Below are 105,475 nucleotides of genomic sequence, written 5' to 3' on the forward strand. Positions count from 1 at the left end.
TGGCGCGATGGATCGGGAGATGTTCGAGCTCTATGTCAGGGGCATTTTGGCCCCGACCCTGCGCACGGGCGATGTCGTCATCCTCGACAACCTACCAGCCCACAGAAGTGCTGTGGCCCGCGACATCCTCAGCGACATCGGCGCATGGTTCCTGTTCCTGCCCAAGTACAGCCCCGATCTCAACCCCATCGAAATGGCATTTTCAAAGCTCAAGGCCCTCATCCGAAAGGCCGCTGCACGGACATATGACGAATTATGGAAGGCGGTCGGTCATGTTTGTAACCTGTTCACCCCTGACGAATGCTACAACTTCTTCAAGGCCGCTGGATATGAAACTGATTGAACCAGACGCGCTCTAAAATCGCGCACATTGGGCACGGACTTACCTTGGAAAAGCAGGATTGCTTGAGTCTCCCAAAAGAGGAACACATGTTATCACCCAGAGGGGGAGAGATTTTCTCGCCACTTCACCGGAGCGAATATCCACCTCTGATCTCAAACAGTTCGAGAATTTTCGTGAATGGCAGACAGCAAGCAGCCCGACCATTACTTCGCCCCTAGATACTGAAAAGTTTTCAGATTCAGAAGCTTCTTCTTCACTAACCCCAGAAGATACAATCGAAACAGCGAAAGAGAAAATTGACCTCGCCTTGTCCGAGGAGTTGCTTGCCGCCCTTTATCAAATGTCACCAATAGGATTTGAACAGTTGATCTTGGATTTACTTCAAGCCATGGGCTTTGGACGTGGAAAAGCGGAGTATCGTAGACTTACACCCGCAACAGGAGACGGTGGCATTGATGGTGTGATTAACGAGGATGCGCTTGGGTTGGACGCGGTCTATATTCAAGCCAAGCGATATGCACATGACAACAAAGTTTCTCGCCCCGACATTCAACGGTTTGTCGGATCACTTACAGGCGAAAGCGCAACAAAAGGTGTTTTTGTCACGACTTCTGATTTTTCCCGTGAGGCAGTAGCCTACATCGATAGAATTCAGCAACGGGTCGTTCTTATTAATGGCAAGACACTTGCTAGGCTTCTTATTGATTACGACGTGGGGGTTCGCGTCCGCTCGGTTGTGAAAATCAAAAGCTTAGACGAAGACTATTTTTCTGAGCGTTAATCCGTTTGCGCGGAATCAAGGGCGGTCAGGCCCGCCGCGCAAGCGTCATGCTGAAAGCATTCCTGCGGCATGACGCGCCCCCCCCGAGCGGCGGCGCTTTGGCAGCCAGATGCGCATAGCCTCATCTCTCGATGTACATTGCTGCCATAAAGCGCCGCAGCCCGGCCTACGCCGCGCCACCGCGCGCGACACCGCTTGCGCGGCTCGATGCGCTACACCTGTATGCGCGCAACTGTCAGCGGACACCGAATCGGGTCCGCAGATCGCTCTCACTATCGCGCCGCAATCCACACGCCTAGATTGCAATGCGCCCCGCGCTACAATCCAAACCCCTCAAAATGCTGTAAAATTCGCCGTTCGCCCGCGGATTAGCGGTGTTCTGCGCCCGATTTCACCTGTCTGTCGTGGTATTGCGTCACCCTGTGTGCAACAGTCTCGCCTTGTTCACGTGCTGGGTCTGAGTGCTGTCTGAAGCCGTTTTTTTGGCTGTTCGTGTCAGGATTAGCGATGAATATCACTTCCAAAGGCACCGGGTTCCGGCCCGTGAAATGCGCCACCTGCGGCCATGCCAACAAGTTCAGGCGGTCGAATTGCAGTTCTTGCGGACGCAAGCTTCCGCCATGGAACAATTTTGATTTCTGGGCGTTGCTCGTCGCGATTGGTGTCATCGTATATATCGCGCTGGGCTGACGCGCCGCCCGTGGATCAGCGCGTCGGCACCGGCACCTCGCCCCGGTAGTCATAGAACCCGCGCTCTGATTTGCGGCCCAGCCAGCCCGCTTCGACATATTTCACCAGCAGCGGACAGGGCCGATACTTGGTATCCGCCAACCCGTCATGCAGCACGTTCATGATGGCCAGACAGGTGTCCAGCCCGATGAAATCCGCCAGTTCCAGCGGCCCCATCGGGTGGTTCGCACCCAGCTTCAAAGACTCGTCGATCGACTTCACCGAACCCACGCCTTCATACAGCGTGTAGACCGCCTCGTTGATCATCGGCACCAGAATGCGGTTGACGATGAAGGCGGGAAAATCCTCGGCGCTGGCGGCGGTCTTGCCCAGTTTCTCGACCACGCTGTGCAGGGCTTTGTAGGTCGGCTCATCCGTGGCGATGCCGCGGATCAACTCGACCAGTTGCATCACCGGCACAGGGTTCATGAAATGCAGCCCCATGAACTTTTCCGGCCGGTCGGTGCGGCTGGCCAACCGTGTGATCGAGATGGACGAGGTGTTCGACGTCAGGATCGTATGCGGCTGGATATGCGGCAGCAGGTCTTCGAAAATCGCGGTCTTGACGGTTTCACGCTCGGTCGCGGCCTCGACAATCAGGTCCGACGGCCCCAGCTCTGCCAGCTTGGTGGTGGTGCGGATGCGCGCCATCGCGCTTGCCTTATCCTCTGCCGTGACTTTGCCACGGCTGACTTGCCGCTCGATATTGCGGTCGATCAGCGCCAGTGCGTTGGCCAGCGCGTCTTGCGACATATCGCTAAGCCGCACGTCATGCCCCGTCAGCGCAAAGACATGGGCGATCCCGCTGCCCATTTGCCCCGCGCCCACAATGCCGACTGTCTTGATCTCCATCTGCCGCTCCTGTCTGGTTCCGGCGCCAACATAGGGCCGGGGCGGGGGATGCTGCAAGCGCGAATGGATCAGCGGGCGGGCAGCAGTTGTTGCACGATCCCGACCACCATCAGATACAGGCTGGTCACGATCAGCCCCCACGACACCACTTGCGGCTGGGCAAAGCCTGTCCATGCCGCCCAACCCGCCAGTGCCGTCCAGACCAGCGCCACCGGCAGCGACACCGCCCGCCAGCGTTGCGTGCGCACAGGGTGGATGAATTTCAACGGGGTGAACATGGCGATGGCCAGAAACACCACCGCGCAGAGGATGACCGCCGCAGAGGGCTGCACCGCAAAGAATACCAGCGCCGCCATGTTCCAGCAGCCGGGGAAGCCCTGAAAGCTGTTATCCGTCGTTTTCATACGCGTGTCAGAGAAATACAGCACCGAGGTGAAGGTGATCGCGATGATCGCGACCCAACCTGTCCAGCCCGGCAACAGGTCCGATTGGAACAGCGCAAAAGCAGGAATAAACACATAGGTCAGGTAGTCGATGATCAGGTCCAGAAGCACCCCGTCAATGATCTGGGCGTTTTTCTTGACGTGGTAGCGCCGGGCCAAGGGACCGTCGATGCCGTCGACGATGAAGGCCACCACAAGCCACAGGAACATCATCGCCCAATCGCCCTTGGCCGCGTCCAGCAGCGCAAGCATGGCAAAGACCGCGCCGGTCGCGGTGAACAGATGGACGGAATAGGCCTTTAGGGTCAGCAGCACGGGCGGGCCTTTATACGGTTAGCCGCGCGCACGCGGATGTGCGCTTTCGTAAACATCCATCAGGCGGGTGCTGTCAACCGCCGTATATACCTGCGTTGACCGTAAAGAGGCATGGCCGAGCAATTCCTGAATGGCGCGCAGGTCGCCACCCTTGGCCAGCAGATGCGTTGCGAAGGAATGCCGCAACGCGTGGGGCGTGGCGCTGGCGGGCAAGCCCAGTTGCAGGCGCGTCGCTTCCATCACACGGGCGACATGGCGACGGTCCAGCGCGCCGCCGCGTATGGCGCGAAACAGCGGCAGATCGGGGGTTTGCGCATGCGGGCAAGCGCTCAGGTAATCCGCGACCGCACGGCGCGCGACGGGCAGCACCGGCACCAGCCGTTCGCGCCCGCCCTTGCCGGTCATGCGCAGCACGTCGGGCAATGGCGCATCGCGGCCCGTCAGCGAAAGCGCCTCTGACACGCGCAAACCGCACCCGTATAGTAACGTCACAACCGCAACATCGCGCAGACCTGCCCAATCGGCGCGTGTTTGCAGCGCGACCGTGTCAAGCACATCGCGGGCATCGGTGGCCGACAATGGACGCGGCAGGCCGCGGGTATGTTTGGGCGCACGCGTGGCAAGAATGGCGGAGATATCTATGCTCGCTTCATCGGCGATGAACCGCGCAAACCCACGCACCGCCGACAGCTTGCGCGCCAAGGCGCGCGCCGACAGGTCGCGGCCGCGCGCATAGGCCATCCAGGCCCGCATGTCGGCTTGACGGATCTCACCCAGCGCACGCGGCGTATCCAGCCCGCCCATATGCAATGTCATGAAGCCAAGAAAGTCGCGCAGGTCGCTGGCATATGCCGACACGGTGTTGGCGGACGCGCCCGACAACCCTTGTTTGCGCTGCAAATAGCGCGACAGCGCAGCGGCCATCGCAGGCGCGATCAACGCAACCTGCGGTTCCGTCATGCCAGCCAGCGGCGCATTGACCGTTCGAAGATACCCGCAAAGAAGGACAACAGGTCAGTCCCCTGTCCCGGCTTGAATGTATGCGGATTGTCCGACGCCATCACCAGCATGCCGCCCATCCGCTGCGACCCAAGGTCCAGCCGCAGACAGGCTTCGGACCGCAGATCCGCCGCGCGTGGGCCATAGAGCCGCGTCGTGGCGGGCACGGTCTGGCGCAAGATTACCTGCCGCGTGGTGGGCGCATGGCCAAGGTTGACATAGTCGTCATTGAACCCCGGCTCGACCACCACCAGCACATCAGAGATACGCTCCAACGCCGGGTCGGGCCCCGCTTCGGGGCTTTCCAGCACCAGCTTGATGGCATCGACGCGCAGGATCTCTGCGACGTCGCTGCCCAGATTGCGCAGGAAATCCTCGAATTGCGTGGGATCCAGCATACGCAAGATCGCGCGGTGCACCTGGTTTGTGCCCGACAGGTTTTCATACGCCGCCGCGATTACCGCGCGGTGGGTTTCTTCCAGCCGGTCCAGCCGGGCTTCCAGCCGTTCCATCGCCAGACCGCGCAGGTCGACGATATTAGTGCCCATCTCACGCTCGCTGGCGGCGACAAGGGCGCGCATCACGTCCTTGTCGTCCAGAATGAGGGCCGGGTCCGACAAGATTTGCGCGCGAAGCTGGTCCAGCTCTGCGCCAAGGGCCGCTGATGACATGGTATGCCTGTCCGTTGACTGCTGCTTTTTGTTCTGTTTGCCGGACTATAGCAAAGATTACAGGATTTTTTGACCTGTTTTTTCCCAATCCTTCATGAATTGTGCCAGTCCTGCATCGGTCAGCGGGTGGCTGGCCAGTTTGCGGATCACCTCTGGCGGTGCGGTCATCACATCCGCGCCAATACGTGCCACGTCCAGAACATGGTTGACGGACCGGATAGAGGCCGCAAGGATCTGCGTCTCGAACCCATAATTGTCATAAACGGTGCGAATATCCTCGATCAACTCGCAGCCATCCAGTGCCAGATCGTCCAGTCGCCCGATGAAGGGCGAAATGAAGGTCGCACCCGCTTTTGCCGCCAGAAGTGCCTGATTTGCGCTGAAACACAGGGTCACATTGACCATTTTGCCTTCGCCAGACAGCACTTTGCAGGCTTTCAGCCCGTCCCATGTCAACGGAAGCTTGACGGTGATGTTGGGTGCGATCTCGGCCAGCTTGCGGCCTTCGGCGATCATCGCATCTGCTTCTAGCGCGACAACCTCGGCAGAGACGGGACCGTCCACAATCTCGCAAATCTCGCGTGTTACCTCGGTAATGTCGCGCCCTGATTTCAAGATGAGCGAGGGGTTCGTCGTGACCCCGTCCACCATGCCCAGATCGTTCAAATCGCGGATAGCGCTAACATCGGCGGTATCGACAAAGAATTTCATATTCATTCCCCTTCGGCTTGCGACCATTTTTCAGGGACGTCATAGCTGATAGCACAAACCTACGGAACCCCGAAACGCGACCATGCAACCATCCGATGGCCCCGAATTCTTTGACGAAGGCACACCCTGCGGGGTGCTGACCACCGAACCTTTGGGCCGTGTGCTGGATTACCGCGCGCCCGAGGGCGGCTGCTGGATGGGCGCGTTCGTGCAGGTGCCGCTTGGGCCGCGCCGCGTGATCGGGGTGATTTGGGGACCGGCCGACGGGCGCTTCGACCGCACAAAGCTGCGGCAGGTGATCCGCGTGCTGGATGCGGCCCCAATGCGGGCTGAACTGCGCGAGTTCCTGACACGCCTGGCCGACTACACGCTGACGCAACTGCCCATGGTGCTGCGTTTGGCGACGCGCGTGCCGGGGTTGGCGGACGGGCCGGTCACGCGCAAGCTGCTGTTTCGCGGCGATGGGTTGCCGGACCGGATGACCGACGCCCGCACCCGCGTCATGGCCGCGCTGGAAGAATTCGGCGGTGCGGGGCTTGCGCCAAGCGAGCTGGCCCATGCAGCGGGCGTCGGAACAAGCGTGGTGCGCGGGCTTGTGACAGCGGGCGCGCTGGCAGAGCGGGCCGCCCCGCGCGACCAGCCGTTCCCAAGGCTGGACCCTGCGCGCCCCGGCCCGGTATTATCGGACGATCAGGCGCGCGCGGCAGATGCCTTGCGCAAGGGCCAGAGTGGCTATGGCACATGGTTGCTGAAGGGAGTGACCGGGTCGGGCAAAACCGAAGTGTATCTAGAGGCGGTCGCCGATTGCCTGCGCGCGGGGCGGCAAGCCTTGGTACTGTTGCCCGAAATCGCACTGTCGGCGGAATTTCTGACGCGTGTGGAACACCGCTTTGGCGCCAAACCCGCCGAATGGCATTCGGGCGTGACCCAGTCAGAGCGCCGCCGCTTGTGGCGCATGGTTGGTCAAGGCGGCGCGCAGATGGTGGTGGGCGCGCGATCTGCCCTGTTCCTGCCGTTTCAGAACCTTGGGCTGATCGTGGTCGATGAAGAACACGACACATCCTACAAGCAGGAAGAAGGCGTGTTCTACAATGCTCGCGACATGGCGGTGCTGCGCGGCGCACTGAACGGGGCGCAAGTGGTGCTGGCCAGCGCGACACCCAGCTTGGAATCGTGGGCCAATGCGGAAGCGGGCAAATACACAAGGCTGGACCTGACAACGCGGTTTGGCCCCAATGCCCTGCCCGAAATGGCCGCGATTGACCTGCGCACCGAGGCGCTGCCCGCCAACCGCTGGATATCACCCAGCCTGCAAGCCGCCGTCACAGCGCGTTTGGGGCTCGGCGAACAGGCGCTTTTGTTTCTGAACCGGCGCGGCTACGCGCCCTTGACCGTATGCCGTGCCTGCGGCCACCAGATTGCCTGCACTGATTGCGATGCCCGCATGGTCGAGCATCGGTTCCTGGAACGCCTTGTCTGCCACCAGTGCGGCGCGACCGCGCCCATCCCCACCAAGTGCCCCGAATGCGGGGCAGAGGACCGAATGGCCCCCGTCGGCCCCGGTGTGGAGCGGCTGGAGGAAGAAACCCGCGCGCTGTGGCCCGACGCGCGCGTCGCGGTACTGTCGTCGGACCTGTTCGGGTCAGCCCGCGCGCTGAAGGCGCAGATAGAGGAAATCGCGGCGGGTGGCGCGGACATCATCATCGGCACGCAGATCGTGGCCAAGGGGCACAACTTTCCGCATCTGACGCTGGTGGGCGTGATTGACGCCGATCTGGGGCTGTCGGGGTCGGACCTGCGCGCGGCGGAACGTGTGTTTCAACTGACGCGTCAGGTTGCCGGTCGTGCGGGGCGGGCCGACAAGCCGGGCCGCGCACTGATCCAGACCAGCCAGCCGGACCACCCGGTCATTCGCGCGATCCTGTCGGGCGACGAGGAAGCCTTTTGGCAGGCAGAGGCCAAGGCGCGGCGCGCCCTGTCCATGCCGCCCTATGGGCGCTTGGCGGGCATTATCCTGTCAGGGCCGGAACTGGAGCCGGTTTTCGCCTTGGGCAACGCCTTGGCGCGCAATGATGCGGCGTTGAGGCGGATCAATGCGCAGGTCTTCGGCCCTGCCCCCGCGCCCATTGCGCGCATTCGCGGTCAGCACCGCGTGCGCCTGCTGGTCAAGGCCGCCAAGGGCGCGCCCCTGCAAGCAGCGCTTCGCGACTGGACCCGCCCGCACAAGCTGGGGACGAATATGCGGCTGGTGATAGATATCGACCCGCAGAGCTTTTATTGACGGCGGATTGGCCAAGAGGCCCCGGCTCTAGGCCGGGGCGGACGCTGTGTGTCGCAGCTCGCACGCCCCGGCCTTGAGCCGGGGCCTCCGGGTCAGCGCTGCTTTGTTGTTTTGCGCAGCGACCCATTCTTGCGACGGCACTGCGCCGCTACGCCAGCCAGTCGCGGAATTCGGCCATCACGGTGGCGTAGATATCGCGCTTGAAAGGCACGATTGCAGCCAGCATGTCATCCGCCTGCATCCAGCGCCACGCGCTGAACTCGGGATGCTCGGTCGCAAGGTCGATCTGGTCGTCATGGCCAAGATAGCGCATCAGGAACCAGCGTTGCTTCTGCCCACGGTATTTGCCCCCCCATATGCGCGGCACGAGTGTGTGCGGCACATCGTAGGTCAACCACTCGCGGGTTTCGGCCAGTGGCCCGACCAGCGCGGGCGGAACAGAAATTTCTTCTTCCAACTCGCGCAGCGCAGCCAGTCCGGGGTTCTCGCCCGGATCAATCCCGCCTTGTGGCATTTGCCACGCGGGGCTGTCGCTGTCGATACGTTGCGCCCCGAAGACCAACCCCTTGGCGTTGATCAACATGACCCCGACGCAAGGACGGTATGGCAGCGCCGCAATCTGCTCTGGCGTCACAGAATCAGTTCCCGTTCAACGCCGTCAGGCCGCGCAGAATATCGAGGGCATAGGCCAGTTGGTAATCTTCTTCCCGCAGACGGGCCACTTCTTCGGCACGCTCGCGTTCGTCTTCCATCTGGCGCAATTCTTCCTCTGACATGTTGTCGGGGTTATCCAGCCGCCCCCGCAGATTGGCCTCGGACCGGATACGGCCGGAGGTGTCGTCGGCCTCTTCAATCGGCGCGCGGCGCGGCTGTTCGACCACGATATCGGGAGAGACGCCAAGTGCCTGGATCGACCGCCCCGACGGTGTGTAATAGCGCGATGTGGTCAGCCGGATCGCGCCGTCGCCGCGCAGGGGCATGACGGTCTGCACCGATCCTTTGCCAAAGCTGCGTGTGCCCACCACGATCGCGCGGCGGTGGTCCTGCAACGCGCCAGCAACAATTTCCGACGCCGATGCAGAGCCGCCATTGATCAGCACGACAAGCGGTTTGCCATTGATCAGATCGCCCGACTGCGCATTGAAGCGGTCGCCCTCGCCTTCGGCACGGCCACGGGTCGAGACGATCTCGCCTTGCTCTAGAAACGCGTCCGACACGCTGACGGCCTGCGTCAACAACCCACCGGGATTGTTGCGCAAGTCCAGAACCACACCGCCCAGCTCTTCCATTCCGCCCAACTCTTCCACAGCCTCTTCCAGCCCGTCGCGCAGGTTTGGATAGGTTTGCTCATTGAAGGTCGACAGGCGCAGAATGACGGTGTCGCCTTCGGTCCGCACGCGGACAGCCTGCAACTGGATCGTGTCGCGGATGATCGACAGGTCGAACGGCTCTTCTTCGCCTTCACGAACGATTGTGACGATAATTTCCGACCCAACCGGGCCGCGCATCAGTTCTACCGCTTCGGCAAGCGTCAGGCCAAGCAACGGCTCGCCATCGACATGGGTGATCAGATCGCCCGGCTCCACGCCCGCCATATCGGCGGGGGTGTCATCCATCGGGGTGACAACCTTGATAAATCCCTCTTCCTGCGTCACTTCGATGCCAAGACCGCCAAACGACCCGCGGGTCTGGGTGCGCATATCGTCGAAATCCTGCGGCGGCAGGTAGCTGGAATGCGGATCAAGCGATGTCAGCATCCCGTTGATCGCAGCGGCGATCAGGTCCGATGTGTCCACGTCTTCCACATACTGCCCGCGGATACGCTCGAACACGTTGCCGAACAGATCAAGTTGCTCATAAACGTCGCTGCTTTGCGAGCGTTCCTGCGCCATCAGCGGCCCTGTCACCTGTGTCGCAATCAAGACACCGCCCAGAATGCCGCCAAGGCCTGCCAGAACAAATTTCTTCATCATGTCGCTTTCCGATCTTTGCGCGCCCGTATTTCGGGCGGCCGTGTGTTTCCGCTCAGGGTCGAGCGCCAGTCAATGCGAACCATGCCGCCGGGTCAATGGGCTTACCCGTCTCTCTCATCTCAAAATAGAGTGTTTGCCCACGACCGCCACCACCCGCCGCATCACCGCTTTGTGTGGGCATGGTGCCCAGAGGCGCGCCTTGCGGCAGGATTTCGGCGGTTTCGACCAACAGATCGGCCAGACCTACCATCACCAGCAGGATGTCCTCGTCCGGTTCCAGTATGACCACCTGACCGCGTCCGGCCAGCGGCCCGGCATAGCGCACGGTGCCAGCCCAAGGCGCACTGACCAGCGCACCGGGCAAGGTGGCAATATCCAGACCCGGCCGGGCGACACCTGTTGCATCGGGCGCATTGAATGCCCGCAGCACGGTGCCGCGCACCGGCAAGGGCAAACGGCCCTTTGCGTCGCGAAAGCCGCGAATGCGGGCAGTGGCATCCGACACCGTCGCCGCGCGCGCGGCCAAATCCTGTGCGAAAGCATCCAGCGACGCCGCGCTGGCGGCCAGCGCCGCCATGGCGTCCGCATCATCGGACAACCGTTTTGGCAACGGCCCGCGTTCGGCAATCGCTTGCGACAGGGCCAGCCGCGCCTCTTGTGCCGCCGACAGTCCTTGTTCCAAGGCCAGCAGCCCGTATTGACGCGCGCGGCGGAGGGCGGAGATATCGGCCAGTTTCTCGCGAAGATCCATCACTTCGGATCCCAGCGCAGGGGCGACATCGCGCAGCGACAGGCCCGCGCGGGCCGCAGCCAGCGCGCCCTCGGGATGCACCAGCACGCTCGCATCATCCAGACTGGCGGTACCCAGCAGAACCGCCAGCAAGCGGCTAAGATCCGCGCTGCGTTCGGACAAAGCGCGCGTTTGTGCCGCTTCGGTCAGTTGCGCCTCGCGCAGTCCTTCGCGCAGGGCGGCCATGCCGTCTTCATAGGCTTGCACGGTTTCGGTCAGAGCGTCGATGCGGTCGCGTTGCCGCGTTGCGGCTTGCAATGCCTCTGTCGCCGCTTCCATAGCGCGCGCGGCCTCCATCGCGCGGGCGGCTGGGTCGGCCTGAGCGGCGGCGCTGCCCAACGCGAAGACAAGAGCGGCGGCGCGCCATAGTCTCATGACAGAATCAGGCTCTCGCCGGTCATTTCCGGCGGCTGCGCCAGTCCCATCAGCGCCAGAAGCGTAGGCGCGACATCGGCCAGCCGCCCGTCGCGCAGCCGTGCGCTGTCTGGCCCGCCCACCAGCACCACCGGCACAGGGTTCAGCGTATGCGCGGTATGCGGTCCGCCGGTGTCGAGGTCGATCATGGTTTCGCAATTGCCGTGATCGGCGCAAACCAGCATCGCACCGCCCGCCTGCTGCAAAGCGACAAGCGTTGCACCAAGCCCCTCGTCCACCGCTTCGCAGGCACGCATGGCCGCAGCCAGATCGCCGGTATGGCCGACCATGTCGGGATTGGCGAAATTCACCACGATAAGGTCATACCCCGCGCCGATGGCGGCGACGAGCTTTGATGTCACCTCTCCCGCCGACATTTCGGGTTGCAAATCGTAAGTCGCCACCTTGGGGCTTGCGGGCATGGCGCGGTCTTCGCCATCTGCCGCCGTTTCTGTGCCGCCATTCAGGAAAAAGGTGACATGCGGGTATTTCTCTGTCTCTGCCAACCGGAACTGGCGCAACCCATGCGCAGCGACCCATTCGCCCAAGCCATTCTTGACCTGTTGCTTGGGATAGGCCGTGGTCATGAAGGCGTTATGCGCGGTCGAATAGTCGACCATCCCCAGCATGGCGGCCCATTGCGGGGGCTGGCCACGGTTGAAGCCGGTGAAACTGGGCGCGCCAAGAGCGGCAAGAATTTCGCGCGCACGATCTGCGCGGAAGTTCAGACAGAACACCCCGTCACCCGACCGCGCGCCCGCATAATCGCTGACCACAGCAGGCGCGATAAATTCATCCGTTTCGCCCCGCGCATAGGCTTGTTCCACGGCTTGCGCGGGGTTGGCGACCTTGTCGCCCTCTGCCAGCGTGATCGCGCGCCACGCGCGTTCCACCCGCTCCCAGCGGTTGTCGCGGTCCATGGCCCAGTAGCGGCCAATGACAGTGGCGATGCGCGCGCCATCCGGCAGGCTGGCCTGCAAGTCGGCCAGAAAGGCACCAGCGCTTTTCGGGGCCACGTCGCGCCCGTCGGTGATGGCGTGGACGGCAACCTTGACGCCCGCAGCCGCCAGCGCCGTGACTGCCGCCTTCGTATGGGTGATATGGCCGTGAACACCGCCGTCAGACACCACGCCGAAGACATGCGCGGTACCGTTGGTATCGCGCATCTTCTGGGCAAATTCCAACAATGCCGGATTGGAGGCGAAACTGCCCTCTTCAATGGCAAGGTCGATCTGGCCCAGATCCATCGCCACCACGCGACCCGCACCGATATTGGTGTGCCCCACCTCTGAGTTGCCCATCTGCCCGCGCGGCAGGCCCACATCGGGGCCATGTGTCAGAAGCGTGGCAGTGGGACACTCCGCCATGATCCGGTCGAAATGGGGCGTGCTGGCCTGTGCGACCGCGTTGCCCTTGGGCGACGGGTTCAGCCCCCAGCCATCAAGGATGCACAATACGACGGGTCTGGTCATGGCGCGGCCTTTCATGGGCGGGATCGCCAGCGGCGGGCATACGCCTCCGGCGGGAGTATTTGGGGCAAGATGAAGGGCGTTAGCCCTTCAACCGCCGATCGCGTGCCGCCAGCAGTTTCAGGCGTAGCGCGTTCAACTGAATAAAGCCTGCGGCATCTTTCTGGTCGTAAGCGCCGGCGTCATCCTCGAAGGTGACATGCGCTTCGGAATAGAGCGAATGCTCCGACCAGCGCCCGACGCAACGCACGGAACCCTTGTAGAGTTTCAGACGCACGGTACCGGTGACATGTTTCTGGCTTTCGTCGATCAGGGCTTGCAGCATCTCACGCTCGGGCGAGAACCAGAAGCCGTTATAGATGAGTTCTGCATAGCGCGGCATGATGCTGTCTTTCAGATGGCCCGCGCCGGAATCGAGCGTGATCTGTTCGATCCCGCGATGCGCTTCGAGCAGCAGCGTGCCGCCCGGCGTCTCGTAAATTCCACGCGATTTCATGCCGACGAAGCGGTTTTCAACGAAATCCAGCCGCCCGATGCCGTGCTTGCCGCCAAGCTCGTTCAGTTTGGTAAGGATCGTGGCGGGGGACATCGCCTCGCCATTGATGGCGGTGGCATCACCCCGCTCGAAGCTGATCTCGACATATTCCGGCGTATCGGGCGCAGCTTCGGGTGCGACGGTGCGCTGATAGACATAATCGGGCGCATCTTCGGCGGGGTCTTCCAGTACCTTGCCCTCGGAAGAGGTGTGCAGCAGGTTCGCATCGACCGAAAACGGCGCTTCGCCGCGCTTGTCCTTGGCGATCGGGATCTGGTGCGCTTCGGCAAATTCCAAAAGCTTGGTGCGCGAGGTCAGATCCCATTCGCGCCAAGGGGCGATAACCTTGATGTCGGGGTTCAGCGCATAGGCGGACAATTCAAACCGGACCTGATCGTTGCCCTTGCCGGTCGCGCCATGCGCCACGGCATCCGCGCCGGTGGCCGCCGCAATCTCGACCAGCCGCTTGGAAATCAGCGGGCGGGCAATCGAGGTGCCCAGAAGATACAGCCCCTCATAAAGCGCGTTGGCGCGGAACATCGGGAAGACGAAATCGCGCACGAATTCCTCGCGCAGATCCTCGATGAAGATGTTTTCCGGCGCGATGCCCAGCAATTCGGCTTTCTTGCGGGCGGGGTCCAGTTCCTCGCCCTGCCCCAGATCGGCGGTGAAGGTCACGACCTCGCAGCCATATTCGGTCTGCAACCATTTCAGGATGATGGACGTGTCCAACCCGCCGGAATAGGCAAGCACGACTTTCTTGGGGGCGTTTGCGGGCATGATGGCTCCGGTATGGGAAGAACATAGGTTGGCAAGCGGTCTATTGGCTTTGCGCCCCTGCTGCAAGAGGCCGCACGGGGTTTGCACCGCTGGCGGATATGCTATGCCAAGGCCTGACTGGACGGAGGCGATAATGGCGTTAGAGCTTTTGCGCGGGGTGATCCACCCGTGGCACCACGATCATTTCGGGCATATGAACGTGCGCCATTATGCGCCGTTTTTCGACGATGCCTGCTATCACATGTGGACCAAGCTGGGGCTGGCTTATCGCGATATGCTGGCGGAACACGGCGTGCATACCGTGACCGCGCAGGCGACCACGCGCTTCGTGGCGGAATTGCAGGCGGGCGATCTGATTGTCGTGACGGGCGTTGTCACCAAGATCGGCACCAAAAGCTGTGTCTTTTTGTTCGAGATGCGCCATGCCGATACCGGCGCATTGCACGCCACATATGAGGTGGTTGAGGTGTTCTTTGATCCCGCGACGCGCGGGTCCACCGCCATGCCGGGAAGCGTGCGCACCAAGCTGGAGGCCGTACTGGCATGAGCGATTTCGCCGCCCGCGCCCGCGCCGCTGCCGCCCCGATGCGCGCATTGTTTCCGCCCACCCCGCTGCTGCGCAACGATTACCTGTCGCAGAAATTCGGCGCCGATATATGGCTGAAGCGCGAAGACCTGAGCCCTGTGCGCAGCTACAAGATTCGCGGCGCGTTCAACGCCATGCGCAAGCAGTTGGACCGCGCGCCAGAGGGGCGCGATTTCGTCTGTGCAAGTGCCGGCAACCACGCGCAGGGCGTGGCCTTTGCCTGCCGACACTTCGGTGTGCAAGGCACGATCTTTATGCCGGTCACAACCCCGCAACAGAAAATCATGAAAACCCGTGCCTTTGGCGGGGCGCAGGTCACGATCGAACTGACGGGCGATACATTCGATCAGGCGTTGGCGGCGGCACAAAGCTTTTGTGCCGAACGAAACGCGCACTTCTTGTCACCCTTCGACGACGAGGACGTGATCGAAGGTCAGGCCAGTGTCGCGGTGGAAATGCTGGACCAGATCGGCCACGCGCCGGACATGGTGGTCCTGCCGGTCGGCGGCGGGGGCCTGAGCGCAGGGATGACCGCCTATCTGGCGCAAGAGGCGCCGGGGTGCAGCTTGCGCTATGTGGAACCGGCCGGTGGGGCCTCGCTTCTGGCGGCACTGCTTGCGAACGGCCCGGTCACGCTGCCCCGCATCGACAGCTTTGTCGATGGCGCATCCGTCGCGCGGCTGGGCGCACGGACGTTTGCGCGGCTTGCAAATGTGGAACCCGATCATGTTCTGATCGCGCCGGAAAACCGCATCTGCATCACCATGTTGGACCTGCTGAATGTGGAAGGGCTGGTGCTGGAACCCGCAGGCGCGCTGTCGATCGACGTGCTAGAGGTGCTGCGCCCGCAAATCGCCGGCAAGACGGTGGTGTGTGTCGCATCGGGCGGGAATTTCGACTTCGAACGCCTGCCAGAGGTAAAAGAACGGGCCATGCGTTTTGCCGGCACCAAGAAATACCTGCTGCTGCGCCTGCCGCAGCGCCCCGGGGCGCTGCGCGATTTTCTGAGCATTCTGGGCCCTGAAGATGACATCGCGCGCTTCGAATACCTCAAGAAAACAGCGCGCAATTTCGGGACGGTTCTGTTGGGGATCGAAACCACGAACCCCGACAATTTTACCGGGCTTTTCGCGCGGCTCGACACGGCCGGATTTGCGTTTTCCGATATAACAGAAGACGAGATCATGGCCAATTTCGTGATCTGAGGCCCAGCGCCCGCGTTCACCTTTGGCCCAAGCGCGTGCGCCATTGCGCGCGCAACTCTGCGCAGCAGGCCGGAAACATCTCGGTGATGGCAAGGCGCTCGGCCTCTGACGGGCGCCCCGCCAGCGCGCCGGTTTCGCCTTGGGCGCAAAGCCGCGCCACCTCATCCAGACCAAGGTTCAATGCCGCCCCTTTTAGAAAATGGAATTCTGCGGCAATAGCCTTCGGGCTGCTCGCCTGCGCAAGCCGCGCCAACCCCTCATCAACCTCGGATGTGAACAACTCCAGGACTTCGCCCAAGGCTTCGTCCCCGACTTCTTCGTGCAATTCGGATACTCTTGACCAATCTATCACGTCTGACCCCCAAAATACTGGCACCGGCCACACTGCGCCAAAGCCCCTAAAGATTCGTAAGGATGCCGCCGATTGACCCAACGTCGTGCATTTTCATCGGGTGTTAATTTGGTGGTGCCATGCTGGTGCGGCCCAGAACCTTTGCGGGCCCGAAACTATGGATGTGTGGCGTGGATACCAGTGTGACACCGCAAGAAGCTTCTGCAATCGCCGCAATCCGCGGCAAACATGCGCTGGTGGTCGATGACAGTGCGGCACAACGGCTTGTATTGGCGAAGAATCTGGAACGCTGGGGCTATCATGTTGTGCAGGCTGCCTCGGGGGACGCTGCCTTGCAACTTTGCGAAACGACCCGATTCGACCTGATTGTGTCGGACTGGATGATGCCGGGCATGAACGGGCTGGATTTCTGCCGCGCGTTTCGCGCGCGCGCGCAGGACCGTTATTCCTATTTTATCCTGTTGACCTCTAAAAACGACAAGAGCGCCGTGGCCGAAGGGTTGAATGTGGGCGCGGATGATTTTCTGTCCAAACCCGTATCCACGCCGGAATTGCGTGCGCGGATCTTCGCGGGCGAGCGTTTGCTGGCCATGGAACGGCAGGTCAAGGCCCGCAATGACGAATTGCACGCCGCTTTGCGCAAACTGCAAGCATTGTATGACGCGGTGGACCGCGACCTGATGGAAGCGCGCAAGCTGCAACAATCGCTGATTCGCGACCGGTTCCATGATTTCGGCGGCAGCCAACTTTCGCTGATGCTGCATTCCTCCGGCCATGTCGGCGGCGATATGGTCGGCACTTTCCCCATCAACGCGCAGCGCGTGGGGATTTATTCGCTCGACGTGTCGGGCCACGGTGTCGCCGCGGCACTGCTGGGCGCGCGAATCGGCGGGATGTTCGGCGGTGCCCAATCGCAGAATATTGCATTGTCGCGCAACCACATGACCGGCCAGATGGACGCTGTCGCACCGCATGACGTGGCGGCGCGGATGAATACACTTATGCTGCAAGAAATCGACACCGAAGCCTATCTGACAATCGCCTATGCCGATCTTGACCTGAGCACGGGACGGCTGTCGATGGTGCAGGCGGGCCATCCGCACCCGGTTATCCAGCGCCGCGACGGCGGGGTGGAATATCTGGGCGAAGGCGGTTTGCCCATCGGGCTTCTGGAAGAGGCGGAATATTCCAGCTTTGAAGCCGAATTGCGGCCCGGCGACCGGCTGTTCCTGTATTCGGATGGAATAACGGAATGCGCCAATGCTGCAGGTGATGAATTCGGCGAATCCGGCCTGAGTGACTTGTTCACAGAGCTGCGAAAACTGCGCGGCCTGTCTTTTCTGGACGCGCTTAAATGGGGGCTGGCCCAATGGTCCGGGCGCGACGAATTCGGGGATGACATCTCTGGCGCGCTTCTGGAATTCAGCGCCTACCGGCCAAGCGCACCGCCGAAGCAACGCTACTACCGGGGGCAGCCGATGAACGACTAAACCAGAGCCTTGCGAAAGAAGATGCGGTCGAACCCGTCCTGCTGTCGACGCCCGTTTTCCATGTAGCCCAGTGCGCCATACATAGCGATATTTTCGGTCATGGCCGCGTTTGTATAAAGTGTCACGGCGATTAGGCCCTTTTAGCGCGCAAGCTCTTCGACATGCGCGATCAGCCTTTTGCCAAGGCCTCGTCCGGCATGGTCCGGCCAGACCGCAACTGTGTCGAGGTGCATCTCCGCGCCCTCCGCACGGCAGATCGCATAGCCCAGAACGTTTCCGGCAGGGTCCAGCGCGACCGACACCTCGTTCAAACCGATATGCGCCGCGATATCGGCGTGCATGGGGGCCGGATCTTGCCCCATGCGCGGCACATAGCGGGCGAAAGCAGCGCGACCACACGCACGGATCGCATCGGCCTCGGCCATGGTCGCGCGCCGGATCACCGGGCCATCGCCGCCAGAAACGCGCGATCACCGTCATTGCCCAGCCGTTCCAGCGCCACGGGCAAGGGCAGCCATTCGGCACGGTGGCCCGGCTCTGTTGGCGGCCCGATACGGCGCAGCCCCTGCGCCAGATAGATCGTGCACAGCTTTTCGGCCCAAAGGTCGTAATCAGGCATGTAGCAAAACCGCCGGAACGCTCCCAGACGGCGCAGCGGTCGCACACGCCAGCCGGTTTCTTCCAAGACCTCGCGACGCAGGGTTTGGGGAGGGCTTTCACCCGGATCAATCCCGCCGCCGGGCAATTGCCAGTCATCCTCTGGCCATGCCTGATGGGTCAAAAGCACACGCGTGCCGCTGAGTATAATCGCATAGGCACCGTGACGGCGGGTATAATGCTGCCCCGGCACGCGCGCGTCACCGAATCTGCGGATCATCCTTGGCCCTTCCGAGTTGATTCCTATATGTGGGGGCGAGCCTAAGCGCGCCACGCGCGCAGCACCAGCAAGGATATCTACCATGAGCATCGGCGAACAAATCGCCTGGGACGACACGGTTTTGCCGTTCCAACTGGACAATAGCGACATTCGCGGCCGCGTCGCGCGACTGGATGGCGCGCTGGAAAAAGTGTTGGAAAAACATGCGTATCCACCGCTTGTCGAGGCGCTTGTCGCAGAAGCCACGCTGCTGACCGCGATCATCGGCCAGACCATCAAGCTACGTTGGAAACTATCGCTGCAAGTGCGCGGCGACGGGCCGGTCCGGCTGATCGCGACCGACTACTACGCACCCGACGAAGAAGGCGCGCCCGCGCGCATCCGTGCCTATGCCAGCTTCGACCCCGACCGTCTGGAACAGGGCGCGCAGGCGTTTAGCCAGATCGGCAAGGGCTATTTCGCCATTCTGATCGACCAGGGGCCGGACATGACGCCATATCAGGGGATCACACCCCTTGCGGGCCAAAGCCTGAGCGCCTGCGCCGAGACCTATTTCGCGCAATCAGAGCAATTGCCGACCCGGTTCGCGCTGTCCTTCGGGCGCGCTACCCTTCCCGGACAATCCCAAGCCTGGCGCGCGGGTGGCGTGATGTTGCAGCACATGCCTGGCAACTCTGACGCGCCTACACGCGACGCCGCCGAGCAGGCCGAAAACTGGAACCGCGCCAATATGCTGCTGGACACGGTCGAGGAATTGGAACTGATCGGCCCGCATGTCGGCCCGCCCGAACTGCTGGCCCGCCTGTTCCACGAGGAAGCGCCCCGCGTCTATGACCCGCAGGCGGTGCATTTCGGTTGTTCGTGTTCTGAGGATAAGGTGCGCAGCACGCTGTCCATATATTCGGCCAAGGATATTGCCACCATGACAACACCAGAGGGCACCGTCACGGCCGACTGCCAGTTTTGCGGTGCGCATTACGTCATGGACCCTGCCACGCTGGGCTTCGAGGGAAAGGATGGATGACCGCTTGCGCGCGGCCTTGGATCTGCCCGCCGAGGCATCGAGCGATTTCGATCTGAACCCGGCGCTGGCGCCCGACAACCCCGCGCGCAAGCTGCGCCCCGCCGCCGTGCTTATCGCGGTGGACGACGCGGGCGGTGTTGTCCTGACCAAACGCGCGTCGCACCTGCGTCACCACCCCGGTCAGATCGCCTTTCCCGGCGGGCGGCAGGATGCTGGCGACCCGGACTTGGCCGCCACCGCAATGCGGGAGGCGCGGGAGGAAATCGGGCTGGACCCGGCGCAAGTGCGTATTCTGGGCACACTGCCCACGCATGAAACCGTCACCGGCTTTCTGGTCACACCCTTCGTTGCCCGACTGGACGGGTCGTTCACCCCCCGCCCCGAACCGGGCGAGGTGGCTGAAGTGTTCCGCGTGCCGCTGGCCCATGTCACCGACCCCGCGCGCTTCGTGATCGAACGGCGTATCTGGCGCGGGCAATGGCGGCACTTTTATGCAATTCCATGGGGACCGTATTATACATGGGGGGCCAGCGCGCGGATTTTGCGCGGGCTGGCGGACCGGATGGCGCAATGCAAGTAAGTGGCGACTGGCTGGAGAACGACCGCACGCAATCGGTGCTGGGCCTGCTGACCGACGCGGGGCATCTGGCCTATGCGGTGGGCGGCTGTGTGCGGAATGCGGCGCTGGGCGAGGCCGTGACGGATGTGGACATCGCCACCTCTGCACTGCCCGAAACGGTGATCGACTTGGCCGAGGGCGCGGGCCTGCGCGCTGTGCCCACAGGCTTGGCGCATGGCACGGTCACACTCGTCGCGGGCGGCGAGGGGTTCGAAGTAACCACGTTTCGCCGCGACGTGGCGACCGACGGGCGGCATGCCGAAGTCGCCTTTTCCGACCGGATCGAGGACGACGCAGCGCGCCGGGATTTCACCATGAACGCGCTATATGCTGATGCGTCGGGGCAAGTGCTCGACCCGCTGGGCGGTGCGGCCGACTTGCACGCGCGGCGGTTGCGCTTTGTGGGCGATGCCGCCCAACGCATTGCCGAGGATTACCTGCGCATCCTGCGGTTCTTCCGGTTTCACGCGCAATATGGCGACCCTATGGGCGGGCTGGACCCCGACGGGCTGGGCGCCTGCGCCGAGGGCGCTGACGGGCTGACCCGACTATCTGCCGAGCGCGTGACCGCCGAATTGCGCAAGCTGCTGAGCGCCCATGACCCCGCGCCCTCGGTCGCGGCCATGGCGGCAACGGGCGTGCTGTCGCGCGTGCTCCCGGGGGCAGACGCGCGCGCACTCGGACCGCTTGTGCATCTGGAAGGGGCATGCGCCCCGCGCTGGCTGCGCCGGCTTGTGGTCTTGGGCGGCGCCACACATGCTTTGCGGCTGACAAAGGCGGAATCACGCGACCTGACCCGCCTGCGCGACGCATTGAGCGACATGGCCGGACCTGCCCTGTTGGGCTACCGGCTTGGCGATAGCTTGGGCGCAGATGCGGTGCTTGCCCGCGCGGCAAGCTTCGAGCAGCCCTTGCCAGAGCTTTGGCAAACCGAAATCACACGCGGCGCAGATGCCCGTTTTCCGGTGCGCGCCGCCGACTTGCCAGAGATGGAAGGCGCTGCACTCGGGCAACGGCTGAAAACGCTGGAAGCGCGCTGGATCGCGTCAGATTTCAAGCTGTCACGCGCCGACTTGCTGGGCTGACTGGCGCGCACGCCCTGAACGCCCTATGTCCTGCTGCAAAGGACAGGCCAAATGTTGCAGAAAACCGACCCCTCCAATCGTCCGACCCTTGCCTTTCGGCTGGCCGGGCTGATCGACGGCTTTGCCCATGCGGATGGGCCGCCGCCGCAAACGCTGTTGCGGTTCATGCTATGGTCGGTGAAAGGGTCTTGGCCCGTGCTGCTGCTGGCCACCGTGATTTCCGCCATTGTCGGGTCGACAGAGGTGATCTCCGCGTTGCTGCTGGGCCAGATCATTGACGCCGCGGTCGAGACTGGCGCGCAGAATTTTATTGCAACGCATGGCTGGCTGATTGCCGGGTTCGTGCTGTTCTTCATGGCGGTGCGGCCCCTCGCCTTTGGCATATCCTCTGCGGCCAACAGCATTGTGGTGCAGCCCAATATCTTTGTTCTGGTGCAATCGCGGCTGAACCGCTGGACGCTGGGCCAGCCTGTCACCTTCTTCGACAACGATTTCGCAGGCCGGATTGCGCAAAAGCAGGTTCAAACCGCGCGCGCGCTGACCGATGTGGCGAATGAGACCATCAACACGATGGCCTTTGCACTGTCGTCGATCATCGGGTCGGTTGTGCTGCTGTTCACCATAGACGCACGGATGGCGCTGGCGCTGGCCGTGTGGCTGGTCGGCTATCTGTGGCTGATCCGCCATTTCCTACCGCAGGTGCGAGAGCGCGCAGGCCAGCGCGCGGGCGCACGCGCACGCGTCAGCGGGCAGGTGGTGGACACAATCAGCAACATCAAAACGGTCAAACTGTTCGCCCATGCCGATTTCGAGGATCGCGCCGCGCTAAATGCCATGGGTGTGTTCCGCGACCGCTCGGTCGAGTTCGGCGAGGTGCAGGCGTGGTTTCGCTTTGCGTTGATGACGGTTGCTGGCATTCTGCCGGTGCTCCTGATCGGCGGTACGCTTTGGCTGTGGTCGCTGGGCATGGCCAGCACCGGCGATATTGCCGCCGCGGGCGCGGTGGCCATTCGCATTGCCCAAATGACAGGCTGGGTCAGTTTCGTGCTGATGGCGATCTATTCGAACATTGGCGAGATCGAGGACGGCATGCGCACCCTGACGCCGCGCCCCAACCTGACCGACGCTGAGGGCGCGCTCGAGATCGGGCGCGCCAACGGGGCGGTCGCGTTCGAGGGCGTGGGATTTGCTTACGGTCGCGACGCGGGCGGTGTAGACCGGCTGTCGCTATCCATTGCCCAAGGCGAGAAGATCGGGATCGTGGGCGCATCGGGTGCCGGAAAGTCAACACTCGTGGCGCTGTTGATGCGTCTGTATGACGTGGAAGCGGGGCGCATCACGCTGGACGGGCGCGATATTCGCGACATCACGCAAGAAAGCCTGCGCCGCAACATCGCGATGGTCACGCAGGAAACGGCTATGTTCAACCGCTCTGCGCTGGACAATATCCGCTATGGTCGCCCCGATGCCACCCGCGCCGAGATTGAAGCCGCCGCGAAAGCTGCCGAAGCACATGAGTTCATCAAGGATTTGCAGGACCATGAAGGGCGTCGCGGCTATGATGCGCAACTGGGCGAGCGCGGCGTGCGCCTGTCGGGCGGGCAACGCCAACGCATCGCACTGGCGCGGGCTTTCCTGAAAGATGCGCCGGTACTGGTGCTGGACGAGGCAACCTCGGCGCTCGATTCAGAGGTCGAGGCCGCGGTGCAGGACGCGCTGCAACCGCTGATGCGGGGCAAGACCGTGCTGGCGATTGCCCACCGCCTGAGCACAATCGCGCAGCTTGACCGGATTGTGGTGCTTGACGCGGGCCGCATCCTTGAGCAAGGAACCCATGAACAGCTTTTGGCCAAGGGCGGCACTTACGCGCGCTTCTGGGCACGGCAATCTGGTGGGTTTCTGGGCACGGATGAGACATCTGAACACGCATAGGGCCGCGACATGGGCCTGACCATCACACGCCTTGGCCATCATGGCGACGGGGTCGCTGATGGCCCCGTCTTTGTGCCGCGCACCCTGCCGGGCGAAGTGGTCGAGGGTGAGGTGACGGGCGACCGCATGGCCGCCCCGCGTATCCTGACGCCATCGCCCGAGCGCATCGCCGCCCCCTGCCCGCAGTACAAGGCTTGCGGCGGCTGCGCATTGCAACATGCGCGCGAAGCGTTCGTGACCGATTGGAAAGAGGGCGTGATCCGGCAGGCACTGGCCGCGCAGGGGTTGGAAGCGCCCTTCCACCCGCCGCATATATCCCCCAAGGGAGCGCGGCGCAGGGCCACATTTTCGGGGCGGCGTCTGAAAAAGGGCGCGCTGGTGGGGTTCCACGCGCGCGCGTCTGACACGGTGGCATCTGTGCCCGATTGCCTGATCCTGCGACCGGACCTGACCGCTGCATTGCCAGTGTTGGAAGAGCTGGTGATAATCGCGGGCTCTCGGAAGGGCGAAATGGCCCTGTCGCTGACGACGTCCGAGCCGGGATTGGACCTGTCCGTCACGGGTGGAAAACCGCTGGACGGGCCGTTGCAAGCCACGCTAGGCCAATGGGCGGGCGCGAACGGGCTCGCGCGGCTGGCATGGGAGGGCGAGGTTATCGCCCAATCCGCCCCGCCCGCGCAGAGCTTCGGGCGGGCGCGGGTCACACCACCGCCGGGCGCATTCTTGCAAGCGACCGCCGAGGGGCAATCCGCCCTGCAATCTGCGGTGGCCAAGGCCGTGGGCGACGCCCCGCGCGTGGCCGACCTGTTCGCGGGCTGCGGCACATTCGCCCTGCCCCTGGCAGAACGTGCCGAGGTTCACGCGGTGGAAAGCCTGCGCGACATGCTGGCGGCCCTGGACCACGGCTGGCGGCATGCAAGCGGGCTCAAGCGCCTAACACATGAGACACGCGACCTGTTCCGCAACCCGCTCTTGCCCGAAGACCTGGCGCGGTTCGACGCGGTCGTCATTGACCCGCCCCGCGCGGGCGCAGAGGCCCAAGCCCATGCGCTTGCCGAGAGCACGGTTGCGCGCATCGCGGCAGTCTCTTGCAACCCCGTGACCTTTGCCCGGGATGCAAAGATACTCTTGCAAGGCGGATACCGGCTGGAATGGGTGCAAATGATAGACCAATTCCGGTTTAGCCCGCATGTGGAGCTTGCAGCCGCCTTCGCCAGATAACATATCTGCGCAAACTGCCAGACCAAAAGGGATACCCATGCTCAGCCGCGCCAATGTCGCCACCTTTCTGGACCAGTCTTGGGTGCGCAATGGCGTGATCGGGGTTATCCTGTTCAATGCCGTTCTGCTGGGGATGGAAACTTCGCAGCCCCTGATGGCCGCCATCGGCCCGTTCATCCTGACGCTGGACAAGATTTGTCTGGGCATTTTCGTGCTGGAACTGGCGCTGAAACTGTACGCCTATCGCGGCCAGTTCTGGCGGTCCGGCTGGAATATCTTTGATTTCATCATCATCGGCATTGCGCTGATGCCAGCAACCCAGGGCTTCAGCGTGTTGCGCGCGTTGCGTATCTTGCGTCTGCTGCGTGTGGTGTCCGTCAGCCCCAACCTGCGCCGCGTGGTCGAAGGTTTCATCACCGCGCTGCCCGGCATGGGATCGGTTTTCCTGCTGATGGGGATGATTTTCTACATCGGCGCGGTTATGGCCACCAAGCTTTTCCAGAGCAGTTTTCCGCAGTGGTTCGGTGATCTGGGCAATTCGGCCTATTCGCTGTTCCAGATCATGACGCTGGAATCGTGGTCCATGGGGATCGTGCGGCCCGTGATGGAAGTGTATCCTTATGCTTGGCTGTTCTTCGTGCCGTTCATCATGGTCACGACATTCGCCGTGGTGAACCTGCTGGTCGGTCTGATCGTGAATTCGATGCAGGACGCCCACGCAGCCGAATCCAACAAAGCCACCGACGAATACCGCGACGAGGTGCTGACCCGCCTGCGCGAGATTGAAAAGAAACTGGAAGAACGCGACGGATGACGCGGACGTGAGCGGCGTGCCAGCTTGGCAGGTCATACGCTTTCGGGCATAGTGGCGAAAAAATCCAGAGGCTTTGATGCAGCTTTTTCGCCTGTTGTTGCCCGTGGCGCTGCTTGCGGTTCTGAGTGCCTGCGCACCCAGCAAGTTCCGAACTTATGACGGGCCAGAGGTGACGCGCGTGGTCGTCTACAAGGCAGAGCGCCGGATGGACCTGCTGCATTTCGGCACGGTGCTGAAAAGCTACCGCGTGCAACTGGGCGGCGATCCGTTCGACCACAAGGAACGCGAAGGCGACAATCGCACCCCCGAAGGCGATTACATCATTGACCGGCGCAATCCCAACAGCGCGTTCCATCTCTCGATCGGTATTGATTACCCAAACGAGGATGACCGCGCGCATGCCGAGGCCAATGGCTGGCAACCGGGGGGCGATATTTTCATCCACGGGCGCGGGCCACGATTTCAGCGCGCGCGGGGCGACTGGACAAACGGATGCATTGCCGTGACCGACCGGCAAATGGAAGACATCTACGCCATGGTCCGCAACGGCACGCCGATCAGGATTTTCGCGTCGAAACCGCAAGACACCGGCGGCACGGCGCCGCTTGCGACCGGCGTCGCCGTGCTTGTGCCGGGGCCCGATAGCCCCCGGCCTAGGCCGTCCCCCGTCCGTGTGGTGCGCTAAAGTCCGGGTTTGGGTTGATCGGCACAATGCGGTGCGGGTTAATCGTCTCGTGGCTGTAATGGTAGTGGCGCACGATATGATCAAACTGCACGGTCTGCGCCACGCCGGGGTGCTGGTATAGCGCGCGCGTATAGGCCCAAAGGTTGGGGTAATCCACGATCCGCGCACGGTTGCATTTGAAATGCGTGTGATACACCAGATCGAAGCGCACCAGCGTGGTGAACAGACGCCAGTCGGCCTCTGTCAGACGGTCGCCCGCAAGGTAGGTCTGGCGCGACAGCCGCTCTTCCAGCCAATCAAGCGTGTCGAACAGCGGGTAGACCGCGTCCTCATAGGCCGCTTGCGTGCTGGCAAAGCCGGATTTGTAGACCCCGTTGTTCAGCGTATCGTAGATGCGCGCGTTGACCGTGTCTATCTCGAGGCGCAGATCGGCGGGGTAATAGTCGTCGGTATTGCCGGTCAGGTCGTTGAACGCCGTGTTCAACATGCGGATGATTTCCGAGGATTCGTTCGACACGATCTTGCCTTGGGCCTTGTCCCACAAGACCGGCACCGTCGCGCGCCCGGACACCTTTGGGTCAGCGCGGATATAAATGTCGCGGATGTGGCTGCTTCCGAATAGCCGGTCGCCGGTTGCGCCGGGAAAGTCGGTTGCAAAGCTCCAGCCGTCGTCCAGCATGTCCGGGTGGACAGCGGACACGTCGATCAGGTCATCCAGCCCCTTCAGCGCGCGAAAGATCAGCGCCCGGTGCGCCCACGGGCAGGCATAGGACACATACAGATGATAGCGCCCTGCTTCGGCCTTGAAGCCACCCTCTCCCGTTGGCCCGGCACTGCCATCCGCCGTGATCCAGTTGCGAAACCGCGAGGTGTCGCGCTGGAACGCACCCCCTGTTTTCTTGGTATCATACCATTGGTCTGACCATTTTCCATCAATCAGAACGCCCATGTTGTGCTCCTTTTCCTGTTGAGCAACAGCTAAGGAGGATCCCTGTGCAAACCAACCTGCATTACCGCGCAAGACCTGTGCGCAGCGCGGCGGACAGCTTCACGCGAGCGTGACAAGACTTTTCATCTGCGGCGTTATGTCCATTCCTATAACCAACAGAGGAGCGACATTATGACCGACTTCACACGCCGCAGCCTGATCGCCGCCGGGGCCGCCTTGCCCTTGGCAAGCCTTGGCTCCATCAACCCAGCCCGTGCCGAAGCGCCGATGATGGGTGCCAGTTTTGCCCGCCACCGCCGGTTCATGATTGGCGGGTTCGAGGTGACGACCATTCTGGGCGGCACCACCCCACGCGAAAATCCGCAAGGGATATTCGGGATGAACGCGACGCCCGAGGAATTCGCCGAAGTCAGCCGCGCGAATTTCCTGTCGACCGACGTGTCGCAGTTCTTCTTTACGCCCACAGTGGTCAATACCGGGGCGGAACTGGTGTTGTTCGACACCGGCCTGAATGCAGCGGCAACCACCGAGGCACTGGCCAGCGCGGGCTACACGCCAGAGCAAATCGACATCGTGGTGCTGACACACATGCATGGCGACCATATTGGCGGCATGATGAACGACGGCGCACCCACCTTTGCCAATGCGCGGTATGTCACCGGGCAAGCGGAATTCGACCATTGGGCCACGGCGGGCAGTGACGGATTTGACGCCAATGTGCGCCCGATGGCCGATAAGATGACGTTTCTGGGTGACGGGCAAGACATGGTGACGGGGATAACCGGCATGGCCGCTTTCGGCCATACGCCGGGCCACATGGTGTACCGACTGGAGAGTGAGGGCGCGGGTCTGGTGATCTTTGCAGACCTTGCCAACCACCCTGTCTGGTCGTTGGCGCGCCCCGATTGGGAAGTGCGCTTCGATGCCGACAAGGCGCAGGCCGCCGAAAGCCGCCGCCGCGTGCTGGGCATGATTGCCGCCGACCGTGTTCCGGCGGTGGGCTATCACATGCCCTTCCCCGCGCTGGGATATGTTGATAGCGGCACCGATGGCGCAGAGTTCCATTGGGTGCCCGAAGCGGGCCAGTTGATGGGCTGAGGCCACTGCTGCCGCAAGGAAACCAGCCCCGGCCCTGAGCCGGGGCCTCTTGGTCAAAGGGTCTTTCGGCCAGAGGCCCCGGCTCAGGGCCGGGGCGCGCCACGCCTTGTGGCATGGCCTATTGCAAATCACCAAAGGCGCGCTGCAACCGCGCCACGGCATCTTCGATCACCGCACGCGGCGCACCAAGATTGAACCGCAGGTAGTTTGCGCCGCCGGTGCCGAATGTCGGGCCATGATTGGCGACGATCTGCGCGTTGTCTTGAACCCTTGAGGTGAATTCGGCCATGTCCATGCCGGTGCCGGAGAAATCGACCCAAGCCAGATAGGTGGATTGCAACGGCATCGACCGAAGGCCGGGAATGGCATTCACGCCCGCGTCGAACAGCCTGCGGTTTTCCTCCAGATAGGCCACCAGCGCATCGACCCACGCGGCCCCGTCCGGGGAATAGGCCGCGGTCACGGCATGAAAGCCGAAGCTGTTGCCGGATATCCCCAAAGCGCCAAGGGTGGCCTTGAACTGCGTGCGCAGGCGGTCGTCAGGGATGATCACCTGCCCGCAATGCGTGCCCGCGATGTTGAACGTCTTCGACGGCGCGGTCAGCATGACAACACGGTCCATATGCTCGGGCGCGGCAAGCGGCATGACCGTGTGTTTGTGCCCCGGCATGACGAGATCGTGGTGAATTTCGTCCGAGATCAGCAGCAGATCATGCCGCGCGCAGAACTCGGCCACTGCGCGCAACTCGTCCGCCGTCCAGACGCGGCCGCCGGGATTGTGCGGCGAACACAGCATGACCATGCGCGTGCTGTCATCGACCAGCTTGTCGGCTGCGTCCAGATCCATCTGGTAGGCACCCGCATCCTCGACCAGCGGGCATTCCAACACACGGCGTCCGGCCGCGTGGATAACCCGCGCAAAGGCGTGGTAGACTGGTGTGAACAGCATCACCCCGTCGCCCGGCGCGGTCCATGTCTGCAAGCACAGGCCCACCGCGTTGACCAAGCCATGCGTGGTCGAGATATGCGCGGGGTCCACCTGCCAGCCGTGGCGATGTTCCATCCACCAGCAGATCGCGGCGCGGTAAGCGGCATCATCTCCGAAATACCCGTAAACCCCGTGGTCGAGCACTTTTTGCAGCGCATCCTGAACCACTTGCGGGGGCCTGAAATCCATGTCAGCGACCCACATCGCCAAGCCGTCGTCGGGGGATACGCCGTAAAGCGGCTCCATCATGTCCCACTTGGAACAATGCGTGCCGCGCCGGTCGATGACCTCGTCGAAATTCATGTGCTGCCTCCGTTTTCGGCACTCTCAGGCGGAGGCGGGAAAGGGTCAAGCGCGAAAAGCTCTGACACCGGGCAGTCCAAAGCCCGCGCCAGTTTCAGCGCCAGAACGGTCGAGGGGATGAAGACCCGGTTTTCCACCGTGTTGATCGTCTTGCGGCTGACGCCCGCAGCATTGGCCAGATCGGCCTGTGTCACACCTCGCAGCGCACGCATGTCTTTCAGACGGTTATAGAGCTGATCTTCACTCATCCGCGCCACGTTCCTGCCACCACATGGCTGCGTGATAGCTGGCTTCGTGCAGCGCAAGCGCTACAAACAGCCCCAGCCCCAACTCTAGTGCCGCAATTTGACCAAGATGCACAAGCGCCAACGCACAGACGCCAAGAACCAGCACGCGCTGCGCGATATGGGCGGCATGGCGCTGGGAGTGTCGGTAGCGCTCGTCGCCTGACAGACGAAAAGCTGTGCCCAGACCACCGGTCAGGGCCAGCACAAGCGTGATCGCAATATAGAGATAGGCCATGTTCAGGGCGGCCCCCTGCGTGCCATCGAAATACCAGAACGCCGTGGCCACCAGAAAGACCAGCGGAAAGGATGCGGCCCAGGCGTGATTGCGTGCCGTATATTCTTGTAAAGTGCCCTTCGCCAAAAGCTTGCCCCAAAGGCCACCTGCGAACGCCGAGACAATCAAAACGACACGCATATCGGCCTGTTTCATAAGCGCGGTAATGGCCGCACCAGTTGCGATAATGGCGCAGGCCGCGATCAGGTAGCGGCGCATCATACCCCGCCCCCGTCGCGTTCCTGCCACCACATCACGCCCGTAACCGCAACGCCAACGCCCAACAGGACCAATCCCACACCCAGCCAAAGCGGAATGATGATTAGGCCCGACAGGTCTAGAATGATCATGACAGCGCCTAGAACGGTCAAGGCGTGCAGCCCCGCCTCTCGGGCGCGAATCTGGTTTTGGCGGTAGCGCCCGTCGCCCTCTGACAGGGCCCGGCTTTTCAGCCCGGGCACAAGAACCCCGGCGCCAACAGTGGTGGCGCAGGTTATTAGCGCCCCCGACCATAGCGCGGGCCAGATCGTCGCGCAGAGCAGAAGAACGCTACCACCAAGTGCCGTCAACAGAAGTAAGAAACCGTGGTTTGGTTCCGCTGGTAGCTGTCCTTTGCGCTGTTGCCATTGCAGCAGCGCATCGGTCTGAAACAGGATCGCCAGCCCAAGGAGGCAGTGGAACAGGAAGCGATCCGGCAGCGCATTGGCAAAGTGGCCTGCCCAGATTTCGGCGGTTACACAAAGGACATAGCACAACAGCGCCAGCGCGATGCTGCGGGTTTCGGGTGAAAGGCGTCTACTGCGCGTGAGCATGTTCAAAGGCCCCTGATCAATCCGCGTGGCCGCGCAAAACCGATGACAGGAAATGCACCGACGGAGCAATGCCCAGAACCGGCCCCATCCAGTAAAAGGCGACCTCTGCCGAGATGCCGCCCGCCAAGACAAAGATGAGCAGCACAAGAAAAACCGCAAGGGTTGCCCAATAGCCAAAGACAAGGCTCGCGTTATGCGCGGACATGTTCATTTCGTCCCATGCCACTTCTGCTGCCGCAGGATAGGCCAGATGCACGATGAAAGAGAGCGCGGACAAACCGATCATGGTGCCACCGATAATCGTGGCCCGGGTCAGGCCAGACGGCCCGATGCCGGTAAATCCACTGGCGATGGATGCGCCCACAAGGATGATCGCCGTTGCCATCATGACAAATCGCGTTGCGGTGACGAGGTTGAAGGACATATTGGAACCTCCTTGCGAAAAGTAACCTAGAGGTAACATACAGCGAGTCGCTTGGTAACGTCAAGGTTACATAGCGCCAAGCCCTTGCCTGCGTCGCCCGTGCGCGATAAATCGTTATGCATGAGCATTCGACCCATCCTGATCCACCCCGACCCACGGCTGAAAAAGCTGTGCGACCCGGTGTCCGACGTGACCTCTGACATCGGCAAGCTGGCAGAGGACATGCTTGAGACGATGTATGACGCGCCGGGTGTGGGGCTGGCCGCGCCTCAGGTGGGGATCACCAAGCGTATTTTCGTGATGGATTGCGTGAAGGAAGAGGGTGAAGCGCCGCGCCCGATGGTGCTGATCAACCCCGAAATCATCGCTGCCTCGGACGAGGTGAACACCTATGAGGAAGGCTGCCTGTCTATCCCCGAGCACTACGGCGAGGTCTCCCGCCCCAAGCTGGTCACGATGCGCTGGATGGGGCTGGATGGCAAAACCCATGAGGACGAATTCGACGAGCTGTGGGCCACCTGCGCCCAGCACGAGCTGGACCACCTGAACGGCAAGCTGTTCATCGACCATCTCGGAGCGATCAAGCGGCAAATGATCACCCGCAAAATGGTGAAGCTGAAGCGCGAGAAGGCCCGCGCGTGAGCGTTCGGCGCTGCCTGCCCTGGCCAGACCCCATCTTGCGGCGCAAGGCCGTGGCGGTGGACGAGATAACGGACGACATCCGCGCGATCTGGCGCGATATGATTGATACGATGGAAGCGATGCCCGGTGTCGGCCTTGCCGCGCCGCAAATCGGGGTTGGGCTGCGGCTGGCTGTGGTCGATGCATCGGACGCGCGCGATCAGGCCGTTCGCATGGCCAACCCAGAAGTGCTGCACGCCAGCGCAGTTATGCGCGCCCATGACGAGGCCAGCCCAAACCTGCCCGGCATCCATGCACGCATAGAGCGGCCCCGCGCAGTGACGGTGCGGTTTTTGAACGCCGATGGAGCGCTGGAAGACCGCGAGATGGTCGGGCTATGGGCCACCAGCGTGCAACACCAGATCGACCATCTGGAGGGGCGGATGTTCTTTGATCGCCTGAGCCGGGTGAAGCGGGACATGTTGTTACGGCGCGCTTTGAAGCAGCGTTAGGCCAGTGGCCTCGGTGGTGCCGGTGAGGGGCCAGCCCCTCACGCTCCCCGGAGTATTTTTCGCAAGATGAAGGGGGACGCGATGCGGATTATTTTTATGGGAACGCCAGAGTTTTCCGTGGCGGCTTTGGACGCGGTCCATGCCGCGCATGACGTGGTCTGCGTGTATACTCAGCCGCCCCGCCCCGCCGGGCGTGGCAAAAAGGACCGTCCCTCGCCGGTGCAGGCGCGGGCCGAAGATCTGGGGCTGATGGTGCGCCATCCCGTCAGTCTGAAAGGGGCCGAGGCGCAGGCGGAGTTTGCGGCGTTGCAGGCAGATGTGGCGGTCGTGGTCGCCTATGGGCTGATCTTGCCGCAAGCCGTGCTGGACGCGCCACGCCACGGGTGCCTGAACATTCACGCCAGCCTGTTGCCGCGTTGGCGCGGGGCCGCGCCCATCCAACGCGCGATCATGGCGGGCGATGCCGAAACGGGTGTTTGCATCATGCAGATGGAAGCGGGGCTGGATACCGGGCCGGTGCTGCTGCGCGACACGACGCCGATCGGGGAAAACGACACGACCGCCCACCTGCATGACCGCTTGTCGCAAATGGGCGCGCGGCTGATTGCAAAGGCATTGGGGCATTTGGACACGCTGGGGCGAGAACCACAGGCTGAAGATGGCGTGACCTATGCCGCCAAGATCGACAAGTCCGAGGCGCACATTGACTGGACCCGACCCGCACAGGCGGTCGCGCGGCAGATTCGGGCGCTTTCGCCTTTTCCCGGCGCGTGGTGTGACAGCCCGGCGGGGCGGCTGAAACTGCTGGATGCGCGGGCCGTTGACGGGGATGGCGCACCCGGTGAGGTGCTGGACGGGCTGACCATTGCCTGCGGCACGGGCGCAGTATCGGTGCTGAGCGTGCAGCGCGAAGGCAAACGCGCCGGTGATGCTGCGGCGTTTCTGAACGGGCACCGTTTTGCGCCGGGGACGGTGCTGGGCGCTTAGTCCGTGCGGTCCGTGGCGAACAAGTAGACCGCGCAGCCCGCAAGCATCAACAGCGCGAAGAAGCCGAAGAGCAGGCTGTAGGCGCCGCTGCCCCCGCCCCCCATTCGGTGAACATAGCCGCTGGCGACTTGCAGCAGGCCGACCCCGCCAATTGAAAACAGGTTAATCAAGGTCACGCCACGCCCTGTCAGATGCGGCGGAATAAAGCTGCGACCATGCGCCATCAGCATGGGAAAGGACGCACCAAAGAAGCCCACCGCCGCCAACAGCGTCGCGCTGGTCCAAAGCCCCATACCCGGTGCCAATGCCAGAACACCAAGCGCAGCGGCGCCGCACAGGTTGCCCCCAAGGATGACCCATTTGCGCGTGCCCAAAAGCCGGTCAAGCGGCCCATAGGCGAAATTCCCGGCAATCATCGCAAGCGCCATGACCAGCGTAACCTGCCCAACAACTTGCGCCCCGACGCCATACAGATCGGTCAGGTAGGGTCCCGCCCATAGCCCGCGCAGGCCGGCAGCGGGTGCGTAATTCACAAATAGCAGCGGCATCATCCACCACAACGCGCGAATGCGAAGCACGTCGCGCAGGCGGGGTTTCTGGCCTTGTGGCGGATCGGCGCGGGGCGGGTCGGGGATGACAAACCACAAGACTGCCGCCACCAGCGCCGTAATAGCGGCCATGGCCCAAAGTGCAGCGCGCCAGCCATAGACCTCTGACGCCCATGCAAGGGGCCACGCCCCCAAGATATTGCCAAGAGAGCCGATTCCGATGACCGCGCCTGCCAGCGTGGCAAACAATGCTGCCGGGAAGGTCCGCGCGAATATATAGTAGGATGCCATCAGCACCGGAGCACAACCGACGCCGAGTGCCATCATCGCCAGATGGATATGCGTCGCGTTCTGCGCCAAAGCGAAAAGCGCGGCGCCACCGGTGCCGCCAAGCCCCAGCATAAGCGCCGTAGTGCGCCGGGGACCAACTTGATCGAGCGCCATGCCAAGCGGGATTTGCGCGGCTGCAAAGACCAGAAACCACAAGCCAGAAGAAAGTGCCAGATCATCGGGCGTGACCCCCAGATCCTGCGCCAAAGGCCCGGCCAAGACAGCAAGGAACGCGCGATAGAACTGGCTGAGCAGATAGCCCAGCACCAGACAGGCGACACCAAGTTTCACGCGCGATCCTCCTCCCAAAGGCTGCGAGACACCTACGTATTGAACTTGTGAAGCAAACACAATGCGCAGCTTTCGGGGTGCGCAAGCGGGTTGAGCGAGTTATGCGTTGTGAAAATCGGCTCAAGGGTGCGCCATGGAACAAAGCTACCATTACAAGCTGATCGCGCGTGCGATTGCATTGATCGACGCGCCCGGAGGCACGGCCCGACGTCTGGACGATCTGGCTGCGGAACTGGGCTTGAGCCCCGCGCATTTTCAGCGCGTGTTCAGCGGGTGGGCAGGCGTGTCGCCCAAACGCTACCAGCAATATCTGACCATCGGTCACGCGCGCCACTTGTTGAAGGCACGGGCGTCTACTTTTGACACCGCATTGGAACTGGGGCTCTCGGGGCAAGCCCGATTGCATGACCTGTTTCTGCGATGGGAAGCCATGACGCCGGGCGACTATGCCAAGCGCGGCGAGGGGGTGACCATTCGTCATGGATGGTTCGACAGCCCCTTCGGCCCGGCGCTTGGCATGGCAACCGAGCGGGGGCTGTGTGGGTTGGCCTTTGCCGATGCCCCGGATGACGAAACACTGGCCGACATGAGCAGGCGCTGGCCAAAGGCACGTTTTCTGGCGGACCCGTCCGCCGCCGCCCCGCATGTTGATGCGGCGTTCAGCCGCAAAGGCGAGGCACGGTTGCACATGATGGGCACGCCGTTCCAGATAAAGGTCTGGGAAGCGCTGTTGCAGGTGCCACAAGGCCAGGTCACGAGCTATGGCGACGTGGCAAAAACCGTCTGTGATGCCCGTGCCGCGCGCGCGGTGGGCACAGCGGTGGGGCGCAATCCGATTGGGTTTGTGATCCCCTGCCACCGCGTCTTGCGCGGTGGGGGCGGTTTGGGCGGCTATCATTGGGGGTTGGTGCGCAAGCGCGCCATGCTGGGATGGGAAGCCGCACGCGCGGATGCCGTGACGCAAGCGTGATGGCAAATCCTTGCCCATGCTTCGCCATGCGCATGGCCGCACCCTGCCCAAGATGATAGCAATGGGTATCATCTTTAGGAGTGTCCTATGAAACTTGCAGCCCCCATTGCCATCTCTGTTCTTGTTCTATCCGCCTGCGCGCCGGACCCGAACAACCCGCAAAACCGCACATTGACCGGCGCTCTGACAGGCGCGGCGGTCGGCGGTGTGCTTGGCGCGGCGACCGGCGATGGCGGCGGCAGACGGGCCTTGGCCGGTGCCGCCATAGGTGGCGCGGCGGGCGCGTTGATCGGGCAGCGGCTGGACCGCCAAGCCGAAGAGTTGCGCCGTCAACTTGGTGACAACGTCAATATCCAGAACACTGGGCAAGAGCTGATCCTGACGCTGCCGCAAGACCTGCTCTTTGCGACCGACAGCGCGACGGTGCGCCCCGACCTGCAAAATGATCTGCGGGTGATTTCGGGCAACCTTGTAAACTACCCGCGCAGCGATATTCGCGTTGTGGGCCATACTGACAATACCGGGAGCGCTGCATATAACCAAAGCCTGTCCGAGCGCCGTGCGACCGCGGTCGCGCAGGTCTTGATGGGCAATGGCGTGTCCGCCAACCGTGTCCGCACCGAAGGGCGCGGGCTGACCCAACCAATTGCGGATAACGCGACAACCGACGGGCGGCAGCGCAACCGTCGAGTGGAAATCTACATCCGCCCCCATCAGCAGGGCTAAACCGCCCGTCCGGCATTGCGACTCAGGGTGGCCGGTAGGCCACCCTTTTTCATTGCGAAAGCTGTGATGCGGTCATATCTTTTTACCAATAGCCCCGCCAATAAGGGGCAAGGAGGATTCATGCCCTTTCAACGCATTCAGCCTGAAAAGCTGTCACAATCCGTAGTCCGGCAAATAGAGTTACTACTTTTACGCGGAGTTCTGCGCCCCGGAGAGCGCCTGCCCGCAGAGCGCGAACTGGCCGAGCGGCTGGGCGTATCACGCCCCAGCCTGCGCGACGCCTTGGTAGAGCTGCAGGCACGCGGATTGCTGGAAAGCCGCGCTGGGGCCGGTGTGTTCGTTGCTGAATTGCTGGACAGCGCGTTCTCGGATTCTCTGGTCAGGCTGTTTGCCGAACATGACGAGGCGCTTTTCGATTACATCAGTTTTCGTCGCGACATGGAGGGGATGTCTGCCGAGCGCGCTGCACGGCTCGGGTCTGACACCGACCTGAAGGTGATCGACACGCTATACCAACGCATGGAAGCCGCCCATCAGAAACGCGACCCGACAGAAGAAGCGCAGCTTGATGCCGAATTCCACCTATCGATCGTAGAGGCGTCGCACAACATTATCATGCTGCATATGATGCGCGCGATGTTCGACCTGCTGCATAAGGGCGTATTCTACAATCGTAAGATGATCTTCAAACAGCGCGCGACGCGCAGCGATTTGCTGGCACAACACAGGGCGATCAATGCTGCGATTCAGGCCCGCGACCCAAAGGCCGCCAAGGAAGCGGCAAGCATGCACCTGAATTTCGTCGAGCAGATCATGAACGATTTCAAGCGTAGCGAGCATAACGAAGCGATTGCCCGCCTGCGCTTTGAACATGCACAGGCCGGGGCATGAAAAAACCCGGCCTATCGGCCGGGCTTTGGACTATCGGTTTTTGTGCCTGCGGGTTAGTGCAAGCGCTCATCAACAGCTTTGATTGCATCCGCCACAAGTGCATCGCTGCGTGCGGCGTCAATGTTTTTGGCGATAACGCTTCCGGCTGCGGCCACCGCGACAGATGTCGCTTGATCGCGCACCTGCCGGATTGCACTCGCCTCGGCAGACGCGATCTGATCCTCGGCAGCCTTTAGTCGGCGGGCGATAGAGGCTTCGATCTCTGCCTTTGTCTGCTCGGCGGCAATCTCGGCGTCGGCTTTCGCCTTTTCCACCATGCGTGCGGCTTTGTCCTTCACCTCGGCATGCCTACGCTCGAACGATGCGTGCAGTTCCAACGCCTCTTCGCGCAGGCGCCGGGCTTCTTCAAGCTCCGACTTGATCGTGTCGGACCGCTGGTCGAGGAAACCCGTCAGCTTGCCAGGCACCTTGGCGTAGATCAGCACGCCAATGAAAATGATGAATGCTGCAAGGACGATCAGATCGGTGTTATACAGCGAGAAAAAGGGCTTTCCTTCCACCGCGGCAAGTGCGGGGCTGGCCAGAAGCGTGACGATGACGGCAATACGAAACATCATGCGTCCCCTTTCAACTGGTCCTTGACGGCAGAAGCGACGCTTTTGCTGTCGGCCTTCACATCAAACACGGCAAGAATATCAGCGGTCACGTCATTCGACACGTCGCTGACCATGCTCACAGCATTGGCGGTAATCTCGCGAATACGCTTTTCCGACTCTGCCGATTTGGCCGAAATCTCTGCGTCTGCCTTTGCAATCTGCGCGTTCAGCGATTCCTGCATTTCGGCTTTGGCGGCTTCAACAATCCGCTGCGCCTCTGCGCGCGCATCCGCTTCGGCCTGCTTAAAGGCTTCCTCGGCTTCATGCGCTTTCTGTTTGTATTCTTCCGCCGCCGCAATGTCGGCGGTAATCGCACCACGGCGGTCCGCCAGAACGGAGGCAACACGCGGCAAAGCCACGCGCGACATGATGAAATACAAAACAATCAACGCCACGATAAGCCAGAAAATCTGGTTCGAGAACGTCGTTACATCGAGTTGGGGCATACCTGGCCCCGAAGCGGCACTCTCTGCCATATCGTCCCCCTAACCCCGAAAAACACTGGCAGGGCGCACACGCCCCACCAGCCGTAAGGATACGTCGGGATGATCTTAGACAGCGAACATCAGAAGCAGAGCGACGAGGAACGAGAAGATCCCCAGTGCTTCTGCGAACGCGATGCCGATGAAGAGGAATGCAGTCTGGCCAGCAGCGGCCGACGGGTTGCGCAGCGCGCCTGCCAGGTAGTTGCCGGCAACGTGGCCCACACCGATACCTGCACCACCCATGCCCAAGCATGCGAGGCCAGCACCGATATAAGCGCCCATTTGTACGATATCGCCTTCCATAGTCGTCTCTCCTTACGTTGGAATTGGCTGGATTGGGATCAGACCTTCGCGCCCCTTAGTGAGCGGGGTGCAGCGCGTCTTTCAGATAGACACAGGTCAGAATGGTGAACACATAGGCCTGAATGACGGCCACAAGCAGTTCCAGTGCGTAAAGCGCCGTGACTGCAAGAATAGGTAGAAAGAAGAAGGCACCAAGTGCTGCGGCAAAGCCCGCGAACACTTTGGCCACCGCATGGCCCGCCATCATTGCACCGGCCAAACGAATGGAGTGGCTGACAGGGCGCACGAAGTAGGAAATCACCTCGATCAGGGCCAGAACGGGGCGCAACGCCAATGGCGCACTGCTGACCCAGAACAGCTTGAGGAATGTTGTGCCGTGCAGGATAAAGCCCAGAGCCGTGACCGCAAAGAACACGGTGAACGCCAGAACCGCTGTGACCGCGATATGCGATGTGGTGGTAAAGGCGAACGGGATCAGACCCAGCAGGTTTGCGAACAGCACGAACATGAACAGGGTGAAGATGTAGGGGAAGAAGCGCACGGCATCATGGCCCGCCACATCCTCGATCATCTTGTAGATGAACCCGTAGGTCATTTCCGCGGCGGATTGTGCGCGGCTTGGCACCAAGGCCCGGCCGCGTGCGCCGTAAACCATAAGCAAGGTCGCGGCCAGAACGGTCAGCGCCATCCACAGGGTGACATTGGTTGGGGTATACCAAGCAATATCGCCACCAAACAGCGCTTCGACCCGAAACTGGTCCATGGGCTTGATAACAAGGCCGCCACTTTCTTCTGCCACAGGTCTAGTCCTTTTTCTGCTCACCCGCGCGGGGCGGGGTCGATTGATCTGCCGTCGGAGCCAGTTCGCGTGCCGAGCGCAGCATGGTCTGCACACCGGCGGCAAAGCCCAGCAATGTAAACACCACCAAAAACAGCGGAATTGTGCCAAACAGCCAATCCAGCCCGTATCCGATGCCAGCCCCCATCAACAGGCCGGTGACAAGTTCGATCACCATACGCCAACCCACCTGGGCCATGGAATGATGATCCTGCGTGTCCGGCTTTGGGTCATGCTTGGCCCGAACCTGCGAGATGCGCGCTTCGAGTGCCTTGAGGCGCTCACGCTCTTCGCTGTCGGTCATGCCCTCTCCCGATCACAAGTTGCGCGCAAGCTATGCAGAGGGGCGCACAGAGTCAAGCTGGCAAACGCAAGGATCTAAACGATCCAAGCTTATGAAATAATTATACTTTCTTATGTTCTCGGTTTCCTTGGTGTGACTGCCGCAGCCAAATTCGCGCTTGCAGCATATTCAACCATATAGTTGACCTTTTATCGGGCACGCGGGACAAGAGCATATGACCAGCCCTGCCCCTCCCTCGCTCGATCAGGTTTTTACCGCGTTGGCAGACCCCACGCGACGGGCGATACTGTCGATGTTGCTGGAAGATGACATGGCCGTCACCGACGTGGCGGAGCCTTTTGCAATGTCGTTGGCCGCTGTGTCAAAACACTTGGGCATATTGGCCGTTGCCGGGCTGATCAGTCAGGAAAAACGCGGGCGGGTCAAATGGTGCAAGCTGGAGCCCGACGCCCTACGCGAAGCGTCGGTCTGGATGCAGGCGTTCGGGCAGTATGACGGCGTCAATCTGGATGCGTTTGAACGGTTTCTGGCGCAGGAGTTGGCTGACCCTGCTCTTGACGGGTCTGACGTGCATTCAACCAGTTGACCGTCAGGGCGACGACCAGAACCGCCGCGCCCACCAATTCTGCCGTGAAACTGGGCCAGAACAGGGCGATCACGGCGGGAACCATCACCAAGCGCACCGCCGCTTTCATCGGGCCGAACAGATACCCCTCGATCGCGGCGGCGAAGGCCACCAGCCCCAGCATGGCGGTAAAGCCTGTCCACAGCACATGCGGCAGCGGTCCGCCGTAAATAAGCTCTGGGTTGAACACCATGAACGCCGGGATCAGATACAGGCCCTTGGCGAATTTCCACGCCTGCACACTGGTTTCCATGGGTTTCGCGCCCGCAATGGCAGCGCCTGCAAACCCGGCAAGCGCCACGGGGGGCGTGACGTTGCTGTCCTGACTGTACCAAAACACGACAAGATGCGCGATCAAGAGCGGGATGCCGAATTCATTGTGAAGCGCCGGACCGACCAGCACGATCAGCACGATATAGCTGGCCGTCACCGGCAGCCCTAGGCCCAGGATCAGCGACGCGATCAGCACAAGGATCAGCGCAATCACGATATTGCCGCCAGAGAGCGACACCATCATCGAGCTGAATTTCAGCCCCAGCCCGGTCAGACCGACCACGCCCACGATAATGCCCGCGACCGCGCAAGCAATCGACACCGCAACCGCATTGCGGGCCCCAAGTTCGAGCGACTCGAACACCATCCGCACGCCGCGCATGACCGAGTCTTTGATGCGAGGCACTGTCATCGGGCCTGCCGCATACAGCGTCCAAGCCCCGCGCAGCCCCGCCATGGCAATGACCGAAATGATCGCCCAGAAACCCACCCGCATGGGAGAGATGTTATTGACCAGCAGGAAGATCAGCAGCACCAGCGGCACGATGAATTGCCAACCAGCGGCCAAGACCTGCCGCACCACCGGCAGCTCGGACGCAGGCAGCCCGCGCATTCCCTGCTTCATCGCGACGATATGCACGAACAGGTAAACCGTGCCCAGATACAGGATCGCCGGGAAGATAGAGACGAGGACGATCTCGATATAGGGGATGCGCGTATATTCCGAAATCAGGAACGCGCCCGCGCCCATCAGCGGCGGTGTGATCTGGCCGCCGGTGGATGCCGCAGCCTCTACCCCGCCGGCCTGCGCGGGCCGGTAGCCCAGCTTTTTCATCAGCGGGATGGTAAAGGCGCCGGTCGTCACCACATTGGCAATGGCAGAGCCAGAGATCGACCCCATCCCCGCGCTGGCAATAACGGCGGCTTTTGCAGGGCCGCCGGGTTTGCGCCCTGTTGCGGCAAAGGCGAGATCAATAAAGAACTTGCCCGCGCCAGTCTTTTCCAGAAACGCGCCGAACAGCACGAACATGAATACGTATGTGGCGGCCACGCCCAGCGGCAGACCAAAGATGCCTTCTTGCCCCAAGTATAGCTGCCCGACCAGCCGGTCCACACTTGCGCCCCGGTGCGACATCAGGCCGGGCATCCACTCGCCCAGCCCCGGCAAGGCACCCCGCGCGCCAGCCAATGCGTAAAGGATGGCGATCAGCCCGATAATGGTCAGTCCCAGCCCCACGGCGCGGCGGCTGGCTTCCAGCACGGCGACGGTGCAGACAATCCCCACGATAATATCGGCCTGTGACCACCAGCCAGCGCGGGCGATGATATCGTCAAGAAACCAGATGATGTAGAAACCGCTGGCGAAGGACGCGGCCAGAAACACCCCGTCAACGACCCATGCCCACCATGTGCGCCGCCGGTTCTGGCCGGTCAGCGGAAACAACAAAAACGCAAGAAACAGGATGAAGCCCAGATGCGCGGGACGCTGGTAGAACAGCCCCAGCGGTTCAATCCCCGCCGTATAAAGCTGGAACAGCGACAGCGCGATGCCGGTCAGCGTAATGGCCCAAAGCACCGGACGCGGCTGTATCGCGTCAGCCGAGCGCATGGATTCGGGGATCTCGTCATGCGGGGTGTCTTGGCTCATCTGCTCATGTCCGCTCTGGTTAGTTGTTTACGACCCGCAACGTCACGCGCCGGTTGGCCACGAGATCTGACAGGTTGATCGTGTCGTTCCCTTGGCGAAGCCTGTGGCCCACACGCGGCGCACCAACACGCAGAGGCAGGCCAGAAGATGGCATCACTTCGTCAATGCCGGTAATCCAGTAGCCGCCGCCTTCTGCAGAGGTGAGGGTGCCGCGTCCCAAAACCTCGCCCAGACCGGCTGCGAAGTCGTGCAGGTAGCTGCGCATCAGCACCAGCCGTCCATCGCGAGCCACAAAGCAATCGGCCACCGCACCGCCGGTCACGGAATGCGCCCATTCCAAGCAGATTTCCCGACCGTCGAACAGCATTTGTACGACGGTGCGGTCCTGCCGGTCCACGACTTGCAATATCGCATCCGCCGACGCGGGCGCTGCAAGGGCAACGAAAAGGGCGGCCAAAGCTGGCCGCCCCCAAACAGGCTGGATCACGGACGCTGACGGTCCTGAACAGCCGCACCAACTTCTTCTAAGTAGCGCAGCGCGCCCGGGTGGAATGGGATCGGCGTTGCAGCAACAGAGAATTCCAGCGTGGTGTCGTTGGCCGCCGGGTGGATGGCGATCAGGTCAGCGACGTTCTCATACATCGCCTTGGTGATGTTATAGGCGAGTTCCTCGTCCATATCTTCGTGCACGATCAGCACGTTGGGCGTGGAAATTGTCGGCACGCCGTCGGTCATGCCTTCATACAGGTCCGCCCGCAGGGTGTAGGGCGCAAAGACCGGCTGTGCTTCGACCGCTGCGGCGACCTCTGCATCTGTCATCCCGATCATCGCGATTTCGCGCGTGGTCGCAAGGTTCAGGATGGAACTGGTGGGCGGGCCCACGCTCCAGAAGCCCGCATCGATGTCGCCGTCGCGCAGCGCATCGGCGGTCTCATTGAAGTTCAGGCGCTGTTCGTCGAAATCGTCATAGGAGATGCCATTGGCTTCGAGCAGCGTCTGCGCGCTGACTTCGGTGCCCGACCCCGGCGCCCCGACCGACACGCGCTTGCCGCGCAGGTCGTCAAGGCTGGAAATGCCGCTATCGGCCAATGTCACGATCTGGACAGCGTTGGGGTAAATGGACGCCAACGCCCGCAATTCGCCGACCTGACGGCCTTCAAACGCGCCGGTGCCTGTATAGGCCCCATAAACCGTGTCGGCCAACGCAATGGCAATGTCGCTGTCGCCACGTGCGATCAGCGCCACGTTTTCAACCGAGGCACCGGTCACTTCCGCGCTGGCGGATGCGCCCTCTACATGGTTCGAGATCACTTCGGCAAGGCCGCCGCCGTAGGGGAAATAGGTGCCACCGGTGCCACCTGTTGCAATGGACATCTCTTGCGCGGCGACCGGGGCCGCAAGAAGCGCTGTCGCGGCCGCAAGGGCCGCTATACGAATTGTCATGGTATCCTCCCAAGGATATGCGTTTTTCTGTGGGACCTCATCGGGTCCAATACGAAGACTAACGGCGTAACTCGCCCCCGGCAAGTCATTCAGCCTTGAAACACCACTGGGTAAAGCGACGCGAGCAACAACGCGGCCATTGTAAAGTTAAACGCGCGCAGCCAGCTTGGGCGGGCCAGCAGACGGCGCAGGCTCAGCCCCAGTGCAGTCCAGATGACGGTGGTTAGCCACCCCACGCTCAGGAACCCCAACGCCACCCAGGCCACCGCGACAAGCTGTTGATCGGGCGCGTAAATGGCGACAGCCGCCAGCGACATGATCCAGGCCTTGGGGTTGACCCATTGAAATGCCGCTGCTTGCAAAAAGGTCAGCGGCCGCCCTTCTGCCTTGGCGCCCGACGGCGGCACAGCGGTTGCGATCTTCCAAGCCAGCCAAAGCATATACACGCTCGATACAATCTTGAGCGCCAGTTGCAGCGGCGGGTAACCGATGAACGCCCCCATCAACCCGATACCTACCAGAAAGACCATCAGTGCATGGCCCAAGGCAACGCCCGCCATATGCGGGATGGTGCGCCGAAAGCCGAAATTCACACCGCTGGCCAGCAGCATCACGTTATTCGGCCCCGGCGTGACAGAGGTCACGAACGCAAAGGTTACGAGGGCGACGAAAATCTCGAAGGTCATGGTGTCCTGTCCCTTTTCGCGCAACATACCCGTATCAATCTGCATTCGGATTGCAATTATCGCGCGTTTGACGGTATTTTCACAATTAATGAGCGACCTTGATGACAAATCCCACCAGATATTGCGTATTCTTCAGCGCGAGGGGCGCATCCCGAATCTGGAGCTTGCAGACCGCGTCGGGCTGTCCCCGTCGGCCTGCCTGCGCCGGGTGCAGGATATGGAACGCAAAGGCGTCATCACCGGCTACCGCGCGGTGGTGGACCCTGCCAAAACCGGCACCGGTTTTGTCGCGTATGTAACTGTGGGCCTGTCGCAGCACACCAAGGCCGCACAGGCCGAATTTGAAAGCCTGATGCGCGCCGCCCCGCAGGTCCGCGAATGTCACAACATCACCGGAACGGTCGAATACCTGTTGCGGGTCGAAGCGCGCGATCTGCCCGCCTACAAGCATTTCCATACCGAATATCTTGGGGCCTTTCCCTACCTGAACACGCTGACGACCATGGTTGTGATGGGATCACCGAAGGACGAGCGCGCCTAAGATTGCGCGTGCAAGACGGTTACAATTCCGTTATGCTGCGGCGCAGCAAAAGGGGCGGAACATGGCCAAGGGCAAGGTAATCACGATAGCGCAGCAAAAAGGCGGGTCAGGCAAGACCACGCTTGCGGTTAATCTGGGCGTCGCGCTGGCGCGTGCCGGACATTCGGTTGCGTTTCTGGACACCGATCCGCAAGGGTCTTTGGGCCGCTGGTTCATAACACGTCACGACGCCGGTCGCGCCGAGGGGATGGAGTTTTCGACCGCCTCGGCGTGGGGGGTCGGGTATGAGGTCGGCAAATTGCGCGATATGGCCGAATTCGTCATCATAGACACGCCGCCCAAGGCCGACGCCGACCTGCGGCCCGCCCTGCGCGCGGCCGATCTGGTGCTGGTTCCGATTGCGTCCAGCCATCTGGATCTATGGGCCACCGATGGCGTGCTGGACCTGGCCCGCCGCGAGGGGCGCGAGGTGCTGCTCGTTCTGAACCGCGCACGGGCGGGCACCAAGCTGGGGGCCGAGATGGTCGAGGCCGCCAAGGGCCTTTCCGCAGACCTGGCAGAGACACAGATCGCCAATCGCGTCGCCTATGCCGCCAGCTTGGGTGAAGGTTTGGGCGCGGCAGAGGGCGCGCCGAACCCGGCCTTGCGCGCCGAATTGGACGCGCTTTTGGCCGAAGTGATGGGCGCGCTGGAGAGCTGAGCGCCTCAGCTTGACGACCCGCGCCCGACGATGCGGTTGGCATGGCCCATTTTACGCCCCGCGCGGCGGTCGGGCTTGCCATACAGTTGCACGGCCACATCCCGCGTGGCCAGCAGAGCGGGCACGCGGTCCATATCGTCACCGATCAGGTTTTCCATGACAACATCGGTGTGGCGCGTGCCGTCCCCCAAAGGAAGGCCGGTTATCGCGCGAATATGCTGTTCAAACTGGTCAACCGTGCATCCATTCTGCGTCCAGTGTCCCGAATTATGCACACGCGGGGCGATTTCGTTCACGACCAGCCCTTGCGGGATGACGAACAATTCCACGCCCATAACGCCAACATACTCAAGCGCGTTCAGAATACGCCCGGCCAATAGCACCGCATCCGCCCGCTGCGACCCGGTCAGGTTTGCGGGAACCTTGGTGCGGCGCAGGATGCCGCTGTCGTGCAAGTTTTCGCCGGGGTCATACGCGGCGACAGAGCCATCAAGACCCCGCGCAGCAATAACCGACACCTCATGGCTGAAGGGCACAAGCCCTTCCAGAATTGCCTCTGCACCTGCCATGTCGGCCAAGGCTGCGGCGGCGTCATCCGGGGTATTCAACCGCACCTGCCCCTTGCCATCATACCCCATACGGCGGGTTTTCAGAATGGCGGGCGTGCCGATACTCTTGATCGCAGCCTCTAGGCTTGCCGCATCCGTGAACGGCGCAAAAGGCGCGGTGGTCAGCCCCAGATCGCGCAGGAACTGCTTTTCGGTCAGCCGATCTTGCGACGCGGCCAGCGCGCGACGGTCGGGACGAATTGGGCAGAGCGCCTCCAACACATCAAGCGTGTCCGTCGGAATGTTCTCGAACTCGAAGGTGATCACATCCACCGAGGCCGCGAACGCCTGCAAGGCTGTGGCGTCGTCCCACGCCGCCATTGTGACCCGCGCGCTGACATCGCCCGCAGGCGGGTTCGCGGCGGGATCATAGATGTGGCACCGGTAGCCAAGGCGTGACGCTGCAACCGACAGCATGCGCCCAAGCTGCCCGCCGCCCAGAATACCGATGGTTGCGCCTTGTGGCAGGGCTTTAGTCATCGCGCGGCTCCTGCGGGATAGAGTTCGACAAGGCAGCGCGCCACGCATCCAGCCGCGCCGCCAAATCCGAATCCTGCAACGCCAGAATGCCCGCCGCCATCAGGCCCGCATTGGCCGCGCCACCAATGGCCATGGTCGCCACAGGGTAGCCGCGCGGCATCTGAACGATTGAATACAGGCTGTCCACCCCCGCCAGCGCCTTGGTCTGGACCGGCACGCCGATCACCGGCACACGGGTTTTCGAGGCCATCATGCCGGGCAGATGCGCCGCCCCGCCCGCGCCTGCGATAATCACCTGCAAACCACGGCCAACGGCGTCGCGCCCGTAGTCCCAAAGCCGGTCGGGCGTGCGATGGGCAGACACGATGCGCGCCTCATAGGCGACGCCCAACTCGTCCAGAATAGCGGCGGCGTCCTTCATGGTGGGCCAGTCCGACTGGCTCCCCATGATAATCCCGACCTTGACCTGTGCCATAGAAACCCTCGCACCCTTGCTTTGCTGCCTTATACAAGGCGCGGTCACGGGCGCAATTCCTTCAGGCGATAATGTCGGGCGTCAATTCGTCTTCTATCCGCGCAATCTGGTCCTTCAGCGCCAGCTTTTCTTTCTTGAAACGCTGCACGGTCAGTTGCGTGTTGGGCCCTTGCGCCTGCAAGGCGGCAATCGCGTCATCCAGGTCGCGGTGCTTGCGCTTCAGCACTTCCAGCTTCAGGCGCAATACCTCTTCATGGGTCAGTTCATGGGGCGCGTTCATATCAAGACTACCGTGCTTTTCACAAAGACTATCCGGAATGCGCACGCGACAAAAGCCTTTGATGCCCGCGCTTGCAGAATGTTGGCGCCGTCCCCATATCTTGAGCATGGGGCCGCCGCATACGGGGCCCGCAGCACCGTCGCTTTGACTATAAGGACATGGCTGATGAGCAAACTCACCTTTCCCTCGCACCCGCTTTTGCTGGGGTTCGACCAGTTGGAGCGGCTGGTGGAGCGCACCGCGCGCAGCGGGGCAGACGGCTATCCGCCTTTCAACATAGAGGTGACAGGGGGCCATAGCTTTCGCATCACGCTTGCCTTGGCGGGCTTTCGCGAGCAGGATCTGTCAATCACGCTGGAAGGCCGCCAGCTTGTCGTGCGCGGCCAGCAAACCGACACCGACGCCGAAAACCGCGTGTTTCTGCACCGGGGTATCGCCGCTCGGCAGTTCCAGCGGGTGTTCGCCTTGGGCGACGGGGTTGATGTAGCCCGTGCCGCGCTAAGTGATGGTCTGTTGCACATCGACCTGAAACGCCACGAGCCGGAGGAAACCGTCCAGACCATCCGCATTGACCGCAATTGAGGGAAGGCCACATGAACACCAAGTTTCCAAATCTGAACAGCACCAAACCGATAGCCTATGTGCGCCCCGTGCAGGTCAGCGACCTGCCCGACGATGTGCGCGACCAACTGGATGGCGTGACGCAAATGTATGCCATCCATCATGAAGAGGGCGATCAGCTTGCGCTGGTGTCTGACCGCACAATGGCCTTTGTCATGGCGCGCCAAAACGATTTCGAACCTGTCAGCGTGCACTGACCGCGCAGGACACTGCGTTAGTCCAACTCTCGCGGGACAATGAAATCGACACCGCGTGCAGTTCCGAATTCGATCTCTGTCCATGCGGCGTGATCGAATTCCGCAACCAGCGTGGCGCAGGTGGGAAAGCCTGCGAACCCCGGATGCGGCATCGGGTTCGGCAATAGCCGTGCCGCGAATTCGGCAATACCGGGGTTATGGCCAATAAGCATCACCGATGGGGCCGTGGCATGCCGCAAGCGCGCCAGCAAAACCTCTGGCCCTGCCAAGTATAAATATCGGTCGAACGCAGCCTCCGGCGCGTTTGGCAACATCTCCGCGATACATTGCCAAGTCTGACGCGTGCGTGTGGCATCCGACACCAACGCCTGCTGCGGGATATAACCCTTGTCCGCCAGCCAGCGCCCGATGCGCGGTGCAGCACCCTGCCCCCGCGCACTCAGCGGTCGGGAATGGTCGCTGTCGAGCGGATTGTCCCAGTCGGATTTCGCGTGGCGGGTCAGGATCAGGCGCAATGTCATCGATGAAAATGCCTCATATGGAATTCGGATTGTGCCGGATCGCGACCGAAGCTTTGCGACACGGGGCAGACACGGCGCACGGCACAGCCCTTGGACATGCAATCTTGCCCCGCATCGGTATCAAGATACGCATGGCATGCGGCGGTATCATACCCTGCGGGCGTCAACGCGCCCACGGGGCAGGCCGTGGCGCAAGGCTGGGCGCAGGCGTCACAAGGTTTGGCGATATTTGGCAAGGCGTCCAGTTCAGGTGCCAGCCCCAACGCACCACGATAGGACGCCCAAAGACCGGCACGCGCGCCGACCAAAAACTGCACGGGCGAGGACCAGACACGCCCGGACGCCAAGGCCCAAGTGTAGAACGGGTGCGGAGGCTGCGTCCCGAATGGGAACAGCGGTTGCGCACCCAAATCAGCGGCCAAGGCGCCGATCACACGGGTCGACCAACGGTCCATCGGGTCGGGCTGGCCATCGCGGTATTCGGCGCTTTGAGTGAATTTCGGCCAGAAGGCTGGTTCATCCGGCGCAAGCAACACGACGCTTCGCATACCGTCGGGCATTGGCGCGGCCCCGTCGGTAACAAGCCCCGCAACCTCTAGCCCCTGCACGCGGGCGGCGTTGCGAATTGCTGCCAACCCCGCCACGCGCCCTTAGCCCTGCGGCTGCACAAGCGGTGCAGTGTCGCGGATGATACTGCCAGCCCCGTGGTCGGTGAACAGCTCCAGCAGGCAGGCATTGGGCGCGCGCCCGTCCAGAATGACCACCGCGCGCACCCCGCCCGCAATCGCGGCCAGCGCGGTTTCGGTTTTCGGAATCATTCCGCCTGCGATCACGCCCTTGTTGGTCAGGTCTTGCACATGGTCGGGCGAAAGCTGCGTGACGACATCGCCGTTTTCGTCTTTCACACCCGCCGTATCGGTCAGCAATAGCAGGCGGTCAGCCTTCAGCGCGGCGGCAATCGCGCCCGCGGCGGTGTCACCGTTGATGTTGTAGGTTTCGCCCTCTCGGCCCATGCCAAGGGGCGCGATAACTGGGATAAACCCGCCGGTAAACAGGTGTTGCAACAGATCGGTGTCAATCTCGACAGGGCGGCCGACAAGGCCCAGTTCGGGATCATCGGCTTCGCATGTGACCATGCCGCCATCCTTGCCCGACAGGCCCACGGCCCGCCCGCCTTCGTCTTGAATGGCCTGCACGATGCGCTTGTTCACCAGCCCGGACAGCACCATCTCGACCACCTGCATGGTCGCGGCATCGGTCACGCGCTTGCCGCGCACGAAATCGGACTGGATGTTCAGTTTGCCCAGCATCTCGTTAATCATCGGGCCGCCGCCATGCACAATGACAGGGTTCACGCCCACCTGCCGCATCAGCACGATATCGCGCGCGAAGCTGGCCATTTCCTCGGCGTCGCCCATGGCGTGGCCGCCGAACTTGATGACCACAATCGCGCCAGCATAGCGTTGCAGATAGGGCAGCGCCTCTGACAGGGTGCGGGCGGTGGCGAACCAATCTTGGGACATGGGCTTTTGCTTCTTCATCAGGTCAGGCCAGCGATAATCGCGCGCAGGTTGGCGATACCGTCGCCGGTCTCGGACGAGGTGACAACCAATTCCGGATAGGCGGCGGCGTGTTTGGACAGCTTCTCGCGCACCTGCGCCAGTGTTTTCTCGCGGGCGCTCGCGCCAATCTTGTCGGCCTTGGTCAGCACCACCTGAAAGGTCACGGCAGAAGTGTCGAGCATGCGCATGATCTCTGCGTCCACCTCTTTCACGCCATGGCGCATGTCGACCAAAAGGAAGGCGCGGCGCAGCGTGGCACGACCGGACAGATAGGCTTTCAGCAAGCGTTGCCACTTTTCGACAACCGGGACGGGTGCCTTGGCAAAGCCGTAGCCCGGCAGGTCGACCAGGTAATGGCTGTCGCCCGCGGTGAAGAAGTTGATCTCTTGCGTCCGCCCCGGCGTGTTGGAGGTGCGGGCAATCGCCCGCCGCCCGGTCAGCGCATTGATAAGGCTGGATTTACCGACATTCGAGCGGCCGGCAAAACACACCTCCATCCGGTCGGCGGGCGGAAGGCCGTCCATCGCGACCACACCTTTTATGAAATCCGCCTGGCCGGTCAGCAGTTTGCGACCGGCCTCGACGCTGTGTTCATCGGCCTCTGGGGCCAGGGGGAAGGGAAGTGTGCTCATGCGGCAAGCTCCACCACATCGCCCGTCTGGATCGGGCCGGATTGTATAACGGTGGCGTAAACGCCGAAATTGGTATCGCCGCGCGCGCGCTCCAGCGCGGCAAGCGTGTCGTGATCAATCTGCCCGGTGGCACAATCGACCATAGTCGCGCGACAACGGCCAATCGGCTCCACCACGCGCAGCCGCGCGGCCCCGATGGTCAGATCGCGCCCGATCAGGTCACATTCGGCCCAAGGCTCGATCCCGTCCAGCCACAGGTTCGCGCGCCAGCGGTCCAACCCCAGATCGGCCCCAAGCTGTGCGCCAAGCGCCGCATTCGACGCAAGGTTCAGGATGGACACCGATTCGAAATCGGTATCGGTCATGCCGCGCCCGGCTTTGACCAGCTTGGCCGGACCCGCACGGCCCACCGAATGAAGCGGGCGCAGCCAGTCCAGCAATGCGGCCTCGCCGGCTTGCGTGTCAGGGTCAATGGTCAAGGGCGCAAGGTCGGGATGTGTCAGGGTCAGGGTAGACCCGTCCCAGACCGACCGGATGGCTTGCAGCCCCGGGACCTTGGCCCCGCGCGTGAAATTCATGCACGGGTTCCAGCCTGGCATCAGCATCGCCGCATCATGCGCGACGGCCCAATGCCGATCCAGCGGCAGACAGCGCCCCTCGGTCAGGTCCACCTTGGCCAAGGCTTCGCGCCCATGGGCCTTGATGGGATGGCGGAAGATATGCGCCAGCCGCCACCCCATGCCGCTAGCTCTTCTTCTTTTTCACGCCGATATTGCCAAGCAGATCGGGTCGGGCCCCATGCATGGACATGATCGAGTATTGCTGGATGAACGTGATCGTGTTGTTGGCGATCCAGTAGAGCACAAGACCAGACGCGAACCAGCCCAGCATGAACATGAAAATCCACGGCATCCATGTCATGACCATTTGCTGGATCGGCTCTGTCGGCGCGGGGTTCAGGCGCATTTGCAGGAACATCGACACGCCAAGGCAGATCGGCAGGATACCGATAAAGACCAGCGACAAAATACTGTCGGGCGGCGGTGCGGCCCAAGGCAGTACACCGAACAGGTTGAAAATAGAGGTCGGATCGGGTGCGGACAGATCGTTGAACACGCCGAACCATTCTGCATGACGCAGGTCGATGGTGACGAAAATCACCTTGTAGAGCGAGAAGAAGATCGGGATCTGCAACAGGATCGGCAAGCAGCCTGCCGCCGGATTGACCTTTTTTTCCTTGTAAAGCTTCATCATCTCTTGCTGAAGCTTCTGGCGGTCGTCGCCTGCGCGTTCCTTCAGCGCCATCATTTCGGGCTGAAGTTCCTTCATCCGCGCCATGCTGACATAGGATTTCCACGCCAACGGCAGCAGGACGGCCTTGATCAGCAGCGTCAGCGCAACAATGGACCACCCCATATTGCCGATCAAACCTTCGATGAAATAGAGCGTGGCGAAAATCGGTTTGGTCAGGAAAAAGAACCAGCCCCAGTCGATTGCGTCGATGAACCGTTCGATCCCCAACTCTGACTCGTAGGTGCGCAGGGTGGTCCATTCCTTGGCCCCGGCGAACAGCATGGTCTGCGCTTCTGCGCTTTCGCCCGGACCGATTGCGACGGTCGGCAGATCGGCACGGGTCTGGTACACATCGCGGGCCGGAATGTAGCGGGATACGGCGGTAAACGACTCTCCCGGAATGGGAATGATGGTCGCCATCCAGTATTTGTCGGCAATGCCCAGCCAACCGTTTTCCTGCACCTCGACGACGCGCGCATGGGTGGCCTCGCGATCATCCACACGGAAATCGCGCACGTTGCCATAGCTTTCTTCGGTCAAGGTGCCGTCAGCGACCTCGACAAAGCCTTCGTGGCTGATGAAGAAATTCTCCAGATCGGCGGGTTCGCCATGCCGCGACAACAGGCTGTAGGGGGCCATGCGCGCGGTATCGGTGCCGGTGTTCTCGACCGCTTGGGTGATGGTGAACATATAGTTCTCATCCACCTCGAACGTGCGGCTGAAGCGCAGGCCTGCGCCGTTTTCCCATGCGATGGTGACGGGGCTACCGGGCGCCAGCGCGCTGCCATCGACCACTTGCCAAGGCGTGTTGGCCCCCGGCACGTCGTCCCATGTCATGTCGCGGCCCGGCCGCCAGCCTTGCAGGGCATAAAACGCTTCGTTCCGGCCCTCTGGCGTTAGCAGATGGACAATGTCGGAGCCCGGATCGGTTGTCTCGAAATAATCCTTCATGGACAGATCGTCGATCCGCCCGCCCAACATGTTGATGGAGCCCTTCAGGCGCGGGGTCTCAATCGCGACGCGGGGCAATTCTTCGGCCACAGGTGCGTCGGCCTCTGCCATGGTCTGCGCACCTTCGGCTGGCGGCAGGCTCAGTTCCGCCGCCTCCTCGTCCGAGATCGCGACGGGTTCGGGCGGCGGAAACATGTACATCCAGCCGACAAGAACCAGCAAGGATAGCGCGAATGCCATTAGAAGATTGCGATTCTGATCGTCCATCGAAGGGGCGTTCCTGTCATTGCGGCTGTCGCGCCCGGTTCAACAGAAGGGGCGGGCAAAGGTCAAGCGGTTTTCCCGTGTATGCGGCGTCACATCCGGGTCAGGTCGGGTCGTCTTGCGGGGCGATTTCCCGCGCAAGGGCCAGAAAATCGAACAGTTCGGGGTCCGGCATATGCGATGGGCGCACGTTCATGAGCGCGCGGAACATCGTGTTGCGCCGTCCGGGAGTGCGCTTTTCCCACTCGTTCAGCAGCGCCTTGACCTGCATCCGCTGCAACCCGTCTTGGCTGCCACACAGGTCACACGGGATGATCGGGTAGTCCATCGCACGGGCGAAACGGTCGCAATCGTCCTCGGCCACGAAGGCGAGCGGGCGATATAGGAACAGATCGCCCTCCTCGTTTACCAGTTTGGGCGGCATCGTCGCCACGCGCCCGCCGTGAAACAGGTTCATAAAGAACGTCTCCAGCAGGTCATCGCGGTGATGGCCCAGCACGATGGCGCTGCACCCTTCTTCGCGCGCGACGCGATACAGGTTACCGCGCCGCAAGCGCGAACACAGCGCGCAATAGGTGCGACCGGCGGGCACCTTGTCCATCACGATGGAATAGGTGTCTTGATACTCGATGCGGTGGGGCACCTGCATTTTTGTCAGGAACTCTGGCAAAACGGTCGCCGGGAACCCCGGCTGGCCTTGATCCAGATTGCAGGCCAGCAGCTCGACCGGCAACAGCCCGCGCCATTGCAATTCCACCAGTGCCGCCAGCAGGGTGTAGCTGTCCTTGCCGCCCGACAGGCAGACCAGCCAACGCGCACCCGGCTCAATCATGCCGTATTGGTCGATCGCCGCACGGGTTTCGCGGATGATGCGCTTGCGCAGCTTGCGAAACTCTGTGCTATCGGGCGCGTTCTGCAGCAGCGGCGGCAGGTCGGTATCGTCGAACATGTCAGTCCTTTCCGTGCGTGCACGCATCATGGGCCGGGTCGGCCCCCGGCACCGGGTCATAGCCGGAACTGCCCAAGGGCTGACACCGACCAAGACGGCGGATGGTCAGCCATGTACCCTTTATTGCGCCATGACGTTCCAACGCTTCCATCGCATAGGCAGAGCATGTCGGCTGGAATCGGCAGCCATGGCCGACCCATGGGCTGAACACCAGGCGGTAAAACCGGATGGGAAGCGAGACGATCCATGCCAGCGGCGTCATGGCTTGCCTCCATGCAGCTTGCCCAGCGCGCGTTCCAGATCGTCGACCATGGCCGCGAAATCGTGGCTGACGGTCGCACCGGGGCGACCGACTAGAACATAATCCCAACCGGGGCGGCCATGCTGCGCCATCACCTGCCGCGCCATGGCGCGCAAGCGCCGCTTGGCACGGTTGCGCGTGACGGCATTCCCGACCTTCTTGGAACAGGTATAGCCCACGCGGATCAAGGCCGCGTCGTCACGCGAGCGCGCTTGCAACAAGAATGCCGGGCACGGCGCGCGCTTGGCCTTGGCGGCGCGCAGGAAATCGGAGCGCTGTTTCAGGGTTTCCACAGTCACACATGACGAAACCGGGCCAGACTTGGGCGAGGCGTCGTCCCCCACCCTGTCTGAACCCGGCGCATTCATGTTGTCACCCATGGCACGGCCCGAACCGGGCCGGACGGCTTAGGCCGTCAGCTTCTTGCGGCCCATGCGGCGGCGCGCGTTGATGATCTTGCGGCCCGCCTTGGTGGCCATGCGCGCGCGGAACCCGTGACGGTGCTTGCGAACCAGATTGCTGGGCTGAAATGTGCGTTTCATCGCTTGGCGTCCTTGTCAGTATGATACAGTCGTTATGGCACGCGTTTTCCCTACCGGAATCGGCGTCCAATCAATCTCAGATGCGCAAGTTACAAGGCCAGCCCCGCCAAGTCAATTCGGAAAACCGGGTTCAGCGCGGCAATCGGTGCGGAATTGAAACAATCGGCCCGATACGGTCACGCACGGTAAACCAAGCGTGATAGGCCTGTCACATCCGCAACGCATGCGGCATTCAGGACGAAGTGCAGCCTGTAACCTGAACCGAAGGAGTCCTCTGTGACCATACCCGACCCCAAACCGTCAGCATGGCGGGCAAGGCTGCCGCTGATCGCGCTGGTGGTGGTGGCCGCCATCGGCGCCTTCGCGCTGCGCGACTACCTGAGCTTTGATGCCCTGCGCGACAACCGAGAGGCGCTTCTGGCCTTCCGCGACGCCAATTATGCGCTGACTGCGCTGGCCTTTGTCGCAGCCTATATCGCAATCGTCGCGTTTTCCTTGCCCGGTGCGACGCCCGCCACCCTGACCGGCGGCTTTCTGTTCGGCCTGTTTCCGGGCGCGTTGTTCAACATCCTTGGCGCAACCATTGGCGCGGTGCTGATCTTTCTGGCCGTGCGCACGGGCTTGGGCAAAGGGCTGGCCGAAAAGATCGACGCCAGCGACGGGCGGGTGAAACGCATGACCCAAGCCATCCGCGACAACGGCGCGTCGGTCCTGTTTTCCATGCGTCTGGTGCCGGTGCTGCCATTCTTCGTGGCAAATGTCATCCCCGCGCTGATCGGGGTGCGCACATCCGTTTTCGCGGCGACCACATTCTTCGGCATCATCCCCGGCGGGATAATCTACACGTGGGTCGGCGTGGGCCTTGGGGAAGTGTTCGCGCGCGGCGAAACCCCCAACCTGGGCATTATATTCGAGCCCCATATCATTGGCCCGTTGCTGGGGCTGGCGGCCCTGTCCTTTCTGCCCACCATAGTCAAATCCATCCGCAAGGAGCGTAAAGCATGAGCACGATCAAAACGGATATCTGCGTTATCGGTGGTGGCTCTGGCGGGTTGTCGGTGGCGGCAGGGGCAGTGCAGATGGGCGCGCGTGTGGTGCTGATCGAAGGTCACAAGATGGGCGGCGACTGCCTGAACTATGGCTGCGTGCCCTCCAAGGCGCTGCTGGCGCAGGCGCGCGACGCAAAGGCGCGGGGGGGCACACCCTCGCCCGCCGATTTCACCAATGCCATGGCGCATGTGAAAGCGACCATCGCCACGATCGAGCCACATGATTCGGTCGAACGGTTTGAAGGGCTGGGTGTGCAGGTGCTGCAAGGCTACGGGCGCTTCACCGGCCCCGATACGGTCGAGGTGAATGGCACCAAGGTTACGGCACGCCGCTTCGTCATCTCCACGGGCTCTGCCCCGTTCGTGCCCCCCATAGAGGGGATAGAGACGATCCCCTACATGACGAATGAAACGATTTTCGACCAACAGGCGCGCCCCGGCCATTTGCTGGTCATCGGCGGTGGTCCCATCGGGCTGGAAATGGCGCTGGCACACAAACGGCTTGGGTCAGAGGTCACTGTGATCGAGGGCGCAAAGGCCATGGGCCGAGACGACCCAGAGGCCGCCGAGATCGTGCTGGCCAGCCTGCGCGCCGAAGGGATCGACATTGTTGAGGGCGCACAGGTCGAAAAGCTGTCCGGCCGCGCGGGCGCCATAGAGGTGCAGGTCAAGGGCGGCACGATTTTCACCGGCACGCATCTGCTGGTCGCTGTGGGGCGCAAACCCAATCTGGACAAGCTGGATCTGGACCGCGCGGGTGTGAAAACCGACCGTGGCGGGGTCAAGGTTGGCATGGACCTGCGCAGCACCAACAAACGCGTCTATGCCATTGGCGATGTGGCCGGCAAAGGGCAGTTCACACATCTGGCGGGGTATCAGGCGGGGATCATCATCCGTGCCATGCTGTTTGGCCTGCCCGCCAAATCGCGCGCCGACCATATACCGCATGTCACCTATACCGACCCGGAACTGGCCCATGTCGGCCTGTCAGAGTCGGATGCGCGCAAGGAATACGGCATCAAACTGTCGGTCCACAAGGTGGGCTATGACCAGATAGACCGCGCGCAGGCCGAGGGCGCGACAACGGGCTTTCTGAAGCTGATGGTCGCAAACGGCCGCCCCGTTGGCTGCACCATCGTGGGTAAACAGGCGGGCGAATTGATTGCCCCCTACGCGCTGGCGATTGCCAATAATCTGAAGCTGTCGGCCATCGCGAATACGGTTCTGCCCTACCCGACATTGGCGGAAATCGGCAAACGCGGCGCTGGGGCCTATTTCTCTGTCAAACTGTTTGATAACCCTACTGTGAAGCGCGTGGTGCGGCTGGTGCAGAAATGGCTGCCCTGACCCGGCCCGCGGGCACAACGGGCGGACATGTTTGCAAACAGTCTATCAGGACGGTTCTTGTGGTTGGTTGTCATCTTCGTGATGGTGGCCGAGGTGCTGATTTTCGGCCCCTCGGTCGCGCGCTACCGTGCCGACTACCTGGAAGCGCGGCTGGAGCGGTCACAGATCGCTTCGCTGGCGCTTCTCGCCTCTGACGGCTCTATCGCGGGCGAGCTGGCCGCAGAACTGCTGGACAATGCCGGAGTGTTCAACGTGGTGCTGCGCCGCGACGAGGTGCGCGAACTGGTTCTGGCCTCGCCCCTGCCCGGCCCGGTGGATGCGAGCTACGACTTACGGGATGCCAACCTGCTGGGCCTGACACGCGATGCGTTGCAGGAAATGGCGCGGTCCGAACCACGCATCATCCGCATTATCGGCAACCCCGTGCAGCGCGGTGGATTGTTGATCGAGATCACGCTCGACACGGCGCAATTGCAACGCGAATTGTGGGAATACAGCGCGCGCATTCTGGCTTTGTCGCTGGCAATTTCGGTGTTCACGGCGCTGTTGCTTTACCTATCGGTGCGCATCTTTGTCGTTGCCCCGATGAGCAGGGTCATCCGGTCGATGTCGGACTATGCCGAGGCCCCGCAGGACGCGACTCGTATCATCACACCGCAATCCAACATCGCAGAATTGCGGCAAGCAGAGGATGCCCTGCAAAAGCTGCAGAATGACCTGACCGGGCTGCTGCGCCAGAAAGAACGGCTGGCCCAGCTTGGCGGGTCGGTTGCGCGGATCAGCCATGATTTGCGCAACATGCTGACCACCGCGTCCATGCTCGCCGACCGGATAGAGATGAGCGAAGATCCAAGCGTGAAACGCGCCGCACCCAAGCTGGTAGGGTCGCTGTCGCGGGCGATCAACCTGTGCGAATCGACCTTGGCCTTTGGCAAGGCGGAGGAACCACCGCCCCGTCTGGAACGCCTGCGTCTTGCCCCGCTGGTCGAAGACGTGATCGAAAGCGAGAAACTCGCCACCGACACGACCGCCACCATCACCTTTGTCACTGATGTCAGCCCGACGCTGCACCTGCGCGCCGACAGCGAACAACTTTTCCGTGTGCTGGGCAACCTTGTGCGCAATGCGCGCCAAGCGCTGGAAGCCACGCGTAAGCCCGGCGTGATAGAGTTGACCGCAACCGAGACCGTGGACGAGGGTCAATCCGGCGTCGCGATCCGCATCGGAGATAGCGGGCCGGGCCTGCCACCCAAGGCGCGCGACCACCTGTTCGAGGCCTTTCAGGGCGGTGTGCGCAAGGGCGGCGTCGGTCTGGGGCTGGCGATCGCGGCAGAGCTGGTGCGCGGCCATGGCGGGCGGCTGGAGCTTGTCCGCTCTGACGGCGATGGCACCGAATTCCGTATCTGGCTGCCGGAAAACACGTGACAGGTTTTTGACGAAAACCCGCAAAAACACCGCCGCCCCCCCCTTGCAAACCCTTTGGCGGGGCGATAATCACGCCCCAACGCACCCGTAGCTCAGCTGGATAGAGCACCTGACTACGAATCAGGGGGTCAGAGGTTCGAATCCTTTCGGGTGCGCCATTTTCCTTTTTATGCGACACGCTCGCCACGCACCCAAACTGCTTGCAGCAGTGGTGTTGGGCCCTTCGTTCGGACGCGCAACAGGTCGGCATGCAAACCGATGTTCAGCGCGCCCCGGTCTTGCATGTCTGCCGCGCGGGCCGGTGCTGCCGAGACTGTCGCCAATCCGGCAGCCAAATTGCCCCAAATCTGTCCCAAAAGGATGGCCGACTGCAACAGCGCGGCAGGCACATAGTCCGAAGAGACAATATCCAGCAGGCCCGCCTGCGCCAGATCACCCGCCGCGACATTTCCCGAATGCGACCCGCCGCGCACAAGGTTCGGCGCGCCCATCATCACGGCGATCCCGTGTGCATGACAGGCGCGTGCTGCATCCAGCGTGGTGGGGAACTCTGCCAGCCGCACCCCATGCTCGGCAGACGTATCGACATGCGCCTTGGTCGTATCGTCATGGCTGGCTAGCACCGCGCCATAGCGCCGCGCCGCCTGCACCACGGCGTGTTCATGCCCCACGCGCACTCGCTCACCCAGCGCTTTCTGCCGGGCGACATGGTCTTCGAACTCTGCATCCGTCATGCCGTGTTTGCCGCGCATATAGACCCGCAGTTGCGCAAGGTCGGAAAACTGGCGCTGCCCAGGAGTGTGGTCCATCAGGCTGACAATGCCCACGCGGTCCTCTGCGCCGAATTCATCCAGCTCTTCAATCAGAGTCTCAGAGCAGACCTCCGCCCGCAGATGCAGGAAATGGCTGATCTTCAGCGCCCCGGCAGCGCGCATTTGCAACAACTCATGCGCCAGATCGCGCGCATATCGTCCGCGTCCGCGCCGGTCTTGCCCGGTCAGCGACCCAAGCCGCAGGGCATCGAACACGGTGGTGATGCCGCAGCTTGCCAATTCGCGGTCATGGGCCACGACGGCGGCGGCATGCGGCCAATCCACGCCGGGACGCGGGGCAAGATGGCGTTCCAGATTGTCGGTGTGCAACTCGATCAGGCCGGGGCACAGGATATCCCTCGCGAAATCGACCGCGCCGGGCACGGCAGACGCACCCGGATCAATCGCGGCAATCCGCCCGTCCCGTATCAGCACCGATCCGTGCATCACCTCGTCGGGCAGGACCACTTGGGCATTGGACAAGACAAGTTCTGTCATTTGCGACCTTCTGTCAGTAGGATACAGATTGGCGTCATGCGACTGTCACGCAGTCATGGCACGACAACGGCAGTTCATGGATAGGACCACCGCCATGCCCGACGCTTACACCCGATACGCGGTTTTCTACGCGCCACCCGTGGGCAGCGAATTCGCCATAGCAGGCGCGCGGTGGCTGGGTTGGGACGTGGCCGATGGCCGCGCACTGCCCCATCCGGATCTGGGTCTGGATCTGGCAACGGTTACGCAAACACCCCGCAAATACGGGCTGCACGGCACGCTCAAACCGCCGATGCGGCTGGCCACACCGCCCGAAACCTTTCTCGACGCGGTCGAGACCTTCGCCCAGTCGCGCCCAGCCGTCGATCTGGGGCAATTGCGTCTGCGCATGCTGGGGGCTTTTCTGGCCATTGTTCCCAACCCGCAGCCCGCGGCGCTTGGCGATCTGGCAGCAGAAGTCGTGCGCTCTCTGGACCCGTTTCGCGCGCCCCTGTCGCAAGCAGACATGGACCGGCGCCGTGCAGCGGGGCTGAGCGCGCGCCAAGATGCGCTGCTGGTGCAATGGGGCTATCCCTATGTGATGGAAGAGTTCCGCTTCCACGTCACGCTCAGCGGCCAGCTGGACCCGGCGTCGATGCGCGACGTGTTTCGCGCCGCCGACGCATGGTTCGGGCCGGTGCTGGCAGAGCATCACAGCCTGTCGGAACTGGCGGTATTCGGCGAAGATGCGGATGGGCGTTTCCATCTGCTCAGGCGCTTTGCGCTGACAGGTTGAGCGCGCGCAACATCTGTTCCAGCGCCGCATCGACCGTGCCGTCATTCCGGATCAGAACTGCGCCGTCGGGCAGATCGGTCCCGACCCGCTTCAGCCTTGCGGCAATCTCGCGCGCGGATTCGCGTCCGCGCGCGCGCAACCGTGCAGCCAGCACCTCTGGCGCGGCGGTGATCATCAAGATCTGCGCCTCCGGGTAGCGCGCGCGGATTGCGGGCAGCGCACGGCGTGACCCGTTGAACACCACCATCCGCCCCGCCAAAAGTTCCGTGTCGATGCTGGCCGGAATTGCATAGCGCAACCCGTGCGCGGCCCAGTGCACCGCGTATTGCCCCAAGGCAAGGCGTGCGTCGAACAGCGCCTCGCTGACCGCGTCGTGATCCTCTCCAACTGCGCCCGCCGCACGGGTGATGACGCGGCGCGCGACCACAACATCGGGGCAGGCGTCTGCCAGCGCGGCGATCAGCGTGTCTTTGCCGACGCCGGACGGACCGACCACGACAACAAGCTGGCCCGCGCTCATGCCGCCCGCTCCTTGGGCGCGAAGCCCTGCACATCCACCTCGCGGTCACATACTGCCGCGCGCGCATCGGCATCATGGAAGATGCCCAGTATCGCGGCGCCACGGCGCTTGGCGTCGGTGATCAAATCCAGGACAATGGCGCGGTTTGCAGCATCCAGACTCGCTGTCGGCTCATCCAGCAACATTGCGGGCCAGGGATGGATAAATCCGCGTGCGATATTCACCCGCTGCTGCTCGCCGCCGGAAAAGGTCGTGGGCGACAACCCCCACAACCGTTGCGGAATGTTAAGCTTGGCCAGCATCGCTCCGGCCTGAAGGCGCGCCTCGGCCTCCTCCATCCCTTGCACCAGCAACGGCTCGGCCACAACATCCAGCGCGGGCACACGCGGAATAACCCGCAGGAACTGGCTGACATACCCAAGCCGGTCGCGGCGCAGCGCCAGAACGTCGCGCGGGGCGGCATTGCGCAATTCGACCCCATCCACACGGATTGACCCGGCATCACAACGGTAATTGCCCCAGATCATCCGCATCAGGGTCGACTTTCCAACTCCAGAGGCTCCGGTCAGCGCCACGCATTCGCCCGGCCCGACCCGCAGGCTGGCACCTTCCATGACCGGCAGCACCGTGCCGCCCTGATTGTGCAGCACGAACTGTTTGCCCGCATCCCTGACCTCTATCATGCCTCTTTGTCCTTCATCTTGCCCCAAATACTCACGACACGCGGCTGGCCACGGCCAATTTGGTCACACATGCAGCACCGAACTGACCAGAAGCTGCGTATACCCGTGTTGCGGGTCGTCCAGCACCTGGTCCGTCAGGCCCTCTTCCACCACATGGCCGTCCTTCATCACCATCAGCCGGTCCGCAAGCAGGCGCACCACGGACAGATCATGCGTCACGATCACCACAGACAGGCCCAGTCGCCGCACCAATCCGCGCAACAGGTCCAGCAGGCGCGCCTGTACGCTGACATCCAGCCCCCCCGTGGGTTCGTCCATGAACACCAACCGTGGCCCCGTCACCAGATTGCGCGCGATCTGAACACGCTGCTGCATGCCGCCGCTGAACGTACTGGGGCGGTCATCCATCCGGGCGGTATCGATTTCCACGCGGGTCAGCCAATCGGCGGCCTGCGCGCGAATGTCGCCGTAGTGGCGCGCGCCCACGGCCATCAGCCGCTCGCCGACATTGCCGCCTGCACTGACGCCCATGCGCAGCCCGTCGCGCGGGTTCTGGTGGACAAAGGCCCAGTCTGTGCGCGCCAGCCAGCGGCGTTCCGGCTCTGACATCGTCAGCGTGTCGCGCGGGCCATGCGCCCGAGTGTCAAGGATGACGCGGCCTGTATCGGGCGCAAGATGTCCGGCAAGGCAGTTCAGAAGCGTCGACTTGCCCGATCCGCTCTCGCCGACAATACCCATCACCTCGCCGGGCCATAAGGTGAAATCCACATCGGCGCAGCCAATATGCGCACCGTAGCGTTTGCTCAGGCCCTCGACCTGCAACAAGGGGGTCATGCGTTTGCCTCCATCTGCGCGGCGCGCGTCGCGCAGTAATCGGTGTCCGAGCAGACGAACATGCGCCCGCCGCTGTCGTCGGTGATCACTTCATCCAGATAGCTGTCCTGCGCGCCGCATATCGCGCAATCATGGCCTGCGGCTTTTGACGGGGTGAAGGGATAATCCTCGAAGTCGAGGCTTTCGACCCGCGTGAAAGGCGGCAGCGCGTAGATGCGGCATTCCCGTCCCGCGCCGAAAAGCTGCAAGGCCGGCGACATGTTCAGCTTCGGATTGTCGAATTTCGGAATGGGCGACGGGTCCATCACATATCGCCCCTCGACCTTGACGGGGTAGGCATAGGCGCGCGCGATTTCGCCATGGCGGGCAATGTCCTCGTATAGGCGTACCTGCATCAACCCGTAATCTTCCAGCGCGTGCATGGTGCGGGTCTCGGTCTCGCGCGGTTCCAGAAAGCGCAGGGGTTCGGGGATCGGCACCTGAAAGACAAGGATCTGCCCCGCCACCAGCGGAGCTTCGGGTATGCGGTGGCGCGTCTGGATCACACTGGCATCTGCCGTCGACTCGGTCGTGGCCACACCCGCGACCTTTTCGAAAAAGCTACGGATGGACACGGCGTTGGTGGTGTCATCCGCCCCTTGGTCGATCACTTTCAAACTGTCCTCGGGCACAAGGCACGCGGCTGTCACCTGCACGCCGCCGGTGCCCCAGCCATAGGGCATCGGCATTTCACGGCTGGAAAACGGCACCTGGTAGCCGGGGATCGCGACAGCCTTCAGCAGGGCGCGCCGGATCATGCGTTTGGTCGCCTCGTCCAGATAGGCGAAATTATACTCGGTCATGGGCTTACCTGTCGGCAAATTGGTGCAACCGCGCGCTCTTGTGGCGCGGGGTGGGCGGGTGGGCGCGCCGCAAGAGCGCGCATGCAAGTCATTCCGCGGCCTCTGGCAAAGCATCCGCGCCCGCCGCGCGCCGCAGCTTGCGCACCAGTTCCAGCTCGGCCTGAAAATCGACGTAATGCGGCAGCTTGATATGCTCCAGAAATCCGCTCGACTGGATGTTGTCGCAATGTGACAGCACGAATTCTGCGTCCTGCGCAGGCGCGCCCGACATATCCTCGCCCAGTTCTTGCGCACGCAAGGCGCGGTCCACAAGCGCCATGGAAATCGCCTTGCGTTCGGACTGGCCGAACACCAGCCCATAGCCGCGCGTAAACTGGGCTGGCGCGGTTTTCGACCCCTGAAACTGGTTGACGCTTTCACATTCGGTCAGGACGATCTCGGCAAACTCTATGTCAAAGCCCAGTTCCGGCAGGTGCGCCGAGACACGCACCGCACCGATGCGCAATTCTCCGACAAACGCATGGTTGCGCCCGTATCCGCGCTGGGTTGAATAGGCGAGCGACAGCAGGAACCCCTCGTCACCGCGCGCAAGTGCCTGCAAGCGCAGCGCACGTTCTGCCGGAAACTCCAACGGGTCGCGGGTCAGGTCGGGCACCGCGCCCGCGCCGTCGGGCTCTGCCTGCATCAAGCCCTCGCCCCCCAAGTGGCTCAGGATATGCGGCGCAGACTCCAGTCCCGTTTCGGCCATTGGCGCGGGCGGCACGTCGCGGCCCTCGGCCAGCCCGAAATCCAGCAGGCGGTGGGTGTAGTCGAAGGTCGGTCCCAGAACCTGTCCGCCCGGAGCGTCCTTATAGGTCGCAGAGATTCGGCGTTTGATCTGCATGTCTGCGGTCGCAACCGGCAGGCTCCCGCCAAAACGCGGCAAGGTCGTGCGAAAGGCGCGGATCAGGAACACGGCTTCAATCGTGTCGCCGCGCGCTTGTTTCAGCGCCAGCGCGGCAAGCTCCGGGTCGTAAAGCGAACCTTCGGCCATCACCCGGTCCACCGCCAGCGAAAGCTGCTCGCGGATCTGGTCGGTGCCCAGTTCGGGCACATCGCGATCACCGCGCCGCGCCTCGTCCAACCACGCATGAGCATTGGCGATGGCGCGAGCGCCGCCCTTGACAGCTACATACATCAGCCATCCCCCAGCTTGGTGGTGCGTGGCAGCGCCGCCAGCTGCGCGCCGTGTGTGAACAGGAAATCCAGACCCAGCGGGAAGCGGCTGGCATTCGCGCGCAAGGCGTCCGTGTCCGGTAGCGACAAATACGCCGCGTCCTCGATACCCGGACCGGTCAGACGGGTGCCATTTGCCTGCAAATCCGCCATCTCGACAATCAGCGTGGCAGAGCGGTCGGGATAGTCGGGAACACCCTGCGGGTAGGCGGCCAGCGGGCCAAGCGCGTGCCATGTGCCCAGCGCGAACACGGCCTCTGACCGGCCGACCAGCGGCGCGCCCAAATGGAACGCGACCCAATCGCGCATTCCCTTGCAGTCATGCGCCCCTGCCAAGTGCAGCGGCGTGGTTGCATCAGCCAGCGTCAGCAACGCCACGCAAGCCGCCTGAGAACAGGGGACGGGCGCGGCAGGACCATCCAGCGTGACAAGACGGCCCGGATGCGCCATGGTATCCAGAACCGCACGAAAAGCGTGTGCGGCATCAACCGCGGGGCTGGCAAAACCCGGTGTCAGACCGTCCATCATCCCTCTCCCCGCACCATGGTAAAGAAATCGACTTTTGTCGCTGCGGCACGGCGGGCACTGTCCTGTTGCGCCTGCGCCTCTGCCGCGCGCAGCGGGGCAAGCACACGCGCGCTCAGTTCGACCTGTGCCGGTGTTTGTAACAGCGCGTCCAGAAGCGCCGCACGTTCGGCTTTGCGAGCATCCAACCCCTGCACCAAAGCGTGCCCGACCGCGCCGCAGCTCAAACGGACTGACGCACGCGTTACCGTCACTTCGCCAAGGTTGAACGCGGCCCCCACCGCACCAGCCCGCCCCTGCACCATCATACTGCCCTGTTCGGGGCGGCGCAGCCAGTCGAAGGGCGGCGCATCGTCTGGCCAAAGCGCATCCAGCCGGGCGGCGGGCGCACGAGCGATCAGGCCCATCCAGTCGCGCCGCGTGTCTGAATCTGTCATTGTCAGTGCTTTCCGAAATTAGTAGACAACTAGACAATTACGCGATTTACAGATTGCACTCAAAAGGTTTTTTGTGAAAGTTTCGCGACATGGAAAAGCCGAAACCCCTTTGGCAGGCCATCTGTGACACGTTGCGGGCAGAGATCGCACGCGGCCACTGGCGCACGGGCAGCCGCCTGCCGACAGAGGCGGAGCTGGCCCAACGCTTCGATGTGAACCGCCACACCGTGCGCCGGGCCATGGCCGCGCTGGCAGAGGCCGGTCTGGTACAGTCACGGCGCGGCGCGGGTGTGTTCGTCCGCGCCCCCGCCCGCCTGCCCTATCACATCGGCAAACGAACCCGGTTTCACCAGAACCTGCTGACCTCTGGCCGCGCACCCTCGCGCCGTATATTGCATGCGGCCATTGCCCGCGCCACAGAGGCAGAGGCAGAGGCACTGGCCCTGCCCCCGGCCGCGCCCGTCCACACGGTCGAGGGCGTCAGCCTCGCCGACGTGCAGCCGATCTCGCTGTTCCGTTCGGTGTTTTGCGCCACACGCTTCCCCCAGCTTGGCGCAGCACTGGCGGCTGGCCAATCGGTTACAGCGGCGTTGAAGGCGCTTGGTGTCCGCGACTATACCCGCAAATCAACCCGCATTTCGGGGCACATCGCCGATGTTTTGCAGGCCCGCCATCTGGATATCGCGCCGGGCGATATGCTACTTTTGTCAGAAGCGATAAACGTCGACACTGACGGGCATCCACTGGAATTCGGGCAAACGCATTTCGTGGCCGCGCGGGTTGATCTGGTGCTGGATGGTGCAGATTTCGGCCCCGTTGTCGCATAACTGCAATATGCTTGGCCTAAGCCCCGGCCAAAGCTGAAGGACGACCTCATGACCACCCTGCCCGACCTGCGCCTGACGGGTGCGCTTTGCCTTGTTGGCAGCACGCTGGAAGACGCCGACATTGCCCTGTCCCAAGGACGGATCGTGCAGCCGGCGCACACAATGCCCGCGTTGGACCTGACCGGCTACTGGCTGTTGCCCGGCATCGTGGACCTGCATGGCGACGGGTTCGAGCGGCATATTCGCCCCCGCCCCTCTGCGCCCTTCGACAAGCGCGCCGCGCTGCAAGCCGCCGATACCGAACTGGCGTCGCAGGGCGTGACAACCGCATGGTTCGCGCAAAGCTGGTCATGGGAAGGCGGCGCGCGATCGCCGGATGAAGCTGTGGCCCTTCTGGAAGCCCGCCGCCAGATCGCACACCGTCTGGGCACCGATATCCGCATTCAGCTTCGGTTCGAAACCCATATGCCGCGCGACCATACTGCCCTGCTGGCCGTAGTGCGCGACTATCATCTGGACTACATCGTTTTTAACAACCACCTGCCCGAAGCGTTGGAGATGGCCAAACACAAGCCCGACCGCTTCGCGATCTGGGCTGGCATGAACGGACATAGCCCCGACGCGCTGTTGGCCATTGTGCAAGAAGCGCATCAAGCCGATGCCGAAATCCCGGCCTTTCTGACCGCGCTGGCGGCAGATTTGGTGGCTGCTGGCGTGACGCTCGGCTCGCATGACGACCCCGACACGGACACACGCGCGTTTTTTCGCAAGATCGGGGCACGGGTCTGCGAATTTCCAACCAGTGTGGCCGCTGCGCAATCCGCGCGCAATGCGGGCGAACCGGTGCTGATGGGCGCACCCAACGTGGTGCGGGGCGGGTCGCAATCGGGCAATATCGCCGCGATGGACCTTGTCGAAGACGGGCTCTGCGATGCGCTGATCTCGGACTATTACATCCCGGCGCTGGCGCAGGCGGCTTGGGCCATTGCCGATGCCCGCGCCCTAAGCTTCGCCCATGCGTGGGAGATGATCTCGACCGCACCCGCCCGCATCATGGGGCTGGAAGATCGCGGGCAGTTGCGCCCCGACCAGCGCGCCGACCTTGTGGTGATGAACCCCAACACCCGCCGGATAGAGGCGACGATTGCAGGGGGCCGCATTCTGCATGCGACAGGCGAGGTGGCGCGGCGGTTGCTGGCACCCGCCTATCCCAGCACACTGGCCGCACAATAACGCCATGCGCTATGCCCAGACCATTGCGCAGGAGATGCGCCATATCCGACCCGCTGACCTGCTGGAACTGGACCATCTGGCGCGCGCGCAGGCCTGGGTCGCATCTGGCGCACCGCTGTGCCGCGAGCGCCCGCCCGCAACGCCGCCGATGCATCTGGTCGGGTATTTTCCGGTCGTCGACCACGGGCATATCCTGCTGGGTGCGCATATTACGTCGGGGTTGTGGCTGCCGCCCGGCGGGCATGTCGACGTGGGCGAACACCCGCGCGACACCGTGCGCCGCGAATGTCTGGAAGAACTGCGTATGCCGGCCCGCTTCCTTCAAGATGCGCCGCTGTTTCTGACCATCGCGGAAACCATCGGCGCGCAGCCGCATGAGGACGTGTCGCTCTGGTATGGCTTGCAGGGCGACCACACGCGCTTGCCCGAATTCGACCCACGCGAATACCGTGACATGCGGTGGTTCCGATTCGCGGACGCCCCTTATGACGAAAGCGATCCCAATCTGGAACGCTTCCTGCACAAGCTGCATGAGCTGCGGCTTGCGGCGTAATTGCCGCCGGAGCATGTCGCGCAAAAAGACATGCGACCACAGAAGGTGAGAGCGTCTCGCGTAAATGCGCATGAACACGACCCGCTCTAGTGCAACGTCACCTCTTCGTATTTCGCCAGAAACGCCTCTACCTCAAGCGTGCGGAAATCGCTCAGCGCCATTTGCAGGCGGTCATGGTCCCAATCCCACCATGCCAGTTCGATCAAGCGCCGTGCCACCTGCTTGGGAAAGCGGCGACGCATTTTCTCGGCGGGCACACCGACAACCACAGTGTAGGGTGCCACGTCGCGGGTGACCACCGCGCCCGCGCCCACAACCGCGCCATGGCCAATCGTGACCTCGGGGCGGATAATCGCGCCGTGACCGATCCAGACGTCATGACCTATGGTCACAAGCCGCGCGGCACGGGCGGCGAAAAACGCGTCATCGGGGGCCTCATCCGGCCAATACATGTCAGAGCGATACATGAAGTGGTGCAGACTGGCGCGGTCCATCGGGTGATCGGTCGGGCCAATGCGGACATTTGCGGCGATATTGACGAATTTGCCGATGCGGGCATTGGCGATGTCGCACCCGCGCGCGCAATAGCTGTAGTCGCCCAAGCTGACATTCTTCAGCACCGACAAGCGCCCGATCTCGGTATAGGCGCCCAAATCGCTATCGCAGATCGTGCAGTCTGGGTGGATCAATGCGCCCTCGGGCGACAGGGATCTGGTCATCAGAAATCGCGCTCCTCTCCGGTCCAGCGCAGGAAACGGCCGGTATCGGCCAACCCATCTTGCGCCGCGATATCCAGTATGCCCGCGGCCACGACCGCCGGGTCTTCCTCGGCATCGGGTCCGCCCATATCGGTGCGCACCCAACCGGGATCGACGACAACAACGCCGATACCGCGCGGGCGCAGATCGGTGGCGAGCCCCTGCATGACCTTGTTCACCGCGGCCTTGGATGCGCGATAGGCAATCCGGTCGGATTTCGCATAGCCCATCCACGCCATCTGGCTGGAAATGGTGACGATCCGCCCGCCGTCGCCCATCGCGGGCAACACCGCCTGCGCCATCGCCAAAGGTGCCAGCGTATTGACCGCCAGTGTTTCGGCAAAGCCCGCGAAATCCATGTCCAGCGTCGCTTGGCGCGCGGGTCCGATCACACCGGCATTGTTGACCAGCACATCCACGCCGCGCAGCCCGGCGCAAATCTGCGCCAAAGCGTCCAGATCGCGCATGTCGGCAACCAGTTCTGCCGTGTCAGACGGGGCCGCCCCGGCCCGCCGCACGATGGCCGTCACCTGCCAGCCGCGCGCCAGTGCCTGAAGCGCCATCTCGCGCCCTATGCCGCGCCCGGCGCCCGTAATAACGATGTGCATGTCATGACTTCATCTTGCTAAAAATACTCCCGCCGGAGGCATCCGCCGGGAGCAACTTTTGACCGGCTGGCTAGTGCCCGCGTTCGCCGATGAACCGCTTACGGATCAGGCCCGATCCCCAGTCGATGATCGCGATCACGACCAGCACGTTCAGCACCACGAACGCCACCTGGTCGAACAGGCCCGCGCGGAACCGCTCAATGATGATCATCCCGATCCCACCCGCGCCGACAAGCCCCAGAATGGTGGCGGACCGGGTCGAGGATTCGAAGGAATAGAGCGACAGCGAGATGAACACCGGCAGGATTTGCGGCAGATAGCCATAGCGGATGATCCGTCCAGTATCGGCCCCGGTCGCACGCACGCCTTCGACCTGTTTGCGGTCGATATTCTCGATCGCCTCGGAATAGAGCTTGGCAAGATTGCCCATATCCGAAATCCAGATTGCCAGAACCCCGGCCAATGGCCCGAGCCCTACGGCCCGCACGAAGACCAGACCCCAGACGACTTGGTCAATGCCGCGGAACACATCCAGCATACGGCGCACGGCATGGCGGATGGGACCGACCGGCATGGTGTTGCGCGCGGCAAAGAACGCGATGCCCAGCGCAAAGATCGTGCCCAGCAGCGTGCCAACAAAGGCCATCGCGATGGTTTGCGCGATGCCTTTGTAGATGTTGGCGTATTGCCATGTCGCCATGTCCTGCCAGACGACCATGCGGGTCAGCAGTTGCACCGCGCGGTCGGCATTGTTCAGCAGTTTGTCGATCTCGAAAAAGCCAAGCGACCAGATGACATAGACCACCACGAACGCCCAGCTTGCGGCTTTCAGCGTTGTGACCAGCGGGTCGCCAAAGGCCTTTGGATTGCGCTTGCGGGCCGCGTCTATGTCGGCCTGCGATATGGCTGCAAAACTCAGCGTGCTCATTTCAGGGCCTCCTTGCCGATCAGGGCATGACGTGCGCGTTCCGACAAAAGGTCGATGGCGGTCACAAGCAGCACCACCAGCAACAGAACAGCCGTGACACGGTCATCCGAGAAGAAGCTGATGACATGGCTCAGTTCCGCGCCGATGCCGCCCGCGCCGACAAAGCCGACCACGGCAGAGGCGCGGACATTGATCTCGAACCGCCACAACGCGTAAGAGGTGAAGTTCGGCATAACCTGCGGCAGGATGCCGTAGCGCATCTGTTCGAACCACGACCCACCCACGGCTTTCATGCCATCGACAGGGCGCATGGATGCGTTTTCGACCACTTCGGAAAACAGCTTGCCCAAGGCCCCCGCGGCGTGAATGGTAATGGCCAAAACGCCGGCCAGCGGCCCGATCCCAACCCAGAACACCAGCACCAGCGCAAACAGGATTTCTGGCACCCCGCGGCAGAATTCCAGAAACCGGCGCGCAAAGGTGCCGACCACCGGGTGCGGCGTGGTATTGCGCGCGGCCAGAAAGCTGAGGATGACGGCCAGCCCCGTGCCCAGCAAGGTCGCGGTCAACGCCATCAGGATCGTTTCCCAGATAAGCGTGATGTATTTCCAGAAATCGTTATACCAGAACCCGATGGACCCCGGCGGGAAGCGCCCTTCGGCATTGCGCCCGTCCAGCAGCACATCCATGCTGAAAGACGGCATGACCGTGCCGAAATATTCGAAAATGCGCGGCACACCTTGGGCCAGCCGCTCGGGTGTGAAATTAGCGATCCAGATCGACCATGCCAGAAAAGCGAAAAACAGCACCGCCAGCAGGATATTCGCGGTCATCCGGTCGCGGATCAGTTGCGCGCGGTGGCGCTCGAACAGCGCGACGGGGTCTTGCCCGCCGGGGTTTTGCGACAGATCAGCCATATCAGTTCACCACACGCGGGGTGGCCGCTTCGGGCTTGTCCGACGGGCGCAACGTTGTCGATGTCATCGCTTCGGAAAACGCTTCTTCAGCTTCGGCGCCGTAAATCTCGCGCGCAGCCTTGTCCGTCAGTTGTTTCGCGGTGCCGTCGAACACGATCACACCGTCCTGCATCCCGATAATCCGGTCACAATACTGGCGCGCGGTGTCCAGCGTGTGCAGGTTGCACACGACCGTCAGCCCGTCTTCCTGGTTGATGGCGCGCAAGGCGTCCATCACCACTTTGGCGTTCAACGGGTCAAGGCTGGCGATGGGTTCATCGGCCAGCATGATGCGCGGTTCCTGCACCAGCGCGCGCGCGATGGCAACGCGCTGCATCTGCCCACCCGATAGCGTATCGGTCTGTTGCAGCGCGACATGGGCCATGCCCAGACGGTCCAGCGCCCGAATGGCGAATGCACGTTCCTTTGCGGAAAACATGCCCGCCATGGAACTGATGAACCCATGATGAAACAGACGGCCCGACATGACATTGGTCAACACGTCCAGACGGCCCACAAGGTTGAATTGCTGGAACACCATCGCGCATTCGTTGCGCCATTGACGCAGCTCGCGGCCCTTCAGCGCGGTGATGTCACGCCCGTGGAACAGCATCTGCCCGCCCGATGGTTCGTTCAGCCGGTTAATCATCCGCAGCAGTGTGGATTTACCCGCACCGGACCGTCCGATAATGCCGACCATCTGGCCGTCGGGAATGGTCAGCGTGGCAGGCTTCACCGCGATAGTGTCACGGAATTGTTTGGTCAGGCCCTTGAATTCGAGCATGGGGTCTCTCCTGTCAGCGGCGGGGGGATGCCGCGAAAACGACGGCAGGCCCCCGCGCTTTGCAGGGGCCTGCGACTGAGTGGATCGGGTTAGCGTGACCCGGCCAATTCGGCTTCGCGCATGGCGACAATGCCCTCATAGAAGCTGTGATCAACTTCGGCGTAGCCGTTGCCCTCACCGCCGACGGTGTCGACGTAGCATTCGGGGTGGTTGTCCTTCATGCCCAGCATGAATTCCACGGCCAACTGGCGCGCTTCTTCCGGCAGGTCGTTGCGCATGACGGTCGGACCGTTGGGGATCAGGCTGGACTGCCAGACAATGTTCAGGTCGTTCATGTCCAGCAGGCCATTATCGACCATGCGGCGCAGGTTGCCACGGGTATAGCCTTCTGACGCTTCGCCCATCATAGAAGACCAAGTCACGCCTGCATCATACTGCCCTTGCAGCACAGCAATAACGGCTTGTTCGTGACCACCACCAAACCCGGTGGAGGAAAAATACTCTTCGTCATTGATGCCTGCGCGGGTCAGTTCGGCGCGCGGCACAAGGTAGCCCGAGGTCGAGTTCGGGTCGGCATAGGCCATGGACTTGCCTTGCAGGTCTTCCATTGTGGTCAGGCCGCTGTCGGCGCGCGTGTAGATGACCGCGTAGTAGCCAAGGCTGTCATCAACATTCTTGGTGGTCAGCACAGGCGATACGGCATCGGGGTTTTGCAGGTAAACACCTGCATAGCCTGATGCGCCCATACCAGCCTGATGCAGCTGACCAGCCAGCAAGCCCTGCATAACGCCCGCATAGTCAGAGGCCGGGAACAGCTCAACCGGAACGCCGAGCGCGTCGCCCAACAGGTTCGCAAAGCAGTCATAGCGGCGCAGGCGGTCGGCTTCATTCTCGCCGCCCAGCAGACCGATATTGTAGGTGCCGAAATCGGCGCGCCACTCGGCAGCAGCTGGGGCGACAGAGGTCAGAAGAATGGCGAGCGTGGCAGCGACGCCGGTGAGTGTCTTGGTCATGGTTTTCTTCCTTGTAGTGGATGAAGATCAGACCCCCGCAACTCTCCCCCCGCGCGGGCCATGAAAAAGGGCGGCCCGAACCGGCCGCCCTTTTCATTCGGATTAGCGCGAGCCGCGAAGCTCTTCTTCACGCATGGCGACAACGCCTTCAAAGAAGCTGTGATCAACAGCGACCCAACCCTGGCCTTCACCGAAGGACACGTCGTAGTAGCACTGCGGATCGGTCTCGAGTTGGTTACCCAAGTAGTCCTTTACGATGTCTTTGACTTCCTGCGGGATGTCCTGGCGCACAACGACCGGGCCATTCGGAATGTTCGGGCTTTCCCAGACGATGTTCAGGTCGGCCATATCCAGCAATTCGTTGTCGATCATGCGGCGCAGGTTGCCACGGCTGTAGCCCTCGGACTGCTCGCCGATGCCCGAAGCCCAGGTCACGCCGGCGTCGTACTGGCCCTGAAGCACGGCGATGACAGCCTGCTCGTGACCACCACCGAACCCGGTGCGGCTGAAGTATTCTTCGTCGTTGAGCCCCATGCGCTTCAGCTCGAAACGCGGAACCAGATAGCCCGAGGTCGAGTTCGGGTCGGCATAGGCCAGCGACTTGCCTTCCAGTTCCTCGATAGAGGTCAGACCGCTATCGGCGCGGGTATACATGACCGCGATGTAACCGGTGGAGCCATCAGCTTCGGCAGAGACGAAAATCGGCTCAACCGCATCGGGGTTTTGCAGGTAAATACCGGCATAGCCCGATGCGCCCAGTGCGGCATATTCCAGCTGGCCCGCCAACAGACCCTGCATCACGCCTGCATAGTCGGGGGCGGGGAACATCTCGACCGGAACGCCCAGGCGTTCGGACAGGGCGGTTGCCAGGCATTCGTTGTTGCGCAGGCGGTCGGCTTCGTTTTCACCGCCCAGAAGGCCGATGCGGAAAACGGGCAGGTCGGCGCGCCAGTCGTCCTGTGCGACGACGGGAAGTGCGCTCAACGCGGTGGTGGCGGCAAGCAGCAGGGCAATAGGCTTGGTGTTCATGTGCGATCTCCCGATCATGGCAGCATTGTGGTCCGCACCGTGCGGATGGACGGGGTTTCGCAGTGTGCTGTGACAAAACCGCAAATGATTTGTGAAAGTTTCGCAAAAGCCGGTGCGCAGATACGGCGGAAACATGGGCGCCGCATCTTCGCTGACATTTAGGCGTTACACGCGGGACGATTTGAATGGGGTAAGCGCGCGTGACGATTCGGGCCGCACATGGCGGCTTTTGATGACGTCATGTCGCGAAAGCGCGCGCGACCGAAACGTCCGCAGACCATATGTCGCGATACGACCGCTTGATAGTCTATTCCTATCAAAAGACGGTATAAAGATATTGATTTCAAAACGAAGAAATCGCCAAATGTTGGTGCATAAAACAAGGCAGAGCCATGAGACCCGCCACGCCCTCCTCAGACGACATCACTGCCATCATTGCCGCACATAGCGGGCTTGAAGGTCCGCTTTTGCCGATGCTGCATGCGTTGCAAGACGCGTTCGGGTTTGTGCCACAGACCGCGCATGCCCCGATCTGCGACGCGCTGAACATCAGCAAGGCAGAATTGCACGGCGTCATCAGCTTCTACCATGATTTCCGCGATGCGCCTGCCGGGCGGCATGTGGTCAAGATCTGCCGGGCAGAGGCGTGTCAGGCGATGGGTGGCGCGGCTCTGGCGGAAAGCGTTCTGGCCAAGCTGGGACTGGACTGGCACGGCACCACGCGCAACGGCGCGATCACAATCGAACCCGTCTATTGTCTGGGTCTGTGTGCCTGCGCGCCCGCCGCGATGGTGGATGACCGGGTCGTGGGGCGGGTTGATGCTGCCAAGCTGGACAAGTTTTTGGCGGAGGCGGGCGCATGAAGATTTACGTTCCCATGGATAGCGCCGCAAAGGCGCTTGGCGCGGAAGAGGTTGTGGCGGCTTTGCGCTCTGCGGCACCTGATGCGCAGATCATCCGCACCGGCACGCGCGGCATGATCTGGCTTGAGCCGCTGGTGGAAATTGAGGTTGACGACGTGCGTCACGGCTTTGGCCCTGCCGAGCCCGAAGATGTGGCGGGCATTCTGGACGGCACCAGCCCCAAGGCGCTTGGCCCGGTCGCGGATCTGGACTGGATGAAGCGCCAGACCCGCCTGACATTCGCCCGCGTGGGCGTCATCGACCCTCTGTCGCTGGCGGATTATGAGGCACATGGCGGGCTTGCGGGCCTGCGCCGCGCGATTGCGATGACGGGCCAGCAGATCGTGGACGAGGTGAAAGCCTCCGGCCTGCGCGGACGCGGTGGCGCGGGCTTCCCCACGGGCATCAAATGGCAAACCGTGCATGATGCGGACGCGCCCCAGAAATACATCGTCTGCAACGCCGATGAGGGCGATAGCGGCACCTTCGCCGACCGCATGATCATGGAAGGCGATCCGTTCACCCTGATCGAAGGGATGGCGATTGCGGGCTTGGGCGTGGGCGCAACGCGCGGCTATGTCTACCTGCGCTCGGAATACCCCGACGCGATCCGCGTGATGCGCCAAGCGGTCGAGATTGCGCGCAACGCTGGCGTGCTGGGCGCCGATGTGCTGGGATCGGGGCGCGCGTTTGACATGGACATCCGCGTCGGCGCTGGGGCCTATGTCTGCGGCGAGGAAACCTCGCTTCTGAATTCGCTGGAGGGCAAGCGCGGCGTTGTGCGCGCAAAGCCCCCACTTCCCGCGCTGGAGGGCTTTCTGGGCCGCCCGACCGTGGTCAATAACGTGATCTCGCTGGCGACTGTGCCGGTGATCTTCGAGCGCGGCGCGCAGTTCTACGCCGATTTCGGGCTGGGCCGCTCGCGCGGCACGGTCACTTTGCAGATTGCGGGCAACGTCGCGCGCGGCGGGCTGTTTGAAACCGCCTTCGGCATTTCGCTGAACGAGGTCGTCAACGATCTTGGCGGCGGCACGGCCACGGGCCACCCGGTAAAAGCTGTGCAGGTCGGCGGGCCGCTGGGGTCTTATCTGCCCGTGTCGAAATTCGGCGCGCAACTGGGCTACGAGGAACTCGATTCCGAGGGCGGTCTGCTGGGCCATGCCGGGCTTGTGGTGTTCGACGATCGCGCCGACATGCTGGGCATGGCACGGTTCGCGATGGAATTCTGCGCGGTGGAATCTTGCGGCAAATGCACGCCCTGCCGGATAGGTGCTGTGCGCGGGGTGGAAACCATCGACCGGATCGCGGCAGGCGACCCGGACGCGGTGCCATTGCTGACAGATCTGTGCGCGACCATGAAAGACGGCTCGCTCTGCGCGCTGGGGGGCTTCACGCCCCTGCCGGTGATGTCCGCGCTGACCCATTTCCCCGACGACTTCGCCCGCGCGAAGGAGGCCGCTGAATGAAAGATTTCATCATTCCCCCGATGGACTGGAAAGACGAGCGCGACATGGGCACGCCCGCGAAGGTCGGCGCACCGGTCACGCTGTCGATTGACGGGTTCGACGTAACGGTGCCCGAAGGCACGAGCGTGATGCGCGCGGCGGCAGAGGCCGGCATTCAGGTGCCGAAGCTTTGCGCCACCGACAGTCTGGACGCGTTCGGATCTTGCCGCCTTTGCGTGGTCGAGATCGAGGGCCGTCGCGGCACGCCAGCCTCCTGCACCACGCCCGTTGCGCCGGGCATGGTCGTGCGCACGCAAAGTGACAGTGTGCGCAAAATCCGCAAAGGTGTGATGGAGCTGTATATCTCCGACCATCCGCTCGATTGCCTGACCTGCTCGGCCAATGGCGATTGCGAATTGCAGGATATGGCCGGGGCCGTGGGCCTGCGCGATGTGCGCTATACCGCGCCCGATGGCGGCGGCTTGGCCAACCACTTCGCGGCCCGCAACACATCCGGCGAGGCCAACCCCGAATGGCGCCCCAAAGACGACAGCAACCCCTATTTCAGCTATGATGCCAGCAAGTGTATTGTCTGCAATCGTTGCGTGCGCGCCTGCGAGGAAGTGCAGGGCACTTTCGCGCTGACCATCGAAGGGCGGGGCTTTGACAGCCGCGTGTCCTTTGGGGCCAAGACGGATGACGCGCTGGCATCCGATTGTGTGTCTTGCGGGGCCTGTGTGCAGGCCTGCCCGACCGCGACCCTGCAAGAGAAATCCGTGATCGAGATGGGCACACCGGACCGCGCGGTTGTGACCACCTGCGCCTATTGCGGGGTGGGCTGTTCGTTCAAGGCAGAGATGCAGGGCGACCAGCTAGTGCGCATGGTGCCCTATAAGCATGGCAAGGCGAACCGCGGCCATAGCTGCGTGAAGGGCCGCTTTGCCTATGGCTATGCCAGCCACAAGGACCGCATTCTGAACCCGATGATCCGCGACCGGATTTCGGACCCGTGGCGCGAAGTGTCTTGGGATGAGGCGCTGGGCTTTGCCGCCAAGAAGATGCGCGGCATTCAAGCGGAATATGGCCAGAAATCCATCGGGGTCATCACGTCGTCGCGCTGCACCAATGAAGAAACCTATCTGGTGCAAAAACTGGCCCGCGCGGTGTTTGGCAACAACAACACCGACACTTGCGCGCGGGTGTGCCATTCGCCCACCGGCTACGGGCTTGGCCAAACCTTCGGCACCTCTGCCGGCACGCAAGACTTCGACAGTGTAGAACACACCGATGTGGTGATCGTGATCGGGGCGAACCCGACCGATGGGCACCCGGTCTTTGCCAGCCGCCTGAAGAAACGGCTGCGGGCGGGTGCAAAGCTGATCGTGATCGACCCGCGCCGGATTGATCTGGTGAAATCGGCGCATGTGAAAGCCGCGCATCACCTGCCGCTGCGCCCCGGCACCAATGTGGCCGTGGTCACGGCGCTGGCGCATGTCATCGTGACCGAAGGGCTGATGGACGAGGCGTTCATCCGCGAGCGCTGCGACTGGGACGAGTTCCAGGACTACGCCGCCTTTGTGAGCGACCCGCGCCACAGCCCGGAAGCGAACGAGCTACTGACCGGCGTGCCAAGTGCCGAACTGCGCGAAGCCGCGCGCTTGTTCGCCACCGGCGGTAATGGCGCGATCTATTACGGGCTGGGCGTGACGGAACATTCCCAAGGTTCAACCACCGTCATGTCGATTGCGAACCTTGCCATGCTGACCGGCAATCTGGGCCGCCCCGGTGTGGGTGTGAACCCGCTGCGCGGTCAGAACAACGTGCAGGGCGCCTGCGACATGGGGTCATTCCCGCATGAATTGCCGGGCTACCGCCATGTCAAGAACGACGATGTGCGCGACCTGTTCAAATCGGTCTGGGGGGTCGAGATCGATTCCGAGCCGGGCCTGCGCATTCCAAACATGCTGGATGCGGCCGTGGATGGCACCTTCAAGGGGCTGTATTGTCAGGGCGAAGACATCCTGCAATCCGATCCGGACACCAAGCATGTGGCGGCCGGGCTGGCGGCTATGGAGTGTGTCATCGTCCATGACCTGTTCCTGAATGAAACCGCGAACTACGCGCATGTTTTCCTGCCGGGGTCTACCTTCCTTGAGAAGGACGGCACCTTCACCAATGCCGAGCGCCGCATCAACCGCGTGCGCGAGGTGATGAAGCCGCGCAATGGCTATGCGGATTGGGAGATTACCCAGAAGCTGGCAAATGCGATGGGGGCCAACTGGTCCTACATGCACCCCAGCCAGATCATGGATGAGATCGCGTTGACCACGCCCTCTTTCGCGGGGGTCAGTTATACGGTGCTGGAGGAAAAAGGCTCGGTGCAATGGCCCTGCAACGAAGCGCATCCGGATGGTACGCCGCTGATGCATGTCGATGGGTTCGTGCGCGGCAAGGGGCGGTTCATCGTGACCGAATATGTGGCCACCGATGAAAAGACGGGCCCGCGCTTTCCGCTGCTGCTGACCACGGGGCGGATCCTGTCGCAATACAATGTGGGCGCGCAGACGCGGCGCACCGAGAATGTCGTATGGCACGAGGCGGACTTGTTGGAAATCCACCCGCATGATGCCGAGAATCGTGGCATCAACGAGGGCGATTACATCAAGTTGGCCTCGCGTTCGGGCGAGACGAGCTTGCGCGCCAAGATCACCGACCGGGTCAGCCCCGGCGTGGTCTATACCACCTTCCACCACCCCGACACGCAGGCCAATGTCATCACCACGGATTATTCCGACTGGGCCACGAACTGCCCGGAATATAAGGTGACGGCGGTGCAGGTCAGCCCCTCGAACGGGCCAAGCGAGTGGCAGGAAGATTACGCCGCCCAAGCCGCGCAGGCGCGGCGCATCCTTCCGGCGGCGGAATGATGGGCACGCGCGCGCATAGCAGCCACCCCGGCCTGTCGGTGCAACCCGACCGGGCCGTGACGGTGCATCGCACATTGCCCGAAGAGGTCGCGGTGGCGATGGTGTTCGATGGGTCGAGCGCTGCGGTCATGATGGCCACGCCTGCCGATGTGCAGGATTTGGCAATCGGCTTTGCGCTGTCCGAAGGCATTGTCACCGCGCCCGATCAGTTGGACGGGTATGAGCTGGCAGAGCACCCGAACGGGCTGGAAGCCCGATTTTGGTTGCGCGAGGATCGGGCCGAAGCGCTGGCCGCGCGCCGCCGCTTCATGGCGGGGCCGGTCGGTTGCGGGCTATGCGGAATCGACAGTCTGGCCGCCGCCGCACGCGATTTGCCGAAAGTGGGCGATGGCCCGCGCTTTACCCGCGACGAGGTCGCGCGCGCCACCGACATGCTACGCGACCAGCAACCCCTGCACGACCAGACCCGCGCGACCCATGCGGCGGGGCTCCTGCTGCCCGGTCAAGGCATTACCCTTGTGCGCGAGGATGTTGGGCGTCACAACGCGCTCGACAAGCTGATCGGAGCGATGGCGCGGCAGGGGATGGACCCTGCGACCGGGGCCGTGGTCATGACCAGCCGCCTGTCGGTCGAACTGGTGCAGAAATGCGCCATAGCGGGCGTGACCACGCTGATCGCCGTCTCTGCCCCCACCGCCCATGCACTGCGCTTGGCGACAGATGCAGGCCTGACGCTTGCCGCCTTCGCGCGCGGCGACGGTTTCGATCTATACTCCAACCCTTACCGGATTGTTGACGAGGTATCCCATGTCGCCTGAGAAAATGGTCCGTATGGCCAACCAGATCGCCACGTTCTTCAAGACCCAACCGAAAGAAGACGCGCCGGCCCGCGTGGCCAGCCACATCACGGATTTCTGGGAACCCCGCATGCGCGCCCAACTGCGCGACTATGTCGAGCAAGGTGGCGACGGGCTGGATCCGATCGTTGTCCAAGCTGCGCGGCTGACCTGACTCGATAATCAGCACATCAGCTAACCGGCGCTTTGGATGACGCCTGTCTTAAAGCGCCTCAGCCTTGACCAGCGAATGCACGTCATCAACCCGTGCCGAAGACAGGTCGTCTTCGGTAATGCCGAATTCCTGACCGGTCAGGGATTCGATCCCACGCACCAGCGCAAGCGCATCCAGCCCGTAATACCGCATCAGGTAGGGGCGAGAACCACCATGCGCGTATGTGTCTTTCAGACCCAGCCGCACAAGGCGCTTGCCCACGCCAGCATCGGCCATGGTTTCGGCAACAAGGCTGCCGACACCGCCTTCGGTGACGTGGTTTTCCAGCGTGACCACGCCGTGCCTGACAGAGCCGATATGATCCAGCAGCGCCGCCGAATCGAATGGTTTGATCGTGTTCAGGTGCAGATGGCGAATGGACAGACCGGCCTTGGCAAATGCCGCGCGGGCGCGCATGGCTTCTTCTGTGCAGATGCCAGAGGTCACGACCAGCACATCGTCGCCCAAGGCCAGTTCGCGCATCTCGCCCACGCGGATCGGCGTGTCGAACAGGCGCGGGACTGCACCACGCAGCACCCGACACCATACGGGGCCGTCTATGCTGTCAGCCGCTTCGCAGATCGATTCGACCTCTGTCGCATCACCGGTTTCCAGAATGGTCATGTTCGGGATCGACCGCATGACAGAGATATCCTCTATCGCCTGATGGGTCATGCCGCCCGGCGTGGTCACACCCGGCAGGAACCCCATAAGCCGCACCTTGCGGCGCGGATAGGCGACCGACGCCATCAACTGGTCATAGGGCCTGCGATACATGAACACCCCGAATGTGTGGATGAAGGGGCGAAACCCGGCCAGCGCCAGCCCGCCCGCAAAGCTCATCATGTTCTGTTCCGCCATGCCCAGAGACAGAAACTGGTCGGGGTGGCGGTCGCGGAACCCGTCCACCTCGCACGAGGATGTCAGATCGGCGCTTAAACACAGGATATCTGGATTGCCCGCGGCATAAGCCTCAAAAGCGCTGGCATAGGGGCGGTTGACCATCTCGACCATGCTGGCCTCCGGTTAATGGGTGTAATCGACAGGGTCCACGCCAAGATCCTTGGCAATGGCGGTGTTGAAACGTGCGCGTTCGTCTTCGGATTTGAAGCGCAGGTAATGCAGGCGCGGGAAACGCTCTTCCAGGATCGGCATGCTGTGAAACGGAGAGGTGCGCGCCAGAATGATCAGGGGGCGTCCGTCATGCGGTTCGGCCATGGCGTCGCGCATCGCTTGCAGATCGTGCCCGTCGATTTCGACGCAAGCCGCGCCGAACTCGATGAACTTGCGGCGGATATCGCCCACCTCCATCACCGAGGACATGGCCCCGTCGCATTGCTGGTCGTTCACATCCATGATCGCATACAGGTTCTCTATTCCGTGATGGCGCGCGGCTTGCACCGCTTCCCATGTCTGGCCTTCCTGCACCTCGCCATCCGACATGAACACCCATGTGCGCCCCGGCTCGCCCCGTTTCTGGCGTGCCCAAGCCAGACCTGCGGCAGTCGACAGGCCAATGCCCAAAGTGCCGTTATGCACTTCCATGCCGGGGCTGTGTTCGGCACCGATCATCTCGACCGATGATCCGTCCTTGTTGAACATCTCCAGACCTTCGGGGGCCATGCGGCCCATTTCGATCAAGGTGGCATAGGCGACGAGCGCGTAATGCGCGGGCGCGATGAACAGGCGGTCGTATTCCGGCGTGGCGGGACCGTTGTAGCCTGCGCCGGTGTGGTAATCGGGGTTGTCGGCAGACGGCACACCGCCGAATGGCTTGGGCACCATCGGCAAGGTCGGCTCGCCCAATGTCAGCGCCTCGTTATACAGCCATGCCAGCTGCTCTGCCGCAGAACAGGCTTGGCTTAGATACCCGCCATTGTTGCGAATCGTGTGTTCATACACCCGACGCCGGATGCCGAGTGCCACCTCGGCGGTGTCTTTGGTATTCTGCATCACCACGCCCTTTTTGTTTACATTTGTCTATTTTAATGTCATTTGTATTGCAGAACCTTGCCGAGATCAAGCCTTGCTGCCATCATCGGAACAAGGAATGCGAAAGAGGGAAGGATGCCATGACCAAGATGCGCGCTGTCAGGTGTTTCGGGTTCGGCGGCCAGCACCGCCTTGTGCGGGATCAACCCGTTCCCGACCCCGGCCCGGGCGAAGTGCTTGTGCGTGTGGACCTATCCGGCATCTGTGCCGCTGATCGCGCGATGTATGACGGCAGTGGGCCTTGGACGCTGCCGTTCCCGTTTACGCCGGGGCATGAATTTACCGGCACCGTCGTCGCCATGGGCGATGGCGCGGCAGAACGTCACGGGCTGGCCATTGGCGACCGTGCGGTGGCGGAATTGAATATCGCCTATGGCAATGATTTCTACCGCCAGCGAGGTCTCTATCATCTGACCGACAGCATGGATGTGCTGGGGGCCACGAAGGACGGTGGCTGGGCAGAATATATGATCTATCCCGCCGACGCGCTGATCCACAAAGTGCCCGAGGGGCTAAGCGACCGCGCCGCGTGCTATACCGAACCTTTGGCCAATGCCATTCACGGGGTGCAGCGCGCAAATATCCAGTTCGACGATGTCGTGATCGTGTCGGGGGCCGGCCCCATCGGCATGGGGATGTTGCAGGCCGCGCGGCTGAAAACCCCGCGCAAGCTGATCTTGGTAAACCCCGGTGCCGCCAAGCGCGCGCTTGGGCTGCAGTTGGGGGCCGACATGGCCTTTGCGCCCGACGACCCGAAGCTGGATCAGGCCGTGGCTGACCTGACGGGCGGGCGCGGGGCAGATGTGTATCTGGAAGCGTCGGGCCAGACCGCCGCCTTCACCCGAGGGCTGGAACTGTTGCGCAAGCGCGGCACGCTTCTGGTGTTCGGCGTCTACAAACAGCCCGTCGCGGTAGACCTGAACATCTTTGGCGAGTTCAAGGAACTGAACATCCTTGGCGGCCATCTCGCGCCCTTCACCTACGGCACCGCGCTGGACCTGATGGCGCGGGGGCTGATCGACGGCGATGCTTGCGTGACGCATGTCATGCCGCTCGACGCGTTTGAAGAGGGCTTGACCCGCAAACCCGATGCGGGCGAGGTGCAGATCAAAGTCGCGCTCGACCCAAGGCTGTGATTCATGCGCTACACCGCGTCCCATTGGGGGGCTTATCAGTTTGACGGGAACGGGCTTGCGCCTGTGTCCGATGATCCAGCCCCTGCCCGCATCGGGCGCGGCTGGCTGAGTGCGGCGCGCGACCGCAACAGCCGCATTCTGACGCCCGCAATCCGCGAGGGCTGGCTGGCTGGCGATGGCGGCGCAGGGCGCGGGCGCGACGGGTTCGTGTCGGTGTCATGGGACCGGGCGGCTGGGCTCGCTGCGCAGGAACTGGCGCGGGTGCGCGACGCGCATGGCAATGGCGCGGTTTTCGCGGGGTCGTATGGCTGGGCCAGTGCGGGCCGCTTCCATCATGCCCAAAGCCAGTTGCGGCGGTTCCTGAACCTGTGCGGCGGGTTTGTCGGCGCGCGTGATACTTATTCGCACGCCGCCGCCGAAGTGCTGTTTCCGCATGTGCTGGGGCTTAGCAACCGGGCCGTGCAGGACGGTATGACAAGCTGGCCGCTGGTGGCGGAACATTGCACTTTGTTGGTAGCGTTCGGGGGCATTTCGCCCCGGACCGCGCAAATCAACTCGTCTGGCACCGCCGGGCACGAGGTGGCGGGCTGGCTGGGCCGCCTGCGTGCGCGGGTAGTAAATATCTCTCCGCAAGACAGTGACTATCCGGGCGCAGATTGGTGGGCCATCCGCCCCGGCACCGACACCGCGCTTTTGCTGGCGCTGGCGCATACGCTCTGGGCCGAAGGGTTGCAGAATGAGGGTTTTCTGGCGCGCTGCACGAGCGGTTGGTCAGAGTTCCGTGACTACCTGAGCGGCGCTGCTGATGGCGTCGCGAAATCTGCAGACTGGGCCGCGCCGCTGTGTGATCTGGACGCCGCGCGCATTCGCGCGCTCGCGCGGGACATGGCCGCAAACCGCACCATGATCACCCTGAATTGGGGGATGCAGCGCGCCGACCATGGCGAACAGCCGCTTTGGGCCGGTCTGGCGCTGGCGGCGATGCTGGGGCAGATTGGCCAGCCGGGCACGGGCTTTGCCTTTGGCTACGGGTCCACAACGGCTGTGGGGCGGCCCGCAAAGCTCTATGACTGGCCGTCGCTGCCGCAGGGCCGCAATCCCGTGGCAGATTTCATCCCCGTTGCGCGCATTGCCGACATGCTGGAAAACCCCGGCGCGCCCTACCGCTACAACCTGACAGAGCGGCGCTATCCGGACATCCGGCTGGTCTGGTGGGCTGGCGGCAACCCGTTCCACCACCATCAGGACCTGTTTCGGCTGGAACGCGCATGGCGTCGCCCTGAAACCATGATCGTGCAGGATCATAGTTGGACCGCGACCGCGCGTCGGGCGGATATCGTGCTGCCCGCAACCACCCCGCTGGAGCGCGACGACCTGATGCTGTCGCGCCGTGATCCGGCGTTGATCTACATGTCGCAGCGGATAGACCCAATGGGCTTGGCGCTGGATGACCATGACATTTTGCGCCGGATCGGGACGGAACTGGGGGTTGCCGAAGCGTTTACCGAAGGCCGCGACACCCAAGGCTGGCTGCGTTGGCTGTGGGACGGCACGCGCGCCGAAGCCGAGCGCCACGGAACTGACCTGCCCGATTACGACCGCTTCCGCGAGATGGGCCGGTTCGACATGCCGGATGCCGGTGACACGCGCGTTTTTCTTCAAGATTTCGTGCAAGCCCCAGCGCACCACCCGCTACCCAGCGAGAGCGGCAAGATCACGCTGTTCAACACCGCGATCGCGCGTGCCAAGCTGCCGGATTGTGCCGGGCATCCCGCATGGATGCCGCCATTCGAATCGCTGCTGGATGCACCAGAGGGCGCTTTGCATCTGATTTCGGGGCAGCCCGACACGCGGTTGCACTCGCAGAATGATCGCGGCGTGGAATCGCAAGCCGACAAGATTGACGGGCGCGAGAGTTGCTACCTGCACCCTGAAACCGCGCGCGCCCACAATCTGACCGAGGGCACCATTGTCCGGCTCTGGAACGCCCGCGGTGCCTGTCTGGCAGGTCTGCGCCTGACACCCACCATCCGGCTTGATTGCGTGGCGCTGCCCACAGGGGCGTGGTTCGACCCTGACGAAGACGGGCTGGAGCGTGCGGGCAACCCGAATGTCCTGACCCGCGACATTGGCTGCTCGACCCTTAGCCAGGGGAATACCGCGCATACAACGCTTGTGCATATTGCGCAGTGGCACGGCGATCTGCCACCGCTTTCCATAGCGCAACCACCTGCAATACGGCAGGGCTAGCGCAGTTTGCGCTGCGCGACGGCAAGCGCGAGCGCCGCGACAAGGATGATCCCCGACAGCGCGTCCTTGGTGTTGAAATTCAACCCCATCAGGTTCAGGCCGTTGGTGACGATGCCAAGGAACAGAACACCGGCGACCGTGCCCAGAACATTGGGCCGCCCGCGTGGGTGAAGGGCTGCGCCGATGAACACTGCGGCAATCGCATCAAGCAGGTAGGAAAACCCGGCCAGCGGTGTGAACATGCGAATGGAGGCCGCGCCGATCAACCCTGCCACGGCGCAGGTGGCGGCCGCGACGATATACGCGACGATCAGAATGCGACTGACCGGAATGCCTGCGACAATGGCCGCGGGGCGCTGCATGCCCATTGCATGCACCCGCCGCCCCCAGACCGACATTTCCAACACCACGAAATAGACCAGCGCCAGAGTGGCCGCGATGATCACTTCCAGCGGAATGCCCATCACATCGCCCATTGCAATCTCTCGGAACCCGTCGGGCATGCGCCGGTGCGAAATCGGCCCTCCGCCATTGGTGAAAATGCGCTGCACCGAAGAGCCGATGAAGAACGTCCCGATGGTGGCCATGAACGGGCTGACACGCAGCCCGACCACAAGAATGGCGTTCATGATCCCGACAAGCGACCCGCCCGCGACACCCGCACAGGCAGCCGTCACCCAGCCCGCGTCATATTCCTTCATGGCGACAATCGCGAAGGCGGCGCCGAAATCGAGGGCGATCCCCACGGACAGGTCAATCCCGCCGGTTGCAACGATCAGGGTCATGCCCAACGCAAGGATCAGCAGCACCGCCGACCCTTCGACTATGTTGAGCATGTTCTGGCCTTGCAGAAATACCGGGTTCCACGCCGCGAAAAAGGTCACGAAGCCCGCAAAGATCAGCAAGAAACCGAACCGGACAAAGATGCCGCGAATGCGGTCTTTCATGGGGGGGCTGTTCGCCATGCTCATGCGCGGCCTCGTTTGGCAAGTGCCGCAAACGCCACAACGGTCAGGATAAGCGCCCCTTTGATCAGCCCGAGCCAGAACACATTGACGCCCATGGATTTGAACCCGATCGTGATTGCTCCGACCAAAAGCGCGCCCAGAACCGCGCCCCACAATGTGACCACACGGCGCGGCGAAAACGCAGCGCCCAGGTAGGTGGCCAGCACCATTTCCAGCATGAGATTGTCTTCGACCCCCGGAGAAGAGCCGGAGCCGCGCGCAAGCACGAAAAATCCCGCGATGAACCCCGTCAGTGCTGCGAGCAGGAACGCGATGGCCAGATGGCGGCGCGCGCTGAGTCCGACCATCTCGGCGGCCTCGACGCTGCCGCCCCCCGCTTGCAGATGAAGCCCGAACCGGGTGCGGTGCAACAGGTGATACGCAGCAAGACCGAAGGCGGCGACACATAGGATACCAACCGCAATACCCGCGATTTCTGCATCACGCAGCCACAGTATAATTGGATGGTCGACATTTATGCGGCGGCTGGCCGTGACCATGTTGTTCACGCCCACGACCGCGCCGAACATGGCAAGACTGGCCAGCAGCGGGGTCAGGCCGATCCACGCGACCAGCGCGGCATTCGTTGCGCCCACCAGCAAAGCAGCGCCTAGGGCCAGCAGGCATGCCATGACAAAGCCGCCATCAGCGGCCAGCCATTGCGCTAATATCCCCGCAGCCAGAACCGTGGTCGCCGGGATAGACAAGTCTATCCCGCCAGCAACCACATCCTCGCCGCCAGCCATGACAACAATGGACATGCCGATACAGACCAGAACCACCGGCAAGGATTGTTCCAACACCAGACCGAGCGTCAGCAATGAGACAAAACCTGGGGCCTGAATGCCAATATGCACCAACATACCCGCGAAGATCAGGACCGGAGCGAAACCGACAAGCTGCTCGAGCGCGCGGCGTCTGGGTGGAATCGTGGCGCTCATACGGGCACCTCTTGTCCTTGCGGCGCATTCGTGGCGCCGGTGCTGAGTGCGATCAGGTCGTCCATGCTCTGTCGGGCCGGGTCAAGCTCTGCGACCACGCGTCCGCGCAACATGACCAGAATGCGGTCGCACAATCCGATCAGTTCGCCCGGATCGGACGAAGATACCAGAACCCCGGCGCCATCCTGCGCCAGACGGTTGACCACGCTGTATATTTCGGCCCGCGCACCAATATCGACGCCGACTGTCGGTTCATCGAGCACGAAGATATCGGCATCCCGTGCCAGCCAGCGCGCCAGCACAACCTTTTGCTGGTTGCCACCACTTAGAAAGCGCACAATGGCCCCGGTGTTGGCGGGGCGAATATCCAGTTCCGACACTTTGCGCGCCGCACGCGTTCTTGCATGGGCACGGTTTTCGACGCCGAATGTCGCGTCTTCGTCAAGGGTTGCAAGCGTGATGTTTTCGCCCACCGTCATTGGCAACACCAGCCCGTCATTGCGCCGGTCTCGCGGCACAAGCACTACTCCCTGCGCGATGGCGTCCGACGGCGTGCGAATGCGCGCGCGTTTGCCATGCAGGTGCAGCGTGCCGCCTTTGGCACGGGCCAGCCCGTAGAGCGTGTCGACCAGTTCCTCGCGGCCAGATCCGATCAAACCGGCCACGCCCAGAATCTCTCCTTTGCGCAGGGAAAGTGAGACATCTTCAAAGCCTGGCCCGGTCAGCTTGTCGAGCGTCATGACTGTCTCTGCAAAGCTGCGGGTTCTGGCGGGGTAAATATCGTCAAGATCGCGCCCCACCATGGCAGAGATCATCTTGGGGCCCAGCGCATCGTCCACATCGTCGAACACGGCGACATTGCGCCCGTTGCGAAACACCGTCACGCGGTCACAGATCCCCATGATCTCGTTCAGGTAATGCGAGACATAGAGGATGGTGATCTCCTGCTGTTTTAGCCGGAAAATAGCATCCATCAACGTCTTGACCTCGGCGCTCGCCAGCGGTGCCGTGGGTTCGTCAAAGACCACGACCTTGGCCTGCCCGTCGATCAACGCCCGTGCAATCTGGACCAGCTTGCGTTCCGCCGTGCCAAGGTCGCGCACAAGTCGGTTGCCGTGGATCGTTACCCCCAGCCGGTCGTGCAAAAACTCTTCGGCGCGGTGTCGCATCTGGCCTTTGCGCAGCCCGAAAGGCCCCGCCAGTTCCTGCCCCATGAAGATCGCTTCGGCGACGGTGAAATGCGGGACAAGGTGCAATTCCTGGTGGATGAACCTGATCCCGGCGTCATGCACGCTGGCCGGGGTGATGGGGTGTATGTGTTGCCCGGCGATCCGCAGTTGACCGGAATCTGGTGTGTATATACCAGCCAAGACTTTGATAATCGTCGATTTACCCGCGCCATTCTCACCCACAAGACCGTGTATCTCGGAAGGTTGCAAGGTCAGGCTGGCACTGTCCAATGCGCGCACACCGGGAAAGGTCTTCACGATCTCTTGCAGCGAAAGGGCGGCTTCGGTCATGGGCGCAGGTCCGGTAACGGGTGGAAAGAACCGGCCAGGTCCACTGTCCCCGGCCGGCTATGGTCGCAAAGGACGTGCAGCTTATTCCAAGCTGCCGTAGCCCAGCTCTCCGTAAGTCTCAATCGCACCGTCACGCCCGTCAACAGGCATCACATCGACATAGGTTTGCGACAGCAGCGTTTCACCCGCGAAATGGCGTGCCACATTCTGCGCAGAAATCGTGCCGATCAGACGCGGTTGCTGTGCCACGTTAGCGACGAAGGGGCTGCCCTCTTCCGCCATGATTTCAAGGGTATCGGGGCCAGCATCCAACGCCGTGACAATCACGTCATCGTCGCGCCCGGTTTCTTCCAGTGCCTGAACGACACCGATTGCGGGTTGGTCCCAGCACCCGACATGGATCGCATCAAGCTCGCCTTCCGGATACTGGCTTAGCAGGTCCAGCGTCTGGCGGCGCGCGTCTTCGGGCGCGTTGGCAAATTCCTCGGCCAGTTCGGGTTCCAGAATCTCGATGCCGGGATAGTCCTGCAACACGTATTTCCAAAGCTGGGTGCGGATCGCACAGATGCGCAATGCGTTCTCAAACGCGTTGAATACCGCGACCTTGCCTTCGCCTTCCAGCGCGTCAGCCATCAGGCGCCCGATCGTGGTGCCCATATAGTAATTGTCGGATGTGGTGTTGTTGATGGAATGCGGGCTGGGGTGATCCACCGTGAAAACCGGAATATCCGCCGCGCGTAGCGCTTCGAATTTCGGCTCGACCGCGCCATCCCCGAGGATCGAGATCACAGCATCCACTCCCGCCGCGCGCAGAATATCGTGGTTGTCGGCATGCACCTGATTGTCGCGCCCGCCATCGACCGCGCGCACAGTGCCGCCAAGAGCTTCGACGGTGTCGACCGCACCGTTGAACGCTTCGCGGTCCCAGAAGTGTTGCGTACCCACGACCGCGACACCGATGGTGCGGCCTTCAAGTGTTAGGTGATCGTCTGCCAAGGCAGGTGTCGCGAACGCGACCGAGGCGACGACCCCCGCCAGCACATATGCGTTTTTCATGTCTTCCTCCCAGTATGCTGTCATGCATGCCTTAGTGGAAGCACAGGGATTTACTTTTGTCAATTTATTTGGCAAGTGTCTGAAATGGGAGGCGCATATGGAAGCTGTCAGTCTTGGGCTGGATATCGGAACAACGGCGATAAAAGCTGCCGCCTATGACGCGCAGGGCCGGATTGCGGCGCGTACGGAAGCGCCTTCGCGCAGCATTGGCGACGGGCGGGGCCGGTCAGAACAAGACATGACCGAAGTCTGGCACGGCGTTTGCACCAGCTTGCGCGCTTTGCGCGACAAACTGCACGACCGGCCCATCGCGTCGCTGGGTATCTGCGGGCAAGGCGACGGGCTTTGGCTGCTGGACAAGCATGGCGCGCCATGTGGCCCCGCCATGCTGTGGAACGACACACGCGCGGCCCGCGATATGGCAGGGTTGGAAGCCTCTGGCGCGCTGGATGCTGTTGGCCTTGCGTCGCATACCGCGCTTTGGCCGGGAACATCGGGGATGCTGTGGCGTTGGCTGGAACACAACGAACCCGACCGCGCGGCGCGTGCGACCCATGCCATGACCTGCGCCGACTGGATCGGCTATTGCCTGACCGGCGTGATTGCCACGGATTTCAGCAACGCCACAATCCCGTTTCTGGACCTGCACAGCCGCCGCTATAGCACCAATGCGCTGACCGCGATGGGCTGCGAAAGCCTTGCCCCCAAACTTGCCGATCCGCGCCCGGCAGATAGCCCGCTTGGCACAGTCACTGCGGCAGCCGCCGCGGCAACGGGATTGCCAGAGGGCCTGTCAGTCAATGTCCCGACGCTGGATCTGGCGGCAATGATCGTCGGAATGGGCCTTCAACAGCCCGGTGATAGCATGTTCATCATGGGCACGACCGCTGTCGTCAACATTCTGACCGATCACGTCACGCCCACTCCAAGCCCTGTTGGCGCTTCGGCTCTGCACGCGTCCTCCGACGCGATTATCCGGATTTTTGCGCCCACGACCGGGGCCAGCGCGTTTGACTGGTTCGCCGGGCTGCACCCCCTAAGCCTGTCGGGAACAAATGCCGGCGAAGTGGCTGACAAGCTGAATGCCTTGGTGCGCGACGTTCCGCCGGGCGCGAATGGCGTAACCTTTCTGCCCTACCTGAACGGCGAGCGTGCGCCCTTTGTGGCACCAGAGGTTTCAGCCAGTTTCCACGGCTTGCGCGCACAGACAAGCAAGGCAGATATGGGCCGCGCCGTGATGGAAGGGACCGCGCTCAGCCTGCGGCATTGCCTGACAGCCGAAGGGCACACGGTGGACGGACCAGTCAAACTGGCAGGCGGTGGGTCGCGCAACCCGCTCTGGTCGCAGATCATCGCCGATGTGACCGGAACCGAAGTTGTGGTCACAAAGGATTCCGATCACGGGTTATGGGGCGCCGCGTGCCTTGGGGCTGCGGCCGCCGGTCTGGGGCCAGTTGCCTCGTTGACGCAGCGCGACGAAGAGCTGCACCATTTCCCGCCAGACCCAGAAACCGCGCGCGCCTATGACCGCGTTTTCACCCGTTATATGGCGCTTTCGAATGCCACGCGCGCCACGGCACGCACCCTGTCCCTATCAGAGGATCATCCATGAGCAACATGATGCAAGCGGCGGTCTATCATGCCCATGACGATATCCGCATCGAAACACGCCCCGTCCCCGAAATCGGCCCCGGAGAGATGCTGCTTAAAACCCTCGCCTGCGGCCTGTGCGGGGGCGAGGCTATGGCGTGGTATAAAAAATCGGAACCCAAGGTTCTGGGCCATGAACCCGTCGGCGAAGTCGTCGAACTGGGCGCGGGTGTCACGGATTTCAAACTGGGCGACCGGGTGTTCATCAACCACCACGTCGGGCGCGTGAACAGCCATCTGTCGCGGCGCGGGCATTTCACGCGCGACCCGTTCTACAGCCAGATGAAGCTCGATCCCGGCGGGGTCTGCGACTACTACCGCGTGACCGCCCAGCACATCGCGATGGACGCGCATATCCTGCCCGACAATATATCGACCGAAGCGGCGGTCACGATAGAGCCGTGGTCCTGCGTCCTGTCCGGCCTGAAGGTCTGCCATATCCAGCCGGGCGACACGGTCGCCGTGGTCGGTGCGGGGTTCATGGGGCAGGGATTCGTGCACATGGCGCCGCTATTCGGGGCGGGCAAGGTCATTGCCATCGACTATTCCGACTGGCGGCTGGAACAGGCGCGCAGGTTTGGTGCAACCCATACGATCAACCCGCGCGACAGCGACCCGACCGAAGCCCTGCGCGCCGCAAATAACGGGCGGTTGGCCGATACGGTCGTGGTCACGGCCCCCTTCCCGCCCGCATGGGACAGCGCGCTGGCCTGTGTAGAGGTCGGCGGCTGCCTGCATCTGGGCGCACCCCTGCCGCCCGAAACCGATTGGGTGCGCGACGGCCAACGTGCCTATTTCGATCAGATCACGGTCACGTCGCGCTATTCGTCCGACCATACCGACACTTACAGCTACATTCGCCTGCTGGAAGCCGGACGCATCGCGGCGGACCGGGCCATTTCGCACCGGTTCGACATTGCCCAATCGGCAGAGGCGTTTCGCTTGCTGGTCGAGGCCGAAAAATCGCTCAAGATCGTGGTCTATCCCCACGGCACACCGGAGGCCGCGTAATGCTGGACGCCCTGAAGCGCGACGTCTGCGAGCAGAACCACGAGTTGCCGAAAGCCGGTCTGGTCGTCGGATCGGGCGGCAACGTATCGGGGCGCTGCCCGGATACCGGACATGTCGTCATCAAGCCGTCGGGTGTGAAATTCGACAAGCTCACGCCCGAGACGATGGTGGTGGTCGATCTGGATGGCAATATTCTGGACGGCACCATGCGGCCCTCGGTCGATACCGGCATTCACCTCTATATCTACCGCCACCGCCCCGACGTGTTCGGCGTGGCGCATACCCATTCGCCCTATGCCACCAGCTTTGCCGCGCGCGGCGAGCGTATTCCGGCCGTGCTGACGCCCATTACCCACATGATCGGTCGCGACGTGCCCTGTTCGCGCTACGCGACACCGGGCGAGGTGGATACCGGACAGGCGGTTCTGGACGCGGCTCAAGGCGGTCACGCAGCACTGGTCAAGGCACATGGCGTGTTCACCATGGGCAAATCGGCGGCAGAGGCGACGGCAATTGCGATGTATCTGGAAGAGGCGGCGAAAACCACGCATCTGGCGATGCTGCGCGGCCCGGTCAAAGAACTTCCACAAGCTGAAATTGACCGCTGCTATGCGTGGTTTCGCAAGAACTATGGCCAGTCGGGAACGAAGCCCGTAAGCTCCTGACATGCAGGATGAACCGCTCAGCTTTCGAACCGACAAACATGCGCTTCTGGCGAATGTGGCGCTGATGTATTTCGGCGAAGGGCTGACCCAGAACGACATCGCCAAACGTTTGCAGGTCAGCCGCGCGACGGTCGTGAACATGCTGCGCGAAGCGCGCGAGTCGGGGATCGTGGATATCCGTGTGGACGGGCGCAGTCTGGCGGCGTCCAGCCTTGGGCTGGACCTGCGCGTGGCTTTCGGCCTCGACGATGTCTATGTCGCGCAAAGCGATCCCGAAGGCGGCATGCCCCGCGCCGAAATGCTGCGCCTGCTAGGGCGTGTAGGTGCGATCGCGCTGGCAGACCTCGTACGCCGAAATGACCGGCTTGGCGTCGCATGGGGCGAAACCGTGCATGCCCTGTCCGAACATGTGCCGCGGGCAACGACATCGGGCGTAAAGGTCTACCAGATGATCGGCTCCAAAATGTCGGAAAGCGTGCCGACATCGGAATCCTGCGCCATCGCGATTGCGAATATGCTGGGTGCAGCATGTTTTACGCTTCACGCGCCGGCCATCGCCTCTAGCGCCAAGGTCGCCCAGATGTTTCGGACCGAACCGACCATCCGCGCGCAGCTTGACGCCCTCTCGCAACTCGACATGGCGGTGGCATCCATCGGCAATGTCAGCGAGGAAACCCATCTGGCCCGCGCGCAAATGGTCAGCCCGGATGAATTGACAGCGGCCCGAAAGGCGGGTGCCGTTGGTATTCTGTGCTGCCGGTTCATAGATGCCGAAGGGCATGTCTTGCGCATGGCGCCCGATGACAGGCTAATCTCGACTGAATTGGACAGCATCCGACGTGCCGACCGGCGCTTGCTTGTGGTTGGCGGCGCCGACCGCGCCGACGCGACCCGCGCGGCCATTCGCGGCGGCTTCGTGTCACACCTATGTGTCGACCGTGCTTTGGCAGAGGCGTTGTTGCGCTAAGGCGCCGAAAGGACCGCTTCGCCCCAAAGGCGCAAAAGTTTCACCGCAACCCAAGTCACGTTGCCACCGACGGACGCGAAGCCGCCATGCCATGGTCAATGATCACGGACAAGAAGCGCTTTTGAAAAGCCGCGCAAACGGGGCTGGAACTGCCCTTTTGCCGCAAGATGAATCCCACGGTCCGACGCGCCGCGACGTCATCGAGCTTTAGCGCGCAAAGTTCTTCGTCTATCGCCCGTGTTGCAAGGGCGGGCAGGATCGTTGCACCCGCCCCGGCACGCACCAACGCCAAAAGCGAAATGACGTTGCGCGCACTGAACATCGACGCACCTTGCGGCATTTCATCATCCAACCCAGAAAACCCGGCTGTGGAGTTGTTCCTGATCAGCCGGTGCCCCTGCAAATCCGCTTTGCTCAGAGGGGCCGCATGATCCGCAAGCGGATGATCCTTTCGGCAAACCAATCTGAAAGGGTCGTCGAAGAGGGCCGTAAAGCGAAGGCCGCGACCGGCGACGGGCTTACCGCCAATACCAATATCCACCTCGCCGTTCTCTACCAGCATATGAACGCTGACACTGTCGGTGTCCAACAGGTCGATACGGATGCCCGGGTGCTCGACCAGCATGGAGCTGAGCAAAGAAGGCAGAAGTTGCGCCGCCACAGACGGCACCGCGGCGATTTTCAATGTCCCCTCCCGGCCCGCAGCAATCGCAGAAATGCTGTCGGTGATGCGGTCATGCTCGCGCAGCAAATCCCTTGCGAGTTTGCAAATCTCTTCGCCCAGCGCTGTCAGCGTGTGCTTGCGATCCGTTTCGAACAATGACGCCCCCAAATGCTCTTCGAGTTGCTTGAGTGTCATCGAGACCGCAGACACCGTACGCCCAAGGATTTTGGCAGCGTCACGGATATTGCCGCAATCGGCGACCGTGACAAAAACGCGTAGGGTTTGAATCCGGATCATCGCGCCCTCCTTCAGAAAAACTGTAATCATATTCACTTTAATTCGATTGCGCTGAAAGAGCTAGCCCCATAGCCTTCCCCATCGGAGGCACGATGGAAGACACAAGACTTTCGCTGGATCAGGTCGAAGAGCTTGCCTTGCAAGCATTGCTGCAGGCTGGTGCAACCCGTGCGCAGGCCGCGCCGGTCGCACGGTCCACACGTCTGGCGGAACGAGATGGCATTCGCAGCCACGGGTTGATGTATATCCCGGTTTATGCCGAACACCTTCAGTGTGGCAAGGTTCTGGGCACTGCACTGCCCGAGGTGACACAGCCGCGCCCCGCCGCGATCCGTGTCGATGCCGCGAACGGGTTCGCCCATGCCGCGATAGATGCCGCGTGGCCGCTGTTCGACGACACGATCCGCAGTCAGGGGCTGGCAGCCATGGCGGTCCGCCGGTCCTATAATTGCGGTGTTCTGGGGCATCATGCCGAACGGCTTGCCGCATCGGGGCTGGTGGGATTGTGTTTCATCAACGCCCCCGCCTCTATCGCGCCGACGGGCGGCCACCGTCCAGCCATCGGGACCAACCCCTTCGCGCTGGCCGTGCCCGATGGTGCCGGGGGCGCGCGACTGGTGATTGACCAGTCAGCAAGTGCCATCGCCAAATCGGAAATTATCCTGCGCGCCCGCAGTGGCGAGGCGCTGGAACCGGGCTGGGCGCTGGATGCCGACGGCGCGCCAACGCTTGACCCCGATGCTGCACTGGGCGGGTCAATGGTGCCCGCTGGCGGCCAGAAAGGTTTTGGCACAGGGCTTATGGTCGAAATCCTCGCGGCGGCCCTGACGGGCGGCAATCTGGGGATCGACGCCAGCCCGTTTTCGGGCCCCAAAGGCGGCCCGCCGGGAACTGGCCAGTTTTTCATCGGTATCGACCCCGGCGCGTTCGCCGCCGAAGCGTTCGCGGCCGCGGTATCGCGGCTGGCGGATACGATTCAGGATCAACCCGGCGCGCGCCTGCCCGGCGCACGCCGCGCCGCAAACCGCCACCGGACCGAAACAGAGGGTGTTCTGGTGAACGCCGCATTGATGGACAGGATCAAAACCGCTTAGGCGGGAAGGAACAGGATGACACTGGAAACACGCAACTTCATCGCTGGTGAATGGCTTGACGGGGCAGGCACGGTTGAAAACCGCAACCCGTCGGACCTGTCGGATGTCATCGGGCAGTTTGCGCAGGCCGATGCACCCCAACTTGCGCAGGCGCTGACCGCAGCGCGGCAGGCACAGGCCGATTGGGGGGCCACAGGCCCGCAAAAACGGCATGACGTGCTGATGGCAATCGGGCTGGAAATGATGACGCGGGCCGAAGAGATCGGCAGGCTGATCGCGCGCGAGGAAGGCAAGCCGCAGGCAGAGGGCAAGGGCGAAGTTTACCGCGCGGGCCAGTTCTTTACCTATTTTGCAGCCGAAGCATTGCGCCAGTTGGGCCAGACCGCCGACAGCGTCCGCCCTGATATAGAAATTGACGTGCGCCGCGAACCTGTCGGTGTGGTGGCGATAATCAGCCCATGGAACTTTCCCGTGGCCACCCCTGCGTGGAAAATTGCGCCTGCACTTGCCTTTGGCAATGCCGTGATCTGGAAACCCGCCAACCAGACACCTGCCAGCGCTGTGGCGCTCACCCAGATCATCGCGAAACAGGACATTCCGGCAGGGCTGTTCAATCTGGTCATGGGCGCCGGGCGTGAGATTGGTCAAGCCCTTGCCGAAAGCGCGCAGGTGGATGCGATCAGCTTTACCGGATCGGTTCCGGTGGGCCGCGGCATAGCGCAGGCGGCGATTCCCAACATGACCAAGTTGCAGATGGAGATGGGCTCCAAGAACCCGATGGTCATCATGGACGATTGCGACCTTGATCTGGCGGTGGCCCATGCCACGAATGCCGCATTCGGCGGGACGGGCCAGAAATGCACCGCTGCCAGCCGTCTGATCGTGCATGAGCGCATTCACGACGCCTTTGTCGAAAAGCTGGTGGCCAGCACGCAGGCGCTAAAGGTCGATCATGCGCTGGAAGACGGCACGCAGATTGGCCCCGTGGTCAGTGCCGACCAGCTTGCCGGAAACCTTGCCTATATCGACAAGGGCCGCGCCGAAGGGGCGGAACTGCTCTGCGGCGGGACGCGGTTGGAGCGCGCGACCGAAGGCTATTTCATGGCCCCCACCGTGTTTGCAAACACGCGCAACGATATGGTCATCAACCGCGAGGAAATGTTCGCACCGATTACCTGTGTGCTGAAAGCAGGCGGCTATGACGAGGCCTTGCATATCGCCAACGACACCGAATTCGGCCTGACCGCCGGCATCATGACCCGTGATCTGGCGCGCGCCACGCATTTCCGGCGCAATGCGCGGGCGGGCTGTGTCATGGTCAACCTGCCCACCGCCGGGACGGATTATCATGTGCCATTCGGCGGGCGTGGCGCATCCAGCTACGGGCCGCGTGAACAGGGCCGGTTCGCAGAAGAATTCTACACAATCGTCAAGACAGCCTACATCCACTCGGGGGCGCCGGCATGACACCGCGCATCGACGCCCTGCAATATGCCAACTGGTCGGAAAAGATTTTCCGGCAGATGCGCGCGGGCAGTGTCGATGCGGTGCATGTGACGATCACCTACCATGAGAATTTCCGCGAAACGGTGCTGAACATAGAGGCTTGGAACCGCTGGTTCGAGCAGTTTCCCGACCTGATCTTTCAGGGCTTTGACGCAAGGGATATTGACCTGGCCCACCAGACGGGGCGCACCGCCATCTTCTTCGGCGCGCAGAACCCATCCTGCATAGAGGATGATATCGGCCTTGTCGAAGTGCTGCACCGTCTTGGCCTGCGCTTCATGCAACTGACCTATAACAATCAGTCGCTACTTGCGTCGGGATGCTACGAGGCGATGGATACCGGCCTGACCCGCATGGGACGCGCGGTGGTGCACGAGATGAACCGTGTCGGCCTGGTGGTCGATATGAGCCATTCGGGCGAACGCTCGACACTGGATGCGATTGCACACTCATCCCGTCCTATCGCGATAACCCATGCCAACCCGTCAAGCTGGCACCCTGCCCTGCGCAATAAATCCGACCGGGTTTTGCGCGCGCTGGCGGAAAGCGGGGGGATGCTGGGGTTTTCAGTCTACCCGCATCATCTGCGCGGCGGCGGTGAGTGCACCGTGGCCGAGTTCTGCGAGATGGTGGCGCGGACCGCCGATCTGATGGGGACAGGGCAGATCGGCATCGGGACGGACCTGTGTCAGGACCAGCCCGATAGCGTGGTGGACTGGATGCGCGCGGGCCGCTGGACCAAGTCGCGCGATTATGGCGAGGGCAGTTCCGACAATCCCGGCTTCCCCCCGATGCCAGAATGGTTTCGCGACAACCGTGATTTTGGGCAGATCGCGGACGGCCTGCGCGCCGTTGGGTTCTCGGCCGAGGATGTCGGCGCCGTGATGGGCGGCAACTGGGCGCGCTTTTTTGCCGACGGGTTCGGCGCCGCAAGCAGCCTGCGACGCGAGGCCGCGCAATGAGTTGCGCAGGGCTGAACCCCGTGCCGCAGGCCAGCGCTTTCCGGCGTGGCCCGGACGAGGTGATGCGACTGGCGCGCATGGGATGCAGCCACCCGACACGGCTGTCGTTTCTGCGCCAGTTCCTGCGCCGCATAAAAGCCGAGAACTGGCAGTTTGATCGCCCGCTTTGGCAGATCGACGCACAGGGTACAGGTTGCGCGGTGTATCGGCTGACCGGACCCGTGCGCAGCTACAGCCTTGTCGCCTTTGCGCATGATCTGCCCGCAGAGGCGCGCTCTGACCGCGTCATCGCAACGGCATGGGACGCGACCTTTGCGTTGTTCGACGGCACCCCGACACCGGAAGATATTGACCGGCTGGCGGCAAATGTGCCGCGACAGGAAGCCGGGCGCATCAGCCCACGAGAGTTGAGCCTGAGCCGCGCCAACCGTTCCGTGCGGGTGTTCGACCATGTGGTCGCGCGACTGGCCGAAGGCAGGCAGCCCGACGCCGCCATGCTGCTGGAAACCGGCTATCTCATGCGCACAACCGCCGTTTACGGGTCGGGCAAGTTTGGCGCAGCGGATCGTGCGGCGATTGCCGGACGCCCGGAACTGAGCGCGCCATTTCAGGCAGAGATGATGTCGGTATGGCTGACTCGCGCCTTTACGGTCGATCTGGTGGAACATTTGGCCCATATGCGCGGCGGCGACCGCGCCACGCGGCTGGCGCCGGAGTTGCGGCGCGGGCTGGGGGTGGGCAATTCGACCGGGCTGGGCATGGCCCCCTTCGTGATCCGTCATCCTGTCTTGCTGAACAACTGGATGCTGGCGCGCGAAGAAGCGCTAGCGCGTGTCCGGTCGCAGCCCTGTGTCGGCCGCCCCGAATATGACGGCTTCCTGAACGCCCTGCATTTGGCCCAGGAAAATGCGCGCCTGTGGCACAGCGCGCATGGGGTCCAGCTGGTCAAACTGGCAGAACTTCGCGACAGCCTTGCGCAGATCATGGACCACGCGTTGCACGCTTGGGACCGCCAAAGCGCCCATCCGTGGGACGATCTTTGGCACTGGGGACAAGACGCCTTGCAGTTGGAAGGGCAGGAAGCCTTGCTTGCCGCGATGCTGGAACCACACGGCGCCCTGATCGACGGGCTGGGCGACTGTATGGATGCCGATGAGGATGCGTTCTTCGCCATCGACGGTGCGATGACTATAGGCGAATTGCGCGCTATCCTGACGAGCCGCTACGCTTGGGCGCTGGATGTCGATTTCACCGCGCGTCATCACTCTGCCCGGTTCTGGTATGTGTCCGAAGACAAGCTGGAACCGCGTCTGGGAGAGCGCTATCATGAACCGGGCGCGTCGCGCGAATTGCCGCTGGATGTTGCCCGACAGGCCGCTGGTCTTTGGGCGGCGCTGTCCGACGAGCCCGATGATCTGCCCGTGGCACATGTGCTGCTTGCGCATCCCGAATTTCGGCCCATCCTGCGTCGCGCCCAGATCGCCGCGCGACATCCGTTTGCCGAGATCCGGGACAATCTGATCGCGGCGGATATGCTGCCGATCGATATCTTGCGCTGCAAGCTGGCGTTTTTCGGGGCCAGCCGTTTCGACCCGCGGTCGGATCGCTGGGTGCGTATCAGCCTGTTTCAGGGCGCACCCTACCCGGATGAAATGGCGGAGGCGGCGCATGATCTGTGACACGCCGTCCACAACCGCGCTGGAATTATCGCTGTCAGAGATCAGCGCGTTGACCACGCGCGCAATACGCGGCGCCGGGCGCGACTGGGGCGCAGCAGAGGAAGGCGCGAACGCCGCCTGCTGGCTGGCACGCGCCGGTCTGGACTGGGCCAGCCTGCTGCTTGCGGTGCTTGACGGACCGGGCAAGGGCACTGACTGTCCGTTGCGCATTGGCATGAAGATTGCAGATCATGCCTTGCTGCCAGACAGTCTGTCGCGGCCCGAAACATCTTGCCACAAACTGACAGCCCCCGGTTTCCTTCTGCCTTTCGCGGCGCAGGTGGCCGACCGAACCGCGACAGCGGTGGTGCTGGACTGGGACAACACGCGGGCCGCTCTGGTGCCCGGTTGCCCCCCCGCCGTGTCGGGGACCACTGCAACCCGACCCCGCGCAGACGTCACGATCACATCGGCACCTGCCGAGCTGTTCGAGCGCGCGGATTGGCCCGATCACCACCATGGCCTTGTGTCAGCTGCGCAATACGCCCGGCTGACACTGTTGGTGGCGGCCTTCACCGTGCCCAGTTCCACCCTGTCACAGGCCGGTGCGGGCGCCAACGAGGAAGACAACGACTAGACGACACCGAACCACCCCACCTGTCCATCCAAAAGGGAGAATGAGACATGAAAAAGACACTGATCGCGACGGCCTTTGCGGGCCTTGCCTTGCCCGGAGCGGCGCTTGCCGACTGCGGAGAAGTTTCTGTTGCGGAAATGAACTGGGCCTCTGGCCAGATCATCACGCGGATCACGGGATTCCTGATGACGCAGGGCTATGGCTGCGATGTGACGATCGTGCCATCCGCAACCACCACCGCCATCACGTCGCTGGCGGAAAACAACGAGCCCGATGTGGTGCCCGAACTTTGGGTCAATTCCGCACCCGCGTATTTCCGGCTTGAAGAAGAAGGTCGGCTGGTCAAGGCAGCAGATGTATTTGCCGAAGGCGGGAGCGAACACTGGTGGGTGCCCGACTATCTGGTCGAAGCGCACCCCGAATTGGCAACAATTGAAGGTGTGTTGGCCAATCCAGAACTGGTCGGCGGACGGTTCCACAACTGCCCAGATGGCTGGGGCTGCCGGATCGCCAACGATAACCTTGTGAAGGCGTTCGATTTCGAAGGCAACGGGATGGAGGTGTTCAACCACGGTTCCGGCGATACGTTGCCCGCGTCTATGGCTGCGGCCTATGAAGCGCAAGAGCCTTGGTTCGGCTACTACTGGGGCCCGACTGCGGTTCTGGGCCGCTACAACATGGTCGCCGTGGATATGGGACCGCACGATCCCGAGATTCACGCATGCAACCAGACACAGGACTGCGCGACGCCCGGCATCTCTGCGTATCCCGCAGCGCCGGTGTTGACCGTGGTCACGTCGGATTTTGCAGAGCGCAACCCCGAAGTCTTTGAGTTGATCAGCAATATCTCTTTTGGCACACAAGAGCTGAGCAACCTGTTGGCATGGCAGGTCGAGAACAGCGCTTCGGCGGAAGAGGCAGCGGTTTACTTCCTGACCACCAGCCAAGACACTTGGAAAGGCTGGATCAACGACGCCGCGACCGAGAAACTAAGCGCGATCTTCCAATAAAAGCGAACCGGGGCGGGCACCGTATAACTGCGGTGCCCGCCTCCGAACACCCCGCCCGCACGAGGAGTGACGGAAAATGGCGACTTATGATTTCATCTTCAACGGGCTTGGGCTGCGCGACTGGTGCGACCAGGATGCGACGACCGGCCCTATGAGTATGGCCGATCTGCTCGCCGGTAGCGGTGGCGGGCAGGCCGAAAAGACCATGCTCCAATCCCTGTGGGAGTTGCCGTTCCCGTCGCTCGACGCTCTGAACCAGGCGTGCCCCGCGATTTCGCGCTCCCGCGATCTGACACGCGGGCTGGAAGAGAGTTTTTTGAATGTCAAAGACCCGCTGAAAGTGGTGTTGGACCCGATTACGCAACCGCTAAGCTGGGTGCTGGAAACGGCGTTGCAGATATTCACCACCACGCCATGGTGGGTCATGCTGCCGTTATTGCTGGTTCTGGTCTGGGTCGCGTCGCGCTCTTGGGCGCTGATGGGCTTTGTCGCCACTGCGCTTGGGTTCCTGCTGTTCGTGGACCATTACACATTCGCGATGCAGACCATGTCGATCATCTTTGTGTGCGCCTTTTTATGTGTGGTGTTCGGGGTGCCTATCGGAATTGCGATGTCGCGAAGCGACACCATGCAACGCATTTCGATACCGATCCTCGACATGCTGCAAACCCTGCCCACATTTGTTTATCTCATCCCGCTGATCTTCCTGTTTTCAGTGACAGAGCCCAAACTCTACGGGATTGCCATTATCCTCTATGCCATCGTTCCGGTCATCCGGCTGACAGATCTGGGCATCCGGCTGGTCGATAAGGACGTGATAGAAGCGGCCGAAGCCTTCGGTATGACCCGGCATCAGAAACTCGTCCGGGTGCAGATCCCCCTTGCGTTGCCCAATATCATGGCGGGCGTGAACCAGACCATCATGATGAGCCTTGCGATGGTGGTCATCGCCTCGCTCGTCTCGGCGCCGGGTCTGGGCGTGCTGGTCTTGCGCGGAATTCGCAATCTGGAATTGGGCGTCGGCCTGATGGCCGGTCTGGGGATTGTGCTACTGGCGGTGATACTGGACCGCGTCACCAAGGCTGCACTTGCGCGCGTCAACGCCGCCGCAAGCGTGCCGCGTCATTGATCGGGGACGGACATGGATCACAACGCAAGCGTTTCAATTCGCAATCTTTACAAGATATTCGGCGCCAATCCGGTCGCGGCGCTGAAGCGCGTCCGCGCAGGCATGAGCAAGGCCGACCTGATGAACGAGCACCGCCATGTGCTTGGTCTGAGCGACATCAATGTAGAGATGAAGGCGGGCGAGATCACCGTCATCATGGGCCTGTCGGGTTCTGGCAAGTCGACCCTGATCCGGCATGTGAACCGGCTTATCGAACCGACAGCGGGCGAAATTCTGGTCAATGGCGAAAATATCCTCGATTTTGGCGAGGCGCGGTTGCGCGACCTGCGGCGACGCCAAATGTCGATGGTGTTCCAACACTTCGCGTTGCTGCCGCACAAGACCGTGCTGGACAATACCGGAATGGCCCGAGCGGTGCGCGGCGAGGATCGTGCCGCCTATGAGCAGGACGCACGCAAATGGCTGGACCGTGTTGGTCTAGGTGGGCAGGAAAGCCAGTATCCGCATCAACTGTCGGGCGGCATGCAACAACGCGTCGGAATCTCGCGCGCATTGACCTCGAACGCGCCGATTATGCTGATGGACGAAGCATTCTCGGCGCTTGATCCGCTGATCCGCACCGATATGCAGGATTTGCTGCTGGAATTGCAGAAAGAACTGCACAAGACCATCGTCTTTATCAGCCACGATCTGGACGAAGCTCTCAAGCTTGCGGACCATCTTGTCATCCTGAAAGACGGCATCGTTGTCCAGCAGGGCGAACCTCAAGAGATCCTGCTCAACCCCAATGATCCATATATCGTGGATTTCATCAGCGACATTAACCGCGCGCGGGTGCTGCGTGTTCGCTCTGTGATGGATACATCGCCCGCAGAGGCGCCCAGCACCGCTGGCAAAGTCGATGCAGATGACACGCTCGAATCCGTTATTGCGCTGTCCGGCGGCGATACCGCCCTAAGCTATGAGGTGCATCGCGACGGCGCGCATGTCGGTTTTCTGAACATGAAAAAACTCGTGCGGGCCTTGGTGCCGATGCAGGCTGCAGAAAACGGCATGTGAAGTGGTCCGGCAAATTTGGACAGCGTGCTAAGATGTATCCAACGCGCACGAATGGATACGAGAATGACAAAGCGACGGAACTTTTCAGACAAGTTTAAAGCTGCTGTGGCGCTTGAGGCGCTGC

117 protein-coding genes, 1 tRNA gene and 2 pseudogenes are annotated in these 105,475 nt (G+C 62.4%); 53 read left to right on the forward strand and 67 right to left on the reverse strand.

The features are described from left to right. The 3 genes and pseudogenes from ROE7235_RS07205 to ROE7235_RS20795 all read left to right on the forward strand — a co-directional run. Positions 1-343 (forward strand): transposase (locus ROE7235_RS07205; protein WP_147434180.1); only part of this gene is annotated, 343 nt, incomplete at its 5' end. Between the two features lie 28 nt (positions 344-371). After that, positions 372-452: pseudogene (locus ROE7235_RS20790) on the forward strand (winged helix-turn-helix domain-containing protein); the annotation flags it as partial. 93 nt (positions 453-545) lie between these two features. Continuing rightward, the gene (locus tag ROE7235_RS20795) at positions 546-1,124 is read left to right on the forward strand and encodes a restriction endonuclease (RefSeq protein WP_370743546.1); all 579 of its coding nucleotides are present in this window, start codon (positions 546-548) and stop codon (positions 1,122-1,124) included. A gap of 368 nt (positions 1,125-1,492) precedes the next feature. Here ROE7235_RS20795 and ROE7235_RS19855 read toward each other — a convergent pair whose 3' ends face one another. From ROE7235_RS19855 to fsa, 6 genes are all read right to left on the reverse strand, one after another. After that, the gene (locus ROE7235_RS19855) at positions 1,493-1,792 is read right to left on the reverse strand and encodes a hypothetical protein (RefSeq protein WP_147434181.1); all 300 of its coding nucleotides are present in this window, start codon (positions 1,790-1,792) and stop codon (positions 1,493-1,495) included. Positions 1,793-1,829: 37 nt separating this feature from the next. Further along, a complete protein-coding gene (locus tag ROE7235_RS07220) occupies positions 1,830-2,705 on the reverse strand; it encodes a 3-hydroxybutyryl-CoA dehydrogenase (RefSeq protein ID WP_121094120.1) in 876 nt (291 codons plus the stop codon). A gap of 68 nt (positions 2,706-2,773) precedes the next feature. Further along, positions 2,774-3,463 carry a CDP-alcohol phosphatidyltransferase family protein gene (locus ROE7235_RS07225; protein WP_121094122.1) on the reverse strand — a complete coding sequence of 230 codons (690 nt, stop codon included), beginning with the start codon at positions 3,461-3,463 and terminating at the stop codon, positions 2,774-2,776. Positions 3,464-3,481: 18 nt separating this feature from the next. Continuing rightward, a complete protein-coding gene (locus tag ROE7235_RS07230; RefSeq protein WP_121094124.1) occupies positions 3,482-4,423 on the reverse strand; it encodes a tyrosine recombinase XerC in 942 nt (313 codons plus the stop codon). Next, positions 4,420-5,133 carry a DUF484 family protein gene (locus ROE7235_RS07235; protein ID WP_121094126.1) on the reverse strand — a complete coding sequence of 238 codons (714 nt, stop codon included), beginning with the start codon at positions 5,131-5,133 and terminating at the stop codon, positions 4,420-4,422. The genes ROE7235_RS07230 and ROE7235_RS07235 overlap by 4 nt, the downstream gene beginning before the upstream one ends. A 57-nt stretch (positions 5,134-5,190) precedes the next feature. Continuing rightward, complete coding sequence (gene fsa, locus ROE7235_RS07240; RefSeq protein WP_121094307.1) at positions 5,191-5,844, reverse strand: fructose-6-phosphate aldolase; 654 nt, start codon at positions 5,842-5,844, stop codon at positions 5,191-5,193. Between the two features lie 82 nt (positions 5,845-5,926). Here fsa and ROE7235_RS07245 point away from each other — a divergent pair, with 82 nt between their 5' ends. Further along, the gene (locus tag ROE7235_RS07245) at positions 5,927-8,125 is read left to right on the forward strand and encodes a primosomal protein N' (RefSeq protein ID WP_121094128.1); all 2,199 of its coding nucleotides are present in this window, start codon (positions 5,927-5,929) and stop codon (positions 8,123-8,125) included. A gap of 148 nt (positions 8,126-8,273) precedes the next feature. On the opposite strand, the gene ROE7235_RS07250 is transcribed toward ROE7235_RS07245, so the two are convergent. The 5 genes from ROE7235_RS07250 to ROE7235_RS07270 form a co-directional block, all read right to left on the reverse strand. Further along, on the reverse strand, positions 8,274-8,759 hold the full coding sequence (locus ROE7235_RS07250; RefSeq protein ID WP_121094129.1) for an RNA pyrophosphohydrolase: 486 nt from the start codon (positions 8,757-8,759) through the stop codon (positions 8,274-8,276). Between the two features lie 4 nt (positions 8,760-8,763). Next, the gene (locus tag ROE7235_RS07255; protein ID WP_121094309.1) at positions 8,764-10,095 is read right to left on the reverse strand and encodes a S41 family peptidase; all 1,332 of its coding nucleotides are present in this window, start codon (positions 10,093-10,095) and stop codon (positions 8,764-8,766) included. Positions 10,096-10,150: 55 nt separating this feature from the next. Next, positions 10,151-11,263 (reverse strand): murein hydrolase activator EnvC family protein, encoded by a 1,113-nt coding sequence (locus tag ROE7235_RS07260; RefSeq protein WP_121094131.1) that lies wholly within the window; start codon positions 11,261-11,263, stop codon positions 10,151-10,153. Continuing rightward, positions 11,260-12,774, reverse strand: a complete 1,515-nt coding sequence (gene gpmI, locus ROE7235_RS07265; RefSeq protein ID WP_121094311.1) for a 2,3-bisphosphoglycerate-independent phosphoglycerate mutase — start codon at positions 12,772-12,774, stop codon at positions 11,260-11,262. The genes ROE7235_RS07260 and gpmI overlap by 4 nt, the downstream gene beginning before the upstream one ends. A 79-nt stretch (positions 12,775-12,853) precedes the next feature. Next, complete coding sequence (locus tag ROE7235_RS07270; protein ID WP_121094133.1) at positions 12,854-14,086, reverse strand: argininosuccinate synthase; 1,233 nt, start codon at positions 14,084-14,086, stop codon at positions 12,854-12,856. A gap of 133 nt (positions 14,087-14,219) precedes the next feature. Between ROE7235_RS07270 and ROE7235_RS07275 the strand changes: the two genes are divergently transcribed. Together ROE7235_RS07275 and ilvA are read left to right on the forward strand one after the other, a co-directional pair. Further along, on the forward strand, positions 14,220-14,633 hold the full coding sequence (locus ROE7235_RS07275) for an acyl-CoA thioesterase (RefSeq protein WP_183073382.1): 414 nt from the start codon (positions 14,220-14,222) through the stop codon (positions 14,631-14,633). Continuing rightward, positions 14,630-15,877 (forward strand): threonine ammonia-lyase IlvA, encoded by a 1,248-nt coding sequence (ilvA, locus tag ROE7235_RS07280; protein ID WP_121094137.1) that lies wholly within the window; start codon positions 14,630-14,632, stop codon positions 15,875-15,877. The genes ROE7235_RS07275 and ilvA overlap by 4 nt, the downstream gene beginning before the upstream one ends. 16 nt (positions 15,878-15,893) lie before the next feature. Here ilvA and ROE7235_RS07285 read toward each other — a convergent pair whose 3' ends face one another. After that, positions 15,894-16,229: an Hpt domain-containing protein gene (locus ROE7235_RS07285; protein ID WP_183073384.1), complete on the reverse strand. Its 336-nt coding sequence runs from the start codon at positions 16,227-16,229 to the stop codon at positions 15,894-15,896. 170 nt (positions 16,230-16,399) lie between these two features. On the opposite strand from ROE7235_RS07285, the gene ROE7235_RS07290 reads away from it, so the two are divergent. Next, positions 16,400-17,719, forward strand: a complete 1,320-nt coding sequence (locus ROE7235_RS07290) for a PP2C family protein-serine/threonine phosphatase (protein WP_245963902.1) — start codon at positions 16,400-16,402, stop codon at positions 17,717-17,719. Here the strand turns inward: ROE7235_RS07290 and ROE7235_RS20800 are convergent. Genes ROE7235_RS20800 through ROE7235_RS07300 form a run of 3 tightly spaced genes read right to left on the reverse strand, consistent with a single transcriptional unit; the run spans position 17,716 to position 18,596 of the window. Next, positions 17,716-17,844, reverse strand: coding sequence for a hypothetical protein (locus ROE7235_RS20800; protein ID WP_281272827.1), 129 nt, complete (start codon positions 17,842-17,844; stop codon positions 17,716-17,718). The two genes, ROE7235_RS07290 and ROE7235_RS20800, sit on opposite strands and share 4 nt — an antisense overlap. Positions 17,845-17,859: 15 nt before the next feature. Continuing rightward, positions 17,860-18,162, reverse strand: coding sequence for a GNAT family N-acetyltransferase (locus ROE7235_RS07295; RefSeq protein ID WP_245963903.1), 303 nt, complete (start codon positions 18,160-18,162; stop codon positions 17,860-17,862). Continuing rightward, on the reverse strand, positions 18,159-18,596 hold the full coding sequence (locus ROE7235_RS07300) for an NUDIX hydrolase (RefSeq protein WP_121094141.1): 438 nt from the start codon (positions 18,594-18,596) through the stop codon (positions 18,159-18,161). Before ROE7235_RS07300 ends, ROE7235_RS07295 begins: the two co-directional genes overlap by 4 nt. Before the next feature lie 82 nt (positions 18,597-18,678). Here ROE7235_RS07300 and hslO point away from each other — a divergent pair, with 82 nt between their 5' ends. From hslO to ROE7235_RS07335, 7 genes are all read left to right on the forward strand, one after another. Next, positions 18,679-19,620, forward strand: coding sequence for an Hsp33 family molecular chaperone HslO (gene hslO / locus ROE7235_RS07305; protein WP_121094143.1), 942 nt, complete (start codon positions 18,679-18,681; stop codon positions 19,618-19,620). Continuing rightward, positions 19,613-20,200: a CoA pyrophosphatase gene (locus ROE7235_RS07310; RefSeq protein WP_121094145.1), complete on the forward strand. Its 588-nt coding sequence runs from the start codon at positions 19,613-19,615 to the stop codon at positions 20,198-20,200. The genes hslO and ROE7235_RS07310 overlap by 8 nt, the downstream gene beginning before the upstream one ends. Further along, the gene (locus ROE7235_RS07315) at positions 20,191-21,324 is read left to right on the forward strand and encodes a CCA tRNA nucleotidyltransferase (protein ID WP_121094315.1); all 1,134 of its coding nucleotides are present in this window, start codon (positions 20,191-20,193) and stop codon (positions 21,322-21,324) included. The genes ROE7235_RS07310 and ROE7235_RS07315 overlap by 10 nt, the downstream gene beginning before the upstream one ends. A gap of 51 nt (positions 21,325-21,375) precedes the next feature. Beyond that, positions 21,376-23,256: an ABC transporter ATP-binding protein gene (locus ROE7235_RS07320; RefSeq protein WP_121094147.1), complete on the forward strand. Its 1,881-nt coding sequence runs from the start codon at positions 21,376-21,378 to the stop codon at positions 23,254-23,256. Between the two features lie 9 nt (positions 23,257-23,265). Beyond that, positions 23,266-24,477: a class I SAM-dependent RNA methyltransferase gene (locus ROE7235_RS07325; RefSeq protein WP_121094149.1), complete on the forward strand. Its 1,212-nt coding sequence runs from the start codon at positions 23,266-23,268 to the stop codon at positions 24,475-24,477. A gap of 37 nt (positions 24,478-24,514) precedes the next feature. After that, positions 24,515-25,291, forward strand: coding sequence for an ion transporter (locus ROE7235_RS07330; protein WP_121094151.1), 777 nt, complete (start codon positions 24,515-24,517; stop codon positions 25,289-25,291). A 76-nt stretch (positions 25,292-25,367) separates the two neighbouring features. Beyond that, entirely contained in the window at positions 25,368-25,976 is a 609-nt protein-coding gene (locus tag ROE7235_RS07335; protein ID WP_121094153.1) for a L,D-transpeptidase family protein, read from the forward strand. Here the strand turns inward: ROE7235_RS07335 and ROE7235_RS07340 are convergent. Next, entirely contained in the window at positions 25,945-26,925 is a 981-nt protein-coding gene (locus ROE7235_RS07340) for a glutathione S-transferase family protein (protein WP_121094155.1), read from the reverse strand. The genes ROE7235_RS07335 and ROE7235_RS07340 overlap by 32 nt on opposite strands. A gap of 171 nt (positions 26,926-27,096) precedes the next feature. Here ROE7235_RS07340 and ROE7235_RS07345 point away from each other — a divergent pair, with 171 nt between their 5' ends. Continuing rightward, positions 27,097-28,023, forward strand: coding sequence for an MBL fold metallo-hydrolase (locus ROE7235_RS07345; RefSeq protein WP_121094157.1), 927 nt, complete (start codon positions 27,097-27,099; stop codon positions 28,021-28,023). Positions 28,024-28,141: 118 nt separating this feature from the next. Here the strand turns inward: ROE7235_RS07345 and ROE7235_RS07350 are convergent, their stop codons facing one another. Genes ROE7235_RS07350 through ROE7235_RS07370 form a run of 5 tightly spaced genes read right to left on the reverse strand, consistent with a single transcriptional unit; the run spans position 28,142 to position 31,111 of the window. Beyond that, entirely contained in the window at positions 28,142-29,314 is a 1,173-nt protein-coding gene (locus ROE7235_RS07350; protein ID WP_121094159.1) for a MalY/PatB family protein, read from the reverse strand. Next, positions 29,311-29,562: a helix-turn-helix transcriptional regulator gene (locus ROE7235_RS07355; RefSeq protein ID WP_121094161.1), complete on the reverse strand. Its 252-nt coding sequence runs from the start codon at positions 29,560-29,562 to the stop codon at positions 29,311-29,313. The genes ROE7235_RS07350 and ROE7235_RS07355 overlap by 4 nt, the downstream gene beginning before the upstream one ends. Further along, positions 29,555-30,097, reverse strand: coding sequence for a hypothetical protein (locus tag ROE7235_RS07360; RefSeq protein ID WP_121094163.1), 543 nt, complete (start codon positions 30,095-30,097; stop codon positions 29,555-29,557). Before ROE7235_RS07360 ends, ROE7235_RS07355 begins: the two co-directional genes overlap by 8 nt. Then, complete coding sequence (locus ROE7235_RS07365) at positions 30,094-30,687, reverse strand: hypothetical protein (protein ID WP_121094165.1); 594 nt, start codon at positions 30,685-30,687, stop codon at positions 30,094-30,096. The genes ROE7235_RS07360 and ROE7235_RS07365 overlap by 4 nt, the downstream gene beginning before the upstream one ends. A 16-nt stretch (positions 30,688-30,703) precedes the next feature. After that, positions 30,704-31,111: a hypothetical protein gene (locus tag ROE7235_RS07370; protein ID WP_121094167.1), complete on the reverse strand. Its 408-nt coding sequence runs from the start codon at positions 31,109-31,111 to the stop codon at positions 30,704-30,706. Between the two features lie 120 nt (positions 31,112-31,231). Here ROE7235_RS07370 and def (ROE7235_RS07375) point away from each other — a divergent pair, with 120 nt between their 5' ends. From def (ROE7235_RS07375) to fmt, 3 genes are all read left to right on the forward strand, one after another. Continuing rightward, the gene (gene def / locus ROE7235_RS07375) at positions 31,232-31,753 is read left to right on the forward strand and encodes a peptide deformylase (RefSeq protein WP_121094169.1); all 522 of its coding nucleotides are present in this window, start codon (positions 31,232-31,234) and stop codon (positions 31,751-31,753) included. Next, positions 31,750-32,244 (forward strand): peptide deformylase, encoded by a 495-nt coding sequence (gene def / locus ROE7235_RS07380; protein ID WP_121094171.1) that lies wholly within the window; start codon positions 31,750-31,752, stop codon positions 32,242-32,244. The genes def (ROE7235_RS07375) and def (ROE7235_RS07380) overlap by 4 nt, the downstream gene beginning before the upstream one ends. Before the next feature lie 81 nt (positions 32,245-32,325). After that, complete coding sequence (fmt, locus tag ROE7235_RS07385; RefSeq protein ID WP_121094317.1) at positions 32,326-33,231, forward strand: methionyl-tRNA formyltransferase; 906 nt, start codon at positions 32,326-32,328, stop codon at positions 33,229-33,231. On the opposite strand, the gene ROE7235_RS07390 is transcribed toward fmt, so the two are convergent. Next, positions 33,228-34,400 carry an MFS transporter gene (locus ROE7235_RS07390; RefSeq protein WP_121094173.1) on the reverse strand — a complete coding sequence of 391 codons (1,173 nt, stop codon included), beginning with the start codon at positions 34,398-34,400 and terminating at the stop codon, positions 33,228-33,230. The genes fmt and ROE7235_RS07390 overlap by 4 nt on opposite strands. Positions 34,401-34,533: 133 nt before the next feature. Here ROE7235_RS07390 and ROE7235_RS07395 point away from each other — a divergent pair, with 133 nt between their 5' ends. The 3 genes from ROE7235_RS07395 to ROE7235_RS07405 all read left to right on the forward strand — a co-directional run bounded on the left by ROE7235_RS07395 (position 34,534) and on the right by ROE7235_RS07405 (position 36,987). Next, a complete protein-coding gene (locus ROE7235_RS07395) occupies positions 34,534-35,370 on the forward strand; it encodes a methylated-DNA--[protein]-cysteine S-methyltransferase (protein ID WP_121094175.1) in 837 nt (278 codons plus the stop codon). Positions 35,371-35,457: 87 nt separating this feature from the next. Continuing rightward, positions 35,458-36,096, forward strand: a complete 639-nt coding sequence (locus ROE7235_RS07400) for a YiaD family glycine zipper/OmpA-like lipoprotein (RefSeq protein ID WP_121094177.1) — start codon at positions 35,458-35,460, stop codon at positions 36,094-36,096. A gap of 120 nt (positions 36,097-36,216) precedes the next feature. After that, a complete protein-coding gene (locus ROE7235_RS07405; RefSeq protein WP_121094319.1) occupies positions 36,217-36,987 on the forward strand; it encodes an FCD domain-containing protein in 771 nt (256 codons plus the stop codon). Between the two features lie 53 nt (positions 36,988-37,040). Here ROE7235_RS07405 and ROE7235_RS07410 read toward each other — a convergent pair whose 3' ends face one another. The 5 genes from ROE7235_RS07410 to ROE7235_RS07430 form a co-directional block, all read right to left on the reverse strand. Next, on the reverse strand, positions 37,041-37,601 hold the full coding sequence (locus ROE7235_RS07410) for a F0F1 ATP synthase subunit B family protein (RefSeq protein ID WP_121094321.1): 561 nt from the start codon (positions 37,599-37,601) through the stop codon (positions 37,041-37,043). After that, positions 37,601-38,119, reverse strand: coding sequence for a F0F1 ATP synthase subunit B' (locus ROE7235_RS07415; protein ID WP_121094179.1), 519 nt, complete (start codon positions 38,117-38,119; stop codon positions 37,601-37,603). Before ROE7235_RS07415 ends, ROE7235_RS07410 begins: the two co-directional genes overlap by 1 nt. Positions 38,120-38,194: 75 nt before the next feature. Further along, positions 38,195-38,431 (reverse strand): F0F1 ATP synthase subunit C, encoded by a 237-nt coding sequence (locus ROE7235_RS07420; RefSeq protein ID WP_071797553.1) that lies wholly within the window; start codon positions 38,429-38,431, stop codon positions 38,195-38,197. A gap of 55 nt (positions 38,432-38,486) precedes the next feature. Continuing rightward, positions 38,487-39,194, reverse strand: coding sequence for a F0F1 ATP synthase subunit A (locus tag ROE7235_RS07425; protein ID WP_121094182.1), 708 nt, complete (start codon positions 39,192-39,194; stop codon positions 38,487-38,489). Between the two features lie 40 nt (positions 39,195-39,234). Continuing rightward, on the reverse strand, positions 39,235-39,573 hold the full coding sequence (locus ROE7235_RS07430; RefSeq protein WP_121094184.1) for an AtpZ/AtpI family protein: 339 nt from the start codon (positions 39,571-39,573) through the stop codon (positions 39,235-39,237). A gap of 214 nt (positions 39,574-39,787) precedes the next feature. Between ROE7235_RS07430 and ROE7235_RS07435 the strand changes: the two genes are divergently transcribed. Next, positions 39,788-40,159, forward strand: coding sequence for an ArsR/SmtB family transcription factor (locus tag ROE7235_RS07435; protein ID WP_121094186.1), 372 nt, complete (start codon positions 39,788-39,790; stop codon positions 40,157-40,159). Here the strand turns inward: ROE7235_RS07435 and ROE7235_RS07440 are convergent. From ROE7235_RS07440 to ROE7235_RS07455, 4 genes are all read right to left on the reverse strand, one after another. Continuing rightward, a complete protein-coding gene (locus ROE7235_RS07440) occupies positions 40,074-42,119 on the reverse strand; it encodes a TRAP transporter permease (protein WP_121094188.1) in 2,046 nt (681 codons plus the stop codon). The two genes, ROE7235_RS07435 and ROE7235_RS07440, sit on opposite strands and share 86 nt — an antisense overlap. A 19-nt stretch (positions 42,120-42,138) precedes the next feature. Then, positions 42,139-42,606, reverse strand: a complete 468-nt coding sequence (locus ROE7235_RS07445; RefSeq protein ID WP_147434182.1) for a DUF1850 domain-containing protein — start codon at positions 42,604-42,606, stop codon at positions 42,139-42,141. Further along, positions 42,603-43,562: a TAXI family TRAP transporter solute-binding subunit gene (locus ROE7235_RS07450; protein WP_121094192.1), complete on the reverse strand. Its 960-nt coding sequence runs from the start codon at positions 43,560-43,562 to the stop codon at positions 42,603-42,605. The genes ROE7235_RS07445 and ROE7235_RS07450 overlap by 4 nt, the downstream gene beginning before the upstream one ends. 89 nt (positions 43,563-43,651) lie before the next feature. Beyond that, positions 43,652-44,248 carry a LysE family translocator gene (locus ROE7235_RS07455; protein ID WP_121094323.1) on the reverse strand — a complete coding sequence of 199 codons (597 nt, stop codon included), beginning with the start codon at positions 44,246-44,248 and terminating at the stop codon, positions 43,652-43,654. An 88-nt stretch (positions 44,249-44,336) separates the two neighbouring features. On the opposite strand from ROE7235_RS07455, the gene ROE7235_RS07460 reads away from it, so the two are divergent. Then, positions 44,337-44,789 (forward strand): Lrp/AsnC family transcriptional regulator, encoded by a 453-nt coding sequence (locus ROE7235_RS07460; protein WP_121094194.1) that lies wholly within the window; start codon positions 44,337-44,339, stop codon positions 44,787-44,789. 61 nt (positions 44,790-44,850) lie between these two features. Beyond that, on the forward strand, positions 44,851-45,489 hold the full coding sequence (gene parA / locus ROE7235_RS07465; protein ID WP_121094195.1) for a ParA family partition ATPase: 639 nt from the start codon (positions 44,851-44,853) through the stop codon (positions 45,487-45,489). Positions 45,490-45,494: 5 nt separating this feature from the next. Here parA and ROE7235_RS07470 read toward each other — a convergent pair whose 3' ends face one another. The 3 genes from ROE7235_RS07470 to ROE7235_RS07480 form a co-directional block, all read right to left on the reverse strand. Then, positions 45,495-46,577 (reverse strand): 5-(carboxyamino)imidazole ribonucleotide synthase, encoded by a 1,083-nt coding sequence (locus tag ROE7235_RS07470; protein ID WP_121094197.1) that lies wholly within the window; start codon positions 46,575-46,577, stop codon positions 45,495-45,497. Beyond that, on the reverse strand, positions 46,570-47,052 hold the full coding sequence (gene purE / locus ROE7235_RS07475) for a 5-(carboxyamino)imidazole ribonucleotide mutase (RefSeq protein WP_121094199.1): 483 nt from the start codon (positions 47,050-47,052) through the stop codon (positions 46,570-46,572). Before purE ends, ROE7235_RS07470 begins: the two co-directional genes overlap by 8 nt. Before the next feature lie 61 nt (positions 47,053-47,113). Then, positions 47,114-47,332, reverse strand: coding sequence for a YdcH family protein (locus tag ROE7235_RS07480; RefSeq protein WP_121094200.1), 219 nt, complete (start codon positions 47,330-47,332; stop codon positions 47,114-47,116). Between the two features lie 165 nt (positions 47,333-47,497). Between ROE7235_RS07480 and ROE7235_RS07485 the strand changes: the two genes are divergently transcribed. Both ROE7235_RS07485 and ROE7235_RS07490 read left to right on the forward strand, forming a co-directional pair. Further along, positions 47,498-47,914, forward strand: a complete 417-nt coding sequence (locus tag ROE7235_RS07485; protein ID WP_121094202.1) for an Hsp20 family protein — start codon at positions 47,498-47,500, stop codon at positions 47,912-47,914. An 11-nt stretch (positions 47,915-47,925) separates the two neighbouring features. Beyond that, positions 47,926-48,150 (forward strand): DUF1150 family protein, encoded by a 225-nt coding sequence (locus ROE7235_RS07490; RefSeq protein ID WP_121094204.1) that lies wholly within the window; start codon positions 47,926-47,928, stop codon positions 48,148-48,150. A gap of 17 nt (positions 48,151-48,167) precedes the next feature. Here ROE7235_RS07490 and ROE7235_RS07495 read toward each other — a convergent pair whose 3' ends face one another. From ROE7235_RS07495 to rpmH, 10 genes are all read right to left on the reverse strand, one after another. Next, positions 48,168-48,671: a SixA phosphatase family protein gene (locus tag ROE7235_RS07495; RefSeq protein WP_121094206.1), complete on the reverse strand. Its 504-nt coding sequence runs from the start codon at positions 48,669-48,671 to the stop codon at positions 48,168-48,170. Further along, positions 48,668-49,315, reverse strand: a complete 648-nt coding sequence (locus ROE7235_RS07500) for a 4Fe-4S dicluster domain-containing protein (RefSeq protein ID WP_121094208.1) — start codon at positions 49,313-49,315, stop codon at positions 48,668-48,670. Before ROE7235_RS07500 ends, ROE7235_RS07495 begins: the two co-directional genes overlap by 4 nt. Positions 49,316-49,321: 6 nt before the next feature. Next, positions 49,322-50,194, reverse strand: coding sequence for an acetylglutamate kinase (gene argB, locus ROE7235_RS07505; protein ID WP_245963904.1), 873 nt, complete (start codon positions 50,192-50,194; stop codon positions 49,322-49,324). 17 nt (positions 50,195-50,211) lie between these two features. After that, positions 50,212-50,865: a ribosome biogenesis GTP-binding protein YihA/YsxC gene (yihA, locus tag ROE7235_RS07510; RefSeq protein ID WP_121094212.1), complete on the reverse strand. Its 654-nt coding sequence runs from the start codon at positions 50,863-50,865 to the stop codon at positions 50,212-50,214. Continuing rightward, complete coding sequence (locus ROE7235_RS07515) at positions 50,862-51,605, reverse strand: MOSC domain-containing protein (RefSeq protein ID WP_121094214.1); 744 nt, start codon at positions 51,603-51,605, stop codon at positions 50,862-50,864. Before ROE7235_RS07515 ends, yihA begins: the two co-directional genes overlap by 4 nt. A 4-nt stretch (positions 51,606-51,609) precedes the next feature. Continuing rightward, on the reverse strand, positions 51,610-53,376 hold the full coding sequence (gene yidC, locus ROE7235_RS07520; RefSeq protein ID WP_121094216.1) for a membrane protein insertase YidC: 1,767 nt from the start codon (positions 53,374-53,376) through the stop codon (positions 51,610-51,612). 100 nt (positions 53,377-53,476) lie between these two features. After that, entirely contained in the window at positions 53,477-54,322 is an 846-nt protein-coding gene (ttcA, locus tag ROE7235_RS07525; protein WP_121094217.1) for a tRNA 2-thiocytidine(32) synthetase TtcA, read from the reverse strand. 1 nt (position 54,323) lies between these two features. Beyond that, positions 54,324-54,584 (reverse strand): membrane protein insertion efficiency factor YidD, encoded by a 261-nt coding sequence (gene yidD, locus ROE7235_RS07530; protein WP_121094219.1) that lies wholly within the window; start codon positions 54,582-54,584, stop codon positions 54,324-54,326. After that, complete coding sequence (gene rnpA, locus ROE7235_RS07535; RefSeq protein ID WP_370743548.1) at positions 54,581-54,991, reverse strand: ribonuclease P protein component; 411 nt, start codon at positions 54,989-54,991, stop codon at positions 54,581-54,583. The genes yidD and rnpA overlap by 4 nt, the downstream gene beginning before the upstream one ends. Before the next feature lie 39 nt (positions 54,992-55,030). After that, positions 55,031-55,165 carry a 50S ribosomal protein L34 gene (gene rpmH / locus ROE7235_RS07540; protein ID WP_072244369.1) on the reverse strand — a complete coding sequence of 45 codons (135 nt, stop codon included), beginning with the start codon at positions 55,163-55,165 and terminating at the stop codon, positions 55,031-55,033. A gap of 276 nt (positions 55,166-55,441) precedes the next feature. Here rpmH and ROE7235_RS07545 point away from each other — a divergent pair, with 276 nt between their 5' ends. The 4 genes from ROE7235_RS07545 to ROE7235_RS07560 all read left to right on the forward strand — a co-directional run bounded on the left by ROE7235_RS07545 (position 55,442) and on the right by ROE7235_RS07560 (position 59,144). Then, positions 55,442-56,170, forward strand: coding sequence for a TVP38/TMEM64 family protein (locus ROE7235_RS07545; protein ID WP_121094223.1), 729 nt, complete (start codon positions 55,442-55,444; stop codon positions 56,168-56,170). Further along, positions 56,167-57,561: a dihydrolipoyl dehydrogenase family protein gene (locus ROE7235_RS07550; RefSeq protein ID WP_121094225.1), complete on the forward strand. Its 1,395-nt coding sequence runs from the start codon at positions 56,167-56,169 to the stop codon at positions 57,559-57,561. The genes ROE7235_RS07545 and ROE7235_RS07550 overlap by 4 nt, the downstream gene beginning before the upstream one ends. A gap of 27 nt (positions 57,562-57,588) precedes the next feature. Next, the gene (locus ROE7235_RS07555) at positions 57,589-58,986 is read left to right on the forward strand and encodes a sensor histidine kinase (protein ID WP_121094227.1); all 1,398 of its coding nucleotides are present in this window, start codon (positions 57,589-57,591) and stop codon (positions 58,984-58,986) included. 81 nt (positions 58,987-59,067) lie between these two features. Next, positions 59,068-59,144 (forward strand) — tRNA-Arg (locus tag ROE7235_RS07560). Between the two features lie 9 nt (positions 59,145-59,153). Here the strand turns inward: ROE7235_RS07560 and ROE7235_RS07565 are convergent. Continuing rightward, complete coding sequence (locus ROE7235_RS07565; protein ID WP_121094228.1) at positions 59,154-60,296, reverse strand: alpha-D-ribose 1-methylphosphonate 5-triphosphate diphosphatase; 1,143 nt, start codon at positions 60,294-60,296, stop codon at positions 59,154-59,156. 94 nt (positions 60,297-60,390) lie between these two features. Here ROE7235_RS07565 and ROE7235_RS07570 point away from each other — a divergent pair, with 94 nt between their 5' ends. Continuing rightward, the gene (locus ROE7235_RS07570) at positions 60,391-61,071 is read left to right on the forward strand and encodes a DUF1045 domain-containing protein (RefSeq protein WP_121094325.1); all 681 of its coding nucleotides are present in this window, start codon (positions 60,391-60,393) and stop codon (positions 61,069-61,071) included. On the opposite strand, the gene phnN is transcribed toward ROE7235_RS07570, so the two are convergent. From phnN to phnG, 7 genes are all read right to left on the reverse strand, one after another. Further along, entirely contained in the window at positions 61,046-61,591 is a 546-nt protein-coding gene (phnN, locus tag ROE7235_RS07575) for a phosphonate metabolism protein/1,5-bisphosphokinase (PRPP-forming) PhnN (RefSeq protein WP_121094230.1), read from the reverse strand. The two genes, ROE7235_RS07570 and phnN, sit on opposite strands and share 26 nt — an antisense overlap. Continuing rightward, positions 61,588-62,274, reverse strand: a complete 687-nt coding sequence (gene phnL, locus ROE7235_RS07580; RefSeq protein WP_121094232.1) for a phosphonate C-P lyase system protein PhnL — start codon at positions 62,272-62,274, stop codon at positions 61,588-61,590. The genes phnN and phnL overlap by 4 nt, the downstream gene beginning before the upstream one ends. Positions 62,275-62,337: 63 nt before the next feature. Further along, positions 62,338-63,108: a phosphonate C-P lyase system protein PhnK gene (gene phnK / locus ROE7235_RS07585; protein ID WP_121094234.1), complete on the reverse strand. Its 771-nt coding sequence runs from the start codon at positions 63,106-63,108 to the stop codon at positions 62,338-62,340. Next, positions 63,105-63,950 (reverse strand): alpha-D-ribose 1-methylphosphonate 5-phosphate C-P-lyase PhnJ, encoded by an 846-nt coding sequence (locus ROE7235_RS07590; protein WP_121094236.1) that lies wholly within the window; start codon positions 63,948-63,950, stop codon positions 63,105-63,107. Before ROE7235_RS07590 ends, phnK begins: the two co-directional genes overlap by 4 nt. A gap of 88 nt (positions 63,951-64,038) precedes the next feature. Beyond that, positions 64,039-65,127: a carbon-phosphorus lyase complex subunit gene (locus tag ROE7235_RS07595; protein WP_121094238.1), complete on the reverse strand. Its 1,089-nt coding sequence runs from the start codon at positions 65,125-65,127 to the stop codon at positions 64,039-64,041. Further along, a complete protein-coding gene (gene phnH / locus ROE7235_RS07600) occupies positions 65,127-65,693 on the reverse strand; it encodes a phosphonate C-P lyase system protein PhnH (RefSeq protein ID WP_121094240.1) in 567 nt (188 codons plus the stop codon). The genes ROE7235_RS07595 and phnH overlap by 1 nt, the downstream gene beginning before the upstream one ends. Beyond that, positions 65,690-66,127 carry a phosphonate C-P lyase system protein PhnG gene (gene phnG / locus ROE7235_RS07605; RefSeq protein ID WP_121094242.1) on the reverse strand — a complete coding sequence of 146 codons (438 nt, stop codon included), beginning with the start codon at positions 66,125-66,127 and terminating at the stop codon, positions 65,690-65,692. The genes phnH and phnG overlap by 4 nt, the downstream gene beginning before the upstream one ends. A gap of 89 nt (positions 66,128-66,216) precedes the next feature. Here phnG and phnF point away from each other — a divergent pair, with 89 nt between their 5' ends. Genes phnF through ROE7235_RS07620 form a run of 3 tightly spaced genes read left to right on the forward strand, consistent with a single transcriptional unit; the run spans position 66,217 to position 68,740 of the window. Further along, positions 66,217-66,954: a phosphonate metabolism transcriptional regulator PhnF gene (gene phnF, locus ROE7235_RS07610; protein ID WP_121094244.1), complete on the forward strand. Its 738-nt coding sequence runs from the start codon at positions 66,217-66,219 to the stop codon at positions 66,952-66,954. Positions 66,955-67,002: 48 nt separating this feature from the next. Then, the gene (locus ROE7235_RS07615) at positions 67,003-68,187 is read left to right on the forward strand and encodes an alpha-D-ribose 1-methylphosphonate 5-triphosphate diphosphatase (RefSeq protein WP_121094246.1); all 1,185 of its coding nucleotides are present in this window, start codon (positions 67,003-67,005) and stop codon (positions 68,185-68,187) included. Positions 68,188-68,191: 4 nt separating this feature from the next. Further along, positions 68,192-68,740, forward strand: coding sequence for an NUDIX domain-containing protein (locus ROE7235_RS07620; RefSeq protein WP_183073386.1), 549 nt, complete (start codon positions 68,192-68,194; stop codon positions 68,738-68,740). 86 nt (positions 68,741-68,826) lie between these two features. On the opposite strand, the gene ROE7235_RS07625 is transcribed toward ROE7235_RS07620, so the two are convergent. The 7 genes from ROE7235_RS07625 to phnD (ROE7235_RS07655) all read right to left on the reverse strand — a co-directional run bounded on the left by ROE7235_RS07625 (position 68,827) and on the right by phnD (ROE7235_RS07655) (position 74,816). Continuing rightward, on the reverse strand, positions 68,827-69,459 hold the full coding sequence (locus ROE7235_RS07625; RefSeq protein ID WP_121094249.1) for an LbetaH domain-containing protein: 633 nt from the start codon (positions 69,457-69,459) through the stop codon (positions 68,827-68,829). Next, positions 69,459-70,106 carry an SDR family NAD(P)-dependent oxidoreductase gene (locus tag ROE7235_RS07630; RefSeq protein ID WP_121094251.1) on the reverse strand — a complete coding sequence of 216 codons (648 nt, stop codon included), beginning with the start codon at positions 70,104-70,106 and terminating at the stop codon, positions 69,459-69,461. The genes ROE7235_RS07625 and ROE7235_RS07630 overlap by 1 nt, the downstream gene beginning before the upstream one ends. Before the next feature lie 70 nt (positions 70,107-70,176). After that, the gene (phnE, locus tag ROE7235_RS07635) at positions 70,177-71,034 is read right to left on the reverse strand and encodes a phosphonate ABC transporter, permease protein PhnE (protein WP_121094253.1); all 858 of its coding nucleotides are present in this window, start codon (positions 71,032-71,034) and stop codon (positions 70,177-70,179) included. After that, a complete protein-coding gene (gene phnE / locus ROE7235_RS07640) occupies positions 71,031-71,951 on the reverse strand; it encodes a phosphonate ABC transporter, permease protein PhnE (RefSeq protein ID WP_121094255.1) in 921 nt (306 codons plus the stop codon). The genes phnE (ROE7235_RS07635) and phnE (ROE7235_RS07640) overlap by 4 nt, the downstream gene beginning before the upstream one ends. Before the next feature lies 1 nt (position 71,952). Beyond that, positions 71,953-72,774, reverse strand: coding sequence for a phosphonate ABC transporter ATP-binding protein (phnC, locus tag ROE7235_RS07645; protein WP_121094257.1), 822 nt, complete (start codon positions 72,772-72,774; stop codon positions 71,953-71,955). An 89-nt stretch (positions 72,775-72,863) separates the two neighbouring features. Then, positions 72,864-73,787, reverse strand: coding sequence for a phosphonate ABC transporter substrate-binding protein (gene phnD, locus ROE7235_RS07650; protein ID WP_121094259.1), 924 nt, complete (start codon positions 73,785-73,787; stop codon positions 72,864-72,866). Positions 73,788-73,889: 102 nt separating this feature from the next. Then, positions 73,890-74,816, reverse strand: coding sequence for a phosphonate ABC transporter substrate-binding protein (gene phnD / locus ROE7235_RS07655; RefSeq protein ID WP_121094327.1), 927 nt, complete (start codon positions 74,814-74,816; stop codon positions 73,890-73,892). Positions 74,817-75,208: 392 nt separating this feature from the next. Between phnD (ROE7235_RS07655) and ROE7235_RS07660 the strand changes: the two genes are divergently transcribed. The 5 genes from ROE7235_RS07660 to ROE7235_RS07680 are packed head-to-tail and all read left to right on the forward strand — an operon-like array spanning position 75,209 to position 81,101. Next, positions 75,209-75,679: a formate dehydrogenase subunit gamma gene (locus ROE7235_RS07660; RefSeq protein WP_121094261.1), complete on the forward strand. Its 471-nt coding sequence runs from the start codon at positions 75,209-75,211 to the stop codon at positions 75,677-75,679. Continuing rightward, on the forward strand, positions 75,676-77,184 hold the full coding sequence (locus ROE7235_RS07665) for a formate dehydrogenase beta subunit (RefSeq protein WP_121094263.1): 1,509 nt from the start codon (positions 75,676-75,678) through the stop codon (positions 77,182-77,184). The genes ROE7235_RS07660 and ROE7235_RS07665 overlap by 4 nt, the downstream gene beginning before the upstream one ends. Further along, complete coding sequence (fdhF, locus tag ROE7235_RS07670; RefSeq protein ID WP_121094265.1) at positions 77,181-80,090, forward strand: formate dehydrogenase subunit alpha; 2,910 nt, start codon at positions 77,181-77,183, stop codon at positions 80,088-80,090. The genes ROE7235_RS07665 and fdhF overlap by 4 nt, the downstream gene beginning before the upstream one ends. Next, a complete protein-coding gene (fdhD, locus tag ROE7235_RS07675; protein ID WP_121094268.1) occupies positions 80,087-80,908 on the forward strand; it encodes a formate dehydrogenase accessory sulfurtransferase FdhD in 822 nt (273 codons plus the stop codon). The genes fdhF and fdhD overlap by 4 nt, the downstream gene beginning before the upstream one ends. Continuing rightward, positions 80,898-81,101, forward strand: a complete 204-nt coding sequence (locus ROE7235_RS07680; RefSeq protein ID WP_121094270.1) for a formate dehydrogenase subunit delta — start codon at positions 80,898-80,900, stop codon at positions 81,099-81,101. The genes fdhD and ROE7235_RS07680 overlap by 11 nt, the downstream gene beginning before the upstream one ends. A 48-nt stretch (positions 81,102-81,149) precedes the next feature. Here ROE7235_RS07680 and ROE7235_RS07685 read toward each other — a convergent pair whose 3' ends face one another. Together ROE7235_RS07685 and ROE7235_RS07690 are read right to left on the reverse strand one after the other, a co-directional pair. Next, complete coding sequence (locus ROE7235_RS07685; RefSeq protein ID WP_121094272.1) at positions 81,150-82,154, reverse strand: transketolase family protein; 1,005 nt, start codon at positions 82,152-82,154, stop codon at positions 81,150-81,152. Positions 82,155-82,166: 12 nt separating this feature from the next. After that, a complete protein-coding gene (locus tag ROE7235_RS07690) occupies positions 82,167-83,093 on the reverse strand; it encodes a transketolase (protein WP_121094274.1) in 927 nt (308 codons plus the stop codon). A 119-nt stretch (positions 83,094-83,212) separates the two neighbouring features. On the opposite strand from ROE7235_RS07690, the gene ROE7235_RS07695 reads away from it, so the two are divergent. Together ROE7235_RS07695 and ROE7235_RS07700 are read left to right on the forward strand one after the other, a co-directional pair. Then, complete coding sequence (locus ROE7235_RS07695; protein ID WP_183073389.1) at positions 83,213-84,268, forward strand: alcohol dehydrogenase catalytic domain-containing protein; 1,056 nt, start codon at positions 83,213-83,215, stop codon at positions 84,266-84,268. Between the two features lie 3 nt (positions 84,269-84,271). Further along, complete coding sequence (locus ROE7235_RS07700) at positions 84,272-86,518, forward strand: molybdopterin-dependent oxidoreductase (RefSeq protein ID WP_121094278.1); 2,247 nt, start codon at positions 84,272-84,274, stop codon at positions 86,516-86,518. Here the strand turns inward: ROE7235_RS07700 and ROE7235_RS07705 are convergent. The 4 genes from ROE7235_RS07705 to ROE7235_RS07720 form a co-directional block, all read right to left on the reverse strand. Continuing rightward, positions 86,515-87,489, reverse strand: a complete 975-nt coding sequence (locus ROE7235_RS07705) for an ABC transporter permease (RefSeq protein ID WP_220669542.1) — start codon at positions 87,487-87,489, stop codon at positions 86,515-86,517. The two genes, ROE7235_RS07700 and ROE7235_RS07705, sit on opposite strands and share 4 nt — an antisense overlap. Continuing rightward, a complete protein-coding gene (locus ROE7235_RS07710; RefSeq protein ID WP_121094280.1) occupies positions 87,486-88,466 on the reverse strand; it encodes an ABC transporter permease in 981 nt (326 codons plus the stop codon). Before ROE7235_RS07710 ends, ROE7235_RS07705 begins: the two co-directional genes overlap by 4 nt. Further along, on the reverse strand, positions 88,463-89,986 hold the full coding sequence (locus ROE7235_RS07715) for a sugar ABC transporter ATP-binding protein (RefSeq protein ID WP_121094282.1): 1,524 nt from the start codon (positions 89,984-89,986) through the stop codon (positions 88,463-88,465). The genes ROE7235_RS07710 and ROE7235_RS07715 overlap by 4 nt, the downstream gene beginning before the upstream one ends. A gap of 81 nt (positions 89,987-90,067) precedes the next feature. Beyond that, positions 90,068-91,042 (reverse strand): sugar ABC transporter substrate-binding protein, encoded by a 975-nt coding sequence (locus ROE7235_RS07720; RefSeq protein WP_121094284.1) that lies wholly within the window; start codon positions 91,040-91,042, stop codon positions 90,068-90,070. Between the two features lie 97 nt (positions 91,043-91,139). Between ROE7235_RS07720 and ROE7235_RS07725 the strand changes: the two genes are divergently transcribed. Genes ROE7235_RS07725 through ROE7235_RS07740 form a run of 4 tightly spaced genes read left to right on the forward strand, consistent with a single transcriptional unit; the run spans position 91,140 to position 95,335 of the window. Further along, positions 91,140-92,654 carry an FGGY-family carbohydrate kinase gene (locus ROE7235_RS07725; RefSeq protein ID WP_183073391.1) on the forward strand — a complete coding sequence of 505 codons (1,515 nt, stop codon included), beginning with the start codon at positions 91,140-91,142 and terminating at the stop codon, positions 92,652-92,654. After that, complete coding sequence (locus ROE7235_RS07730; RefSeq protein WP_121094288.1) at positions 92,651-93,703, forward strand: zinc-binding dehydrogenase; 1,053 nt, start codon at positions 92,651-92,653, stop codon at positions 93,701-93,703. The genes ROE7235_RS07725 and ROE7235_RS07730 overlap by 4 nt, the downstream gene beginning before the upstream one ends. Beyond that, positions 93,703-94,368, forward strand: a complete 666-nt coding sequence (locus ROE7235_RS07735; RefSeq protein ID WP_121094290.1) for a class II aldolase/adducin family protein — start codon at positions 93,703-93,705, stop codon at positions 94,366-94,368. Before ROE7235_RS07730 ends, ROE7235_RS07735 begins: the two co-directional genes overlap by 1 nt. A 1-nt stretch (position 94,369) precedes the next feature. Beyond that, on the forward strand, positions 94,370-95,335 hold the full coding sequence (locus ROE7235_RS07740) for a sugar-binding transcriptional regulator (protein ID WP_121094292.1): 966 nt from the start codon (positions 94,370-94,372) through the stop codon (positions 95,333-95,335). A gap of 55 nt (positions 95,336-95,390) precedes the next feature. Here the strand turns inward: ROE7235_RS07740 and ROE7235_RS07745 are convergent, their stop codons facing one another. Together ROE7235_RS07745 and ROE7235_RS20920 are read right to left on the reverse strand one after the other, a co-directional pair. Beyond that, on the reverse strand, positions 95,391-96,086 hold the full coding sequence (locus ROE7235_RS07745; protein WP_245963905.1) for a LysR substrate-binding domain-containing protein: 696 nt from the start codon (positions 96,084-96,086) through the stop codon (positions 95,391-95,393). Positions 96,087-96,122: 36 nt separating this feature from the next. Then, positions 96,123-96,326, reverse strand: a pseudogene (locus ROE7235_RS20920) (helix-turn-helix domain-containing protein); the annotation flags it as partial. Between the two features lie 62 nt (positions 96,327-96,388). On the opposite strand from ROE7235_RS20920, the gene ROE7235_RS07750 reads away from it, so the two are divergent. The 8 genes from ROE7235_RS07750 (at position 96,389) to ROE7235_RS07785 (ending at position 105,351) form a co-directional block, all read left to right on the forward strand. Next, positions 96,389-97,390, forward strand: coding sequence for an Ldh family oxidoreductase (locus ROE7235_RS07750; protein ID WP_121094296.1), 1,002 nt, complete (start codon positions 96,389-96,391; stop codon positions 97,388-97,390). 15 nt (positions 97,391-97,405) lie between these two features. Continuing rightward, on the forward strand, positions 97,406-98,857 hold the full coding sequence (locus ROE7235_RS07755) for an aldehyde dehydrogenase family protein (RefSeq protein WP_121094298.1): 1,452 nt from the start codon (positions 97,406-97,408) through the stop codon (positions 98,855-98,857). Continuing rightward, positions 98,854-99,858 (forward strand): membrane dipeptidase, encoded by a 1,005-nt coding sequence (locus tag ROE7235_RS07760; protein WP_121094300.1) that lies wholly within the window; start codon positions 98,854-98,856, stop codon positions 99,856-99,858. Before ROE7235_RS07755 ends, ROE7235_RS07760 begins: the two co-directional genes overlap by 4 nt. After that, on the forward strand, positions 99,855-101,537 hold the full coding sequence (locus ROE7235_RS07765; RefSeq protein ID WP_220669543.1) for a hypothetical protein: 1,683 nt from the start codon (positions 99,855-99,857) through the stop codon (positions 101,535-101,537). The genes ROE7235_RS07760 and ROE7235_RS07765 overlap by 4 nt, the downstream gene beginning before the upstream one ends. After that, positions 101,527-102,153: a DUF3726 domain-containing protein gene (locus tag ROE7235_RS07770; RefSeq protein WP_183073395.1), complete on the forward strand. Its 627-nt coding sequence runs from the start codon at positions 101,527-101,529 to the stop codon at positions 102,151-102,153. Before ROE7235_RS07765 ends, ROE7235_RS07770 begins: the two co-directional genes overlap by 11 nt. Before the next feature lie 47 nt (positions 102,154-102,200). Further along, positions 102,201-103,163: an ABC transporter substrate-binding protein gene (locus ROE7235_RS07775; RefSeq protein ID WP_121094302.1), complete on the forward strand. Its 963-nt coding sequence runs from the start codon at positions 102,201-102,203 to the stop codon at positions 103,161-103,163. Between the two features lie 76 nt (positions 103,164-103,239). After that, on the forward strand, positions 103,240-104,292 hold the full coding sequence (locus tag ROE7235_RS07780; RefSeq protein ID WP_121094303.1) for an ABC transporter permease: 1,053 nt from the start codon (positions 103,240-103,242) through the stop codon (positions 104,290-104,292). Between the two features lie 12 nt (positions 104,293-104,304). Beyond that, complete coding sequence (locus tag ROE7235_RS07785; protein ID WP_121094305.1) at positions 104,305-105,351, forward strand: quaternary amine ABC transporter ATP-binding protein; 1,047 nt, start codon at positions 104,305-104,307, stop codon at positions 105,349-105,351. Positions 105,352-105,475: the final 124 nt, after the last annotated feature.

The sequence above is a fragment of the Roseinatronobacter ekhonensis genome (assembly GCF_900499075.1).
Taxonomy (GTDB): domain Bacteria; phylum Pseudomonadota; class Alphaproteobacteria; order Rhodobacterales; family Rhodobacteraceae; genus Roseinatronobacter; species Roseinatronobacter ekhonensis.

Excerpts from the sequence above, each read along its gene's own strand:
- ROE7235_RS07775 (WP_121094302.1), top strand. The coding sequence starts at position 102,201 with ATGAAAAAGACACTGATCGCGACGGCCTTTGCGGGCCTTGCCTTGCCC.
- ROE7235_RS07325 (WP_121094149.1), top strand. The coding sequence starts at position 23,266 with ATGGGCCTGACCATCACACGCCTTGGCCATCATGGCGACGGGGTCGCT.
- ROE7235_RS07620 (WP_183073386.1), top strand. The coding sequence starts at position 68,192 with ATGCGCTATGCCCAGACCATTGCGCAGGAGATGCGCCATATCCGACCC.
- phnL (WP_121094232.1), bottom strand. The coding sequence starts at position 62,274 with ATGATAGAGGTCAGGGATGCGGGCAAACAGTTCGTGCTGCACAATCAG.
- ROE7235_RS07415 (WP_121094179.1), bottom strand. The coding sequence starts at position 38,119 with ATGGCAGAGAGTGCCGCTTCGGGGCCAGGTATGCCCCAACTCGATGTA.
- ROE7235_RS07230 (WP_121094124.1), bottom strand. The coding sequence starts at position 4,423 with ATGACGGAACCGCAGGTTGCGTTGATCGCGCCTGCGATGGCCGCTGCG.
- ROE7235_RS07430 (WP_121094184.1), bottom strand. The coding sequence starts at position 39,573 with ATGACCGACAGCGAAGAGCGTGAGCGCCTCAAGGCACTCGAAGCGCGC.
- ROE7235_RS07410 (WP_121094321.1), bottom strand. The coding sequence starts at position 37,601 with ATGTTTCGTATTGCCGTCATCGTCACGCTTCTGGCCAGCCCCGCACTT.
- ROE7235_RS07570 (WP_121094325.1), top strand. The coding sequence starts at position 60,391 with ATGCCCGACGCTTACACCCGATACGCGGTTTTCTACGCGCCACCCGTG.
- ROE7235_RS07705 (WP_220669542.1), bottom strand. The coding sequence starts at position 87,489 with ATGAGCATGGCGAACAGCCCCCCCATGAAAGACCGCATTCGCGGCATC.
- ROE7235_RS07780 (WP_121094303.1), top strand. The coding sequence starts at position 103,240 with ATGGCGACTTATGATTTCATCTTCAACGGGCTTGGGCTGCGCGACTGG.
- phnE (WP_121094253.1), bottom strand. The coding sequence starts at position 71,034 with ATGAGCACGCTGAGTTTTGCAGCCATATCGCAGGCCGACATAGACGCG.
- ROE7235_RS07335 (WP_121094153.1), top strand. The coding sequence starts at position 25,368 with ATGCAGCTTTTTCGCCTGTTGTTGCCCGTGGCGCTGCTTGCGGTTCTG.
- ROE7235_RS07695 (WP_183073389.1), top strand. The coding sequence starts at position 83,213 with ATGACCAAGATGCGCGCTGTCAGGTGTTTCGGGTTCGGCGGCCAGCAC.
- phnE (WP_121094255.1), bottom strand. The coding sequence starts at position 71,951 with ATGGCTGATCTGTCGCAAAACCCCGGCGGGCAAGACCCCGTCGCGCTG.
- ROE7235_RS07460 (WP_121094194.1), top strand. The coding sequence starts at position 44,337 with ATGAGCGACCTTGATGACAAATCCCACCAGATATTGCGTATTCTTCAG.
- ROE7235_RS07400 (WP_121094177.1), top strand. The coding sequence starts at position 35,458 with ATGAAACTTGCAGCCCCCATTGCCATCTCTGTTCTTGTTCTATCCGCC.
- ROE7235_RS07750 (WP_121094296.1), top strand. The coding sequence starts at position 96,389 with ATGGAAGACACAAGACTTTCGCTGGATCAGGTCGAAGAGCTTGCCTTG.
- argB (WP_245963904.1), bottom strand. The coding sequence starts at position 50,194 with ATGTCCCAAGATTGGTTCGCCACCGCCCGCACCCTGTCAGAGGCGCTG.
- ROE7235_RS07435 (WP_121094186.1), top strand. The coding sequence starts at position 39,788 with ATGACCAGCCCTGCCCCTCCCTCGCTCGATCAGGTTTTTACCGCGTTG.
- ROE7235_RS07720 (WP_121094284.1), bottom strand. The coding sequence starts at position 91,042 with ATGAAAAACGCATATGTGCTGGCGGGGGTCGTCGCCTCGGTCGCGTTC.
- ROE7235_RS07555 (WP_121094227.1), top strand. The coding sequence starts at position 57,589 with ATGTTTGCAAACAGTCTATCAGGACGGTTCTTGTGGTTGGTTGTCATC.
- ROE7235_RS07485 (WP_121094202.1), top strand. The coding sequence starts at position 47,498 with ATGAGCAAACTCACCTTTCCCTCGCACCCGCTTTTGCTGGGGTTCGAC.
- ROE7235_RS07470 (WP_121094197.1), bottom strand. The coding sequence starts at position 46,577 with ATGACTAAAGCCCTGCCACAAGGCGCAACCATCGGTATTCTGGGCGGC.
- ROE7235_RS07220 (WP_121094120.1), bottom strand. The coding sequence starts at position 2,705 with ATGGAGATCAAGACAGTCGGCATTGTGGGCGCGGGGCAAATGGGCAGC.
- ROE7235_RS07320 (WP_121094147.1), top strand. The coding sequence starts at position 21,376 with ATGTTGCAGAAAACCGACCCCTCCAATCGTCCGACCCTTGCCTTTCGG.
- ROE7235_RS07515 (WP_121094214.1), bottom strand. The coding sequence starts at position 51,605 with ATGGGGTGGCGGCTGGCGCATATCTTCCGCCATCCCATCAAGGCCCAT.
- ROE7235_RS07690 (WP_121094274.1), bottom strand. The coding sequence starts at position 83,093 with ATGCAGAATACCAAAGACACCGCCGAGGTGGCACTCGGCATCCGGCGT.
- phnF (WP_121094244.1), top strand. The coding sequence starts at position 66,217 with ATGGAAAAGCCGAAACCCCTTTGGCAGGCCATCTGTGACACGTTGCGG.
- ROE7235_RS07665 (WP_121094263.1), top strand. The coding sequence starts at position 75,676 with ATGAAGATTTACGTTCCCATGGATAGCGCCGCAAAGGCGCTTGGCGCG.
- phnC (WP_121094257.1), bottom strand. The coding sequence starts at position 72,774 with ATGCTCGAATTCAAGGGCCTGACCAAACAATTCCGTGACACTATCGCG.
- ROE7235_RS07235 (WP_121094126.1), bottom strand. The coding sequence starts at position 5,133 with ATGTCATCAGCGGCCCTTGGCGCAGAGCTGGACCAGCTTCGCGCGCAA.
- ROE7235_RS07345 (WP_121094157.1), top strand. The coding sequence starts at position 27,097 with ATGACCGACTTCACACGCCGCAGCCTGATCGCCGCCGGGGCCGCCTTG.
- ROE7235_RS07405 (WP_121094319.1), top strand. The coding sequence starts at position 36,217 with ATGCCCTTTCAACGCATTCAGCCTGAAAAGCTGTCACAATCCGTAGTC.
- ROE7235_RS07395 (WP_121094175.1), top strand. The coding sequence starts at position 34,534 with ATGGAACAAAGCTACCATTACAAGCTGATCGCGCGTGCGATTGCATTG.
- ROE7235_RS07270 (WP_121094133.1), bottom strand. The coding sequence starts at position 14,086 with ATGCCCGCAAACGCCCCCAAGAAAGTCGTGCTTGCCTATTCCGGCGGG.
- ROE7235_RS07630 (WP_121094251.1), bottom strand. The coding sequence starts at position 70,106 with ATGCACATCGTTATTACGGGCGCCGGGCGCGGCATAGGGCGCGAGATG.
- ROE7235_RS07615 (WP_121094246.1), top strand. The coding sequence starts at position 67,003 with ATGACCACCCTGCCCGACCTGCGCCTGACGGGTGCGCTTTGCCTTGTT.
- ROE7235_RS07315 (WP_121094315.1), top strand. The coding sequence starts at position 20,191 with ATGCAAGTAAGTGGCGACTGGCTGGAGAACGACCGCACGCAATCGGTG.
- yidD (WP_121094219.1), bottom strand. The coding sequence starts at position 54,584 with ATGACGCCGCTGGCATGGATCGTCTCGCTTCCCATCCGGTTTTACCGC.
- rnpA (WP_370743548.1), bottom strand. The coding sequence starts at position 54,991 with ATGAATGCGCCGGGTTCAGACAGGGTGGGGGACGACGCCTCGCCCAAG.
- ROE7235_RS07260 (WP_121094131.1), bottom strand. The coding sequence starts at position 11,263 with ATGAGACTATGGCGCGCCGCCGCTCTTGTCTTCGCGTTGGGCAGCGCC.
- purE (WP_121094199.1), bottom strand. The coding sequence starts at position 47,052 with ATGGCACAGGTCAAGGTCGGGATTATCATGGGGAGCCAGTCGGACTGG.
- ROE7235_RS07715 (WP_121094282.1), bottom strand. The coding sequence starts at position 89,986 with ATGACCGAAGCCGCCCTTTCGCTGCAAGAGATCGTGAAGACCTTTCCC.
- ROE7235_RS07425 (WP_121094182.1), bottom strand. The coding sequence starts at position 39,194 with ATGGACCAGTTTCGGGTCGAAGCGCTGTTTGGTGGCGATATTGCTTGG.
- parA (WP_121094195.1), top strand. The coding sequence starts at position 44,851 with ATGGCCAAGGGCAAGGTAATCACGATAGCGCAGCAAAAAGGCGGGTCA.
- ROE7235_RS07490 (WP_121094204.1), top strand. The coding sequence starts at position 47,926 with ATGAACACCAAGTTTCCAAATCTGAACAGCACCAAACCGATAGCCTAT.
- ROE7235_RS07700 (WP_121094278.1), top strand. The coding sequence starts at position 84,272 with ATGCGCTACACCGCGTCCCATTGGGGGGCTTATCAGTTTGACGGGAAC.
- phnN (WP_121094230.1), bottom strand. The coding sequence starts at position 61,591 with ATGAGCGCGGGCCAGCTTGTTGTCGTGGTCGGTCCGTCCGGCGTCGGC.
- ttcA (WP_121094217.1), bottom strand. The coding sequence starts at position 54,322 with ATGTTCGACGATACCGACCTGCCGCCGCTGCTGCAGAACGCGCCCGAT.
- phnD (WP_121094259.1), bottom strand. The coding sequence starts at position 73,787 with ATGACCAAGACACTCACCGGCGTCGCTGCCACGCTCGCCATTCTTCTG.
- ROE7235_RS07565 (WP_121094228.1), bottom strand. The coding sequence starts at position 60,296 with ATGACAGAACTTGTCTTGTCCAATGCCCAAGTGGTCCTGCCCGACGAG.
- phnG (WP_121094242.1), bottom strand. The coding sequence starts at position 66,127 with ATGACAGATTCAGACACGCGGCGCGACTGGATGGGCCTGATCGCTCGT.
- ROE7235_RS07660 (WP_121094261.1), top strand. The coding sequence starts at position 75,209 with ATGAGACCCGCCACGCCCTCCTCAGACGACATCACTGCCATCATTGCC.
- ROE7235_RS07420 (WP_071797553.1), bottom strand. The coding sequence starts at position 38,431 with ATGGAAGGCGATATCGTACAAATGGGCGCTTATATCGGTGCTGGCCTC.
- fdhD (WP_121094268.1), top strand. The coding sequence starts at position 80,087 with ATGATGGGCACGCGCGCGCATAGCAGCCACCCCGGCCTGTCGGTGCAA.
- phnK (WP_121094234.1), bottom strand. The coding sequence starts at position 63,108 with ATGACCCCCTTGTTGCAGGTCGAGGGCCTGAGCAAACGCTACGGTGCG.
- ROE7235_RS19855 (WP_147434181.1), bottom strand. The coding sequence starts at position 1,792 with ATGACACCAATCGCGACGAGCAACGCCCAGAAATCAAAATTGTTCCAT.
- ROE7235_RS07785 (WP_121094305.1), top strand. The coding sequence starts at position 104,305 with ATGGATCACAACGCAAGCGTTTCAATTCGCAATCTTTACAAGATATTC.
- ROE7235_RS07330 (WP_121094151.1), top strand. The coding sequence starts at position 24,515 with ATGCTCAGCCGCGCCAATGTCGCCACCTTTCTGGACCAGTCTTGGGTG.
- phnD (WP_121094327.1), bottom strand. The coding sequence starts at position 74,816 with ATGAACACCAAGCCTATTGCCCTGCTGCTTGCCGCCACCACCGCGTTG.
- ROE7235_RS07595 (WP_121094238.1), bottom strand. The coding sequence starts at position 65,127 with ATGTATGTAGCTGTCAAGGGCGGCGCTCGCGCCATCGCCAATGCTCAT.
- ROE7235_RS07440 (WP_121094188.1), bottom strand. The coding sequence starts at position 42,119 with ATGAGCCAAGACACCCCGCATGACGAGATCCCCGAATCCATGCGCTCG.
- ROE7235_RS07765 (WP_220669543.1), top strand. The coding sequence starts at position 99,855 with ATGAGTTGCGCAGGGCTGAACCCCGTGCCGCAGGCCAGCGCTTTCCGG.
- gpmI (WP_121094311.1), bottom strand. The coding sequence starts at position 12,774 with ATGACCAGACCCGTCGTATTGTGCATCCTTGATGGCTGGGGGCTGAAC.
- ROE7235_RS07275 (WP_183073382.1), top strand. The coding sequence starts at position 14,220 with ATGGCGTTAGAGCTTTTGCGCGGGGTGATCCACCCGTGGCACCACGAT.
- ROE7235_RS07350 (WP_121094159.1), bottom strand. The coding sequence starts at position 29,314 with ATGAATTTCGACGAGGTCATCGACCGGCGCGGCACGCATTGTTCCAAG.
- ROE7235_RS07495 (WP_121094206.1), bottom strand. The coding sequence starts at position 48,671 with ATGACATTGCGCCTGATCCTGACCCGCCACGCGAAATCCGACTGGGAC.
- ROE7235_RS07360 (WP_121094163.1), bottom strand. The coding sequence starts at position 30,097 with ATGATGCGCCGCTACCTGATCGCGGCCTGCGCCATTATCGCAACTGGT.
- ROE7235_RS07245 (WP_121094128.1), top strand. The coding sequence starts at position 5,927 with ATGCAACCATCCGATGGCCCCGAATTCTTTGACGAAGGCACACCCTGC.
- ROE7235_RS07310 (WP_121094145.1), top strand. The coding sequence starts at position 19,613 with ATGGATGACCGCTTGCGCGCGGCCTTGGATCTGCCCGCCGAGGCATCG.
- phnH (WP_121094240.1), bottom strand. The coding sequence starts at position 65,693 with ATGATGGACGGTCTGACACCGGGTTTTGCCAGCCCCGCGGTTGATGCC.
- ROE7235_RS07755 (WP_121094298.1), top strand. The coding sequence starts at position 97,406 with ATGACACTGGAAACACGCAACTTCATCGCTGGTGAATGGCTTGACGGG.
- ROE7235_RS07455 (WP_121094323.1), bottom strand. The coding sequence starts at position 44,248 with ATGACCTTCGAGATTTTCGTCGCCCTCGTAACCTTTGCGTTCGTGACC.
- ROE7235_RS07685 (WP_121094272.1), bottom strand. The coding sequence starts at position 82,154 with ATGGTCGAGATGGTCAACCGCCCCTATGCCAGCGCTTTTGAGGCTTAT.
- ROE7235_RS07370 (WP_121094167.1), bottom strand. The coding sequence starts at position 31,111 with ATGTCCTTCAACCTCGTCACCGCAACGCGATTTGTCATGATGGCAACG.
- ROE7235_RS07725 (WP_183073391.1), top strand. The coding sequence starts at position 91,140 with ATGGAAGCTGTCAGTCTTGGGCTGGATATCGGAACAACGGCGATAAAA.
- fmt (WP_121094317.1), top strand. The coding sequence starts at position 32,326 with ATGCGGATTATTTTTATGGGAACGCCAGAGTTTTCCGTGGCGGCTTTG.
- ROE7235_RS07590 (WP_121094236.1), bottom strand. The coding sequence starts at position 63,950 with ATGACCGAGTATAATTTCGCCTATCTGGACGAGGCGACCAAACGCATG.
- hslO (WP_121094143.1), top strand. The coding sequence starts at position 18,679 with ATGAGCATCGGCGAACAAATCGCCTGGGACGACACGGTTTTGCCGTTC.
- ROE7235_RS07255 (WP_121094309.1), bottom strand. The coding sequence starts at position 10,095 with ATGAAGAAATTTGTTCTGGCAGGCCTTGGCGGCATTCTGGGCGGTGTC.
- ROE7235_RS07450 (WP_121094192.1), bottom strand. The coding sequence starts at position 43,562 with ATGACAATTCGTATAGCGGCCCTTGCGGCCGCGACAGCGCTTCTTGCG.
- ROE7235_RS07480 (WP_121094200.1), bottom strand. The coding sequence starts at position 47,332 with ATGAACGCGCCCCATGAACTGACCCATGAAGAGGTATTGCGCCTGAAG.
- fdhF (WP_121094265.1), top strand. The coding sequence starts at position 77,181 with ATGAAAGATTTCATCATTCCCCCGATGGACTGGAAAGACGAGCGCGAC.
- ROE7235_RS07740 (WP_121094292.1), top strand. The coding sequence starts at position 94,370 with ATGCAGGATGAACCGCTCAGCTTTCGAACCGACAAACATGCGCTTCTG.
- yidC (WP_121094216.1), bottom strand. The coding sequence starts at position 53,376 with ATGGACGATCAGAATCGCAATCTTCTAATGGCATTCGCGCTATCCTTG.
- ROE7235_RS07300 (WP_121094141.1), bottom strand. The coding sequence starts at position 18,596 with ATGATCCGCAGATTCGGTGACGCGCGCGTGCCGGGGCAGCATTATACC.
- def (WP_121094169.1), top strand. The coding sequence starts at position 31,232 with ATGAGCATTCGACCCATCCTGATCCACCCCGACCCACGGCTGAAAAAG.
- ROE7235_RS07730 (WP_121094288.1), top strand. The coding sequence starts at position 92,651 with ATGAGCAACATGATGCAAGCGGCGGTCTATCATGCCCATGACGATATC.
- ROE7235_RS07340 (WP_121094155.1), bottom strand. The coding sequence starts at position 26,925 with ATGGGCGTTCTGATTGATGGAAAATGGTCAGACCAATGGTATGATACC.
- ROE7235_RS07680 (WP_121094270.1), top strand. The coding sequence starts at position 80,898 with ATGTCGCCTGAGAAAATGGTCCGTATGGCCAACCAGATCGCCACGTTC.
- ROE7235_RS07355 (WP_121094161.1), bottom strand. The coding sequence starts at position 29,562 with ATGAGTGAAGATCAGCTCTATAACCGTCTGAAAGACATGCGTGCGCTG.
- ROE7235_RS07625 (WP_121094249.1), bottom strand. The coding sequence starts at position 69,459 with ATGACCAGATCCCTGTCGCCCGAGGGCGCATTGATCCACCCAGACTGC.
- ROE7235_RS07760 (WP_121094300.1), top strand. The coding sequence starts at position 98,854 with ATGACACCGCGCATCGACGCCCTGCAATATGCCAACTGGTCGGAAAAG.
- fsa (WP_121094307.1), bottom strand. The coding sequence starts at position 5,844 with ATGAAATTCTTTGTCGATACCGCCGATGTTAGCGCTATCCGCGATTTG.
- ROE7235_RS07735 (WP_121094290.1), top strand. The coding sequence starts at position 93,703 with ATGCTGGACGCCCTGAAGCGCGACGTCTGCGAGCAGAACCACGAGTTG.
- ROE7235_RS07550 (WP_121094225.1), top strand. The coding sequence starts at position 56,167 with ATGAGCACGATCAAAACGGATATCTGCGTTATCGGTGGTGGCTCTGGC.
- ROE7235_RS07770 (WP_183073395.1), top strand. The coding sequence starts at position 101,527 with ATGATCTGTGACACGCCGTCCACAACCGCGCTGGAATTATCGCTGTCA.
- yihA (WP_121094212.1), bottom strand. The coding sequence starts at position 50,865 with ATGAGCACACTTCCCTTCCCCCTGGCCCCAGAGGCCGATGAACACAGC.
- ilvA (WP_121094137.1), top strand. The coding sequence starts at position 14,630 with ATGAGCGATTTCGCCGCCCGCGCCCGCGCCGCTGCCGCCCCGATGCGC.
- ROE7235_RS07710 (WP_121094280.1), bottom strand. The coding sequence starts at position 88,466 with ATGAGCGCCACGATTCCACCCAGACGCCGCGCGCTCGAGCAGCTTGTC.
- rpmH (WP_072244369.1), bottom strand. The coding sequence starts at position 55,165 with ATGAAACGCACATTTCAGCCCAGCAATCTGGTTCGCAAGCACCGTCAC.
- ROE7235_RS07365 (WP_121094165.1), bottom strand. The coding sequence starts at position 30,687 with ATGCTCACGCGCAGTAGACGCCTTTCACCCGAAACCCGCAGCATCGCG.